Origin of the sequence: Paenibacillus paeoniae (assembly GCF_003388735.1) — a bacterium.
Taxonomy (GTDB): Bacteria; Bacillota; Bacilli; order Paenibacillales; family Paenibacillaceae; genus Pristimantibacillus; species Pristimantibacillus paeoniae.
Genome location: NZ_QUBQ01000004.1, coordinates 230686 through 346028, shown reverse-complemented (window position 1 = coordinate 346028; position 115343 = coordinate 230686). Strand labels below are relative to the sequence as shown.

The following is a 115343-nucleotide window of genomic DNA, read 5'->3' as shown; positions in this document are numbered from 1 at the left end:
GGCTGGATTGACGTATGACCCTGTCACGAAGAAGTTCGTTCCTGTTCCCATTAAGGCGGAATGGAAAGACGGAATTCTCCACGTCTCTTTGTTTAAAAAAGGGAACTCGGTTTATACGGTAGTGAGAACCGGAAAAACGTCATTTAAGGACGTTGCGGCGAATAGCATGTACAAGGAAAGCATCGAGGCTTTAACAAACCGCTTGGTTATGGAAGGGTTTGTTGATGGGACGTTCAAGCCAGAAAAGTCGATTACTCGCGCAGAATTTGCTGCCATACTTAACAGGTCGCTAGGTATTCTTCCTGGCAGCGATAAATCTGCAAGCCAATTTAAGGACGTTAAGAAGGGTGCTTGGTATGAGAAAGATGTCAATGCTTCCGTATCTGCGGGATTAATTACGGGATATTCGCCTACTATCTTTAAGCCCGACCAAACGATAACACATCAAGAGATGATTGTGATGCTAGTAAGGGCATATGAGTATGTGCGTACCGATTCTTTAAAAGCGGCAAGTATTGCAGCACCCGCAGCTTTAAAACTGCCTGAGTGGTTTATCCCGACCTATGAGAAAGCTGTTCAGGAAGGCATACTATTGGGTACAGATGCCTTTAAGTTTCAGCCAACCCAAATGGCTACCCGACAAGAAAGCGCGTATTTGATGCACCGACTGCTCAAGGTTTTAGAGTTCATCTAGGTGCTGAATCATCTAAGGGCCACTACTAAATGAGTGGCCCTTTCTAATTTCGCTACTTATGTAAACAGAGTCAGGGTTGTTTTCCCGTATATCGTTCGGCATATATCCATATAGGCTTCAACCAAGCATTCACGGTCCAGAAAGGACAGGGTCTGGTTTTTTGTATTAAGGTCAACTAAGTGAACTTGATGATTTTGTTGGACAGATCACAGAGAAGGACACAGGAGAAGTAGAAGCAGCTACAATCTCAAACGGAGCTCAGCTTGCATTAGACAGCTGAGCCCTATCTGAAATAGAACGCTTTTGGGTTATACCTTTATTTTGAAAGCTCAATTGAGCCGATCCGTTCTTTCAATTCGGACTGTAATTGCAGATGGAGTTTCTTTACGATTGAAAAATCCGTGGCCGCAACATAGTAGTTCTTAATTTGAGAATCGATGGCTTCAGCTTCTGCCAGATGGGAAGTGGCCTCTTTCATTTTTGCCGAATAGCGTGCTTTGATATCGGCTATTTCAGCAGCATGGGCTTCATCTGTTCCAGGAGCTATAGCCCGTGCATACATATCTAGGGTCTCATCCCCGTCCCGATCCGGAAAGTATTCATGCGGGGCGGTACTGTCGAAGATAGCTGTTCCAAGCTTCGGAAATATCAGCATATCAAGACTGTTGGGATCAAAGCCGCAATGAAACACTTGAACTTCGATTCCTTTTGTTTCGGCAGCGGAGGCAAGCTTTTTCAGCAGAGTCGATTTGCCAGATCCCGCCCTTCCTTTGATGAAAATCCGTCTTTCCAGCTGAGCGGTCAAGCTTTGAATAAAATCGAATGCCCCCCTCGGAGTCGCAGCCCCGAAAAACAAGTGACGCGAAGCGGTCGGCGTATCGCTTTCATGACCAGCGTATAATTCTTGAATCAAATCCAGTGCAATCTGATCGGCCTTCGAGAAATCCATGTTATCGATATAAAATTTTTCCCACTCGTCATGAATCCGCAATGCTGTTGCGAACGTTTCATACGCTTTTGAATAGGCTCTCTCAAGCGTACCCCTAAGATCTTCTATCGTTTTGATGTGTCCCGGTAAAATAATGCTGTCATTAAACGCTTCCTCGAAATGGATAAATACGGTTTCGCCAGCCCCGCTATCCGAAATCCCCTTACAGACTCGCCCGTCGACAATTCCAACCTTCAATTCTGTTAAAATGATGCCATTCAGTTCGTCGGGACGGAGAGGGGAGTGGAAGCATTGCACATGCAAGCCTTTATCCAGCAGGCTATCTGCTAAGCTTTGAATGACCGTCGATTTCCCCGTACCTTGGGGGCCTGTAAGAATGAATATTTTGTTCAGACCATCAAATGCGGATTTATACAGGAAATGAGCTCCGTGCGCAGTATTGCCTTGGGCAAAATAGTGAGATGATTTTACTGCCAACCTGAAACACTCCTTTGTGCCTATTCCGATACGCAAATTACAGAATAAGCATGATTGGGATAAGTGCCTATTCATTTGTATATTCCGCATTGTAAAAAGTGGTGTTCGTCCTTTCCCATGTTTTTTGCTATTTGTTGACGGAGCTACAGAAGGTCAAGTTTCATACGGCATAGAAACTACGGTTGTTTGTCTGGTATGCTCCTCGGTAGCATGGGGAGCTAGTCGATGAGGGAAAGAGCTTCGGGTGAGTTTCGGTTAAAGTATCCACAACAGCACCCCAATTTGCTTAAATTGTTGAGGTACCTGGTACAAAGTGAAAAGCCCGATTTCTCCATTTACTGCCGAGAAATCGGGCTCTTTTCGTTATCTCATAGTGTGGAAAGTGGTTTGCCATTTGCTTACTACGGTCTTGCTTATAATGACACCTTCAACAAATATTCAGCTAATTGATCGAAGGTGCCAGAGAATCCTTCTTTGACCATGTCTTTTGATTCACTAAAGGTTTTGTCCTCTTCCTCAGTCGGGGATACTGGCATCAAAACTACTGTTAGGTTCGTTTTTGCTTCGTCCTCAATGAACGTCATAGTAGTCAGGGTTCCCATAGGCCAATTTTCGTCAAATGGTGCACGTACGTTGTTACCTTCCTCATCAGAAAAGAAACTTGTGTAAACGATTTTCTCAGGTGATACGATTTCAGTGTATTCAAATTTAACCCACATTTTGTCGCCGTCATCAGGTTGCTGGCTATAATGAAAGACCCCACCCGGACGGAAATCTGATTTAGAAACCTCAAATGCCCAACCTTTTGGCCCCCACCAGTTCTGCAGGTGTTCTGATTTGGTGAATGCCTCAAAAACGAGTTCACGTGGAGCATTGAAAGTATGAGTAATTTTGACTTGAGTTGACATTGCAATCCCTCCAATTAACTTATTTTATCATTCTTTTCATGTTCTCTTTGCAGATCCTGCACAAGCAGTGGCTTTCCTATTGGTCATAATACAATTTGATTTTCATTATTTCCAAATTCACTGTCTTATAAAAAGCAGAGTTAAAAGAGAAGTCCACTAGCCATGCACTCTATTGCGCTCCATCCATGCCAGGGCCCAGTCGACCAACGGTCGTTGTTCCAAGAAGCGGACATCGGCATTTCCGACTTTATGAATTTTCACGTCTTTTTCGTTATCATATTCTTGTCCCAATGGAATAAAATCTTCGTCGTCCACGGCCTGAGTCCTGTAAGTAACCCATTCTCGCTTGCCATTAATCATCATGGCGCTGCTTTCCTCGGAGAACTTCTTGCCAGGGAAATTTGCCCTTGTTTCCGCCAAGTGCAGCGACGTGTTTTTGTCGTAGCCGACACCAACCAAAAGCACATGACCGTTTAACTGGTACAGCTTATCGAGCGGCGAGCCAGCACCAAAAATATTGCGTAGATCATGATTTTCCGTTAGGTATGACGCATGCTTGCCCACTGCCGCTATGGAACGAGCAGGGTGATCGGACCTTTTGGCCCCCGGCCACTTGCGAAACATCTCGGCTACCACACCCATACCGATTGCAGGGGTAACCTCTTTATCATAAGCGGGCCAGTGTTCTCTGATGGCAGGCCACCACTCTACGGGTTCCTCCCAGTGCACGCCTGCGGAAGGATCGAGATTCTTCCACGTTTGGGATGGCATGACCAGAGTTCCTGTTGCTCCGACGATTTCAAGAAGGGATCGAATGAACGTCTCGGCTCCGCCTACAACAAAACCAAGCTTGCTTAACGAAATATGCACCATGACGGTTTGTCCCTCCGTGAGTCCGCATTCTTTGAACTGGTCGATGAGGTCTTCTTGGGTGAGGATGGCTCTTGTTTCTTTCGTAATCATCATCGGAATCTCCACCTTGTCATTTTATTAAAAAACAAAAAAACAACCCTGCTACAAGTAGCGGGGTTGTCTCTAGCAAGGCTAGCGAAGCAGTGCCCTGAAATTTCATTACTCACTATATTATACCAACCCTTTTTCTGTGCGGCAATAGCTTTTACCTTGTTGTAGGAAGGCTGAGAGGTCTTGTTGCGGTGATATTCGGTATATGTTCAGATAACACTTAAGCAGCTACAAACATGTTTATTTAAGACACGATCAACGAATGTTCCTATCCTTGCCCTTACAGCAAAAGACACCCGGATAGTGCCTTATGGACAAAGCAATCATCAGGGAAAATTAAGAGATGATTAACACATATTTAATTTTTGTTCTCTAAAATGGTATCGTAAGTATCTATACGTATGTAAACTGTGCTCAAAGCAGCAACGGTTCAAAAATGAACGGGACGTACATCTGCAGATTTGCAGAAAAGAAAGGATGTAATTATGTATCAAGGAAAGTTGCGAAAAATCACCCTAATACTATTAGCATTATATACCGTTTTGACCTTATATTTTTTATATGTAGGTTTCGACAGAGCTTCATTTCTTCAAGATTCTAGCATGCGATATAGTCTAATCCCTGAAGGGATTCCTTTACACTTTCCAATGGGACGAAGCTTTCAAATTTGGTTTTTTGAGCTGGGCAACTTTGTAGCATTTATACCTTTTGGAATGGTCATCCCTCTTCTGTTTCGGTGTAATTTTATTCGATTTATCACTTTATTTATTCTGTTTATTACGATTGTTGAGATCTTACAAATGCTTTCTCGGTTAGGATCCTTTGATATTGACGATATCATCATTAATACATTAGGGGCGGCGGTTGGATATTGGGCACAGCGGCTAGTGCGCCGTGATCGAGATAACTTTAAAGGAATCAGTCGAATCATCTTAACAGCCATTGTACTTGCGATTGGAGTCATTGCTATTGTTGGCGGCATCAATCATTATTTACAAAAGGGAGGCGGCGAAGTCGTAGCCCTGAATGAGCTTACATTAAAAGAAGAGTCTGTACTGTGGGATGAAACCCTACTGAGTTTTACTTCTGTCGGAAAAAAGGTTGAGCCTCAGATCAATCTATACAGTAGAAAAAATACAAGAACTAACGAGTTTACGTATCTTTTAAATGGCAAATATACAAGGATGGCAGGCAATTTCGCAATACCGGATGATGTAATCAACGCTGCAAGCAATGGGAGAAGTGAAATCATTTTTATTGCAGATGGCACAGAAATTTATTCATTGGGTCTATTAGCTGAAATTGGGTTGAATCAGGATACCTTTCAAATCCCTTTAAACGGAGTAAATGAACTTACCATTCAATTAATGAATGATGACCCCAATCTGGCTACAAATGCCGTGATGTGGGACGTTACACTTACTGAGGTAAACACGGGACAAATGATGATAAATCGTATGAAAGAAAAATTAAGATCGTTATTCTAAGAGTAAAAAGGGACGAACTTCGCTTAGGATACCTCACGAAGGAAGGGTTTGTATTGAGCGGAGAAAAATACGAGCAACGCATCGGGCCCATACCGGCAACACCTTACAAGGAAGGCCTGACGAGACGCTGCGCCTTTTGATGTTAAGGGAATAGCTTCGAGTATCCGGCAAGATGAATTTGGCTTTTGGATATCTTGGCGGGCTTGAGGGTGAAGCCCAGCTTCACCCTCAAATGTTATAAATGATGACTCACTCGGATATGCTCATAGGCAAGCTTTTTTTCTTAAGAGAATCTACCATGTACACCCATCCGATCAGTCCACATAAAACAAAACCAAACGCATGGAGTGTTCCGTAAATCGGAATGAAGTCAAGTATGGTTAAGGAAAACATGTTTTTCAGTAACGGATAGAAAATGGAAAGGACGATAACCGAGTAAAAGGCTATGCAAGAAAGGACTAAAAAGAAGGTTGCCTTATGGTGAAAAGAGTTTCTCCTCAAGAAAGCAAGGAGGTAAGTGGTGTAAATGACAATATTACAGGCGAACAAAGTGACACCAATGTACTCAATCGGCTTGGAGAAAATCATACCGATAGCGATCAGAATGGGTCCGACGATATCGATGGCTACGACCCAGGGATACCAGCTTTTCTTCGTCATAATCCGCCCCAGTACACCAATGAAAATCGGAACGATAGCAGATGAAAAATGAAAGTGGACTGAACTTAGCGCATGCGTTGCGGGATTAGCTTGGAAGAGGTTAACTTGATACTGATATAAGGTGAACCAAATGCCTCCTATAAAAAAATAAACGAGCCCCGCGCCAATCGCTATTTCCGCTATTTTTCCCTTATGAATCACAATAGTGGTCAAGCCATAGATGCAAAGCAGCAATGTGAGCAGCAGCCACCCAAGGGAGAGCGTCCCTGGTATTGTCGTGCTTTCTAGCCCCCACCTCTTACTGCTCATTACGGAGGCTAAGGTAAGCAGCGCTGCGGGAAATTGAAGCAGCTTAATAGCAGCGTAGATATTCCTTTGATAGGTATTCTTTTCGTCATGACTCAAAAGTAAAATGACAAGAGGTACAATGACGAAAGCCGCAAACAGCAGAAATTTTTCAACTAGCTCGAATTGGAAGTAATCAAGATAAAATATAAGGATGGTTATGATACCACCGGGAATCGTCGGTCCGATCAATGATTTCATCATTTGCCTCAAGAAACTATTCATGGTGATTCCTTTCTAACTATGCTTGGCGTAATACCTGCCTGCATCCATTTGTGAAGCTCACTTATTGTAAATAGGTGATTCTCTTTTTAGTAGTTTAACACATTTTTTTGCCAAAAAACCCGTTACGGTGAACCATATCATAAGTGCGGCAAGTTTCTTCCCGTGCAAGAAACATGTAATAAAACATTCCTAATAAAAATACCTACATCTTCCGAAAAAGTAATTATTAAATGACAGCGGAGGATATGAATGGAACAGGATAGTTTGCAAGAACGAAGCATGATACGACTCTTAACAAGAAAGAATATTATTTTGCTAGCGGGTTGTTTGTTAGCGACTCTGATCTCTTTTTTATTTGCATTAAGGTATGGCGGCGCATTTACTATTTCTTTCTCCGATTTGTTCAATAACGAACTGTATCAACAAATCATTATGGAAGTACGTTTGCCACTAGTTCTTAATACGCTGCTATATGGCGCCTCTATGGGGGTGGCGGGTGTTTTGCTGCAGCGCGCGACTCGTTTTAAGGTAATATGTCCTTCTACAATAGGATTAGTACCTGCTGGAGTCCTGGCTGTTGCAATTGCTTTCTATCACATTGAATTGCAAAATGAATGGTTGTTCTCGTTAATTGGCGTGTTGGGGTCAGCATTTGGTCTGTTAATGGCGTATCTTTTTTCACTGGTAATTCCAATTCAAGTAACTGGAATGCGACGTTTGGTTGGAGGCTTGGTAGCTGCAGGCGTGATTGGCGTTGTTCTGTTCATTTTATTAAGGCTATGGGGGTATAACTTTATGCTCATGGGTTATTTGCCAACCGGTTTATTTGCCACGGGCTCAGTATTGATTCCAATTAGCCTGATCTGCTTTTTCATCTCATTTTTCTTATCCGGTCGCATGAACGGAAGTTCAAGTCATGACCCGACGTGGCTCATCGTCATCTGTATCGTGTTGGCAGTTGTTCTCACGGGAACGGCTATTACGACACTAGGGATCTGGGCCATGGTTGGATTAATCGCTTCGAGTGTTGCCCGGTGGCTTGCGAAAACGGAGGATTACCGCATAATACTGCCAGCAGTGGCCATGATTGGCGCCGTTATTGTGTCCGTATTAAATGCGGTTTCATATATTATTGATCCTCTCATGGGGATCCAACTTCACTTTGTTACAGGTTTAATTGGGTTGCCTGTGCTTGTTGTACTCATCTGGAAGGAAGCCGTTCGTTATACTAAAGAGTCACAAGCAGATGAATCCATTTCGCACTCCATTACGGAAACTACCACTCCATAAATGTTAGTTTAGTAGCTGCTAGGAGTCGGTTATCGTAACGAATTAGTCTTTGAAAGATTTATGGATCAATGGGCTGGAGCAAAAGAGTTAGGCATTCCAACTGAGCTATTTGTAAAATGGAGATTTTGATTAGGTCCAATGCAAAGAGAAGCAGATTATGCTGAAAAGAGACGATAAGAAACAATTGAAAAATATGAAAATGAACTTCAATCAATAGATACTAATCGAGACTTTACTTTCAGGGATGAGTACTCATTAAGGGGATTTCGAGAGGTAATTGAACGTATGTTGGAATTCAGTGTTTAAATGATTTTAAATACAAAAAGAACCTGATCGGCTCAGTCGCCAATCAGGTTCTTTTGTTTGCACTTATTTCACTTGGTCTTCAATCTTTCTTACAAACACTTCAACTGTCTTGCCGTCTACTTCTTTTCTGAACGATTCGTGGGATACGGATGCATCCTCGATTTGTCCGAATGCCCAATAAGAAGTTGGAACATCTGGCCATGTTTGGCCTGCGCCCGTTAACGGACCGCGATAGAGCATACGGTTAATCAGCGTTACGGCTTCGGAACGTACAATGCCGCTTTCAGGCTTGAACGAGCCGTTGGAGTAGCCGGTAATCATACCGTTGCGATATAGCGATTCGATCGCTGGAGCCGCCCAGTGTCCGGCCTTGACGTCCGAGAAGTGAAGCTCAATCGGCTTGCCTGTTTCGAGCTTCAGATAGCGGGTCATGACCGTTGCGAGCTCAGCTCGGCTAACGGGATCGTTCGGACGGAACTTACCATCCGCACTGCCCTCGAAAATCTTGTATTTCGTAACTGTGTTAATATAGCCTGCAGCCCAGAAGTTTGCAGGTACGTCGGTATACGACTTCGCTTCGCTGTCGTATTCGCCAATCATTCTCGCTATAATAGCTGCCAACTCTGCACGAAGCAGCAGCTTCTCGGACTTGAAGGTGCCGTCCGGATAGCCCAAAATGTAGCGTTCACGAACCAGGTTGCCTGCACGGTCGGAGTAGACGAGCAGCTTAATGGTGGAGGATAACTCCGTCCCACCCGTTACCGTTTCGTCACTGTTTACGAATTCGACTTTAAGGGTCACTTGGCGTTCCTGCTCTTGATCACCGAGCGTAGGCCATTGAAGCACGATTTGGAAGTTTCCGGATGTATCTGCTTTTACATCTTTCACATTCCATACAATTGCACCTGCAAGCACGGTGCCGCCATCAGCGCTGATGACCTTCACGCCTTCTGGCAGTGTTACCCGGATTTGCCCTTCTTTCAGGTCTGCACCGGACATGTTCTTATACAACACTGTAATCTTGCTCTCGGAGGACTCTTGATGAATAGATCGGTCCGTCTGCAAGTTGACGGTCAATTCACCGTTCCCGGATTCCGGTGTCTCTGGTTTCTCTGGTTTCTCCGGTATCTCAGGAGTGGAAGGTTCGACTCCAACACTGCCTGGTCTAGGCGTCATTACGAAATCGAATTGCACGATAGAGCGCTCAACTTTAATCGCCATCTTGCCATTCTCGATGTAAGTAGAGCTTTCCGGGTGCGGCGCTTTATCGTAACGGCTGTCATACGGATAGTAGCCGCTCGCTTCAGCCGTAATATAATAGTCGCTGTCTGCGTAGACCATCCACGCATAGAACCCTTCCGTCACGATCTGTATCGGGCTGGCATTATTTTGTGGCGGGAAGCCTGGCAATGCAGGCAGTGTTACCGGACCTGGCGTAATGCCGTTGGCAGCATTGCGTGCTGTATCGGCGAACCATAGCCTAACTGTGACGCTGCGGTCATCAATCAGTTTGCCGGTAGCCGAATTCGTAATGCTTCCAAAAGGATCAATCAGCTCTTCACTAATGTTCATTTCACCGGATGCCTGTACCTTGGCTGTAGGCAGTTCCCCGTTACTCTTGCTGTTGATAATCAAGTACGGTCGATTGATGACATTGCCCGAACCGTCCTTAACATCGTAGTAATAGCGAATTTCTAGCTGATACGTATCATTTTCTTGCGGTAGGCCATCTGCAATAAATAGCCCGTTCTCGTCAATCTGGAAGCCATCCGCTTCCGTTGGATTGGCCAGCAGCGCGCCTTTTGGATCGCTGGCGTTCACGTATTCGTTGTCTTTCTTCAGGTAGACGACAAATGTTGGCTGGCTCAGTCCATTGCCAATCGCTGCAAAGTCGATCAGATGCAGCGCACCTTCGGAATCTTTGCTGCCAATGACGCCTGCAACAGTTTTATTGGCTGTAACCTCGTCCGTTCCATCGCCTCTTAGCGGTTTGTCAATCAGGGCACGCTGCTTGTAAGTAATCTTTTTACCATCACTTACGGGTTTGCTGTACTCAATGGTATAGTCTTGTTTGCTCGGAATGAGGAATTCGTACTCCCCGTTCTCGTCCGTTTCAATCGTAGCCACAATGGAACCGTTCTGGCCCCTTACAATAATGGATTTGCCTGCAACGGGGTGTGTCACGCCTGAGTTGTCTGTCTCTGTAATTTTCCCCTTTAATTTAGGCGGATCAAATGTGATCTTGATCGTCGTCGTTCCGCTGACTTCGCGTGGAACGTCAAAGACGGAAGCTGTTACGACGATTTCCTGGTTTTCAGTCTTTCCGGTAAGGTCAGGGGACTCGTAATAAATAATGGCTTTGCCGTCCGGGCCGGTCGTAACCTCTGTAACCGGATTGCCGTCCTCGTCCACGAATCGGCCGCCCGCATTCGGCGTGCCTGAAGCATCGTCACGATCGAAGCTCACTTTGGCGCCTGGGACTGGATTGCCGTTATCGTCGGTTACGGTTACGGTCACTTTCGTAGGGGTCTCTCCATCGCCAACATTGCGGGTAGGACCGGCAACAATGCTGATGTTTCCGCCCATCGGAATGGAAGAGTCCATCGTAAATGAACTATTTGTCGTTGCACTTGTGTTCAGTTTGCCCTCAGCAGTTGCGGTTACGGTATATTCGCCGTTCGCGCTGATCGCTGTATCCGGCGTCCATACCCAGTTGCCGGAATCCGGATCGCTGACAACTGTACCGCTTAGTGGTACATTGTTAGGATCTTTTACTACAACAGTTAGGGTTGAGCCTGGCTCGCTCGTACCCGTTACTTCTGTTACGGGCTTGCTGCCTTCCCATTCGTTAAGCGGCGTTTCGATTGTGACAAAAACGTTGCTTAGAGGGAAGCCGCCCGATTCGCCTGTTTGTGAACCTAGAGGATTAAGTACGCGCAAAGGGTCCCCCGAATCCACAATATCACCGCCGCTTGGCTGGTACACCAGCTCTGCGGTTGCACCGCGCGGAATTTCTTTGTCGTCCGTCAGCTCCAGCGTTAACGTATCGGAACCTGAACCGGATACAACAACAGCTGGTATAACGGTGTCACCAATTAGGACGCCGAAGCCTGGCTGGCCGATGACATCTACGTTAGCAGGGAATTTGATAATAACCTGGTTAGGGTTGCTGCCAACTGCCGCTGCCGTTGGTTCGAATGTCATTTGGTTAGCAACCGGGAAGTCGACTAGATAACCCAGACTGCGGCCGTTTGGTCCAGACTCACGGACATCAATCAGCGCATCATCTTCATCTTCTTGTCCCGTTGCATAATGCAGGGTAATATTCGTCGGCGCGTTCTCGCTAGGCAGCGTTGGGATTCCATCCGTCGGAAGGCCCTCGCCGAGCGTGAATACAATCGTCTTGCCGCTGGAGTCCGTGCTGTCGAGAACAGAGCTCGTCGCTGTAACGGTTTCGAATTGACCGTCCACTTCCAGCGTGAAGGTAAATGCATTTACACTGTTTAAGACACTTGCTGCATCCAGTGGCTGAGCGAATACAACACGAACTTTATCCCGCGTTGTATCATTAATGACTACTGCCTGAATCGGCTTCATCTGGTTAGTGACCGGATCGTTGACGAATGATCCAAGCTCGTCGCTGGAGTCTTTGATGCGGTCAGCCTCATCTAATTTCTCTGCCTGGTAAGACAAGGAAATGACTGCGTTGAGTGGAATTTGGCCGTTCCAATTCGCAGGAAGCGTGCCGTCTGCAAGCACCAACTGAATTTTGTCAGCGGATTGTCCTGCCACAAGAGCGGCGTTGCTGCTGTTCAGATCAAGCTTTACAGGCGGATTAATGCCATCGTTGATCGTAAGTGCAAATGCTTCCAGAGCGTTGGCCGAAGCTGTAACATCAGACGGGAATTTCACTTCAACCGTATTGCGCTCTATGTTGTTCAGAACCTCAATGCTTTCAGGAGCAAAGCGGTTGTTTACCGGAATGTCAGGTGTTCCTGGAGCCGGGAAGCTGTCCAGCGGAGCGCCGCCTTCGCCTGCACCCTGTATGGAACCCTTGTCTTTGTCGTAGTAAAGCAATGGCGGTGTATTGGGCGGAATGACAAAGTCAGTTGGCAGATCCGGCGGATAGGCCGGACTATCTGGATCTATCTCCAGAACAAGGACGAATGGATCGTCAATGCCATATTTGTCTTTACCGTGGCCGATGACTTTCAGAGGGATATCCTTTTCACCTTGAGGTGTAGGAAGCTTGATCGAAAAACCGTCCCGGTCATCGTCGTTGAAATCGGTAGGGCTGTCCATGTTGACGATAACGGTGTGGCGGTCTGGACCAACCTCTGCCGTCTTAATCACTGGAGCGATTGGATTGGCGAATAAAACCGCAGCTGTGTCGGAATTGCCTCCGCCGTATCGCTTATCCTCATACTCCCCGCCAATACTCGCTTTTACGTTTGTAATATGCGGGTATTTGCCAAGGTTCCACAGATTGACTCTTGCAATGCCATTAGCATCCGTAAGTACGGTAATCTCGCGGAAAGTGACAGCTGTCCCATCACGGTCGAATGTGCGGGTTTTGACAGTTTCGCCTTCCGCAGTCAAATAGACATCTGCATCATCAACCTGCTTGGCCGCAACCTCCGTCCGTCCGCTGCCGATACCGACAGTGCTGTAGGAATCCACATAGTACATCGAGAAGGTAACGGGATAACCGGCAATTTTCTCTCCATCAGCCGTCTTTACTTCTGCTTGTACTTCTGTGTTGGCTTCAGTTGCAGCTAGCCCTGTAGCCGATGTAGGGCCTGTCACAGGAGTGTTGCCTTTTGGCCGATTGCCAAACGCTGCATCCTTTTGGAAATCATAGTTTTTACTGTCCACCACTAAAGGCGTTTTGCCTAAAATGGAGATGGTTGTCGGAGCCTGTTCAACCGATTGAGCACCCGTGCCAGGAACGATCAAGCCGCTGTAATTGTTGAAATACCAGGAATTGATGTCATGGAATTGGTTGGCTCCGCCGGTTGCGGCTGTAAAGCCGACAAAGACGTCATCCTGCAGCAGATTGCTGCCAAGATCCTTTTTATCCGCCATAATCGGCTTAATTTCGAACTCTGTTCCGTCGGATTGCAATGGCGCGACAAGTCTGCCTTGTGCGTTCAAGCTCGGAAATGCGCCAAGCTCCACTGTATCCACTTGGGCATTCAGATCGGTGCCGGTTGTTTGAATCGTTCCATCTGCATTGATGACTGGAGCGTAGAATGTACCAGAATTGTTTTCACGAATCAGATAGACTTCATACTTTTTGGTAACACCATTGTAATCGATCCAGGAGTGAAATTGCTTATAGGGATCGGCTTGCGCTTCAGTACCGGTTTGTGCCAGCGACATGCGCTTCAAATCCAAATTTGCGATGTCCTTGCCATGGTTATGCACCGTATGGCCAACATCGCCATTCAGGTCGAGTGCAACATGGGACGCCCGCGTGTTCGCGCTGGAGCCGATAGGCGTCGGATCGTTACGTACCGGGTTAACCGGGTCCAGGCCATCAGATCCGACATTGCGGTAGGTATCGTATTCAATGCCGATACTTTTTCCGACGCCGGAGTAGCCAAGGCCCCCGCCAATCGCACCAGCTTCGTTGGAAGCGGTCTGAATAACAAAAACAATGCCATCGGCCTGTGAGCCTCCATGCATCTTGAAGCTGAAATACGAGCTGAACGAGCGATTGTCCGTAAGCGTTATACGCTCTTTGTTGAACACGCTCCCGAAGGCATTACCTGACTGTATAGCCAGACGAACCTTATCTTGCTGAAATCCAAGCTCGTTTATTATTTGGTTATTGTTGTAAGAACTTCCTGCTGATTTTCCATAATTGTATTGCAGCCATGCTGTAGTCTGCCCGCCGAGCTGTCCCAGACTGCTTCCGGTCGGTGGGGATGAGCTAGTACGGGTTATGGTGTCTCCGATCATCGGATTGGACACGGTAAAGTCTGCATTTTTCATCGAGACATAAGTCTTGGATGAATCTGCAACAGGAGTTGGCGGGGCTGCGCTTGCCATAGGAGCCGCAGTCACCGTCAGACCGGACAACACGAGGGTGAGAGCTAACCCAAGATTGAATAGGCGCCTCCACCCCTTGTTACCAGGTGAGCCATGTTGTTTCAATTTTTTTCTCTCCTTTTTTGATAGATTTGTGCATTCAAAATTTGACACAAAACGCCATTTTTAATTATACAAACACGATATAGACAAAAACTAAACAAGAAGACGGATTGACGTCCAAAAACAGAGTAATGAGACCTAAAATACACTCTGCATAACTATTAAAATCTTTTTTAAAATTAAGCATTTAGTCTCATTACGGAACGTTGTGGAGTTGCAGGAGAACAATAAAACCATGAGGGGCCTATCTGGGAGTAGGTATTACGAGGGGGAAGTTGGTGAAAGCATCATGCTGATCCTCCGGAATAAATTCCAGAATAGCTGCTATTAATTAAAGCAACCCAAATGAAAAATTATTGATGTAAGGAAATGGAACTTTTTGCGCAAAAAAAGCGTCGATATAAAAGTAGGGGGGAGCTTATGAAAACAAAACATTTGATCGTCATAGTCATTTTCATAATTAGCATAGGATGTTCTTCTGGAGTTGGCGGAACACAAGAGAAGTTAAAACCTAAGAAAATAAAATCCTTTCAACCATTGGAGGAGCGTGTGGTGGATGGCTGGCGAGGCGCGCTGGACGGAGATCGGCTGGTGGCGAAGAGTGATGACAAACTCACGGTAATCGACCTGGCTACCAATAAGCAATTGGCATCGATCTCCGTGGAATACGAAGCGGGCTTTGACATTTCGGGCAACTATGTGGTTTGGTCGGACTTGCGGAATGAACAGACTTCGATTGGCGAACTTGGCAGTTACGATGAGGCGAATGCTGATATATTTCTCTATAATCTGTCCACGGGTGAAGAGCGGCAACTGACAACGGACTCATCGGCACAAATCCAACCGAGAATTTGGGAGAATTATATGGTTTGGATGGATAACTCTAGCGATACAGTCAAAGAGTATCCCACTCATTGGCAGATCGTTTTGTATAATATCGAGACAGGCGAGCAGAAGACTATTACATCGGGCGACGGCGGTCATACAGATCCAGACATCGATGCCGGCAACGTGGTTTGGGAGGACGGTCGTCATGTGACAAAACGGGGATTGCGAGGGGGCGGGAATTTGCCGGAGAATAATACGGACATTTATTTATACCGTATCGAAACCGGCGAGACGATTCCGATCGCAATCGAATCATACAAGGAAGGTCTTCCGCGAGTGTCGGGCAATCTCATAACGTGGGAGGCTTTTAACGGTTCGTACAAAGGCAATGCTTTTGTCTATGACACGGTGACAGAAAAGACTCTTCAAGTAACTAATTTGGCTGTGGATCAACGCACTCCTGTCATTCATGGTAAGTTTGTAGCCTGGATGGACGAGCGAAATGGCTCATCTACACATGATGTTGGACCTGGTCCTCATGACTCGGACATTTATTTAGCTGATTTGGAGAAGGGAACGGAGGTGCGGATATCAGGAGAGGGGCCTCAGATTCTTCCGCTTATTTCTGATCGCTGGATCGTCTATGGCAAGTCAACAGACGCAGGAGCAGTACTTACGGCTGTTCGGCATAGATGAAGAAATCCTGTAAGAGTTTATTTTGGTAAAGGATGAAGTGAATGTAATCTTTGGATGGGAAATTTGATGTAAAGGACATGTGCTTGTTTCACTCGAAATAATGGAAGGATAATACCCCCCTTCGGTGGAATGTATTTGGTGACAACTATTTAGTATGGGAGGAAGCAGTACATGTTGGAAGCCATAAAAGAAGATTCTATATTAGCAAACAAAAAAAGTTGGGATGCTGTAGCTCCGCGTTTTTTCGGAAGATCTTCACTTCCTATCTACGGACCATTTCTACCCACAGAAGACGAACTACACTTATTTGGCGATCTGTCAGGTAAAAAGGTTTTGGAAATTGGTTGCGGTAGTGGGCACTCTCTAAAATATATGTCCGAGAACGGAGCCTCCGAGCTATGGGGAATTGACTTGTCCGATACTCAAATCGAGACTGCGCGGGCTCTGCTTTCAGACAACCATACCAAAGTAAATCTTTTTCAAGAAGCTATGGAAAAGAACCCTGGTATCCCAACGAAAACAACATTATTTCCGAATGAAGAAGCGGGCTCCTTGTTTCCTCAAAAGCTGATACACGCATTTATTCGGGCGCAAGCTCTAATACTAACGCCAACGAGCAGTATGCTAATCAGGTCAAGCAGGACATCTTCCCTATAAGCAGTTATAATAAGAGGATATGCAAATGAGCATGGACAGTAAAAAGGGAGCGAATGCACATGATACAAATCACAATTCCAACGCCAGATGTCACTATACACAAGCAGAAAGAGCCCCAGTTAAGTCATATTTATGGATTTACAGATTTCCACCTGATTTCAAGAGAAACAGGGGGGATTTTCATGTTCTACAATGATCGAGATGAGCTCCTGTTCGTCGGTAAAGCACGAAAGCTAAGACCTCGAATCAAAAAACATTTTGAGGATTCGGTATCCATCATGAAAAACCACAGGGACGAAGTTACCAAAATCGAGGTTTGTATCGTTGAGGATCCCGTCCATAGAGAAATTTATGAAACCTATATTATTAACGAACGAAAAGCCAAATACAATATAGATAAGGTGTTATATAAGTAACGCAATATAAATTGAGCCTCCTAAGGGGCTCGATTTTTTTGTTTCGGGGCTATTTAATGTCGGATATGACCTTTTGGTATTTTTTACGGACGTTCGTTCTGAAAAGAAGGGGCTTTGCTATCCATTATAGTTGATCCCTCATATAGGAAAGCATTTTGCTTTTTACTATAATTGGAATTATGATTGGGTTTCCAGAATTGGAGGATGAACATGAAAACGAAAATGACAAGCAAGAAGATTCTTTTTATTAGCGCGATTGCACTGCCTGTCGTATTATTGTTTGCCTATTTAGGATCACATCTTTTTAGTAATTCTGCGAAAATGGAACGGCAAGCCCCATTAAGCATCTCATCTGAAGAGCCTGAATTGAAAGCTGGAGGAGGAAGCGAAGTGGAATCGGAAGCAGTAGATGTATTCATTGCTGGCTCAAGCCGCGTTCTTACTGATGCCGAGGTCACATCATTATGGGGCGGGATAGATTCGCAATTTTCACCTGACAACGCCGTTGCCGCCGTACAAGGTGCACTGTCACAAGAGGAATTTGAGCAGTTATTCCCTTACCGTATTGGCACGCCGGAATGGCATGGGTTTGCAGCTAATCATCCTAATTACAATGCAGATCAAACCGACTATTATTCCTATAATAACTTGATTGCTGCTGTTACGGATGTAGCTAATATCAAATATAAGGTCGAATACAGACAAGATGATACTAACAATAGTCGCGTATTCCGATTAGATAAAGCAACAAAGACAGAAACGCTCATCTACCAAAATGCCAGTTTTAACACCTCCTCAAATAAAACAGTTCCGATTCTATCGCAAACGGTCGATTTTGGTTCCTTTATTAAAGAAGGGTCCCACTTGAACCGAAAGCGTGAGCTGGCAGCTTTTCTTGCCAATATTTCGCATGAAACGGGCGGAGGTATGCCAACATCCCCTGGAGGTCCGCTTGCTTGGGGATTGTATTGGAATGAAGAAATATCCTATATTAACACCACTACTGTCAATTATGTTGAAGAAAATGACAACTTCCCGCCAGCTGAGGGCAAATCCTATCATGGACGTGGACCGATTCAACTGAGTTGGAACTACAATTACGGATTGATTAGCGGCATTATATACGGCACCAAGGATAAGCTTCTTCAGCAGCCTGAGCTTATTGTGAATGATGGCAAGTTGGGCTTTATGACGGCGATCCTGTTCTGGATGACACCACAGCCTCCAAAACCCTCCGCTCATGATGTGATGGTTGGCAACTGGACGCCTTCTGAATCTGATATTTCTAAAGGGTTAACCCAGGAGGGCTTTGGCATTACCATTATGATTATTAACGGTAATATGGAGGGCAATTTAGACGAAACCGACAGTCGTATCGGTCGTCGCGTTGGCTTTTATCGTAAAATTACAACTCAAATGGGAATTTCAATTGAAGGCGAGAAAGTGAATACTGCAGGCATGAGTCCATTTTAAAATTCCATAATAGTAGTGTTGTTATAATAAACCAATACGAAAAAGAGATTGTAATTGAGAAACGTTATCAGTAATATGAAGAGAGAAGCTAAAAAGTGCGGACAACAGGTGGTGACGGGATGAAGCTAAACGAACATGTGCTGCTTTGGACAACTGCTTCTGTTAAGCTGATGGATGTCAGACATATAGTAGTGGTCAGTGGTGATGCATTACCTGCTTATCGATTGCCTGCCAACGGATTTCTTTTTGCAATTCGCGGGTCAGCGCAAATTAAGCTTGATGATGTGGAGTATGCTGTGAACAGTATGTATGTCCTGCATGGCGGCAAAGGTATGTGCCTGGATATCCAGCTCAAGCAAGAGCGTTTCGAATATTATCTTATTTTGTATAAAGCGGTATTTTTGTTGCCGGAAAGCCCGGAAGTGCGCCGAATCATGACAGAGGGGAATCCAATGCAGATTCAGTACGGTTATGCTCCCTTGTATCCCTTGTCGTTGTACGAGAAACTGGAGTGTATTTCAAAAGAATGGCTAGAACAAGGCAATCTCGAACGACTGCATGCAAGGACATTGTTCTATCAATTTATATACCAGCTTATTCATCAACTTAACCAGCAGGATGTCCGAATCATTCGGGCAGATCCGGCTGAGCAAGCGCTACATTATTTGCATGAACATTATACAGAGCCTCTGACATTGGAGCTGCTGGCATCGTTGCTGGATTGCAGCATCAGTCATCTGTCGAGAGTATTCAAGCAGCGTACGTCCTGCAGTCCCATTGAATATATGATTCGTCTACGTATCAACAGAGCCAAAAGCCTGCTTGCCCACACGGAAGCATCCCTGCAGGAAATAGCCATAAGTATCGGCTATACAGATGTGTATTATTTTAGCCGCATTTTCAAAAAACAAACGGGGCAGTCCCCACTCCGCTACCGCGAAACCTGCTCTAATTCAGTGGTAAAGTCGAATAATCCATTCCTCATGCTGCGATCATCCATTGTTCCTCATAAGGTTAGACGCTATATTAATAAACGTAGTGATAATCATTATCAATATATGGATGAAGGGGCTTTTCATTTGATCAGACACAGAAAATATTCGACCGCGTTAACTCTGCTGTTAAGTCTAACATTGCTGCTTAGCGCTTGCTCAGGCACAACAAACAATAACAACTCAGCCGCCAATTCCGCGACAGCCTCCAACGGAGTCTCTAGTGGGAACAATAGTCAGGTAGTGACGAAACAGCCAACAGCAGCTATAGAAACGGTCAAGTACCAAGGAGCTGATGGAGAAGTTGAGATCCCGAGAAACCCACAAAGAATTGTTCTCTTGACCCACGCCTATGTTGGTTATTTCATTGCGCTCGGCATTGTTCCAGTCGGTGCACCATCTATGACGCTGGGCAATCCGTATTATAAAGGAAAGATGGATGGCTTGGAGGATATCGGAGCTCCTGGCGGATTTTCGAACGAAAAAATTCTTACCTTAAATCCGGATCTGATCATTGCTCTTAAAGGGACGGAAAATTTGGAAGCATTAAGTAAAATCGCACCCGTTGTAACGGTCAATTACGGAGAGAAAAACTATAAAGAGCAATTAATTGAATTTGGCAAACTAGTGAATCGTGCAGATAAAGCCCAACAATGGGTTGATAATTGGGAGAAACAGATTGCCGAATACAAACCACAGGTTCTGCAGGCAGTAGGTGATAAGACGGTATCTGTGCTGAGCCAGTATGATAAAAGTGTTTATCTTTTTGGTGAGGGTTATGGACGGGGAACAGAGATTATCTATGACGAATTTGGATTAAAAGCCCCTCCATCATTTGATATCGAACTGGGTTACGCGGATATCTCTCTGGAGAAGCTTCCTGAGTACGTTGGCGATTATATCTTTACAGCTCCAGATGCCTCAGTAGCAGAGGATACGAGTCCTATGTATAGGAGTGAAATGTGGAATACACTTCCCGCTGTCAAAAATAATCGGGTATTTTACCTCGATAAAAATTCTGCAGCTTTCAACGATCCCATCACATTGGAAGCCGTGCTGCCGATTATTGTGGATAGCCTGACTTCAGCTGAAGCCGGGAAGAAGTAAAGCGAGGCTATAATCAATGAACAGTGTCAGAGTTCCTTAATTTCCCGTTTGGCACAGGGAAGTTGGAGCGAAGACACTGTTTTTTTGTGTTTAATAGGAGATGGGATAACTGTTCTCAATTAACTGTGTAAGGGGATAATTATTTAGGCGGATTCAGAGTGAAACAAAGGATGCAGCTACCGATGGTAATCGTTGGTGTCGATTCTAACAAAATAATAAGTTTCTTCCGATATCAACATAAACAAACCAATTCTCACTTTAATTAGGAGGTGTTCCGATGACTTCTTTTTCTGCTGTGTCGAAAACGGATAGGGGAATAAATAAATTAACTCCAAACTCCACAAAGGATAAGGAAATGCAGGAGCTCTATAAACAGAGGACAAAATTACAGGATGAAATTAACAAAGTAAATAACAACCAAGAGATGGATTCCAAGTTGAAAATGGAACGCGTAAAGACTCTAACGAGCAGCATGCAGCAGATTGACTCTAGAATCTCTGAGATCAAGTTGGAGAATGTGAAAAAGATGTCTCCTGAAAAAGGCCCATTGAATTCAAATACTAATCAATCAAAACCTGGTCATGACCCTCAACTTGCTATTATTATTGAGAAGAGCGCTTCTTATTCCCAGTTGACTCAATCAGTTGGGCTACGAGCAAAAATGGATGGTGAAATTAAAACCTTAGAGGGTGCAGTTCGTTTTGACCGCACACTTTTGGAAGCTAGCCCATCAAATGATGCAGGAAAATCACTGATGCTCCAAAACGCTGAGGAAACGGTCTTTAAGATGAAGCGTGAAATGGTGCAAGATATACACGCCCAGCGTAATGTCGTAGATCAGAAAATTAAGGAACTTGTTTCAGAAATTAATGATATTGAGGAGAGCAGTAATACCCATACCTCTCCCGTAGGAGATCTTCCTGAAGACAAAGAAGACCGTAACACCCCTTCTGATACTAAGGAACGGCAAGCAAGTACAGCGGCCTCTTCTGATTCGTCACACTCGGCAGTTATTGATATTCGGGTATAGGAAGACTATGCTCTTTATCAGTACTGGCGCTCAGAGAGATCTCGGCGTATGATGTTATATGGTTTATCTTTGCATGAGACAGTCTGGCTCGCGAAAGCGGCCGGGCTGTTTTTTGCTTATCTATATAAAGTTCAATTTCAAGTGAGAGAATCGATACGGAGCAGGAGTCTTAGATATGAAATGAACAAGGTTAGATTGCCAGAGGAGGGGAAGGCGTGGACCAGATAGATGATGCATCTATTATAGAAGCCGTATTGAACGGCAATAAGCAGGCATTTGCGGATATCGTTCGTCGTTATCAAAATAAGCTTTATGGGTTGTTCCGCAAGATGGGATCTTCTGAGGCAGACGCTCAAGACTTAACCCAGGAGACGCTAATCAAAGCGTACCGCAAGCTGGCATCTCATAATCCAGCTAAGAGCTTTGCGGGGTGGATTTATACCATTGCAGTTAATTTGCAGAAGGATCGGGGAAGTCGAAAATTACGAGATCCGATACAGGAAGCTAGCTATGATAGCGAGACACCGGAATCGAAGCTGCTGCAAAAAGAATTACGCTTCGAACTGGATCATCTGCTAGAGGCTCTGCCCGAGCAATATCGGCTTGTCCTCATTTTACGTTATACCAATCAGCTCAATCATAATGAGATTGCCGACATTACGGGCATGTCGGTCCGTCAGGTGACGAACGCTGTCTTTCGTGCCAAAATCAGCCTGCGAAAAATCGTAGAAGCTAAGGAGGGGCAACGCTATGATATTTTGGGAGCGTACCGCAACAAAAAAAGCCAGTCGTAATGAGGACAGTCAACCAATGGAGAATAGAGGTTGGGAAAAGGCAATTTTTGCTCAAAAGCTGCCGGATGAATTCACCAACAAAGTGATGCTGGCATTAGAAGAAGTTGAGATTGAGCCGGCCCAAAGTATCTCTGCTCCATCCAAGTCGAGCGTAAGAATCGAAGCGAACGATACATCCATTGCCGCCCAGATCCAACGAAGCCGGATGGCCAAGCGTGCGTGGCGTCTAAAAGTTTTGGGGGCGTCGGCTGCGGCCATCTTGCTTGCAGGAAGTACGTTGCTATATACACAGCCCACTCTTGCCGAAATGGTGCGGTCGTTATTTGCAAAAGACGCTTATGTGGACCAGGGTATGCAACAGGCTCAGCAATCGGGCTTCGTACAGATTTCAGGCGCCAGCGCTGTTGACCAGGGTTATGTATTGAAAGTTAATGAGGTTATTGCCGACTCCACTCGGCTCATAATTGGAATTGATGTCTATGATGCAAAGGGAAATGTACAGAACGGGGAGATCGACCACGCGACTGCTGACTTTAATCTTTTCAGCATTGAGAAGGGGAATGTCAGAGATGTTTCCTATGAGAGGAGAACAGGTGGGAATCAAACGACGAATCGAATTGAATTCGATTTTATGCGTCCCGTCCTGTCCAACAAGTTGCAGCTCAATGTGCAGATTAAGAATTTAAGACTATATGGAGACAAGTTGAACGAGGATGCTTCTGCTATAACGATAAAAGGGGACTGGTCGCTGGTTGTTGGGGCAGATCTGGCGAAAGCCAAAGAACATACTTTGCTGACCCCAATCCATCAATTGTATGAAACGCCAAGCGGTATACAGATTCACATGCAGGGTGCATCCCGAACACCGAGCGGAGGTTCGCTCGAATTTACAACAAAGCTGACTTCGGAAGCGGCTGGGCGAGCGGTGGACGGTCAAAGCGGATTCCACAAGCTGAAATTTCATCTGGAGGATGAGCAGGGGAGTTGGCTAGGAGGCAACGATGAGTTTGAAATAGGCCGCCGGTCCGAGCTGGAACGTTGGAGCGGGGTGACCCAATGGTTTTATCACTTTAATCATTTTGCCTATGATAAGGAGAAGATCCGGTTCGTGCTGGACAGTTACGTCATTAGGGAGAGGAGCGAAGAGTCCGTTACGTTTGATCCTGCAGTGACATCGGCTGAACATCCTGCCATCTTCGAGGGCTCGGGTGATAAGCTTCTGCTTGAAGGACTTCGTATTGGGCCTGACCCTAATAACCCTAAGTCCGATCAAATACTTGCCCTCATTCCATTCGGAGGGACTATAACGAACAATATCGCTGAGGATACTTGGAAGGCAGTGGACGAAAACGGCAAGGAGTATTCGATTCATGTTGGCGGCGGCATAGCAACCGATCGATATGGCGCACACAGCTTAGGCGATGTTCGTTTTGTCGTGGATGGTCTGAAGCAAATGCCTAAGCAGCTGACGTTGAAACGTACCATCGTTAGTCGTCAATATATGGATGCCGACTGGTCTTTTGATATTCCGCAGACAGGGACAAAGGGAGTCATTCCGGAGTAATAACTTCCATAAGCCGCTGCAGCCTTTACTGCAGCGGCTTCAGAGTGTCGATAAAGTCATATGGACTTTTCGACACTTTATTTTTATGTAATAGGACTCCGCTGGCAAAGGGAATTTGATTTAAACCGCTCTGAGAATAAGCGCTGAGAATTAATCTTTAATAACGAATCGCTGATAACGAAACGTATAACAAACTTTTATTTCTCTCATTTGATAAAAAAATAGCTACTCACCAGACTTAAGGCGTTGAAACCGACTTAGAGTGTCCTCAGAGCGCGTATCAAGGAGATTAAGACGTTGAAACCGACTTAGAATGTCCTCAGAGAGCGCATCAAGCAAATTAAGACGTTGAAACCGACTTAAATTGTCCTCAGAGCGTGTATCAAGGTGATTAAGGCGTTGAAACCGACTTAGAGTGTCCTCAGAGAGCGAATCAAGGAGATTAAGACGTTGAAACCGACTTAGAGTGTCCTCAGAGAGCGCATCAAGGAGATTAAGACGTTGAAACCGACTTAGAGTGTCCAAAAGAGCGTATCAAGGAGATTAAGACGTCGAAACCGACTTAGAGTGTCCAAAAGAGCGCATCAAGGAGATTAAGACGTTGAAACCGACTTAGAGTGTCCAAAAGAGCGCATCAAGGAAATTAAGACGTTGAAACCGATTAAAAAAGATACAACCAACTTCATAAAGATAGCACCATCTCAATCGGTGCCAATAACAGTTGCCTTCGCCTAAATCCACCTCCAGGCTATGTCAGGCCACTGTAGGTATTCTCATGTTATTGAGTGTGGGGACTTTCTCCACAGGTTGAAGCCGCTGCAGCAAAGGCTGCAGCGGCTTTCTCATTCTTCCAGACGCTATATCATCTACTTATACAACCAAATTCCCGACACCGTCATAACCGCTGGCAGCGCGGCTTCATCAATTGCGACAGTGTCATACCAGCCGCCTACGGCCAGGTTGAGCACAAGATAGAAGGACTTGTCAAACGGCATGTCCGGCTCCATAGTGCGCTCTGCAAAGCAGTGGCCATCTACTAGCCAGCGGATGGAGCTCTCGTTCCACTCCAGCGTATAATCACGGAATTGGTCAATGGTACCGTCCTCAAGCTGGTACGAATACTCATCCAGCTTTTTGTGGTCCCAATCCTTCCCGTAGTGCAGCGTTCCGGATACTTGCCTAGGCAGACGGCCTCTAGCTTCCATAATGTCGATCTCGCCGGAAGCGGGCCATGGCCCGTAAGCCTGTTCCTGCGGAAGCAGCCAGATGGCAGGCCATAGCCCCTGTCCGACAGGCAGCTTGGCACGTATGACCAATTTGCCGTATTGATAGGAAAAGTGGTCCTTTGTATCCAGGCGCGCGGAGGTATAGACAAAGCTCCGTCCGTCATCGGTCTCAATAGGCTCGCGTCGAGCACATAAATTTAAGCCAGACTCATCGATATATAGGTTCTTCGCATCACCTCTATAATATTGCTGCTCGCCGTTCCCCCAGCCTGGGTGAATAGGCTTGCCGTCGTTATCCAGCAAGTCGTTGCCAAGGCGAATGTTCCATGCGCTCAAGTCGGTGCGGCTATCCGTAAAATCCTGCTGCCATATTAGCTTATTCATCCCTTGTACACTCCCCTCATCTAATCCCAGCATACTAATTTTTAAAGCCTGGTCAAACAAATCCAAAAAAATGGGATAGGGTCAAAAATCGTGGCCTTTTTTTCTGATGCCCGTTTTCATACGATAAGTAGGAAGGGGGCACAAACTATGTTCCAACACAGAGCAGGACTAAAGTCATTTTTTAGGCAGTGGCAATTGCAAAGCATGGTAATCCCCGGGATTATCTGGATGATTATCTTTTGTTACATCCCTATGCTTTGGCTCATTATTGGATTTATGGACTTTAGCATCGCCAAGCCTATGCTGCAATCACCCTTTGTCGGGCTGAAGCATTTCCAGGATTTCGCTTCGGATGAACGTTTCTGGCGCTCCATCCGCAATACGCTGGGGATGAGCACCATTAAGCTCGTGCTGGGTTTTCCAATTCCGATTTTTTTCGCCTTAATGCTCAATGAAATTCGGAGTATCCGCTTTAAGCGTACGGTACAAACCATTTCGTACCTGCCGCACTTTATTGCCTGGACCATCTTTGGCGGCATCATGCTCAACTGGCTGGGCGAGGGCGGCGTGATCAACCAACTGATGATGGCGGTGGGCTTCCAGGATCGTGAAATTTTGTTTAATAGCGACCCTAAGTACTTTTGGTGGATTACGTACTTCTCCGATATTCTCAAAGAAACCGGCTGGAGTGCCATTATCTACATCGCTGCTATAGCGGGTATTGATCCAGCGCTATATGAAGCGGCCGAGCTGGATGGGGCCAATCGCTGGCAGCGAATGTGGCATATTACCATTCAATGTATACGTCCAACCATCGCAATCTTGTTCATTCTGGCAGTTGCCGGTATGCTCGGCAGCAACTTCGAGCAGATCTTTATCCTTAAGAACAACATGAACATGAGGATGGCGGAAAGCCTAGATCTGTACATCTATAACATGGGTTTGGTATCGGGACGATACTCCTTCTCGACGGCCGTACTATTTGCACGTTCTATTGTCGCACTAGGGCTGCTGTTCCTGGCTAACTATGCATCCAAAAAACTAACTGGCGACAGCATTTTCTAGGGGAGGGCAGATACATGCTAAGACGCGGAAGATTTCGACGCATCGGATTGTTTGAGGTCTGCAATACCTTGCTGATGCTGGCAGTTTGTTTCCTTACGCTGTACCCGATGTGGTTTGTATTCATTAACTCGTTTAATCCGGCGGAAAAGGCCATACTCGGCACAGTCAACTGGTTTCCGGAATCGTTTTCATGGGCGAGCTACAGTGTTGTATTTCAAGATAAGGGTCTGATGAACGGTTTCTACATCACCACCTTGCGTACCTTGATCGGGACGACGGCGCATGTATTGTTTACTGCCATTGTGGCTTACGGCATAAGCAAGACCAACCTGATCGGACGCAAGCTGTATCTCAAGATTGCCTTGATCACCATGTTGTTTTCAGGGGGACTTATTCCTTCGTTTATTCTCATGACCAAGCTGGGACTGTACGATAATTTCCTGGTCTTTATCATTCCTGCGATGTACACGTTTTTCAACATGGTTATTTTCATGAGCTTCTATCGCACCATCCCTGACAGCCTGGAGGAATCTGCCAAGGTAGATGGAGCTTCGGATTATGGTGTCTTGTTCAGAATCGTATTGCCCAACAGCATGGCCGTTATTGCGACGATTTCGCTCTTCTCCGCCGTGTATCATTGGAATGATTATTATCAGGGTGTTATCTACATCCGCTCGCAGGACATTATTCCGCTGCAAACGATGCTCTTCAAGATTGTTGCAGAGAACTCCATGACTTTCATGCAACAGCAAGCCATGGCTCAGTTCGGCGCAAGGCTGCCAGGCAACTCCATCAAATTTGCATCGATGATGGTGGCTACGCTTCCAATTTTGTTGTTCTACCCCTTTATTCAGCGCTATCTGGTCAAAGGTGTTATGATTGGCGCAATTAAAGGGTAAGCGTCATACGCCGATCTAAGCGACAGTTTAGAGAGGCGTATGATACAAATAGATTAAAAAATAGGGGAAGAAAAGAAAGGATGATCATGTAATGAAGCGCAACCACATGAAGAAAAGCATCATTATGGCTCTGGCATTAATTATGATGCTCAGCTTGGCTGCTTGCACGGGGTCTAAGAACAATGATAACAAGCCGACCTCCACGCCTTCGGACAGCACGCCTGCACCGTCGGGTGAGACAGCGTTAAATCCCGAAATACCTGGATGGCAGCTGGATACCAGTCCAGTAGAGTTATCCTGGTTTGTAGGAGCCTCTTGGTATCCTCATGCCTGGGGAGAGACCCTTGCTTCTAAATATGTAACAGAAAAAACAGGCGTTAAAATTAAAATTGAAGTACCTTCTGGCGAGGCAAATGAGCAAATTACGCTCGCGATGACTTCCGGTAAACTGCCAGATCTTATTACAATGGGATCTTGGGAAAACGCTGTCAAAAAGCTGTGGGAAGGCGATTTTGTTTTTCCTTTGAATGAATTGGCTGATCAGTATGATCCGTACTTCTTCAAAGTCGCTGGGGATGGCACTCTGAAGTGGTATCGTCAAGATAATGGCAATACGTATGGCGTTCCGAATGACTCATTCAGTCCTAACCTGATGCATGAAACAGGCATGACGGCTGCGAACCAAACGTTCCTGGTACGAAAAGATTTGTATGAGGAAATGGGAAAACCGGATATGAGCACGCCGGAAGGTTTCTTGAACACGCTGCAGTTGCTGAAGGACCAGTATTCCCAATATAAAGGCCAGCCGATGAGCCCGTTCTTTGCTCAAGGCAATGTTCCTTACGGGATGACGGAGTACTTGCAAAACTTGCTGGCTGTTCCGCATGAGAAGGATGGCAATGTATATGACCGCATCACGGATCCCGATTATGTTGCTTGGCTGAAAACGTTCCGCACGGCTTACGAACGCGGACTGATTAATGTAGATTTCCTGGTGGATTCCGATACGCAAGTAGATGAAAAAACGAACAATGCTCGTTATTTCATGATGGTTCGCGAGTGGAACGGCATGGCGGCTGTTAATCCGTTGCTGGCTGCAAGCGCCAACCCGGATTCTTATTACATCGCAGTAGACGGACCGCAGAACAGCAAAGGCGAAAAAGCTAAGCTGTTCCCAGGCAACATGGATGGCTGGATGGTTACGATGATCAGCAAAACCACTAAAAATCCTGAACGTGCCATCCGCTTCTTGACTTATCTGGCTAGTGAAGAAGGACAAAGAGACTTGTTCCTGGGCAAGGAAGGCGAAACGTGGGATATGGCCGACGGCAAGCCGCAATTGAAGCCTGAGATGGTAGATCTGGTTTCCAATGATATTGAGAAGCTGGAGAAGGAATACGGTATCATGGATACGTACTGGATGGTCCGTAACCCAGTTATTATTAACCAATGGAGACCGGAGAAAACGCCTGTTCTTAAGCAGATGGAAGACTTCGCGAACGCTCAAGCTGATATCGACAGCGGCATCTACAAAGGACTTGATCCTCAGGGTGATTCCGATGCGGCAGTAGCCTGGGCACGTATCTCCCAAAACTGGGAGGAAGTAATGCCTGAGCTGATTACCGCTAAGGACGAGGCTGCTTTTGACAAAGTGTTCGAGGGCTTCCTTTCCCGTCGTGATAATTATGGCTTTGACAAGGTAATGGAATTCCGTCAGGCTGAGCTGAGCGCACGTAAAGCTAAAATGGCGGAGTAATCTAATCCGCTGATCATGAATGCCGGCCGCCGAATGGTGGCCGGTATTCCCTGCTTTGTAGAGTATGGCCTAATCTCGCCCTGTATCTTCCAGCCTTGCTGTAATATATGGTATATTACAGGGGTGGGGAGGGCACTTACATGAAGGATCTGCTGAAAAATATGAGAAAGATATACCGCAATTCCCGCATTTCGCAAAAATTGCTTCTGGCCTTCAGCCTGTTGATTGCTGTTCCTGCCATTGTGGTTTCCTTTTTATTTATCCGCACGCAGGAAAACCAGCTGTACAAGGACGCTATGGCTACTGGCAGCAGCCATGTATCGCGTCTGGACGAACAGTTGCGCAGTAGAATGAATATAATTGAAAACGCTTCCTCTACGGCGCTAAGGCAAAAGGCATTTGTAGATTTTATTCACTCCAATATGCGTGGAGACGGCTTGCGTCTGGTGAAATTCAGGCAAAACCAATTTGAGCAAATGCATAATATTATCCAAAGCCATGAGATGATCGACGAGCTTAGCTTTTATATCGATAACCCGAACCTGTTTGAAATCTGGCCTGAAATCTATCATTTTGACAAGTTCGAGCCTCAGGATTACTGGACGACACTTCGGGATGAGGGCGGGTCAGCTTACCGCTTATTTGCTTATAAGGATGGGGAGCACACGCTATCCTACTACCGGTTGGTACGCCTGCAGGATCAGCAGCACAAACGTCCCAGCATCATGGAAATTCGTGCTTCGCACAATGTGTTCTTTAACAATCTGCTTGAAGAGACCGGAGGAGACTTTTTCTCGGTTGTGATGGACGGTGCGAATTCCTCCCGATATGTATACAATCCTAATCATAGCTTTCCTCAATATGTGGAGGAGGAACTGGACGATATTCTGGGCACCATTCATGGGCAACTGGATGTACTGCAGCAGAATAATCCCATTAAGGTTCACGTAGGCGATCATACCTACTATGCGCTGTATCGCTACATTGCTCCTCTGGACGCCTATGTAGTGGATATTGCATCCCACCAGGCACTGATGAAGGGCCCGCGAAGCTGGTATGGATTTGTGGCAGCGATTACATTGTCAACACTCTTGATGCTGCTTCTGTTAGTCTCGCTTACGATAAGGCGCATGCTGCGCCGGCTGGACGGCGTATTGGCTTCCATGCGCAAGGTGCGGAAAGGCCAACTGGATGCCAAAATTAATACCGGCCTGAATGAGAATGAAACGGGCGATGAAATCGACGAGGTGGCTGTCAGCTACAATAAAATGCTGGATGAGATCAAACGCCTGATGACACAGGTGGTGGATAAGCAGCTGATTGCGAAGAATGCACAGCTGCACTCGCTGCATGCTCAGATTAATTCGCATTTCTTATATAACGCGCTGGAATCGATCCGGATGCAAGCCGAGATTCAGCGACAGCCTGCTATTGCGGATGCGCTGGTTTCCTTAGGCTCGCTGTTGCGCTATAGCATGAAGTGGCGCAGCGATACCGTTGCTCTCAGTGAGGAGCTTGCCAATATACAGAGTTATATTCAATTTATCAACTTCATGGAAGGCGGCAGCATCGTATTGACGGCGGATCTTCCTCAAGAGGTGCTTCGTTACGCCATTCCTAAAATGTGCATGCAGCCCATCGTGGAAAATGCCGTTCATCACGCGGCGCCTCCGGGTGGCAGTGTACATATCCAGATTAATGTATCCGTGGAGAATGACAGCTTGTTGCTCATCGACATTCGGGATGACGGCGCGGGTGTTGGGCCGGAGATGCTGGCTAGTTTGCAGGCTGTGCTGCGGGGAGACTCCGATACGCCGATCGTTAGCAGCAAGAACGGCTTGGGCTTGGAGAACGTGCATAAGCGCTTGCAGCTTCATTATGGCAAAGACTGCGGACTTTGGATTGACAGTGTACAGGGCGCGTATACCTGTGTAACGATACGCTTGCCTTGGGAAAATGTGAATCTTGGAGGTTGGTAAGCATGTTGAACATTCTAATTGTGGATGATCAAAAAAATATTCGCGATGGCCTGCAGGCCATGCTGAGTCAATTCCCTCTTGAGTTTGACAATATGTACTGCGCTGCCAATGGGGTTGAGGCATTGCAGCTATTGCGTCAGCACAGCATTCAACTGGTCATTACCGATATTATGATGCCGGATATGGATGGACTGGAGCTCATGGCTCAAACCAAAGAGGAGCGCATTAAAGTCAATTATCTTATTATTAGCGGCTACAGCGACTTTGCCTATGCTCAAAAAGCGATTGGGCTAGGCGCAAAGGGCTACCTGCTCAAGCCTGTGAAGCGGGAGGATCTGCAAACCTCGGTAGAGCATGTATGGCAGGAGATACAGGCGCGTCAGGCACTCTCACGCAATATGATGCATATTTCCCGCCGCGCCCGTGAGACGGACCGTAAGGAGCTAGGCATGTTTATGCAGGGCGCTGTCAATGATGAGGCGTGGGTTGATCAGACCCAGGGGCAAAATCCAGAGCTGTGGAGCCATTACCGCTTATGCCTGCTTCGAGAGGAGCTATGGATTAACCAACCGGGGGCCAATAGCAGCCATAGTATGGAATCGATTGCCTACCGCGTCTATGGCAGGCGGGGCTGTATAAGCTTGCAGCACGGACAGCATCTGATCCTCGCGGTTGATGCATCCGTCGATACGGGGGCTTTGCCTGCCGCACTTAAGGCAGGACAGATTAATGCTGTTATTGCCATGACCGGCCCACAGGAAGGATTAAAGGGGCTGTCGGAGAGCTATACCCAAGTGCTTGAGCTGTATCGTCACAGCTATCTATTTCCAGACAAGCGCTGCATCTTGCCTGCGCATATTGATCGGCTAATACAGCAGTGGGAGCTTCCGTATGAGGGGTTATATTCTCTGTTTCAATTAATCGGCACCAAGAACAGCGGCAAAATCGCCCAAGGCATCTCCATGATGTTCCACAAAGATGTGCTGCAACGTTATCATATCCGTTATACTCAGCAGCTTTGCCGCGCTGTGGTGAAAATGCTGGAGGAATATGAGCGTGTGATTCGTCCCTATATGGGGGATGAGGCGCTTGATATTGATTGCTTGCGCAATCTGTTCGATTATCCGGGCATTCGCGATTATATTCAGGCGCTGCAACAACAGCTGTTGCGATTGAATCAATACTATTATGAATATAAGTGCAGCTACCGTAATACGCATGACTTGAATGAGGCCATTCGTTTTATACATGAGAGCTACCACAAGCCGTTGGACCTTGCCATGGTGTCCAACCACGTGTCGCTTAATTATGCTTACTTTTCTAACTTATTTAAGAAGAATATTGGCAAAGGCTTTGCAGAATATCTTCGAGATGTACGTCTCGATAAAGCGCGGCGGCTGCTGGCCGAGACAGAGCATAAAATCGTCGAAGTCGCAGCTATGGTAGGGTATGAGAGTTATAAAAGCTTTACACGGGCATTCCGAGATGTGATGAACATGCAGCCTACAGAGTATCGTCAGTTGATGCGGCGGAAGCATGAAAGAGAAGAGAAATATCAAGACACAGCGCTATGAATCTGCCATAGCGCTGTTTTATTCACCCCGTTTATGAAAAGCCAAAAAATTGGGGCACAACAAAAATAATTGTACCTTTTCATCCCATTATGATTTTCGGTAGAATAAAGATGTTCCCTTATGTAAGCGGTTTCTTTCTATCCGGAAGTAAAGGAGCCGCAGGTCTGCAAAGCGAGTAACGATCACTACCTGAGCGTCTGAAGGTCTCTAAGTCTATGAATTTTACAGACGGTATTGCAGCTGCCAGACATGAGCTAGCCATGTATCTGGAGCAGGATGATGTGGCTGTGCAGCCACATCACGGGGTACGTCAAGCGAAGCACGGATAGGTCAACAAGTGAATTCCTTATGTTTTATATCCATGCATTTAAGGAGGCAATTATGAAACGATATCATACTACGGCGAATAGGTTAAAGCAACGGATATTGAGTTTAGTTTTGGCAATAGCCATGATAGCTAGCGTAGGTCTAATGCCCGCATCTCAGGTACAGGCTGCAGGAACTGCAGTTACCTCAATGACTTACTTCTCGACAGCGGACGGACCTGTTATTTTCAATTCAGGAGTAGGGCAAGCCAGTTACGGCTTTGTTATGCCCGTATTCAACGGAGGCTCAGCCACTTGGAATAATGTTTCCGATGATGTAGGCGTGAAAGTGAAAGTCAGCGGCAACTGGGTCGATATCGACAGTGTCAGCGGCTATGTTTATAACCAAAACTGGGGTCACTGGAGCGATGGAGGTCTGAATGGTTATTGGTTCATTCTCTCCGCTACGACAGAGATTCAGCTCTACTCCAAGGCTAATCCTGGGGTGACACTTGATTATACACTTGTTTTCCAGAACATTAATAAAGCCACGATTACTGCAATGACACCTACACAAGGCCCGCAAATTACAGCAAGCTTTACAGGCGGCGCTGGGTTTACTTACCCGACCTTCAACAACGATACGGCGGTTCCTTACGCAGCTGTCGCGGATGACTTGAAGGTGTTTGTGAAACCGATCAACAGCAGCACATGGATTGATCTTGAAAATAATGCAGCCAGCGGCTGGATCTATGATAACAACTTCGGCCAATTCACCGAAGGCGGAGGCGGATTCTGGTTTACGGTAACGGAGTCGATCAATGTCAAATTGGAGTCCAAAACGTCTTCGGCTAATGTCGTTTATACGATTACCTTTAATCAGCCAGTAAGGAGTTCGTATACGATTACGCCTTATGACGGCACAACCTTTACCGCCGATGTGAGCGGTGTTATCGGCATACCGCTCCCTAAGATTGACGGAGGAGCGGCAATAGGCACGGAGCTTGGAGGTTTCGTCTACCAAATCAATATCAACGGACAGTGGGTTGATTTGGCGAATTCCAGCCAGAGCGGATTCTCTTATTCTCCTAACGGCTATAATCGGATGTCTGACGCCAATCAGTGGGGTTATTGGGCTGATTACATCTATGGACTTTGGTTCCAGCCCATCCAAGAGGATATGCAGATTCGTATTGGTTATCCATTAAACGGGCAGCCAGGCGGAAGCATCGGAAACAATTTTGTTAACTATACGTTCATTGGCAATCCTAATGCGCCTCGTCCGGATGTATCCGATCATGATGATGTTGCCATCGGAACACCAACAAACCCGGCTATTGATGGGCAGACGCTTATTTGGCAGGATGAGTTTAACGGAACAACGCTTGATATGAGCAAATGGAACTATGAAACAGGCTATTATATCAGTGACGACCCTCATAGCTGGGGCTGGGGCAATGCGGAGCTGGCTCACTATACAGATAGTGACCAAAATATATTCGTAGCGGACGGAAAGTTGAATTTCAGAGCCCTGAACGAGCCGAAAAACTTCCCGCAAGATCCTACTCGCTATGCACAATATTCGTCGGGCAAGCTGAATACAAAGGATAAGCTCTCCTTCCAGTACGGTAGAGTGGATATCCGTGCAAAGCTGCCTACAGGCAATGGAGTATGGCCTGCGCTTTGGATGCTCCCTGAAGATTCCGTATACGGCGCGTGGGCCGCATCCGGCGAGATTGATATTATGGAAGCAAAGGGACGCTTGCCTGGCATGACCAGCGGAGCTCTGCACTTCGGCGGACAATGGCCGGTGAACCGCTATATTGCGGGTGACTATCACTTCCCTGAAGGTGAAACCTTCGAAAATGATTTCCATGTCTACACGATGGTATGGGAAGAGGATAATTTCAAATGGTATGTGGACGGCAAGTTTTTCTTCAAAGTAACAAATGATCAATGGTATTCCGTAGCTGCGCCGAACAATCCGAATGCACCGTTCGATCAGCCGTTCTACCTGATTATGAACTTGGCGATTGGCGGATATTTCGACGGTCTTCTGTCTCCGGACCCTGAAGATATCCCAGCAACGATGCAGGTCGATTATGTACGTGTGTACAAGGAGAACGGTGTAGAGAATCCTGGCAACGTATCTGTTGCCGGTGTCACGGTGAACCAGACTTCTGCACAGGTAGAGGTGGGCCAGGATGTACAGTTGAATGCTACAGTAACGCCGTCTAATGCGACTAATAAGCAAGTGACTTGGACGGTGTCCAATTCGAGCGTCGCTTCCGTGAATACGAGCGGCAAAGTGACGGGGGTTGCTCCGGGCACGTCGACGGTTACGGCGACAACCGTGGACGGCAATAAGACAGCTGTAAGCACCATTACCGTTGTGCCGCCGGCATCCACCGTTATTGTCATTGGTGACGGGGTACGCGGGCTGAAGAAAACCGGTAATAACCTACAGTTTTATGTGAATGGCGCAACCTTTGCGGATTTGCACTATAAGGTGAATAATGGAGGCCAGCAGAACGTAGCGATGTCGACTACAGGTAACGGCAACTACACCTACGCTGTCAACAACTTGCAGCAAGGGGATACTGTGGAGTATTTCTTCACCTATAATCCAGGTCAAGGCGCACTGGATACGCCATGGTTCACCTATGTTCACGGGGTAACGCAGGGCACGCCGGAATAAGTAATCATGTAAGCGTACCGACAGGTCTAGCTAATGAAATAATGATGTGAATAGGCGAGGGGGGGAACCTAGATTCCCCCTTCGTCTATTTTTTTGTTTCGCCTCTAGAATCTCTGGAAACAAGAGTACAGGCTAATGGAATTAGGGCTGCGGGACTTTCTTCCACGATTCCGGTAGTTCTATATGGCTAAACTTAGTCATTTGAGCAACTTATGGAGCGTTCCTTCCGTACTTAGAAGAAAACAACGAGCATCGGCTCGGATTAGCCTGAGCCAATTAAGCATATAGGGAAATGAAGAGAGCAAAGGGGGAGAATTATGTATTTGGTTTCGCAGCCGGAGCCGCTATCTCCGAAACAAATCCAAGCAATGCAGGAAGCAGCCGTTTCATTTCCACTAGGGTATCTTTCATTTATAGAGCGGTATGGCGCTGGGACGTATAGAGGGTGGATGAATGTTTACTCACCGGATACAGAAGTCCTACGGCCATTCCCGGAGTATGAAATATGGGAGCATGATGCGGACAGCCCGATTACGCAAGAGCAAATCGGCGAATGCATCTCAATAGGCACTACAGTGGATGGCGATTTTCTGGCGGTACATCCGCAGACAGGGCAGTTGCTTTGGCTGCCCCGCCATGCGGAACGTATTGTGATCATCTCCTTGCAGGTGCAGGAGCCAGCGGATGACGAGACGTACGCTACGGTGCTGGATGACATCTATCACCAGGTATACGGAAGCGGGCAGCAGGGGGCAGTCTATTATGAGCCATGGTCGGATACGCGTAGTCACCGCTTTTTGCGATTGCCGCCGGGAACGGATGGACTGACGCTGCCGGTTCTGTCGGGAATGTTTCGGGAGGTTTTTTCGCCTGATTTGGTCATTGAAAATGAATATACTTGTCTGCTGTTTTATCAAGAGTTAGGCGGTTATGTACGGTTTAATTATGCCTACGGGCAAGAAGTGGCGGTTATGTATGAACAGGATGCTGTGAACGTATTCGCGGATATGGAGCAATGGCTATTGTCACATGGGTGTAAAGGATAGCTTCATCGACGCTCCCGTTCGTTGCCGCTCGCTGAATTGGCGGAAGCTTGGACGTTTCCGTATCATATTGCCTTTATGTGGCGTGTAATTAGCAAAGGTGAGAAGCTGGATGCTGGATAATAATTGGCTGACATGGATAGGCAATGAACTGTAGATAGCCCAAAGGGGAGGGGAATATGTAATGAATGACGCACTCATGGAAAGGCTGACCGCATTTCTTTATCGAGAGAATAATCGAACTTTAGTAGGCACTCCAGCAAGCCAAGAGGAAGTAGCCGAGGCCGAGCAGAGACTCGGGATCAGCTTTCATAAGGATTACGTACAATTTATCCGAACCTTCGGCGGAGCGTATGCGGGCATTGCGGTGCATGCATTCTCTAACGGCTCCAGTATCGGAAGGGAGACGGTTACTGACTTGACGCTGGATTTTCGAGAACAATGCAAGGAGCTGCCATGCGGAGTATTTTTGAAAAGCAGCTATGTCATCTCGTTAGATGGCTCCGGCAATCCGATATTTTTAAATCCGGCAGGGGAAGTGCTGATCTACTATCATGATAACGGAGAAACGGAAGTTTTGGCGGGTTCATTCGAGGCATTCATTGAGGACAACTTTTTTGAGTGGTAACCAGTATTATATATTCTAGCCATTGGAGTCGCGCCAACGACATTTAGTTACTCGCCGTATAGTTTTTTGACCACGCACCATTATAGTTGGATATAAAACCTTACAGCCATCCCTAAGGGACGGCTGTAAGGTTTTATAGGGATCGCATCTCCAGCCGTTAGGTCCGGGTTGCTTCAAACACATACGTTTGATTCGCATTGGCGGGTGTTTTGCCGTATTCGAAATCAGCGGATATGACCACATTCGAGAATCCGATACTTTCCAAAACAAGCTTAAATTCCTCTACGCCATACCAACGAATGGCTAAGCGCTGCAATTCGGTTTGGATCAGAGAGCCATTGCGCCACTTCTCGTATCGGAGATAAGAAACTTTGTATTGATGAAGCAGGTTGGCCTCAACCAGCTTCTCTTCCATAGTAATGCTATCCCCATTGGGCAAGTGGAAGGTGGATGTTTTTCGAACGACACCAATCTCAAAGTTAGGATCAGGCAGAAATAAATCAAGAATAAGTCGTCCGCCTGGCTGAAGATGTTCATATAGACGCCTCAAAACCTTGATCGATTCCTCGCGTTGTTCAATGAGTAAGAAGGAGCCCGCTGGAATAATGATGGCTTCATATCGCTCAGGTAAGGACAGTTCTTGAAGATCTGCCTCGTAAAGATGGGTAGCCAGTCCGCGCTCTTCGCACCGCTGACGGCAAGACGACAGCATTTCGGGAGAATAGTCGACACCGTCGACTAATAGACCGGATTCTAGCAGAGGAATCAACACGCGCCCGGAACCGACCATCGCTTCCAGTATACGCCCCTTGCAAGGCTTTAATCTTTCACGATAATAGTCCAGCTCCTTGCCCAATGATTGACCCACCTTCTTAGTTAGGTCGTAAACCTCTGTGCAAAGCTCGCCATAGTAACTAAAAGACATATGCGTACCCCTCCATAATCGGAATGTATAATCGCTGGGGAGTTATTGGAACTCACTTCATATCAATTTAATTCCATTATAGGAAACCGAGCCAAGCATTTTAAAGCTATAAAATGATTTAAACCAAACTTGCCGTAAATGCTCCCTGTGTTCAAAACTTTACGATTCACGTCGGCATTTTCGATAAAATCATAGAAAGAGCAATATTTCTGTTTGTTTCTCTGAAATACCCAACTTCTGCTAAGTATGTATCGTATAATAAATAGATATCAGACTATTTGCACTTGAATGTCTTAGGAGAATAGGACTAGGAGAGAACATTTCTTGCTTACACATTTATCGAAAAACCCATTAAACAAAATAAAATGGATTGTATGGTTCTGCTTATTGATAGTAGTTGTCTCCGGCTTGCGGTTGGTATGGATGGAGTGGTTCCATCTTCAGAAGCAGGTATCTATTCAGAATGGGCAATTGGACTTGCGCGACTGGCACGCCGAGGATGGCGATGTTCTTTTGCTTGATGGGGAATGGGAGTTTTATCCCTCACAGTGGTTGATCACTGGAAATCGAGCGCAAGAAGCAGGAGAGCGTGAGTCTACGCTTATTCAGGTTCCGGGTGGATGGAATGAAGCGCTGAATGCTGAAGAACCGACCCCATACGGATTTGGTTCTTATCGTTTGATTCTTCATGTCGATCCGGCGGAGGAGCGTAACTACAGTCTCCGGGTACCTAGCGTACGCACCTCATCGGAACTATACGTCAATGGCCGGCTGCTCGCCGGGACAGGACGAGTGGCGGATACGGAACATGAATATATAGCGAAAAACCTTCCTTATTCCACTACCTTTACAGCGGATGAGAATGGTGTAATCGAGCTCGTCATACAGGGGGCGAATTACGTGGATAGCCGTAATAGCGGCATTGCACGGTCTATTAAATTCGGCTCAGAGCAAGCTATTGCGAAGGAAATGAGAATTTCCATGTCGATGCAGCTTCTGACGACCATTATTTTTCTGATGCACTCCGCTTATGCCTTTATTTTGTTTCTACTCGGAAATAAGGAAAAGAAGCTTCTCTATTTTTCATTGTTAATCCTGTGCATTACTTTAGCGAATATGCTAAGTGATTATGAAAAGCTGTTTCATCAATTATTTTACATCGGCAGCGACTGGGACTTCCGGCTAGCCAATTTTGCCTTAATGATCGGAGTCTACGCTCTGCTTCAGTGCACGAATCATCGTGAAATTCGCTATTGGCGCAGAGTTCATCCAGCCTATAAGATCGTAACTTTGGGAACGGCCTGCCTTACGTTGTTTTTGTCTCCCGATCAGATTATTTCGCTTTTCCCGTTCTATACTTTATTAGGTGCGATTGCTGTAGTGGTCACGATTATAGCTATTTTCAAATCGGTTATCAAAGATATTAGAAGCAATCTGCTCCTGCTGACTGCGTTCCTCGTGTTGCTTCATCATTATGTATGGTCGTTCTTCTGGCGGGAAAGCGGCTTAAGCTTGGTCTATTACCCATTTGATCAGATTATTGCAATGGGTTTTTTAGCAACGGTATGGTTTAAGCAATATTTCAATATGCACGCCAACACCAAAGAAATTGCGGCAACCTTGCAGCGAATGAATGATCATAAGGATCAATTCCTGGCCAATACCTCGCATGAATTTCGAAATCCGCTTCATAGCATGATGAACATGTCCCAATCTGTGTTAAAGAGAGAGCGGCATTTGTTGCAGGAGAGGAGTATCAAAGAGCTTGAAACGATGTCATCGGTAGGACGCCGGTTGTCCTTGATCTTAAACGATTTGATGGATGTGATGAGCTTACGGGATGGCAATCCGCGACTACAGAAGAAAGCCGTCTCCATTCAACCCATCGTTACGGGTGTGCTGGACATGCTTCAATATAACGCTGAAGTGAAATCGATTCACATTTCCAATCAAATTCCAGACGATTTCCCTCCCGTCTATGCGGATGAAAATCGGGTGATTCAGATTGTCTTCAACTTACTTCATAATGCTGTGAAATATACGAATGAAGGGAATATTGCCATACAGGCAGTTGCCAAGGACGGAAAGGCGCATATCAGAATTACGGATACAGGCATTGGAATGGATGAGGTCATGCTCAAGCGTCTATTCCGTCCATATGAGCAAGCAAGTACGAGCGAGACTATGATTGAAGGCGGCTTCGGATTAGGACTTAGCATCAGCAAGCAACTGGTTGAGCTTCATGGGGGGACGCTTGCGGTGTCTTCTGTACTGGGCGAAGGCTCGAGCTTTATATTTTCGTTAGAGCTGGCTGATCTCGGTGCTTTAGATGAGGTAGCTGCTGCGGGAGCATTCGAGCCCATCATTGTGCCGCCTATGCTGATAGAGGATGATGACTCTATCCCTACGGATAAGACGGCTATTCCTCCTTCTCTTCGTATATTAGAGGAAAATCACGGCCGTCCTTGCCTGCTGATTGTAGATGATGATCCTGTGAATCTTCAAGTCTTGGAAGCGATTCTCCCCCCGGATGAATACGACACAACGATGGTCACTAGCGGCAAGGAAGCATTGGCTGTACTGAATACGAAGGACTGGGATCTGGTCATCTCGGATATTATGATGCCGCAGATGTCCGGGTATGAGCTGGCACGCATCATTCGTGGACGGTTGTCGCTTACAGAGCTCCCTATTCTTCTGGTTACAGCAAGAAGCCAGCCAGAAGATATTCGCGGCGGTTTTATAGCGGGAGCAAATGATTATGTCACGAAGCCCGTGGAAGCAATTGAGCTAAAGTCGCGGATTGAAGCGTTAATCTCGATTAAGCGATTTGTTCGGGAGCAGCAGCGATTGGAGATGGCATGGCTTCATGCGCAAATCCAGCCACATTTTTTATTCAATGCGCTAAACGCTGTAACGGCTTTGAGCAACATTAACTTGGATAAGATGCGGACTTTGCTGGATGAGTTCAGCCACTATTTGAGGAGTAAATTTAGATTTCACAATAGAGATGGACTTGTTCTGATAGAAGAGGAGCTAAATCTGGTGAAATCCTATCTATTTATTGAACAGGTTCGATTTGATGAAAGGCTGCAAGTCATTTGGGAGATTGAGGATTGCAAGGAATTAAAGGTCCCGTTTCTTTCCATTCAACCCCTGGTGGAGAATGCGATTATGCATGGTGTCATGAAACGGGTTCGCGGGGGAACGATTTGTATACGGATTAGAACTTACGAGACGGGTGTAGAGATTTCTGTTGAAGATGACGGTGAAGGCATGGAAGAAGCTCGATTGCAACACGTATTAGAGAGAAAAACAGACGGCAAGTCAGGTGTAGGATTGATCAATACGGATCAGCGATTAAAGCGGCATTTTGGATCTGGACTGCATATCAGCAGTACGCTTGGGATCGGGACTAAGGTTACTTTTCGTATTCCCTATTAAGGGTAGTGAAAGAAATTCAAATAAGCAGCGCTTACTCTGAAGACAGGTTGGTGAGTGGAGATGAGACATATAGTGACCGTGTGGGGAGCCCATTTCTCCTCTGAGGACGAATTGGCTGCATTTGTTGAGACCTTGTACGACGAGGATGGAGATGCGCTTCTTTCGGATTTTGAGGATAGCATAGGCTCTGACGGGATCGACGAAGATTTTATGGAGATTCATCATTTGAACGATGAGGAAGAACAGCTCGCTTTTATCCAATACTTGAAGTCGGAGTATGTTCCTGATGATTCATTCGTTAATGGGCTGCCAGCCACGATCAATGAATCCATTAAGCCCTACAATTCCATTATTCTCGTATCAGGCAGCGATTCGCCTTATGGTTCGATTAACGAAGAATTATTCCAATTTGACAAGGCAGATGTAGAGTCTGATTCCCCGGTAGTTCTCCTTACAAGCGTGGAGTACGAAGGTCGATAGCAAAGTTGGAGCAACTGGGACGTGTATCACGGCGAATGGAGAGAAAGGAACTATACATCTATGAAGAGACAGCACACCTATAATCAAACCGTGACCTATTGGAAGCAATATCAAAAGTACTTTCCAGAAGAAATGAGGGTAACAGATAGTCAGTTGCCTAAAGAAGAATGGATGGTATGGAACGAAGTTCATATTCACTTGGACCGTATGCCCGTCCCCGATGCAAAATTAAAGGTTATTTGCATTCATGAGGCCGGGGGCAATGGCAGGCTGCTGGCTCCTTATGCGCGAAAACTGCAACAATCCGGTTATGAGGTCGTGTCGCCGGATATGCCACCTAATAGACCCTATGACACTGTATCGCTTCAGCCAACCATTCTATGATAATCTGGCATGCGCAAAGCAATATGTGGAGTTAGAGGGCGCAGGTCACTTCCCGATTGAACAGCCGGGGCTAGATCAGATGAATGCGGCGAGGTCAGTATAACGAATCGTATCTTCGCACTGTTTTTACCCTCACATAAATCGTTCCCTGTTGGAATGGTTCACTTCAATGCGTTATTTGACTGGAATACTCTGGGCAAACCGAAACACATTATGAGGATCATACTTCTGCTTCACCTGTTTTAATCGGGCAAAATTGACACCGTAATACGCTTTTGGCCAGTTCTTGATCTGCAGATCGGGGAAGTTTACATAGTCCCCCTTAACAAAAGGATGTAGAGCTCTTCGAAACCTTTTTACCCATCGAATATTTCGCAGCTGCTCGTCGTCGTTTCTCCATCTTGCCGACAGCTCGTAGATCGTCTCTGCCTTCCGATGCGGATAGGCCGTTGCGGTCGGAGATACCCGGCTCACCGCGCTTCCTGCTCCTCCTAAGCTTTGACACCACACGGATGAATGTCTGTTCGGTGCTTTGGATAGGAATTCTCGAATGATTTGTACACCTTCACGAGGCAAAGGCTGAAACCCATAAGCCCCTGTAATTTTAAATTTCGGTTCCAGATTGAGATCAGCTGCGGCGAAGAAGCGGGTAGCCTCAATAAAAGGCACGGTTCGCACCATAACCTTCACCGGCGTTCCACTTCGAAGCAAAGGCCGTATTAATCGCTGCAATTCGCTAGCGCTACCGAGCAGCTGCCCGGTAGACTCGATCGTTCCGACCTGTCGCGAAGCTACTTCAATGGTTGAAGTTAAGCGGTTCGTGACGGAAGGCGCCCAGCGCTGCCAAGCGGGAAATACCTTCTCCAGATCGCGCCATCTCCAGGTGATGCTGTAGATGGACACCGTCTTAATTGGCCGTATCCGGAACGTATAGGCTGTAGCCACCCCAAAATTTCCCCCACCGCCGCCTCGTGATGCCCAGAGCAAATCGGAATGTTTTTTCTTATTGGCCATAATCGTCTTTGCTCCAAATCGTCCTGATGCCACTACCATTTTCACTTGTTGCAGATTATCGCAGGTGAGGCCGTATTTCCGCGATAGAAGACCAATTCCGCCTCCCAGCGCCAGCCCGCCGACGCCTACGTCGGGTGCAGTTCCGGCTGGCAGCGCCACTCTCTTCTCCCACAGCTTTCTATACACGCGTGCGAGAGGGTTGCCTGTTTGCACATGGGCTATCATCCGCTTGCGATCCACCTTAACTTTGTTCATCTCGCTCACATCGATAATCATCCCGCCATTTACCGAAGAGAATCCCTCATAGCTATGCCTGCCGCTGCGTACTCGTAGTCGCACGCCCCGCTCGCGAGCCCATTTGACGGCATGAATAACATCTTCTGTTCGTCTACAGAAAACAATGACCCTCGGAAATTTGGAGAAGCGTCTGTTGAACTCCAACCTGGCTGTACGGTAAGACGGGTTTCCCGGTCGTACAATCCTTCCGGTTAAGCGTGTCCCCGCCTTTCTGCGGTTTTGTGCCAATATATCCACCATCCTCGTTTAGGGAATGAGCTGATATCAATGGTTTATTCCTATGTAGGGACATCTGACCTGGTAACGGCGTCTGTCTTGCAGGCGGTCTCTTACTTTAAGTTGTTACTATTCTTTGGCTCGGTTTAAATCCATTAAAAAAGCCCAATGATAAAAAAATATCGGCGCCGTGAAAAATATGGGCCTCCTCAGTTGTATTTAAAGTGAAAGGAGGTGCTGAGGTGTACAATTCATATGAGCTCAATGAATCTGTACGGCGGGCCTTGGATCTATATTCGCAAAGCATGATTAAGATTGCTTTTACGTATTTGAAAAATATCGCTGACGCAGAGGAAGTGGCGCAAGAAGTCTTCCTCGCCTATTTGCAGAAGCGTCCCGTATTTCAAAGCGGTGAACATGAAAAAGCATGGTTGATTCGAACAACCATTAATAAAAGCAAAAATATGCTGAAAACCGGATGGTTCAAAAGCAGGAATCCTGTTCCCGAAGACTTAAGCTACCTCCCTGAGGAAGAAAATGAAGTTTTGCATGCCGTGCTGGCTTTGGACAAGAAGTATCGAATTCCGATTCATCTGCACTACTACGAAGGATATTCTATCCAGGAAATTGCAGCTATCATGGGGTCCAAGTCGGCAACGGTTGGAACATGGCTTGCAAGAGGACGCCTTATCTTAAAAGAAAAGATTGGAGGCCTGGAGGATGAAGAAGTCTGTCTATAAGTCCGCGATGTCCCGTGTGAAAACAAGTGAGAATTTTAAAGAGGCAACGTACGAGAAGCTAAAGTCCGAAATAGACAAATCAACACAAACACATAGCAACCATACAAAGGAGCGGGTAAAAATGGAAAGAGCAAAGAAAAGAACAGTAACAGGTTGGACAATCGGGATTGCAGCATGTGCGGTATTATCCGTCAGTCTGATCGCAACAAACCAGAAGGCGCCTACTCTGCCAATTCAACCTCCTACGACCATTTCCCAACCTCCAACTACAGCTAAAGTAGCTGTTAACATTGAGGGTGTCATTTCAGAAGTTAGCGCAGACGGCAAAAGCTTCAAAATCGGCGACCTGTGGGTAGCGGTTACGGATCAAACAAAGCTAGGCAGCAGCGAGCCTACTGCAACAGCACCATCCGAAGAGCTGCTGCAGAAGGAATTTAAAGTGGGGAACATTGTGGCCGGCTACACTTCTCAAGATGTAAGCACTGGCAAAGTAACGGCAGACGTGATCTACAACAATATGCTCCCACAGAAGGAAGAGGCAGTCAGCCCTCCGACTACAGGCAAAGCAATGGTTAACATTGACGGCCAAATTACAGAAGTAAGCCCTGATGGCCAAAGCTTTAAAGTAGGCAATCTGTGGGTAACAGTAACGCCGGACACAATGCTTGGTATCCCGGGACCAACAGCGGCTGAGCCTTCCGACGATCTGCTGCAGAAAGAGTTCAAAGTGGGCAACTTCGTATCCGGCTATACAGCGGAGGATGTAGACACAGGCAAAGTAACGGCAACACGCATCTACAATAATATGGCTCCGCAACAATAAGAGAGATAGAAGGCAGCGCGTAAGCTATAGAAACACAGAAACTGCAAGATCGCATGACCACGCCGGTTGCGATCTTGCAGTTTTTTATTTTACAGCTCAGTATGCTCATTTGCACATAGAATGCCAAACCAATGTTAAAGCCCCAGCATATAGTGAGCTATAGGAAGCATTCTCCCCACTTAACAGCAACAGGGTTGCGACACTAAAATTTAACGGCTTTCAAATACCCTCTAACTATCATATAATAGGATATATATTAAATTCAGAATATGTACGTTATTCGGGTTATTCGTTCATTTAGAAAAGGTGCGTGACTGTGTCGCACCCTGCTTTGCTATGGACTTGAGCGGGGAGGACTTACATCTTTTCTTTAAATAATTGCGTGTAAGGGCGGTAAAAATGGGTGACAAACAAACCAAATCAGACGTTATCTTAATTGGTGCTGGAATCATGAGTGCGACTTTGGGGGCATTGCTCAAGGAATTGGTCCCCGGCTGGAAAATCACTGTGTTTGAGAAGCTCCCAAGCGCAGGCGAGGAAAGCTCGAACGAGTGGAATAATGCGGGAACTGGTCATGCGGCTCTGTGCGAGCTTAACTACACGTCCGAGAAGAAGGACGGTTCTGTAGATATTAGCAAAGCGATTCAGATTAATGAGCAATTCCAAGTTTCCATGCAGTTCTGGTCTTATCTTGTTCACAACAAGCTGTTGCGTAATCCCCAGGACTTTATTATGCCCTTGCCGCATATGAGCTTAGTCCAAGGAGAGAAAAATGTTTCATTCTTGAAGAAGCGTTATGAGGCGATGTCCGCTAATCCATTGTTCAAAGGAATGGAATATTCCGAGGATCCGAAAAAGCTGATGGAGTGGATTCCGCTCATTATGCAAAATCGCGATGCCAACGAAGCGGTCGCAGCTACCAAAATCGACTCGGGTACGGACGTTAACTTTGGCGCTTTAACGCGCATGATGTTTGACTATTTGAAGAGTAAAAACGTAGATATTAAATACAAGCATAGTGTAAACAATATGAAACGCACGAGCGATGGCGCTTGGGATTTGAAAGTACGCAATGAAGCCAGTGGTACGGTCGAGCATCATACCGCGAAGTTCGTATTCATCGGCGGCGGCGGCGGAAGCTTGCATCTGTTGCAAAAATCCGGCATTCCTGAAGGAAAGCAAATGGGCGGCTTCCCGGTAAGCGGCATCTTCATGGTTTGCAAAAATCCGGAGGTTGTTGCGCAGCACCATGCCAAAGTATACGGCAAAGCGAAGGTCGGCGCTCCTCCAATGTCCGTACCGCATCTGGACACTCGCTTTATCGATAATAAGAAATCCTTGCTCTTCGGTCCTTTTGCCGGCTTCTCGCCGAAGTTTTTGAAGACGGGTTCTATGTTCGATCTGATTACTTCTGTCAAACCGAACAATCTCTTCACCATGTTGGCAGCAGGCGCCAAAAATATGTCGCTGACCAAATATTTGATCGAGCAAGTTCTCTTGTCTAAGGAGAAGCGCATGGAAGAGCTGCGCGAGTTTATCCCTAACGCGAAGATCGAGGATTGGGATTTGGTCGTCGCAGGGCAACGCGTACAGGTTATCAAAGATACAGTAGCTGGCGGCAAAGGTACACTTCAATTCGGTACGGAAGTGGTAAGTGCTGCTGATGGCTCGATTGCTGCCTTGCTTGGAGCATCTCCAGGCGCATCGACTGCAGTATCCGTTATGCTTGAAGTATTGAACAAATGCTTCCCGCAGCATATCAAGGAGTGGGAGCCTAAGCTCAAAGGGATGATTCCTTCTTATGGCGAATCCTTGTTAGGTAACCCTGCGCTGCTTGAGGAAGTTCATGCTACATCAGCACAGACGCTTCGTTTAAACCGTGAACTGCAACCGGTCTAATTCACTTTTATGATTATGATGTCAAACAGCCTTTATCCTGTGAGTATTGGATAGTAAAAACCTTCAATTTCGCCAACTGGCGATTTTGAAGGTTTTTTTGTGTGAAGGGTTTGGTTCAGTTGAGCTTCGCTGAGTCTGGCAAACGCTGAATGATAGTCATCGATTCTGCTCGTGTAATAAGAGTGTCAGGAGGGATCGTCTACAATGAACTCCGCCAAGCTAATCTGACGCTTCTCATAATCGGCGCCGATTTCCTTCAGTTGAGTCTCTATCTTCTCGGCCCCCAGATCAATTCCCTTATAGACGAGTAACGGCAGTGACTCCATATACGCTCTTGCTTGCGCATAATCGCAGGCGAACTTCTTTTTGATGAACGCTAGCGTTTTTACTTTTTGGCTGCCCTCACCCGTAATGAATAGGTTGTAGTAGGTGTATGAAGTGGAATCGCTTGTATCCCACTCTAAATCGCTGCGAGAAGGCAGCAAGACACTGCGGAGAAACTCGGCAAGACTGTCGTACGCGACGTCAAAATCCCAAGTTCCGGTGCCATGCTCCGCCGAATAGATGACCATGTCTCCTCTGGACAGATCTATGCAGTAGGGGTCGCCTTCATCGCTGGCAATAACCAGATAGCTGCTTGGCCATTCGTCCAAAACTTCTTTCGTGTCAGGGTTCTGACTATATCCCCATTGCCCTTGCTCAAGGTCTTTAGCGCCGAAAATCTCCAAGTTCATATAGTCGCCGGTGCTCCAAGTCACAAATTCCGGCACATAATGATTTAGAAAATAGATATATTGGTCTGGCAGACGCCACTTGTCTGTAACGGCACGCAGGATCTCCTCCTCGGCATCACTTAGCAGGTTCGAGGGGTATGGGGTGTAATCGTCAGGGTCTTGCTTCCGCAGTTCCGCAAGCACGGCCCGCATCTCCTTTATAGCGATATCCACTTCTCCGAAGGTTTGTTTCAAAGTCAGGGTATCCTCTTGAACGAACCGCTCGCTCAGATCATACAGCACTGTCTCCAGAATGAGTCTTGTATCCTGATCAAGCTCGCCGTTCAAATGCTCCTGTATGCATGGCAGAGCTGCCACGCCGAGTTCAATCAACTGTTCATACGCCTCATAATCGGTTTTCCAAAAGCTGTACGGACTGCCCTCGCCGAATTCTCCCTTCTCGATCACCGTCACCCAATGTCGAACCTGCTCAGAGAGATGTTGCTGTTGCACAGTTTTTACGGCTTCCCGGAAAGCTCGATCCCTCTCTTCGACGTCTGGCATCACTTTGTATAGCTGCTCCTCGCTGACGCATCTCCGAACCAATTGACTGGTTGTCAGATAATCGCCGCCTACGCCGTCCGCGGCAGAGACATAGGCGATAAAATCATCAGTTCGATCCAACTGCTGGAAGTCAGCTTGCAAGCGATGAATGACTTGAATAGCAATCAGGAATAATTGAGAGTCGACGAGCTCTTTCTCCACTATATAGTTTTGCTCGATATCCAGATAATGATGGTCCTCCGAAGTGATGCAGGAGTATATGCTTAGCCACTTCTCCAAACGCTCCCCGGTATTATCATACATGAAGGGGTAATCACCTTCTCCGTATTTGAATTGCTCATAGAGCTCCTCGCGGGTTGTATGATGGCGTTTATTGCCGCTTTCCAGATCCTTCTGGCGATCGTGGGCGAAGGCTTCCTCCACACTATGGTTCAAGCTCTCCTGATTGTTGATATAGATAATATAGCTTCCGTGATAGGTATCCGTATAGATGGAGAAGGTGTACACCTCTTTGTTGTTTCCTTCTGCTATATACTCGTCTATAGCAGATAGGCAAAACTCATACAGAGCATCCTCCCAATCTTGGGCGCGCACCACGATACCTTCTACAGGTTGAACCGAATTTATCTCAACGATTGTCTTATCAGTGGTGCAGAGAAGATAACTACCGCTGCCCTCCAAGCTCCTTCTACCACTGATTAGCTTGCCGATATGTACATCATAAGCACTCATTTTTAGAACCTCTCCTCCCATTGTGAGATTATGTACGATTCAGGGGGTAAGCGAAGGAAGTTCATTTACCTGATACCATTATAAGGATAAAGAAACGGAAAAGTTAAGTCTTTTCACAGCTACATGAAACGCGGACCCACGTTGAACATGTTGAACGATCAAAAAGACGAAGCTAGGTTTCGCTCCGTCTCTTACAGATGGTGTATTCCGTTACTCCACTGTTTCTTCCACAAGTTCGTCCAGAAGCAGCAGCGCGTGAATATATACTTTTATAGCATCCCAAATATTTTGCAGCTTTACAGCCTCATCCGGCTGATGTGGCCCTCCTCTGCCAGGCGGAAAGGGCTTGCTTTGATCAGAGCGGCTAGGGCCAAACGCTACCGCACGAGGCAGCTTGCGTGCATGTGTAGCTCCTCCCATCACATAAGGTTTCTGGTCGGTTTGCAGCACGGCATTTGCTAATTCCGCCAACTGCTGCACAATAGGTTCATCCTCGGACACATAATAGGGTGGGTTGTCGTCTACATGTCCCAATACATATCCGTATGCTGCACCTTTGGCTCGCAATTTCTCTACGATTTCATCCGATTTCGCCGTAATTGCGTAGCGGATATTCGTATTCACGATCAGTCTTTCATTAGATAGTCTGACCATTCCAGTTGCATGCGTGGTCTTGCCCGACACCTTGTCCTCGTATGCAATAGACAGGCCCTGACCATAATAGTCGGCAAAGGCTGAGGCAATAAAGGCAACAGCGCGCGCGGCGCTTCCAGTGACCAGATCGTGACGGAGCAATGCCTCCGCCAGCTTCTGAATCGGATTTATCGTTCCTTCGGGGAATGCGGCATGTCCGCCCAAGCCGTCCGCTTCAATGACTACCCCTTGAGGATGAGAAGAAACTATGAATGACTCGTCCAGCACCGCTTGAACCTGCTCAGCTGTAAAGCCGCTTAAGGTCGCTCTGGCCGTACTGGGTATTACGTTGGACAATTCGCCGCCATAGAAGTCCAGCAAGTTGCTGCCTGTGATATCGGCAGTAAAGTCTGCTGTCAATATGCCCTTCTCCCCGTTGCCTACCGGAAAGTAGGCATCCGAAACAAGGGAGAAGGCGGGGGTTTCTTGCTGCAAGTAATAAGGGACATCCTGCATCCCGGCTTCCTCGTTGCAGCCTAGAAAAGCGGCGATTGTATGCTTGAGCGGGATTTGATGTTCTTTGAAAAATTGCAGTGTATAGATCACGCCAACGGCCGCAGCTTTGTTGTCTCTGGCTCCACGGCCGTACAGATAGCCATCCCGCTCGAACGGCTCATAGGGATCGAATGACCAGCCCTCTCCTTCTGGCACAACGTCCAGATGGGAGAAAAAGCTGATCTTCTGTTCGCTAGCGCCGGGATAAATAGCCGAAATACCATAGTAGTCATGATTGACCGCTTGCAGTCCAGCCCTAATGATAATGTCCTGAGCTTCATCTACGGCTTTTGCGCAGCCGCTGCCAAACGGATGCTCCGCTCCAGGATCGAAGCCTTCGTACACGCTGCGTACTCGCACCAGTTGCTTGATGGCTTCAATCATCTCTGGCTGCTTGGATGCAATCCATGCCTCTATCTTCTCATCAGAGACTTGAACGCTGCGTCCTGTCATGACTGGACAATCCTTTGCGCTCGAAGTCGATCTATCTCCGCTACAACATCCTGGGAGAGCTTCAGCTGTGCGCCATGAACATTTTCCTGGAGATGCTTCTCGGTGCGAATGCCGCAGATGACATTAATGTTCTCTCCCTTGGCTCGCAAGTAAGCGATGGCAAGAGCGGAACGGCTGCAGTTGTACGCCTGACATATGGATTGCAGACTCTCTACAAAATCCAATGCGGAATGGTAGAGCGGCGGTTCCCACCAAGGATCACCGTCTTTGGACTCTCCCTTTGGCACCTGATAATCGCGGCCAAACTTTCCTGTCAGGAGTCCATTGGCAAGGGGAGAATAGGCATGGAAGCTGATGCCGTTGTCCTGGCAAAGAGGCAGAATCTCATCCTCAACATCCTGAACCAGCATATTATAGCGCCGCTGTACAATGGATACCTCGCCAAGCTCCAGATAGCTTTTAATATGATGAGGATCGCAGTTGGAGGCCCCTATCGTTAAAATTTTGCCTTCCTTCTTCAAATCCATTAAGGTGCCAATCGTCTCCTCAATAGGCGTATTGAAAGGCGGCATAGCGGGATTATGCGTGTAGTAGATATCGATATAATCCGTATTGAGGCGTCGCAGGCTCTCTTCAACCTCGATTCTAATCGTTCGACTGCTAAGGTTTCTCTTCACCTTATGGCCATCCCAAGTGAAGCGATAGGTACCCTCTTCATCGCCCCACCATAGTCCGCATTTGGTTGATAGAACGACGCTGTCACGTCTGCCCTTCAAAGCCTGTCCGATTATTTCTTCGCTATGCCCGAAGCCGTACACGGGTGCGGTATCTATTATATTGATCCCTGCATCCAGCGCGGCATGAATGGTGCGAATAGATTCCTGATCATCTGTATCGGGATAGCGGAAGCCGCCTCCAATACCCATTGCTCCGAAGGTAATGACCGACGCTTGTATGCCGGAACGTCCGATTTCCATAAGCTCCATTTGAGAGAGCCTCCTTATGCTGCAATTGTTTGATGTCAACTCGTATACAGATTAGTGATCCAGTCTCAGGACGCCAGCTACGCCTACGTTTTCATCGGCATGCTCTTTTATAATGACAATGGTTTTAACACCGCCAGATGCTTGGAAGAATTGATCCGCCGTTGTCTGTATGTTTTTCACAAGATCACGTTTGGCATCTACAGGCTTGTTCGGAGCCGTATAGACGAAAAACGTAATTTCTTCCCCGCTTTTTTTCGTGCTGCTCTCTTTTGGAAGTTGGAATAGGGATACGCTTCTTAGTTCAGGCGGGAGTCTCAGCCCTGTTGTTACTGCGGTACCAATAAGATCAATGAAGCTTTCCAGCTGTTCGCCAGCTAATGTTGTATTTGAAATTCCGATTACGGTTGCCATATTCGTAATTCCTCCTCGAATTTTTATGAAAATAGTTCTGAAAGTTTACTCTGCCAACGGTTTTTTAACGCCGCTGTACGTTTTTAACAGCCATTCCGAATACTCGTTGGACGTCATAATTTCAATGGCTTTGTCGAGCCACTCCAGGTCTTTTTTGTCTTCATGGACGACAAACAATGTACCGCCATACGTTTTGTAAACCTCTGGTGTCTCCGCCAGCAGAGCCTTATCCACCGTTACTGCCGGATCTTTCATCTGATACACCGTAATAGACGGCGCAGTCATGGCATCCAGATCAGGGAAAATACCCACTCGATTGCGAGGATCTGTCTCCACGAAATCAAGCTGTTGAGGGTTTTCTGTGATATCCAGCAAGGTAGGAAGAGCTACTCCCTCCTTCAGCTTAATCACGCCGTTATCTGCCAACAGCTGCAGCTCTCTCGCACGGTTAGCCGAATCATTGGCAATGCCAACCTTGGCTCCCTTAGGCAGCTCTGCGACAGATCCGTACTTTTTCGAAACCAATAACACGGGTGTGGTGAAAATAGATGGACCATACGTAATTAGATGAGTATTTTTACTGCTATTAAAACTGTTTAAATAACGCTCATTCTGAAAGAAGTTGGCGTCGATGCTGCCATCCTCTGTTGCTGTATTGATAGCGATATTGTCGTTAAAGACGCGGGCTTCAATCTCGAAGCCCTCTGGCTTCAGCTTTTCCGCTACATATTCCAAATCAGGCTGCTCGCGGGCCAGTACCCCGACAACTATTTTTTTGCCTCCTTTGGCGGCAGGGTCTGACTTCTTGTCCGACGAGCAAGCAGCTAGTAATACGCTCATAAGTAATAGAGATACCAGTAACAGGGATGCTAGTTTTTTGTTCATGTGGTGTGGTCCTTTCTCTTCTGGTTATTTCAGTTTTCTGTAAAGGGAATTGCCGGACAGCTGAATGAGTTGAACAATGATAATAAGAATGAAGACGGTGCTGTACATGATCGTATCGTCAAAATTTTGATAGCCATAGGTCAAGGCTACGGCTCCGAGGCCGCCTGCTCCCACAGTTCCGGCTATGGCCGTGTAGCCCAGAAGCGACACAATCCCTAGTGTCATGCTCGATACAATGGACGGAATTGATTCATTCACGATGACATGCCACGTTATTTGCCAATCTGACGCTCCGAACGATTTGGCGGCTTCAATCAGACGAGCATCGATTTCCTTGAAGCAGCCCTCCAGTAATCTTGCAATTAGCGGAGAGCCCGCAACCGTAATGGAGAAAATAGCCGGCCCCACCCCGATGGAAGTACCGCATACCCAACGGGTGATCGGAATAATGACAATAATGACGATGATGAAAGGAACGGAGCGCAGTACATTAATGACGGCGCTGATCGTCTCGTAGACAACGCGATTGGGGCGAAGCCCCCTGGAATCGGTCGTAATCAAAATAATCGCCAATAGAAAGCCGCAGATCGAGCAGGTTAGAATCGAGCCGCCCAGCATGAGGAAAGAATCACGCAGACCGGGCAATATAATTTTGGACAGCATCGTCTCCAAATCGTATTGATACATGCTATACCTTCCTCCATTCCACACGATGCTGGTTCAGATAGGCCTCGACCAGGGCATACTCCTCATCGCGGACACGAATCATTAAAGCCCCGGCAATGGAATCGCTATACTTGTTCAATCCGCCCCATACCAGTTCGAATTGGACGCCTGTCTCAATGGCCAGCTTGGAGAGAATCTGATCGTTTTCGCCGCTGCGCAGAATAATTTCAAGCTTTGTTTTCTTCTGATCAGATTGACCGTCACGATAGTTCTCCTCCCCCATGAAATCATCCAATAGTTCAGGCGTATTCAGAAAAATGTCTTGGACAGGGCCGGCAGCCTTCAGCTTGCCTGAGCTTAGTACCCCCATTTTGTTGCAAATTTCCTTTACTACAGACATCTGATGCGTGACGACGACGATTGTAATGCCTAGCTCTCGATTGATCCGTTTTAACAGTTCCAGAATCGACTGCGTAATGTTGGGATCGAGGGCCGAGGTTGCTTCATCACATAATAAAATTTTGGGATTCATGATAAGCGCACGCGCAATAGCTACTCTCTGCTTCTGTCCGCCGCTCAGTTGCCTCGGCAGCATATGGATCTTATCTGTAAGCTCCACAAGCTCTAGCACTTCACGTATTTTCTGATCCACATTGTTCATTTTTGATTTAAAGCATTTGAGAGGGAACAAAATGTTCTCATAGACGGTTTTGCGCTCCAGCAAGCTAAACTGCTGAAAAATCATGCCAATGCCGCTTCGGAAGTAACGAAGCTCCTTATTGGTCAGGCGGTTCACATGCACGTTATCCACCATTAAGGTGCCGGAGTCGAAAAGCTCCAATCCGTTAATGCAGCGCAGAAGTGTGGATTTTCCTGCGCCACTGACGCCAACGAGGCCATAGATGTCGCCCTTTTCAATGACTAGATCGATTCCTTGAAGAACTTGCTTCTCATCAAATGTCTTATTAAGGTTTTTGATCTCGATCATATCGTTTACCTTACTTTCACTTATTTGTACTTCCCTTGAATCTCTTCAATAGCGTGCTTCGCCAGCTGACTAATCGCCAAATCCTCCATGGGAGGATTATGCAGCCCAAATCGTACATCACGATACATGCGCTGAAGAGGATGAGTCATCGCAAGGCTTTGCGCGCCTACAATTCGCATAGCTTTATCCACGACGGATAGGGCGGTCTGAATCGCATACACCTTCACCGCTATGAAATCCTCGTCGGTTGCCCCCTGCTGCTGATCATACTTTCCGGCAACGGAGTACATAAAATGTCTGGCGGACGACAGCTCAAGCTCGATTCTCCCGATGGATTGTTGAACATGGGGCAGTTGAGCAATCGGATGAGTCAGACTGTTCGGCTGATAGCTGTTGGCAAAACGTATCGCTTCCGTTCTTGCAGCAAGAGCAATTCCCAAATAGACAGCGGGAATACACAGATTATGCGGATTGCTCTGACTGGCTTTCGCCTGCGCCGGGCGGTTTCGTGCATGTACCTTGGCGGAAGCGGGAACATATGCATCTTGCAGAACCAAGTCGTGACTCCCCGTCCCCCTCATCCCGACCATATTCCAGGTGGGCTCAATCGATAATCCTTCTGTCTCGCGCGGAATCAAGAAATCCGAGATGCAATCCTCCTCTTGATCGAACACCGATACAATAAAGTAATCCAGGACGGGAGCTAAAGAAGTGAATGACTTTCTTCCTGTCACACGATAGCCATCCTCCGACTTTCTTGCTGTTGTCTGTGGCCTTCCGCCTCGTGAGGGGCTTCCGGTTGCGGCTTCTGAATCCGCCCGGTTTATCAGCGCGCTGCGTTCAAGGACGGGCTTGCACAAATCAGTAAAATCATCTTCCTTCCAATGACGTGTCTTGCTTAATTGCAGCACCGTATTCATATGCCAGCCAATCGCAAGCGCAACAGGCGCATCCGTCATGGCGATACGTTCCTGGTACAGCAGCAAATCCGTTAAGGAGAGACCTTCTCCCCCCAGATCATGCGGTACAGCTAATTGCGGATATCCAATCGCCTTCAAATCAGCTATGAGGCTGTAGTTAAAGCCATTTGTTTCATCTGCTTTTATGGTCTCGGCAGCATTTCGTTCCAAAGCCTCGTCCAATCGAGTCAGCCACTTATGCTGCGTAGTTACAAATTTGTTCTGTGCAGAAGGCATGTCGCACATTCCCACCTCTCTCCACAACATGTTAGTTTGTTGTTTTAAAAATATAGCAGTTCAAAATCATGAACTGAATGTCCAAACGTGATTTCTCGACTTATCCAATTATGACTATTCCAATCATTTTAGTTGTATTTAATTTTAAACATATTATAATACTCTCAAGCTTCACTACTCATCGATCACTTTGTTTCCATGTTAGGAGGGAGCGCTTTGTTGAAGGAGAATAGTTCAATAAACGTAGATCATTCAAGGAAATATTTGTTTGTTCCCACTGAATTTGAAAAGTCGAGTGCGGCTTGGCCGGTGCGAATCGGGGTTTATGAGACTACACGTCACTATCATACGGGTCCTCGTGTCTTACCTTATTACAACTTAATTTTTATTCTAAATGGAGAAGGCACATTTATCCAAAAAAGCAAAAAATACCATCTGCATCGAAACGATATTTTCTGCTGCTTCCCACAGGTGTCTCATGAATATTTCAGCAGCGACACTCAGCCTATGCACTATTTAAGTCTTGCGTTTGAAGGACCGCATTCCGGTTTGTTGCTTGAGCGTATTGGCATCAAGCATTGCACGCCCTACCATTTCAACGCTGCCAACCAGAATGCACTAAGCTTTCTTCATACATTGATGGTTTTGGCTGAGAATGAATGCGAACGGGACCAGGATCTGACTCGCCTCATTGCATTTCATGAGGTATTCAAAGCGATTTCTGCAAAAACATCAGATAAGGATCGTGAAGAGGTCTGCTCGGATGAATGGCTTGAGCGTGCCAAGGAGCATATGGAGCTGCACTACTCGGAGGATATCAATATTGAGACCGTTGCCCATTATGTAGGTATTGAGCGCTCCTACTTCTCAAGAAAATTCAAGCAGTCTTACCATGTTACACCGCTAAAGTATTTGCAAGAAATTCGAATATCGGCGGCCAAAAGATTGCTGAAGACGACAGAGCTCAACCTTTCTGCCATCGCTCATTCAATCGGTTATGTCGATATGTTTTCTTTCTCCAAGGCATTCAAAAAAGGCGCAGGCGTATCGCCTAATGAATATCGCAGCTCTGTTAAGCAAGCCTTCTGAGAGCGCAAAGTATAACGGCATACTACATGAACATGTGGAGCATTCGTTCTGCGTCTGCCTTCCTCTCCAATAGGAAAAGCCCCTTCCGCGTAGCAGAAGGGGCTTAATTCTACAATGGAGTATCTTCTTCCATATATGTTCTTGCTTGAGCATAGTCGCAGGAAAATTTCTTTTGGAGAGTTGCAGTTTTAAGGAAGGATTCAACACTTCGTAATACTTCCACCCTGTTCGGAGCGTCCCTGTTATGTGAAGATGGAGACATCAAGGCGAGCAGCTCCGTCTGCCGGCTTTGACCTTTAGGCTATTGCGGATCCTTCCTTCTATTATTCAATTAAAGGTGAACTAGGGGCGCAGCTTTCCTGAAGAAGTTCTTATGAGAGGAGGCATCCAGGCTATTATATTCCTTCCTTCTAAACCAACTTCCAACGATTAGGGGTATAGCTTTCCTGGTAGTCCTTATGAACATCCATACCATTTATTTGCGAAGAGCAAACAAGTTGATTGTGAATCGGGGGGATTATCCCCGTGACCTGCTGCCCCATACCTACTTGGCGACAGCGCTGAAAAATATTGAAAAACTGGGCTATACGTTCTCGTCTTCATTGATGCAGGCTGTATGCACCTTGTCCGTCAAGCAGTTCGAGGAGCTTTATGTCCGGTTGGTGGCTGATCTGAAAGTGTTGACAGGCGCCCATGTAACGTATAAACCGATGTATCCTGACTTTCCGAATCAAGTCATGCAGGGACATGATGCAGAGTTGTATTTGAATGCGATCTATCACTATTACACACTAAACGTTCCCAAATCCAAGACGTCCAAAAGACCGCTTTTGTCAGATAACGCTAAGCTGAACGTGATTGACTTGGGGAGCGAAGCAGAATTCTATGTCCTGATATCTAGATTGATTCAGGCGAATACATCCATCTCCGAGACGGACAAAGCAGATATGGAAGCGGTAATCGAATCCGCGGATAGTCATAAGCTATGTGAAATTTTACCTGAGAAAATCCCGTTTAAGGAGAATGTGGGATTTGTCGCTGGTGCATTGCTAAAGCATGGCAAAGCCGACATGGAGTTAATTGGACGCTATGTAAAAAATGCAACAGATGTCCTTCGTCTGGCTGTCGCTTGGTCGGAAGGTGATACCAGTCTTGAGAAACCTGTACGCTTTCGCAAATTCAAGCGCTCCGAGAGACGGCTGCTGCTTCAGCTGTTGGAGCAATGTTATCCCATAACGGAGGATATGCTGAGATACAAGCAGCGATGGATTCGTCTCGGCGAAATTTTGCATCCTTCCGAATATAAGAACCGCTATGTGCGCTGCCAGGAAGCCTTTGATATTCTGCGCAATAATAAACCCTTTACGACTTTCCGCGGAAGCGTCGAGCTGGCTCTGCAATATCGGGATGTATGGACATCGATCGATCTCTTGATGCAGCGTCCCGGCGAGTTCGCGAGAAGGTTGGACCATTTGCTGAGAATTGGCGATGGCGATCGGGAACTTGTTGTGGCGGCTTTTAACGAGATTGCGAATCAAATAGCTACGCCTGTCCTGCTGCAGGTAAAGACGCATTTTACTCATCGTCATGAGCGTATTGAGCTGCGAACCTTTTTTCCTAAAGGGAATGTTGCCAAGGCGGTTGCGATTCCTCATCAGCTTCCAGGGTTGGATCATGCGTTGTGCGAGGGAATTGTGCAAATCTGTAACCAGGCGCTTGTTGAGCGCTTCTCGTCTCTTCAGCCGCTTGGAAAAACGTATATTGATCGTCGGTTGGCCAATTGTCTGGTTCCATTCTCTCAGCGGTCGGCAAGCAAGGCACTGCGCACGATCGTTCGGGGAAGCCGTCTGGCAATACCGGAGGGAGATACAATTCGTTTCTTTAGCTGGTGGAAAGAAGGTGATGTGAATGGTAAGCCTACAGGTCGTGTCGATATCGATTTGTCCGCCGTGGTGTACGATAAGCATTGGGGATATATGGAGCATATCTCGTATACGAATCTGAGATCCGCAAGCATGCGCGTTGTGCATAGCGGTGATATTGTATCGGCGCCGCACGGCGCATGTGAGTTCATCGATCTTCATATTCCTTCGATCGTTGAACAGGGTGGCCGTTATGTTATCGCCACGCTTCAGTCTTTTACCGATCAGCCGTATTACGACTTGCCGGAATGCTTCGTGGGCTGGATGATGCGCAAGAAGCCTGATTCGGGTGAAATATTCGAGCCTTCGACGGTAGAAGACAAGATTGATGTGACCGCAGCTACGAAGATTGCGATTCCCGTCATTCTGGATCTCTTGTCGCGTACGGTTGTATGGGCGGATTTGTCTCTGTCCAGACACCCGAACTACTACAACAATGTAGAGGGGAATCAGCGGGGGATTGTGGCTATGGGGAAAGCGATGTGTTCGCTGCGGAGGCCTAATCTGCACGACTTGTTTATGCTCCATGCGATAGCAAGAGGAGAACTTGTCGGGTCTGCAAACGAGGCAGATGCGGTATTTTCGATGGATCAAGGTGTTACGCCGTTCGCTGTTGAGGAGATTATGGCGGAATACCTTGCCTAATAATAGATAGCCCCTGCTGCCAGAGTGGACAGAAGGGGCTTCGTTCCATAAGGAGAGCTCCGGGCAGAGGCATGTCTTACTCTGCGCCGGGAAGCCAATACTTATTGGTCGCTATGACTTTGCCTTTCTTATCAAGCGCCGCCACCTTATAATCCTCCAGATTGGCGGTTGCGGGCATGATTGCAAACCAGTATTTATCGGTCACGTCGCTTTGAATAATCATTTCCGCATCCCAATGGTTGCCGGAATCATCAAGGAGACGAATGCCTTCCATATCGTATGATACTTTTCCAGTAAACAAGTACATATTGCCGATTGTTGTTATAGGTCCCATATATACGTCATTCATAATCGCTATATCTGTACGCAGATCGTCCACGCTGAACAGATGCGACCAGCCGTCGAGACCTGTCCCTACCGCCTTGCTCCCGCCATAGTCCTTCCATTGCAATATATCGATGTAGACGTTGCCCTTGAGGCCTGATTCCTTGGGCATGACCGAGTAGATGATAACCTGGTTGTCAGGAAGCGGCTTCTCGAGTAAAATTTGCTTCTTCCAGCCGGTCTTGCTTCGGAAGTTAATGAGCAAATCACGAATTTCCCAGTCGAGCCCATAGCTTACTATTCCGGCATGGGAAGTCAGGTCCGCTGGGAGTTCCTTCTCCGGCATATTCGTGAAGAAGACGATGAAGCAGAGTGCCGCGACCATCATAACCGCTCCAAGTATTCGCCGCCTTGACCAAGATAAAGCTTGCTTTGTCGACTTGCCAAGGGCCCGACTATGTACATCTGCAGCCATCTTATCTGTGAATGTGCGGGATCGGAGCGGCTGATCCGATTTTAAGTCATCATACCAATTGTTCATGCGCGTCATCCTCCTTCAGCAGTTTGGATAGTTTCTGGCGAGCCATATACACTCTTGACTTCACGGTTCCCTCCGGAATGTCGAGCAGCGAGGCGATCTCGCTCAACGGTAATTGATGTCTCGCGTGAAGCAGCAGCACCTCACGATGCTTTGCGGGCAGGCTGAATACTTGGCGCCATACTGCGACTGCGACAGATGAGGAAGGCATAGTTCCATACCTCTTGCCCGTAGTCTTGCATGAGAGATTCCAGCGTTTGGGCATCCATATCAATAACGTATTTCAAATGTTGGTAGTCCAACATCGCTCACCTCCTACAGAATAGACAAGATAGGGGGACCCGTGGTTCATTGATATCCAACGTTCGCTCAGATAAATTTGCTTGAATTTATCGAATGATAAGAATCTGAACGTCCAAGTTAATGTACAGTATTTGAAAGCACGATTTGCTTTGACATTCTTCAAAAAAGCTAAGATCAAGGCGAGCTTCAATACGATAGCTATGTATCTACAGGGATGATTAATCGGTATTTGTCTATAAAATACGGATAGGCGAACTACAAATGCACTTTCAAGGAAAGGGCATTTGTAGTTCGCCTATTTGATTATGCTATGCTAAACGGCTAATTGTTAACAAAAGCAGCCCTCGGGGGTTGTACACATGCTTTCGTCTTGTGCACAAATTAAGTACTGAATTTTTTTCCATTCGTACATACTTGAGAAGAACAGCTAGAGAACTCACTAATGCAGTTGGAGCATGTCTTTTCGATTCACCTCCTTCATTTCAAAAATATATTTATTACAGATGCGAGGGATTCCTTGAATAAATATTGTATGCTGTGGGTAAAATGAGAATTTTATTTAATAGAGAGGAAATGATCATCTATTTTACAATTATTAATTATTAATTTAATTAAAAGTGTGTAAATAGAATAGTTTATAAATTTATCCGTTTTAAGTATATTCATAATGAGGTAGTCGTAATAGATACGAGTCATGAGATTTCAGGTCTGCGTGTATAAGCATAGGAGGAGGAAGTGGTTTACGGTATGTATAGTGCTGATATGCGGGCTAGAGTATGCGTTTTCAAAGATGGGGCATAAGCAGCCCGCATACTTAAGAACATGAGGTTAAGAGACTAGGAGATTAACAAATGCAGCCTTCAGGGGTTACACAAGTGCTGCCACTTTGCGCGCATACCAAGTACTGAAGTCTTTTTCCATTTGTACATTCTTGAGCGGTACAGGAAGAGAACTCTCTAATACAGCCAGTGCATGCCATTTCGATTCACCTCCTTTACCCAGGAAATTCACTTGTAAGAGAAGTGAAGAAGCGTTTCGAACAAGTATTGTATATTATGGTTACAATGTAAATTTTATTAAATGAAGATGAAATTGTCAACTATTTTACAATAAATAGGGTTTAAAATTGCTTCGAGAGGCTAATTTAATGTTTATCGGAATAATGGGGATATAAATGAGGGTGTGAGTCGATCCATTCTTTCATTTCGATAATCATTTGTTCGTAGCTTGGTACTTGGAACGAAAAATCATCACGGTTATTTCGTAATGTTTTATCCAGATTCACAGCGTCCGAAGGTAAAATGTTTAAATCATTCGACTTAAAATGCTGATTGAAAAGATGCAATAAATCCAGCTTACAGATACTCGCATTGTTTACTAGATTATAGATTCCTGTTATAGGTTCTGTCGCTGCGCGTTCCATAGCTTTAGCCAAAGTTAATGTAGTAACCCCTGTCCAGATAGCACGGGTGTACCCGTGTATAGTCCCGGATTGCTTCATGAACCAATTGAACAAACCAATCCCGTCCCTTTTCATGTCTGGACCTATAATTGAATTTCGAAAGGTTAAATGAAGATGGTTATCTATTTCTCCTAAAGCCTTTGTTCGATCATAAAAAGTTTCACCATCACGTAAGCTTTGTTCACTATAGGGTGCCGCTTTACCCGAAAAAACGCAATCCGTACTCATATGAAAAAGTCTGGTTTGTCTATTTTTCAGCAAATCAACAATTAAATGAGGCAAATAAGTATTGAGATAGACGGCCCGTAATGGATCACGATCGCATGCGTCGTTTAAGACACCGATACAATTAATAATGACATCATAGTGTTCAGACAGTATAGATTTCAGCACGGATGGATCGGAGAGGTCGCCATTTTGATTATAGCCATAGGGGAATGTCGTTCTGGAGTGGGTAGTAACTTCATGTCCTCTCTCATGCAAATATAAGGAGATGGTGTGACCTGCCATGCCCGTTGCGCCAAGAACCAAAAATTTCATCTTGTTCAACCCTTCCATGCGCGAAGCTCTTCTTGAACGAACGCCAGTTGTAACAGCTTTTCTTTGATTTCAGGGACAGAAAGAATCTTGGTGTTATTCGAGTTGTATTCATCGGTTAACATAATTTTATGTGACCCGTCTTCAAGATATTTCCCATAGTTCAAATCACGATTGTCTGAAGGGACCCGGTAGAAATGATCCAGCTCAACCGCTTTCGCCGCCTCTTCTTTGGTTAGCAGCACCTCGTAAACTTTCTCGCCGTGACGTGTTCCAATTACTTCGATATTATTATTCGCGCCAAATAATTCTTTCAATGCTTGCGCTAAATCACCAATATAAGAAGACGGAGATTTCTGAACCATGATGTCCCCGTTCGATGCATGATGGAAGGCATATAACACCAGTTCAACGGCTTCTTCAAGACTCATAATAAATCGCGTCATTTTGGGATCCGTTATCGTAATTGGTTTTCCGGCTTTAATCTGTTCGATGAATAAGGGGATGACAGAGCCGCGAGAGGCCATGACGTTCCCGTATCTCGTACCGCAGATTAAGGTTTTGTCTGGAGAGACCATTCTGGATTTGGCAATGAATGTTTTCTCCATCATCGCTTTTGAAATGCCCATTGCATTTACGGGATAAGCGGCTTTGTCGGTAGACAGACAGATGACTTTTTTCACACCTGCTTGTATCGCTGCAGTCAGTACATTGTCTGTTCCCAGCACATTGGTTTTGACCGCTTCCAGCGGGAAAAATTCACAGGATGGAACTTGCTTAAGGGCAGCAGCGTGAAACACATAATCCACATCGAACATGGCCGTATTTACACTGCTAATATCCCGTACATCCCCAATGAAAAACTTGATTTTATTGTTTTTATACAACGTACGCATGTCATCTTGCTTCTTTTCATCTCGGGAGAATATCCGGATTTCCTTAATATCCGTATTTAAAAACCGTTCCAATACCACATTGCCAAATGAACCCGTACCGCCTGTGATGAGCAACGTTTTATCTGTAAACATGATAGCCCGGCACCTTCCCTTGAAGAGACTTATTTCAATCCTCGTTGATATAAATCGTATTCAGAATTTGTCCGCGGGTAATTGTACCAATAAGCGAAAATGCCCGTGTAATTGCGGCTTGGGTTTCGATTAAGCAAGGCTCTATTAAAATCGCAATCCCCCGCCATATCGCTTCTAACGGTAAATCTGGCATCGCCAATAAAGCTTCTGCGAATGATTTTGAACTGCCCACACCAGCCATATCGATTATCCTCGGTTATCACAAAAGGAAGGCCCAATTTGGTGAGCATGTTGTAGTAATAAAAGTCATATTGACCATCTACTTGTGCCAGCACATCCCGAATTGTAGGCAAATACATATCATCGCTATCAATGATTCCAACGTAGTCGCCGGTTGCGGCCTCTATACAGCGGTTATAAGAATAACTGGCGCCCATATTTTTTTCGTTAAGTAATATATTTAACTGAGGACAACCTTTTTGATATTCTTGCAGAATGGCTAGGGTTCCATCGCTGGAGCCGTCATCACATACGATAATTTCATCAGCATATTCTTTGGGAATGCTATCTAACATGGTTCTAATCCATTGTTCACTGTTGTAAACCGGGCTTATAAAACTGAATTTCATAGAGACCCTCATTTCTTCACAAATTACATGTACTCCGCCACTATATGCATGACGTAATTCAAAGGTTCCGCGATCCCTTTTGCAATGGTAAATAAGCAGCTTTGCAGGAGCTGACATCAACAGTCGACTCCAGCTCAAGCGATCGTTGGACATGTCAAATAGTCATAGCGGATTAACAGCCCATAAGGGCGTTAGCGCTATGACCATGGGTTGGACCACGATAGGGCAGGTGGGCAGCAAACCTTTCAAGCCGCTCGGAATAATACGATCAAGCAAAGCAGCAGCGTTCGTCGGATGAAGACCATGGGGGTGCAGTTCTATTGATTCAGCCTGCAAGGCTGGAAGTGTATCGGGAGCTGCCGACGATGTTTTCTAGCTGGAGCTGTCCTTGATCATTTGTTGTATTTGTCGTGTCACCCGTTCTCCCAGCTCAGGCGACGCTTGGGACAGATAGTTCAGCACGATGCTGCGAGTCTCATGGGAGATGCCGGCAAGGTCAGCGGCCAGATTATCGACCAGATGCTCTTGCTGTACAGGAGAAAGGGCAAGATAATATTGTCCGGCTTGCGTGAAGTCGTCGGGCTTCGGAATCTCAGAGCGCTGGAGGCGGCCTTCTACATGGCGTCCATCGCCGCTGGTTATGATATTAGCGGGCGTCCAATTCTCCTGATGATTGACAGGGATTTTGCGAAAGTCGGGTCCGAGCCGCCGGCGCTGCGAATCCCAATAAATATTGGCACGCCCCTGAAGCATCTTGTCATCCGACAACTCAGCGCCTTCGAGCAGATTAGTAGGTGAGAAGGCGAGTTTCTCCACCTGCTCCATATAGTTATCCGGATTGCGGTTCAGCACCAGCCGGCCTGCCGGTCTCATCGGGTAAAGGCGTTCGTCCCATACCTTCGTATCATCCAACGGGTCGAAAGGCAGTATGGACTCATCTTGCGGGTTCATTAGCTGAACATATAGTTCGTATTCTACGGTTTTTCCTGATGCCAAGGCATCGTAGAGATCCTTGCCGGCGTAATCCGGATTTTCCGAGCTTAATCGGGCCGCTTCTTGGCGGTCTATGTATTGCACGCCAGCCGCGGGCATCCAGTGATACTTCACATAGGTGCGGGCGCCTTGCGCATCCCTCCATACATACGTGTTGACACTATGTCCGGTGATATGGCGGAGACTTTTGACCGTGCCTGCATCGGAGTAGAGATAGACCAGGAAATGGATCGACTCCGGTGCCCTGGCGATGAAGCTCCAGAATCGTTCGGGATCAATCAGGTTATTTTCGGGCGAGGGGAGGAACGCCTTAATAGACTCCGGGAAGCGGATGGCATCCCGTACGGAGAAGACGGGGATGTTGTTGCAGATGAGATCGAACACCCCTTTGTCGGTATAGAACTTGGTGGCGAAGCCGCGCACATTGCGGGATGTATCTGGGGTGCCCCGGTTGCTTACCGCCAGTGAGAATCTTACGGCGACAGGAATCTGCTGGCCGGGGGTTTGCAGAAAGGAAAGCTGGGTATACGGCGTCATGGAGTGTACAGTCTCGAAGTAGCCAAAGGCGCCATAGCCCTTCACATGCACCGGCCTTTCGATGATTTTCTCATGTACAAAAGTCTCCAGCGTCTCATGCAGCACGCTGTCTTGCTCCAATACGGGCCCGCGTTCTCCTACTGTCTGCGAATGCAACGCGGCTGGCTGGTCACCCGCCCAATGCGCAGAGGCGAGGTTCTGGCGCTGTCCATCTTTTGCCTCATGCTGCGATGTCTGAACGGATGGCCTTCGAGGAAATCTGTTTTGATCAACCATGTTTCTACCTCCTATTTCTATAAGATTGTCTCCCTATTACCTTATGGTTCAGGCTTGGCATCCATGCTATTATCCATTGTATAAAGGAGTGAATGGAGTATGGCCACCATCTTAATTGCAGAAGACGATGCGCATATTCGCGAGCTGATTAGCGAGCATATGCAGAGTGCCGGGTTTATAACAGTGGAGGCTGGCGACGGCGTCGAGGCACTGGATATTGTGCAGAACAGTGAAATTGATCTTATCATTCTCGATATTATGATGCCGCAGATGGACGGCTGGGAGTTATGCAAGGAAATCCGCAGCAGGGGACGGGATATGCCAATTCTTATGCTCACGGCGAAAGGCGAGACGGGGCAGAAGGTGAAGGGGTTCCAGCTGGGAACAGACGATTATTTGACCAAACCCTTTGATCCGGCAGAGCTGGTATTGCGAGTAAAAGCTTTGCTTAAGCGGTACCGGATTGCTTTCTCGCAGCTTGTTCAGTTGGGCGGAATTGTGTTGAATCGTTTGACTTATAAGGTGATGCGTGGAGAGGAGGAGCTTACTTTGCCGCTCAAGGAATTTGAGCTTCTGTTCAAGCTGGCCTGTCATCCCGGCCAAATCTTTACGCGAGAACAGCTTATCGTGCATATATGGGGGATGGCGTATGAGGGCGACGACCGAACCGTCGATGTGCATATCAAAAGACTTCGGGAGCGATTCGCGGACGAGTCCAACGGATTCCGCATAGAGACAGCTCGCGGTCTCGGCTACCGGGTTGTGAGCCAGCCATGATTAGGACGCTTTATGTCCGTGTCGTCCTGACCTTTCTGGCGATTATACTCATGGCGATTGTTGGGGCTGCTCTGATCGGGTTCGTTCTGTTCCAAAGGGATCTGAATGATCTACAGCAGGAAGAGATGCGGACTGCGGGCGAGCATATCATTAGCCTGTACGAACAAACGAATGTACAGGACCTGGAACGGTTCATCGTCGATATCTCCTCGCTCACCTCGTATCCCGTTCGAATACTGGATCGTTCCAGCGATGGAACAGACTATCGAGACATTAATGAGTCTTACGATGTTCATCTCTCACGGGAAATCGTGCAGAGAGTGCTGGACGGAGAGACGTATCAAGCGGTGATCAAGAAAGAGGGGGCATTCATCGGTCTTCCTATTTCCTATAAACAAGAGTCGTATGCGTTGGTGCTGCTTTCCTCCTCCAGGAATGAAGTTCTCATTATCCGGTTATTTCTGTTCATTCTTGGCCTGGTGTTATTCATTGGAAGCTTGCTCATACTCTTTGCTGCAGGATACCTGGTGAAGCCTCTTAAAGGATTGACAACGGCCGCAAGGCGTCTGGCTAAAGGCGACTTCGATGTAGCACTGCGGATGAAGCGAGGGGATGAGATTGGGACGCTGGCGCAAAGCTTTAATGAGATGGCGGTGGAGCTTAAGGAGTTGGAGACGATGAGGCAGGATTTTGTCTCTAACGTATCGCATGAGATTCAGACTCCCTTGACCTCCATTTCCGGATTCGCAAAAACGCTTAGGTATAATAAACAGATGACTGCCGACAAGCGAGATCGTTATCTCGATATTATTGTGGCGGAGAGTGAGAGGCTGTCCAGACTTGGCGATAATCTGCTGAAGCTGGCTTCACTTGATTCCAATCACCATCCGTTCGAGGCTCGGGCATACCATCTCGATGAACAGATTAGACGAGTCGTTGTCGCATGCGAGCCGCAATGGTCAGCCAAAGGGCTTCAGGTGGAAGTAGATTTGCCCGTGGCAGCCCGTATTATTGCGGATGAGGATCAATTGAGCCAAGTGTGGCTCAATGTGCTGGGCAACAGCATCAAATTTACGCCTGAAGGCGGCCGTATTCATATTGCGCTCACTTCTACGCCCACTACTCATACGATCACCTTGAGTGATACGGGGCGAGGCATGTCTCCTGAGGAGCTTGGCCGTGTATTCGAGCGGTTCTATAAAGCTGATCGTTCACGTAGTGGTGGCGGCAACGGTCTTGGACTAGCCATTGTCCATAAAATCATCGCTCATCATCATGGGGATATCGAACTGCGGAGCGAAGCGGGACTAGGGACGGAAGTAATCGTCAGGCTCCCCTTGTCGCCCCCGGTTTCCCATGATTAAGACGTGTTCCATTTGCCTCAGCTACATATCCCGCTTGTATGGTGGACACCTTCCGGTGGCAATTTATAGGTAGACAGCTACCCTGGTCTATATTCCGATGCATCTTGGTTGAAGGCAGTTCATGCTCCGTTCATATTGCTCTCCTATGCTCATGATGCACAGCTGCACAATAGCGAATGGAGGAAGAATGATAATGATGGATTCATTAAAATGGCTGACGGTGTATGAGATGATACTAGGCGTGATTCATTTGTTTCTATTGGTATGGTATGCGATACCTGTAACTCGGAGGAGCGCTCGCTGGATTGATTTTGTGCCGAGCGCAGGCGTAATTATCATGCTTGCGAGCTTATGGTCAGGGGATACGTCTCTGCTGGCTCTGGTTTTCTATTTCTTGACGATCATCTTATTTCTGAGCACCGTGAAGAGGGTCTTCAAAGTCAATCCGCTGATCGCGGCGCCGAAGCGAATAGGATTCAAGGCTGTCAAAGTCGTACTAAGCCTATTCGGCGTACTCGTTCTAGCCTTTGCGGTTCAATACGGGGGTGAGATGCGATATAACCCTAGTAGCGACTTCAGCGGTCTTGGCTACTCCGATGCGTTTGTCCAATTAAATGAGCGTTTATCAGTCGAATACCCTTTTGGCGATTGGAAGAAAATCGATTGGGATCGGCTGAAGGATCAATATGAGCCGATTTTTGCGGAAGCAGAGAAGACCCGGGATAAAGATTTGTACAACAAAACGCTGAGAGATTATTTGGCGACGATGCGGGACGGCCATATTCGAATTGTGAATGATAAGGTGTACGATAGCCCCGTGTATAAGAAAGAGGGGGGAGGCGGCTTTGGCATTAGCACGATCCGGTTGGATAACGGGCGGGTGCTCGTTACTCTTGTGCTGAAGGACAGCCCCGCCGACAAGGTAGGAATAAAGGTAGGCACGGAAATTATAAGTTGGGACGGCGTAGATGCGGGGATGGCTTACCGATTGACCCGTTGGAGCGACAGCCCAAATACGAATCAGAACGAAAATGTGAACCAAGGAAGATTTATGGTTAGGGCGTCAATCGGGCAGGAAGTGACGGTTGTGTATAAGCATGAAGCTGACGGAGAGGTAATGACCGCTCGGTTGAAGGCATACGACGATCAGTATGAGACGCTTAGAAGAACAAAACCGCAGCTAACAAGGGAAACGCCTCTAATTGAGGGCAGCATACTAGACAATGGATACGGTTATATCAAGATAACAAGCTTTTTGCCTGACAAGGCGGCTTCTGATCCTTCCGGTATTCTCAAGCATTTGCTGAATGATATGATAGCGAAACAAGTGAAGGGGCTTATTATCGATCTGCGGGATAACCCGGGCGGCGAGGATGCGTTGGTTGTTAAGATGGCGGGGCATTTTGTGAGCCAGGCTACACGATATTCATATGTAAGCTACTACAACCGGCATACCGGGAAGTTTGAAATCAATAAAGGCGAGGACTATAAGGCTATTCCCTCTAAGCCGCAATATCATGGAAAGATTGCCATACTGGTAAATGGGCGGACGGCGAGCTCAGGAGAAGGGCTTCCGCTCCTATTAAAGGGCCAGCCGAATGTGACAATCGTTGGCTTTACGGGCACGAATGGCTCCTTCGGTGTAGCCTCAAGTCCGATAATGGTCAAAATGCCGGAGGGTTATATGGTGGAATCGGCGGATGGCCGTGCCTTGGATGTGGACGGAGTTATTCAAGGAGATGGGGATGATACGGGGGCAGGCGGTGCAATACCGGATATTCGTATTCCATTAGATGAAGAAACATTTGCTAAGAAGTATGTAGAGGGATCGGATGTCGAGATCTTGTATGCTATCGAAGCTATGGAACCGTAAGGTCTTAATCAAACATTAGTTACGAGTGATATGGTAAAGTGAAAGAAGCAAGGAGAGCAGAGAGGAGGTCAACTATGCTAGCAGTCTTAAGGCAAGCTCAAGGGAAGTATATAGCGCGCTTCGAGCGCCAGTTGAAGCATGCAGTGGAGAAAGCTTGGGCGACGCTTACGGATAACGATCAGCTTAAGGAGTGGTTTCCCGAGTTGCATGTTGATGATCTGCGAGAAGGCGGGGTCATCAAGTTCGATATGGGGGACGACACGTTCGAGGAGATGGCGATCCTGGAGTTAAAGGAGCAATCTGTACTTGAGTATACGTGGGGCGAGGATCAGGTTCGATTCGAGCTGTACCCGGAATCGGCAGGCTGCCGGTTGGTCTTCATTGAAACGATTAACCAATTAACCGACCATACTCCGAAGGATTTGGCAGGCTGGCATATATGTCTGGATGTGATCGAAGCTCTGCTGGCGGGCAAGACGATTGAATCACGCGAGGGCTTGTGGGAGATTCGATATAAGGAATATGCACAGCTTATTGATCTTCTTCAAAAAAGCTGACGATAAGGATCCGACCCGCCATCATCTGGCGGGTCGGTCTAGTTATAGGCTTGCTTAAACTGGAATATACCGCTTGACCGTCTGGATAATGAGCGGAGTACCGATCAGGGTAGGGATGAACCAAAGCAAGAGCGTTGGAATTCCTGCAAGTCGGGTGATAGATTCACCGTTGGTCACAAGAATGGCCGTTATCACCCCGATATACGATCCAAGCATACCGACTATATGTTTACGCAGCCAGTTATCCCGCTTCCGTTTGCGTGCGAGATACCCATAGAGCGCTTGCCCGTAGGAGAATAGGGCGATGAAAAAAAGATAATACAGCTCCGACCATTTCATGATCGCCATTGCAATAGAGGTTACAAACACGATCAAGTAGAAGGCATGGTAGGTTTCTCCGACAAGTGTGTGGACGCCCTTCCGCTTGCGGGCTCCCATGGCAATTGCCCCCGCCAGCAAGCATATCGTCCCCGCAATAATATGAACAAAAAGAATGCTGGTATAAAGTGAAGTCATAGCCTTGCTCCTCTCTGATTGCCTTTAAATGAACAGTGTTCAGTTGATGGCTTGAAAAAAGGCCTACGCATGCAAGGCCTTATAAATCATAGTTTTCGCTTGTGTCACCAGCTTCATCGTACGTTTCTCATCGAACATCGGCATTTGAATCGCTAAGGATACGATTCCATGCAGCATGGCCCATAGGACATCGCTATAGGACGCGGCATCATCCTGCGTTAATTCCTTCTGATCCATGGCATCTTGCACGGAGTCGAGCAGAACCTGAAAGGCTTGCACGCGAGGGCCATCTTCTCCTACACGCGACTCAATCAGATAGTCGGTCCTCCACATGAACATCAACCGATAAGAGGCGGGATTGCTCAGTCCGAATCGGACATAGGCTTCGCCTAGATGGCTTAGCCGCTCCCAGGCATCCGTGCTTTTGTCAGCAGCTTCGGCCAGTTGATTTCGGAAGAGAGTGAAAGCATCATCGACAACAGTGAACAACAAGTCATCCTTATCACGAAAGTACAAGTACAAGGTAGCGACTGAATAGCCGATTCGCGCAGCCAGCTTTCGCATGGAGAATTCATGGTAGCCCAGCTCAAAAAACATTTCGCTTGCGGTTTGCAGAATGAGCCGCCGAAGCTGCTCCTTTTGCTCGCCGCGCCGTCGCCGGACAACAGGGCGGGGATTGCTTGGTTTATCGTCAAACGTGTTAGGCATAACCACCATCCTATTTAATTAACAGTGTTCATTTATTGTAACCTGCTTTTACAACCATTGGCAATACTTTCTTTGATGCTCTTAATAAAAAGGAACGGCTTTGCTCCTGTTGAGAAGAAGCAAAGCTATTCCTTGGTTTGTCCTATGCACATCAGGTCTCTTTTGATATATATAGTGGATATTCCGCAATTACGTTTTGCTCAGCATCACGAAGAATGAAGGGATAGATGCCGGGCTGTGTGACTACGGCTCGAATTTCACGCTGCATATCCATGCCAGGCGGCATACCGGGAGGCCGGACGCTCACGATCTGGTCAATTCGGTTGTGAATGAGCATCGTGCCGCTTGGATTATACATGGATAGAGTGACCGATTGGCGCTGATCGTTCTTCAACCATAGTTTTATCCATACTTGTATAATGGCGACGGCCGGATAAGTGCGAACGGCAACGCGATTTTTAATATGAATGATGGAATGATTCTTTAGGGTTGAATCAAACTCTATTTTGTCTGCAACGACCAATTGTCCTGCTAGTGCGGCTGTCATGATTAGATTACCTCCTGATCGGTTTGTGGGGAATGGGGCGTAATGTGGTTCAAATAGAGCTGTTGATCGGTAAAGCGGCGCATGCGGCTATGGCTCCACTCCGCGACGGTATAGCCGGGCTGAATAAGTGCACTCCAGGCCGGATGGCTTTGCGGCGCATGAAGAACGGTTGCATGGTTTCCCCAGCTTTTGCGCTTGATGCCGCACAGCCATTCGGGTGCATCCAGTAAGATGATAAGTGTTCCACTGGCGGGAGAAGCATGAGTTGACAGCCATTCGTCAATCGATTTGAAAGCAGCATGAGAATAGTCAATGCGTATGACGGTTACACGTGCATGCACCGGAATATCGTGTAACGCCAGCAATCGGTGCAGCAGGGACTGCTCGGAAGCTCTTAACCGCTTCTTGTAATGCCACAAAAGCACGGCTACTACGGCCATTATGATGCATAATAGAATCGCTGCATATCGTATCATAGGTCTATTGATATCTCCTTGCTCCGCTTCAGGCTCGAATACAGCTCCAGCAGCATCGTTCCGCTGACAATGACCGTAATGCCTGCCAACGCGAGCATAGCGGAATCCATGTCCTGCGGGGCCCGTTCGGGCAATGCCATCCGGCCGCCGGCCAGCAGCATAAGAATCACGTTACGTATGACAGGGTACTTATTCAGCGCTTCTATTTGTCCGAAGCAAGAACAACTGGTATCCTCGTTCTCCTGAATACGTCTTTTTCGAAGCAGCATTATGGTGAATCCGGCAAAGAGCAGCACGGCGAGACTATCCTTCCAGACGAACCACAATCCAGAGCCGTATAGCAAAAATAAAGCAAGCTCCATAAATAATACACTGCCAGCGGCAAAGGTCAGGAGCTGCTTGGGCAGCACGCGATAGGAAGCAATGGACAGGCGGAAATCGGCAAACGATGAGCCCAGCTTGGAGAATGCAGCAAGGAAAAACATCGCGGCCAGCAGCGTATCGATCAGAAAAGCCATTATATTCATAGCATCACCTATGCTTCATTTTTCTCGACCCGACCGATGAGTTCGTTAAGCTCTCCCGTGCTATCCACTACGGCCGTATTGATAATGTAGCCATCCTCTAAGAAATAGGCATACGGAGTCGTGCTGGAAGCGTATTTCTGCAGGCGCTCCTCCTTCGACATCGTTAGAACAGGGAAGGAGAATTGAAAGTGCTGAATCAGATCGTTGTTCTCTTCCTCTGTGCCGCTGCTTACCAGGATGAAGGTGCCCTCGTAGCTATCAGCGAATGTATTCAGCTCAGGCAACAGATCGATGCAGCTAGCGCAGCTAAGCGATACGAAGCATACAATGGCGGAATCAAGTGATTCCACATCGATCGGAAGCGGCTCTCTCAGAAACAGGTCGCCCCTTATAGCTGGCTGCGAACTCCCCTTCTCCTCTGCCTCTTTCTGCAGCAGCTCTGCGTCAAACAAGTCCCGAAACGTAACTTTGCTCATGAACACGCTCTCCCTCGTATTGATGTCTTTTATTCCACATTTCGAAGTACATCCCTTTCCCAAGCAACAGCTCCTGATGGCTTCCTTTCTCTATAATGCGACCTTCATGCATGACAATAATTTGTTTGGCCATGGAAGCGACCGAGAGGTTATGCGTGACAAGCACCGTCGTCTTCCCTGCACGATCCGTTATAATGCGATTGACCAAATCCAGCTCTGTGATGGGATCAAGCTCAGAGGTCGCCTCGTCCAGCAGCAAGTAAGGAGAGTCCTTATAGAGCGCTCTAGCAATGGCAATTCGTTGCCACTGGCCGCCGGATAGTTGGCGTCCGCCCTGCAGGCTGTTTCCAAGTACTGTGTCGAGCTCGTCATGAAGCTCCGCAGGAACAAGCATCGGATAGGCTTGGATAAGTCCTCTGACTTTATGTTGAACCTCTTCATTGGGATGATGGAGTGCAATATTCTCATAGACAGAGAAGGAATACTTCATATAATCCTGATTGACCACCGACACTTGCTTGAACCAGGACTGGCGTTCGATATCGTTGATGTCATGGTTATGAATATACAACATGTCCGGTTCGACCTCATGGAGACCGAGCACTACTTTGGCCAGCGTGGATTTCCCTGATCCGTTCTCGCCGACAATGGCGACGACATCCTGATCGTTCAAGTCCAGACTAATGTCCGACAAGGCAGACGCGGCTGCATTCGGATAGGCAAAGGTTAGGCGGTTCAGCCTTATATGCTGTACGGAAGCGGGCTGAGCCGCATACGACTGCTCGGGAGATTGAATATATTTCGCTAAAAATGTCTTAAAGTTTCGAGTCGCAATCGGAATTTGGTTGAAAATCCGGGAGTTGCCGGCGATTTGCGTCATACTGGAGAAGACGGTCAAAGCGGCCGCTGACAATGCGGCATAATCGCCCAACGTAATCGTATTGCCGACCAGCTTGTTGAAGAAGATTAACTGGGCTAGCAAGAAGCCTATTGGCTGAAAGATAATGGCAACGCTGCGCAGATTGAATTCTCCCAGCTTCAAGGTGAACGTCTTGCGAATGACCGCTTCGGCTGCTTCCGACCATCGCTGAAGCAGGTAGCGCTGACTGCCGAAGATCATGGTTTCCTTAAGTGCTTGCGGCTTCAGAATGAGATCGGATGCCAGCATGGATTCAATTTGTTGCTGAGCGACTTTGTGGAAGTACTTCTCCAGCCGGAGGGCGCTAAGCAGCTCCACCCAAAAGAGCGGCAAGGAGAACAACAACAGAATAAGCGCCGTAAGCCAGCTATAGGTGAAAATAATGTAACCATAGACGCCAAGTATCAGTACCTGTTGGACTAATCCGATGATAGATGATATGGACTGTTCAATCTGATTCAGGCTGTTCTTAAGGGTAGTCATGTCATGATTGAATGCAGGAGTCTCAAGCTGTGTAATCGATGACGGCTGGATGGAGCTGTACAGATGATGCTCTAGCCGATTATGGATGCGAAGGGATAATTGCGCCTGCACCAGCCGAGAGCCTTCGGTCAATATAAGCTCCAGAAGCTTCAATCCGGCCAGCAACGCCGCAATGATGGCAAGCTCCTTCCAGATGGCATGGCCCGCCATTTGATCGAATAGCTGTTTGTTCAAATGAAAGGTCAGCCAGCCTACGCCCGGTTGAATCGCTAGCAGCAGAATAACAACACTAATGCTTACAAGCGAGCCTTGCATCATGATTCGGAACCAACGAAGAGAAGTCGTCATCCGGCAACAGGATGAAACAATTGGAAGGGTGCGGCAATAATGTCCAAATGACCAGGCTCGCTGCAACTATAGTGCGTAATCAGTTGTCCCTCCGAATTGATGCCATATGCCCACGGAAAGCCGTAGCCTTGAAATTCCATATCCAGACGGGCTTCAATGCGATAGCTTTGGATATGGGAGGAGAAGGCTTGTTTCGCCAGCGCGAATTTATCTTCGGAAGTATCTATTAGGACGATTAACCGGTAGTGAGGATTCTCTACGGCAAATCGTTCGATTTCGTCAAAAGCGGGTAGACATAAGGCGCAATCGGTACTTACCATCACCATGAGCAAGTAGTCTTGAATGAGGCTAAATAAGTTGATTTCGGGGGATATATGTACATCGGGAAAGTAATCTCCGATCTGAATGTGCTGTCGCATGATAATGGCTCCTTTATGGCATGTTCTCTATGAGATAGGTGGATACTAGCTTATGAATGCTGATATGCGGATTACCGAATACGCTTTCATAAAAGAGAGCATCGGTAATCCGCATATGTAATCATGCTATGCTAAAACGCCTAGATGTTAACAAAGGCAGCCCTCGGGGGTTGTGCAAGTGCTTCCACTTTGTGCGCAAACCAAGTATTTCATTTTCTTGCCATTTGTACATTCAATAGAAGAGCAGGAAGAGAATTCGCGAATGCAATCGGAACAAGCCATTTCGTTTCACCTCCTTTGGATACATCTACTTGTTGCGAAGCAAGGGAATGTTCGAGCAAGTATTGTATATTCTGGTTACGATGTAAATTTTATTGAATAAAGAGTAATATGTCAACTATTTTACATTTAATAGGTTTTTGGTATACTTGAGGTGTATGTTCATATTTTGTCTGATTTTAGGATATTTTTTTGATGGGGGAGAGGATAGACCATTGAATAAAAATAAAAGTGGAGATCGAGTAGAAAAGGAGATAAAAATATACGGGCTGCTGTATGCGCTTTCAAAGATGAGGCGACAGCAGCCTATATATTTGATTAATTAGATTGGAATACTAGTAAAATTAGCAGATGCAGCCTTCAGGAGTTGTGCAAGTGCTGCCACTTTGTGCGCAAACTCTGTATTGAAGTCTTTTGCCGTTAGTACATTCTTGAGCGGAACAGGAAGAGAACTCTCTAATGCAATCGGAACAAGCCATGTCGATTCACCTCCTTTATGTCGACATTACCAGTTGTGGAAGTCTTAAAAAGACCGCCATCAACATTTGTAATATTTGTAACAATATTGATATTATTAAATAAAATAAAATCTGTCAACTATAAAAAATAATAGGTGCTTTAATAGCTGTTACCGATATCTCAAGCTTATGATCTTTTCATTTGGGCAGAATAGCATTAGTGATTATATGCAAAAAAGGGTATGATTGCAGATAGGAAGTGTAGATGAAAATTAATTATGAGCAGAGAGTGAGCAAAATCGAATGACAGAGTATAGACAACAGCGTTACCGCTACAGTGAAGCGCCTATATGGCAGTTGCAACGGGAGTATTACGAAGAACTTGGACTGGATGCCTGGAAGAATGATCAGGTGCCTCAATATATTACGAGCAATCCGATGATCGCTTCCGCTTATGCAGAGATGATATTCGGATTTCTGCAGGACCGCGCCAGCAAAGGGCATGGGTCAGAGCTTGTGTACATTGTCGAGCTGGGTGCTGGAGCAGGCCGTTTTGCTTTCCATGTGCTGCAAGAGCTGTGTCGGATTAGAGATTATGCGGGACTTGATTTGCCGCCGTTCCGTTACGTTATGACCGATCTGGCTATGAGCAATGTGCTGGCTTGGAGAGATCATCCGGCTCTGCAGTCCTTTATTGAAGAGGGGCTAGTTGACTTTGCGCGATTCGATGCGGTGCATGACACAGAGGTTGAGCTGGTCGTAGCTGGTACGACGATCCGTGAGGGCGACTTGCAGCAGCCATTGATCCTCGTTGCGAATTACTTTTTTGACGGCATCACACAAGAGCTGCTCTATGTGGGCGACGGGCATATTTACGAAGCGGATGTCATCATTGATTATCCGGTGCAGACGGATGGATTGACTCCATCCGCTATTCTTAACCAATTATCCCTGCAATATGAGCATCGGCGGGCGCCGGAGTACGAGCAGGACGACTATCCTTACCGGGATATCATTGCAGTCTATCAAGAGCAATTGGAAGATTCGCATATTTTATTCCCGGTTGCGGGTTTGGTCTGCCTGGAACGATTGAATAAGCTGTCACAGAGGGGATTCCTCCTTATCACCGCGGACAAAGGAGACCATCTGCTCGATAACTGGAAGTTCTCGGAGCCGCCGGAATTGGTTCTTCACGGATGCTTTTCACTAACAGCGAACTTCCATGCGTTTCAGCATTTTTACGAAGAGCAGGGAGCCGAGGCGTTGTTCCCGCCGCATCACTATAAGAATATTAACGTTGGTTGTCTGCTTCATCTAGATACACCGAAGAGCTATGCCAACACGAGATTGGCGTACAGACAGTTTGTAGAGCGATTTGGTCCGGACGATTTCTTCAGCTTAAAGGAATGGGTAGATCGCCATATCGACAGCATGGGGCTTCAGCAAATATTAGGATTTTGGCGCCTGGGCGGGTACGATGCAGAGTTTTTCATCCAGAGTGCCAAGCAGATATCCAGCTTGCTGCCGGAAGCTAATGATGAAGAGAAGCAGGATATCTGGAGAGGCATCCAGTTGATGTGGTCGTCGTACTACGTTATGGCTCAGCGCTACGATCTGGCGCTTGATGCGGGCCTTATTCTGTTCGAGATGGATATGTACGAGGAGGCGAGGCGTTTCTTGGAGATATCCGTACAGGCAGACACCGATACCATTGTGCCTACCGTCTATTATTGTCTTGCTATATGCTGCTTCGAGATGGAGCTGGACGAAGAAGGCTTGTCCTACACACGCAAGCTGCTGGAGGTAGAGCCTGATAACGAAGAGGCGCTGGCGCTGTTAAGCCACTTCTGACGTTAGAAATTTCTTCGCATAGGAAATCTCCAAAAAGCTGTATCCGTTTATAAGCGGATACAGCTTTTTTCGGCTTCCACGTCGTTCATGCTGCTGGCATTATTTCCTTACAACACAATCTCCCTGCCGCTTTCTGCTGATTCATAGATTGCGCTTAGAATCTTGATCATATCTACACCATGCTCCGGCGTAATAATCGGCTTCTCACGGCCCAGCACGCATTCGATGAAGTGGTGAATGTTCGCGGTATGCTGCGGAACTTCATCTGCTTTGAAATGAGGCTGTTGATTGATCAGCGTACCCTCGTTCTCCGTGAAGAGACTCAGCTTGTCGTTAATGAGACTGAAGCCGCCTTCCGTGCCGCGCCATTCGAGGAATTTTTTCTCCTCTTCAACATTGGAGGCCCAGCTGAATTCGATTTGCAGCGAAGCGCCGTTGTCGAACCGGATAAAGCCGGCTGCCAAGTCCTCCACGTCGAAGGTGCCTTCCGGAATTTTGCCGGAGGCGTCTGGACGATCTGCGAACTTGCGGTAGGTGGAGCCCGATACTGTGACTGGCTTCGGATTGCCGCTCAGCCACATCGCCATGTCGATCATATGCACGCCGAGATCGATCAGCGGGCCGCCTCCCGACAGCTCCTTCGTCGTGAACCAGCCGCCGCGTCCCGGAATGCCACGGCGACGAATCCAGCCGCAGCGGCCCATGTACAGCTCGCCCATCTGGCCTTGCTCGATGATGCGCTTGGCGAATTTCGCCGACTCTGTGAAGCGATTGTTGCGCATGACCATCAACAGCTTGCCAGAGGCGCGAGCGGCGTCAGCCATCTTCTGCGCTTCGATGGGATTAATCGCATCAGGCTTCTCGCAGAAGACATGTTTGCCTTGCTGCAAAGCCGCAATTGCGATCTCTGAATGAAGCAGATTCGGTGTGCTGATATCTACAATATCGATGGAAGGGTCTGCGAGCAGCTCCTTGTAATCCTCATAGACCTTCGTACCTGGATATTCAAGGGCCAACGCTTCCGCGGAAGCGCGGAATGGGTCGCAGAACGCCACGATCTCTGCTTCTTTATGAGTAAGCCAGCCTGGCAAATGTACAGCTTTGAATATGCCGCCTGTTCCAATAGCGCCAACTTTCAATGTCATGATGATCTCTCCTTAAGTGGATGGTAACCCATGTTATTATGTGCAAAAAGATAAGGATTTGACATGCATCCCTATCGTATCACGAATACCCCCGGATATGCGCCATCCACTCGTTATGCATCTTGTCCTTTTCTTATTCATTTTTGCTTTATTCACCCTTATGCGGGCATAGACGTTGTATTCTTAGCGGTTCGTTCCGTTCTCCACAATAATCGCTGCGTAAGGAGACCGATTAAGCCAACTCCCCCGACTGCCAAGCCTACATACAGGAATGTGGAGGACGCGCCCCATAGTCCAATCAGAACTCCGCCGGAGAGCGGGGCGATGACGAAGATCACACTGCTCAACGAATCGAAGATGCCGCTGACTCTGCCGATGGCATCAGGCGGCGTCTCCTTCTGCAAGATATAGTTCATGCCAGTAGATGTGAACCCCGTTCCAATCCCGCCGAAGAAGGAGGAGCATAGCAGGAGCCATATTGGGGAGTCCGGCCGGAACAGCCCGGCGGCTGCAAACATGATGCCGATCAGCATTACCCCTCCGCCAAGCAGCCAGCCATAGGCGGAGAGCTGCTTGAATCGACGCAGCCAGGCGACGCTGGCTAGACCGCCGAGACCGATCGCGGTCACTAGCCAGCCGATCAGTTGAGGCCGATCAGGAGCCACGTCCCGCAGCAAGACGGCAATTTGCGCATCAATCATCCCAATGCCCGCCAGTCCAATAAGGCAGAAGAAAAGACTGACCTGCAGGGCCCGGCTGCTCAGCAGGATATGCCAGCCATCCCGCCAAGCGGCACGTAGCGATCTTGGAGCTTGAGAGGCGGATGCAGCGGCCGTGGTGCGTCCTTCTCTCACCGGGATGCGCAGAAGCAGCAGCGCGGACAGGATGTAGCAGACGGCATTGACGGCCATACAAGCCGAAGGGGATAGGGTCGTGGCGACGGATGCGCCAAGCAGCGGGCCAAGCACCTTCGATAGCTGGAACACTGCGCCATTCAAGGAGGTTGCTTGCAACAGCTCATCGGCCGCCACCACATTCCGGGTCATCGCTTGCTGAGCGGGGTAATGAAAGACACGAGCAGTGGAACGCACCGTGATGAGCGCTAGCAGCACCCAGGCATTCGGTGCGAAGATAAGCAGAATCGTAATTATAGCGCGAATCAAGTCGGTAGCGATCATGAGATTCCGCTTGTTCCATCGGTCCGCCATTATGCCGGCCAATTGGCTGAACAGGATGCCGGGTACGGCGAAGGAGAGCGGAACGAGCGCAATCATCATGGCATCGACCTTCCAGATGAAGCCGAGCAGAATGGCCACCGCCATAAAGTCGAAGTAGTCCCCGAATGCTGCGAGACCGTATGCGGTGAACATTTTGGCGAATGAACGATTTCTTTTTAACATAACAAAAACCCCCTGTTGCAATCATCATGGTGATGATCGTAACAGGGGAATGTCAGAGAATGATCAGAGGCAATACCGCAGCAAGCGCTCCGTCTTGACTAGCAGTTCGTGGAACCGGTATTGCTCGTCCAGCTGATTCCATTGCCGCTGATAGTTCTGACGAGAGGTTTCATCGCATGTGTACTTGTCGAGGTAGGATAGCGCCACTCTCAGGTTGGCGAGCAAATGCGGGATAAACTGCGTACGTCTCGTTGTGTCGATGCCGTCATCTAGTGCTTCTCTTGCCGCGCGGATCTCGCCGCGCCGATAATGAAGCATCGCCTTGGCGACGAGACAAGCTCCCCGTTCCCGCTGAATCGGATGGAGGGCAAGCAGCTCCTCGCAAGCCTGCAGCTTGGCGGCTGCTTCTTGAATCTGGTCCTCTTGGAGATGCAGGAGCATCTCCTTTAATAGATAGCCGGCCGTGAAGCTCGGGGAGTGGAGTTCAGCGATGTCATCCCGAATCGCATCCAGCTCTTCACGCGCCTTGCTTAGCATCCCGGCTTCAAGATATAGAATAACAGCGTTTAATCGCAAGTCGTTCCGCCATGCGATGGACAGCCCATGCTCTTTCGCAATCAATCCCTCAAAGTACGGAATCGAGATTGCAGGCTCCGGTTGGAGGATCGCATAAATAAAGACCGCGTAGGCCGCCTTTTGCCAGCTATTAATGCTCTCTGTCGCCAGCAGCGATGTGAAGTCTCCGCGAACAAACTGGATGTAGCTGTCGTAGTACGGATCGCCGGGCAAGCCCAGCACCTCGCGATTCGCTGACAGCAATTGCATGGCAGCTCCCATGCCCAGGCTATGATATTTCGCGAACATGCGGTTCACGTCAGCCGCGAATTGATCGTCTTGCAGAAGCGGGCTGCTTTGCCCGGTAGAGGCATGGCGTACGAGCTTGTAGCCTTGACCGCGAATTGTCTCAATCTGGAGCAGATGCGACCACGCCGCTATCTTCTTGCGAACCCGGTAGATATGATCGTCCACAGTCCGATCACTCGGTTCTTCTAGCGGCCAGACTGCTTCGAGCAAGGCATCCCTTGAAAAGGAACGGTCCGCATGCTCATAGAGATAACGCAGCAGGGCGAATTCCTTGGGCAGGAGCTGGATATGCTCTCCTGCATAGACGGCCTCATAGCGATCCGGGTCAAAATGAATCATCGTTATCCTCCTTGCCTTTCTCTGCACACTGGCTCTTTTGATTGGGATGAAGGCATACGTGGGGATAAGGCAAGCAGTCCACACTAGGGCGTGACTGAAAACCCGTTCAGTGGCACCTTTCACCGCCTTTCCGCCCCCTGCTTCGTTCCGTTTGCTTGACGTACCCCCGGTACGCCTTCACAAACGCGCCTTGCATGGAACGAAAATTCGGCAAAATATGCTGCCTTCAGAGTTCTCAGACACACCCTAGTTAAACTGAACAAGAAACTTCGTCATCCAGGCAATATAATGCGCCCCTGGAATAAAGAGCAGCTGGGCAAGCAGCGTTCCAAGCAGGCGGGAGGCAATCATAAGGACGGATATGCCCTTCAGGTTCAAGTAGCTGCCCCTGCCATTCACGACATCATCGGCGAGCACCGATATTTTGGGATCGATAAAGAGGGCAAGCAAAATGGTCGCTACTCCGTTGATAAGGCCGGAAGCCATAATGGTGGCGCCATACCGGTCCGGGGCCAATAGGGACGCATATAACGCTGACAGCACCCCAATCGTGTACACGGCCGTCACGATCATGTTGAAGAAAAACAGCCGAAGCGGGATATCCTTCAGCTTAATATCTTTTAGATAGGACAGTCTTGGTCTATGGATGTGCTTGATTCCTCGTTGGATATATGCCAAGGTGAAGCCTTTCTTGACTAATGAGGGGATGGAGCCGCGTTCTTGCGACAGATGGATAATCGCTCTGGAGAAGAGCGCGGTGAACGTAGGCAGCAAGATAATGCCGACGATCGTGCCGAGGGTTGAAGCTCCGATCAATATGCGATATTGCTGTTCTACGAAAGCGAATGTCTGCTCCTTGGGCGCAGTATCGATCAAGCTGCCTGTGAAAGGCTGCTGCATCATATTGGCCATCCGGGAGACAACGACCATCATATTGAAAAGTGAAAGCGCGGAAGCAATCAGCTTGACCCTTGCTCCCGATAGACGTACAGCGTAAGCAAGCGTCTCAATGCTATGGATAATGAGAATAAATAACGCGATAAAAAGAACCTTGCCTGTTATAACATCCAATGCGAATCCTTCTCTCTTGTCTTCGTTTTATCGTTGTCATTATACCACATGCTACCTGTTCTTCCGATAAGCCCCTGGCGCTATGCCGTAGCGTTCCCGGAACAGTCTGTGGAAGTAGGCATAGCTGCCGAGGCCAGTTTCCGCCGCAATTTGCTCCAGTGACATAGGACTGTGATCGAGCAGCTTGATCGCGTGGCTGAGCCGCAGCTGCTGCGCATAGCCGATAATGGAGACGCCAAAGTGCGCCTTGAACAGATGCACGGCTCTCGATACACTGAGACCGGTATGCTGGGCAACTTGATCCAGCGTTAAGGGCTCGGCAGCATGCTCCTCAATATATTGCCGCATACGCAGCGCGTGATAGGCAAGCGGGGAGTGGTTCTCCGGCGACTCTTCAATAGCGCGGTCGATCAGCATCAGCAGTGACCAGACCAGCGAGGACGCAATCGCGGGATTGCCTCCGTCGAGTCGGCGCTTCTCCAGTATAATTTGATACCAGACCGACTTCAGCCGATTGTCCTCGGCAATCTTGGTCAGGGTCGGCCGCGGCTTCTGATTCCACCATTCCTGCATGCCCGCCCCCGTGCTCATGACGTAGTAATCGCCAGATAGCATCGGGGCTCCTTCTATATATCCAATGCGCAGATCGTAGATATCACCTGGTTGGAATAAGAGCAAGTCCCCCGGACGGATTTCTCGTATCTCGCCCTGAACGAGCGCCTGACAGATGCCCTCTGCTTGAAGCCTTATTATATAAGTATCTAAACCGCTACCATAAATTTGACGGAACGGCTCTTCATGCTTGGAAAACTCGCTTAACTGGACGTTAATGGGCTTCATGATGATTCTCGCCCCCCTCTGCTCTTATTATAACATTCAATCAGATTGTTGATGTATTCGATTATATTGTTTCTACAAAGGGGAACAGGCTCCCCTTATAATGAAAGCATTACGGATCCAGGAAGGGAGCATACATTCATTATGACTACTCGTACAGTAAAAACGATTCAAACATCGCAAGGTACAGGGGACCGGTTGACGGAGGTTGCATCGTTGACGCTGCGACCGGATGAGGCTGGCGTAGAGAACCAAGTGATTAACGTATATGAAGACGTCGAATACCAATCCATTATTGGCTTCGGCGGTGCCATTACCGAGGCTTCCGCTGTGACGGCCGCGAAGCTGAGCGAAGAGAACAGCAATCGTATCCTGAATGCTTATTATGATGCGGAAGAAGGCATCGGCTACACCATATGCCGTACACATATCAATAGCTGTGACTTTGCTCTGGGCAACTATTCCTACGTGGAAGACAACGATGTTGAGCTGAGCACCTTCGACATCAGCCATGATCGCGAGGTTATCATTCCGTATATTCAGAAGGCCAAGCAGCTTGCTGGAGAGGACTTTACCTTCTACGCTTCCCCTTGGAGCCCTCCAGCGTGGATGAAGACGAATGGCGAGATGAACCATGGCGGCAAGCTGAAGCCGGAGTATTGGGCTGTGTGGGCGCGTTACTACGTGAAATTCATTGAGGCCTATGAAGCTGAAGGGTTGCCGTTATGGGGACTGACGGTACAGAACGAGGCGAAGGCGGTACAGATTTGGGATTCCTGTATTTATACCGCTGAGGAAGAGCGCGACTTTGTGCGCGACCATCTGGGACCCGAGCTGCACAAGTCCGGCCGCCAAGATGTGAAGGTGATGATCTGGGATCATAACAAGGAACGCGTATACGATCGCGCGAAGACGGCTTTCGAAGATGCAGAAGCGTCCAAGTACATCTGGGGTCTAGGCTTCCACTGGTATTCTGGCGATCACTTCGATGCCTTGTCTGCTGTGAAGCATCGCTTCCCGGACAAAGGGCTGATGTTCACTGAGGGCTGTCATGAAGGCGGCGTACAGATCGGCTCGTGGAAGAGCGGCGAGCGTTATGCGCATGACATTATCGGCAATTTGAACAACGGCATGGCTGGATGGACTGACTGGAATATTGTATTGGACGAGCAAGGCGGTCCGAACCATGTTGGCAACTATTGCGACGCGCCAATCATTGCCGACACGAAGTCCGATTCCCTGACGTTCCAATCGTCGTACTACTACATCGGGCATTTCAGCAAATATATTCGTCCGGGCGCTGTTCGCGTAGCCAGCTCGAAGTATACGGAAGCTCTGCAAACGACGGCGTTCAAAAATCCAAATGGCGAGCTGGTAGTGGTCATTCTAAACCGCTCCGATGCTCAGCATCCATACGTGCTTCGCAATAACGAGCAAATCGCAGAGGGCAACATCCCTGCGCACTCTATCCAAACGCTGATTTTCCAGAGCGTGTAGAGGAGGCATGACGATGACGACATCTTCACCGCGTACATGGATCACCACGGATATTCTCGATCAAGCGAGGGGAATTCTCTCCGGCATGTCTCTTGAGGAGAAGGTTGGACAGATGACCCAATATGATTGGGGCTACAATCCGATCAATCCGGAGACAGGCGTATCTCAGCGGGATCTGCTCGTTGAAGAAATTCGCCAAGGCCGTGTCGGCTCCATCTTTAACTTGTCTGGCGCCGAGGAAGCGAACGAGCTGCAGAAGCTCATTCAAGAAAATACGAAGCATCGCATTCCGCTCTTAATTGGGCGCGATGTTATTCACGGTTATAAGACGGTTTTCCCGATTCCGCTGGCGCAAGCGTCAGCGTGGAATCCGGACCTGGCGAGAAGAACGGCAGAGGCGGCTTCCCGCGAATCGATGGCTGACGGCGTAGCCTGGGTATTTGCGCCGATGATCGATATAAGCCGCGATCCGAGATGGGGCCGCATCGCCGAGAGCATTGGCGAAGATCCGCTTCTCACGAGCGAGTATGCCAAGGCTTGGGTAGAGGGCTCGCAAGTGGATGACGGTGCAGGCCAAGCGACGGCCAGCTGTCCGAAGCACTTTGCGGCATACGGTCTTGCGGAAGCGGGACGGGATTACAATACGGTCGATCTGTCGGACCGTGTTCTTCGCGAAGTGATCTTGCCGCCATTCCGCGAGGCTATTGATGCGGGAGCGCTCAGCATTATGGCTTCCTTCAACGAAGTGAACGGCATTCCGGCTTGTGCCAATGACTATTTGCTGAAGACGATATTGCGCGATGAATGGGGCTTCGAAGGGGTTGTGGCGAGTGACTACAATGCTCTCCAGGAACTAATCACGCACGGTGTTGCCGGAAGTGAAGAAGAAGCGTGCGAGCGCAGCATTATGGCCGGCTGCGATATGGATATGCATTCCGGTTTTTATATGCGTCATTTGCCGAAGCTGGTTCGTGAAGGCCGTGTGCCGGAGAGTGTCGTAGACGAGTCGGTGTTGCGTATTCTCGCTGTCAAGATCAAGCTGGGCTTGTTCGAGCAGCCATATGTGATCGTTCCGTCGGAAGATGTGGCTGCATCAGCACGCGCGTCCTTCACAGAGTTGGCACGCGAGTCGGCGAGAGAATCCATCGTGTTACTGCGCAATGAAGGACAGACGCTGCCGCTGAAGAAGCAAGATGCTTCGATCGCCGTTATCGGACCGCTCGCGGACAATAGCAAGGACCCGCTCGGCTGCTGGGCATTCGACGGTAATCCGGAGGATGTTGTCAGCTTACTGGAGGGCATCCGTCAAGCGGCTGGAGGGGGCGCAGCGGTCCATTATGCGGTAGGCTGCTCGATGGAGTCGGATAGCGAAGAGGGCTTCGAGGCTGCGCTTGAGGCGGCTCGCCAAGCCGATGTAATCGTGCTGGCGCTAGGCGAAGCATTGGAGATGAGCGGCGAGTCCCGATCCCGGACTTCGCTTGATCTGCCGGGCGCGCAGCGCAAGCTGGTTGAGGCTGTAGCCGCTCTAGGCAAGCCTGTAGTGGCGGTACTGCTAAGCGGCAGGCCGCTGGCGTTGCCTTGGCTGCAGGAGCAAGCATCCAGCATTGTGCAAGCTTGGCATCTTGGCGTGCAGAGCGGCCATGCGATTGCCGATGTGCTGTTCGGCGACTACAATCCGGGCGGTCGTCTGCCGGTTACGTTCCCGCATAATGTGGGTCAAGTTCCGATCTACTATTATCGCAAGAAGACGGGCCGTCCGCCGGGCGGCGTCTATTCATCCTATTATATTGATTCGACGACTGAACCGCTCTACCCATTTGGCTATGGCCTAAGCTATACAGAATTTAAGTATAGCGAGGTGACGGCTGACCGTACCACAATCGATGGGGATGGAGAATTGACGCTTTCGGTGACGGTATCGAACGTAGGCGAACGCAGGGGTGAGGAAGTTGTCCAGGTATATCTCCGTGACGAGGTAGCAAGCGTCACGCAGCCGCTGAAGAAATTGATCGGCTTCAGCAAGGTGAGCATCGGACCGAACGAATCCGCTACTCTAACATTCAAGGTGGGCAAAGATCAATTGGCCATTATAGATCAGCATATGAACTTGACTGTGGAGCCGGGCGACTTCACCGTCTGGGTCGGGCCACATTCCAGTGCCGGGCAATCGATAACGATTAAAGTTCAATCCTAAGTGATGAAGAAAGAATAAGCGTATAGCGAAGTTCTATGCAAATAGAGAAAAGCAAAGAAGCTAGAGGGCATGTTCTGCACGCATCGCTAGCTTCTTTGCTCATTTCATTTCCGTAATCGTGCGGGCTAATGTACCCTTCTATTCGGAATGACAAAGGATACAGTCGTTCCTTCATCAGGTTTGCTATGAATAGACAAGCCCTGTCCGTACAGCTTAATGAGTCTTCGATTGGTATTGGGCAAGCCGATACCGCCCCTTTCTTGTTGGATCGGGTTTAATAGCCGCTCCGCTAGTTCAGGGTTCATGCCTTTGCCATCGTCAATGACTTCTATTTGGGTCGTTGTCTCCTGCGCGGTTATCCGGATTCGGACCGTACCGCCCTTCGACCTGCTGAGCAATCCATGTCTGACCGCGTTCTCGACCAACGGCTGAATCGTCAGCGGAGGAAGTCTCAATGAAGCCTCAGTCTCATCCTCCCACACGATGGACAATCGTTCCCCGAATCGTTCTTTTTCGACAAAGAGGTAAGCTCTTACCAAATCCAACTCATGCGACAACTCGACCAATTCCTCTGTATTCAGGAAATCAAAGCTAATTCGCAAATAAGCGGAGAAGGCTTCGACCAAGTCGCGCATCTTATCCCCGTCGATCTGGCTTAATGCCATAATCGAATTCAGCGTGTTGAATAGAAAGTGAGGTTGAATCTGTGCTTGCAGATAGGCAGCTTCCATACGCAATCGTTCATTCATCGATTTTTTCAGTCCGGTTAAGGCGCGAATACGATATTTCAGCTCAAGAGCATCTACCGGCTTCGTGACATAATCGTTGGCCCCCGACAGGAAGCCGGTGTAGATATCGGCGGGCTGACTTCTCGCAGTGAGCAGCAGAATGGGCAGCTCAGACAAGGAATAATGCTCTCTTACCTTCTGCGTGAATTCGTAGCCCGACATTTGCGGCATCATCACGTCTGCGATGAGCAGATCCCATGGTTCGTTCCCGAGCAGGGACAATGCATCATGGGCAGAAGTAGCCGTTGTAATCGCATAGGGCTCGGAAGCTAACATGCCGATCAGCACATTCAGATTGATAGGATCGTCATCAACGACCAGAATATGGACCTTGCCGTCGTTCAAGAAGGGCATGCTCGGCTCTGCAGCAGGGATAAGGTCTCTTGGTTGCTCCAAGGCAAGGAAGCTTGCCGCAATCTCGTTGATGGCTTCGGCTCTGACATGTAGTCGATCTTCTGATGATTGCTGTGAATCTGGCAAGTGGGATGAATCGGCCAGCGGGAGCTGGAATTGGAACACGGAGCCTTTGCCCGGCTCTGACTGGACCGTAATCACGCCGCCATGCAGCTCGACTAATTGCTGACATATGCTTAATCCAAGTCCAATGCCTCTTCCATCATTTAAGCCGTATTCGCCTTGTTCATAAGGGAGGAAGACCTTGTCCCGGGTTTCTTTATCCATGCCAATGCCCGTATCGGATACCAGAATAGTAGCATAGTTGTCCCGATATTCAGCAGAGACAGTGATCTGTCCCTTCTCTGTGTATTTGAGCGCATTATGCAACAGGTTATACAGAATTTGAACCAGTCTCTTCTCATCAGCCAGCACTGGGGGCATGGAATCCCTAATCTTCATTTGCAATTGAATCGGCTTGCCTTCTGTCATGTACGCCAGCATGCTGATGATGCCGGGAACGACGGATTGAATATGAAGAGGCTCCTTATGGAGGACAATACGATGCTCCTGAAGCCGGGCGACGTCGAGAAGATCGCCGAGCATATGGGACATCCGGCGACTAACGGTAATGAGCAGCTTCATATCCTTGAGGCTTTTCTCATTCAGTTTATCCTTTTCGTTGTTGACGACGGTTGCGGCAATATTCATAATGCCATGCAGCGGCGTCCTTAACTCATGAGAGGTGTTAGCCAGAAATTGATCCTTCAGCTTGTCCGCCTTTTTTAACTGAATGTTAAGAACGGCGTTCTCTTGGGCATTGCGAATATATTTTTTGAACCAGAATGCAGAGAATCCGATAATGGCCGCCATAATATCGAAAGGATAATAGACGGTCGTAACGACTTGGGAGGAGTCTATGATGCTCCATATCAGGTTAGATATAGAACCCGCTGCCGTAAGCAGCACAAAGACGACATCCCTGTCCGAATCTTTTTTGAAAATCATCGAGACTGCGGTATAAATAAACCAAATGAAGGGGATGAGATACAAGGATAGGAAAATCCTTAGATCGAGAAACCCGTTCACGTAGGACGCCGGCGCAGCCGCCAGGAAGATCGAGACCAGCACAAGCGTTGCACCATATACGCGCACCCAGACATTTCCTGTTGGGGCAGCGGCGAACTTTCTGAACAGCATGAGGAGCAGGAGATTTTGCCATAACAGGCAAATCAGCCGAATCTTCATTGCCCATGCGTAATCGAGCGGAAACCATAGCAAGAGTACATTATCATGGCCTATTGTGATGGCAATGCCTATAGACAGCGTTAATAACGTGACAATGAGCAATCCCCGTTCTATGGGATTGAATAGATAGAGTATGAAGGCATATAAGCCGTGCAGCAGCAACATGATAAAGGTGACGAGTTGGAATCCAATCGAATACCAGCGAACGTAGTCAATGGCATCCTGCGAGCCGAAGCGGAGAGGGCGTGTAATGCCTCCATAAAAGGGCTCGTCGAAATTGGCGACGCGAATAAGCAGATCAATCTCGGTCGTCCCTCCAACCGAATAAGAGGCCGTGTAAGAGATGTTTTTGGGTGAGTAATCCGCTTTGTTGGTGGCAAGCGTCCCCATACTTGGCTCGGCAATGCCGTTGATCTCCACTTGTGATGATGCCTGAATGCCATTAAACCAGAAGGCGACAGGCTTTGTCAGAGGATCGACCAGAATGCGCAGCCGGTACGTCCCGTAGCCATACGAGAAGCCGGAATCACGCTCTAAGGCGTCGCTCCAGTCTCCAGGGACTTGAACCGTATTATAATGGGCGTTTTTCTTCGATAAGAGGTCCTGATGCGACAGGAACTGATTGGGGTAGACATGCCACTCTCCATCTAGGTAGACAGATGGAGAGGCATTCAAGTCTACTCCGCGCATATCCAGCACGCCATCAACGGAGCGCGAGAACTCTGCGGTAGGGAAGAGCTCCGACCACGCCCATCGCAGCGCAAACAAGGCGGACAGGAACAGCAGTACAATACATATATATTTGAAAGTGGTCGTATTCATTTTTCGTATCATACCAAGAAAGTTCGACATAAAGGGCCATTCTCCTTTGGAGTAGCGCACACCTTTTTTCATCGTATTATTCCGTCTCAAGAACGGTTGGCTGCTTGGTTCTATGCGGAATGACAAAGGACACGGTAGTTCCTTCATGAGGCTTGCTGTGAATGGTTAGGCCTTGTCCATACCATCGGAAAAGCCGCCGGTTCGTATTGGCGACGCCGATTCCGCTTCTGCCTTTTATGGAGAAGCTTAATAATTGCCTGATCTTCTCCTGGCTCATTCCTTTGCCGTCATCCCGGACTTCAATGCGTATGCCGTCTTCTTGCCGTGCGACTCCAATATATACGGTGCCGCCCTTCGACTGACTAAGCAGGCCATGCTTCACGGCATTCTCGATAAGTGGTTGTATGGTCAGCGGCGGCAGAAGCGGGTTAATGCCAGACTCGACCTCCCATACAACAGACAGCCGCTCCCCGAACCGCTCGGACTCTACATAGAGATAAGCTCTCGCAAGCTCAAGCTCATGTGACAGCACGACCAGCTCCTCTGTATTCATAAAGTCAAAGCTGATTCGCAAGTAGGATGAGAAGGCTTCGACTAGGCTGCGCATCTTGTCCGCGTCAATCATGCTTAACGCCATAATGGAATTGAGCGTGTTGAACAGAAAGTGCGGATGAATCTGCGCCTGCAAATAGGCGGCTTCCATACGCAGCCGTTCATGGATGGATTGTTTCAGCGTTATCAGCGCCCGGATCCGATATTTCAGCTCCAGTGCATCGACTGGCTTGGTGACATAATCATTCGCTCCCGCTGCGAAACCGGTGTAGATATCAGCAGTTTGGCTGCGGGCGGTCAGCAGCAATACAGGAAGCTCAGACAGCGAATATTGCTCCCTAACCTTCTTGGTCAGTTCATAGCCGGACATCTGCGGCATCATGACATCGGCAATGAGCAGATCCCAACTTTGCTTCTCCAGCCGCTCTAGCGCTTCTCGGGCAGAATGAGCTACTGTAAGCTGATAAGGTTCAGCAGATAAAATACCTGCAAGCACACTTAGATTGACAGGATCGTCATCGACAGCCAATATATGCACCTTCCCGCCGCCAAGCAGCGGCGGCAGGGACTCCGTTGATGCGGGTACGGAATCATTCGAGGAGCTTCGTGCAGCTGCTGCATAAGCGGCTCCAGCATCTATCGCACCGGAATACGGATGATCGATATCCTGGGCGTTGGCAGCAGCAGATTCCTTGGCCAGCGGGAGATAGAAGCTGAACACCGATCCCTTGCCTATCTCGGAGCGGACCGTTAATGTGCCGCCATGCAGCTCTACCAATTGCTTGCTTATGCTAAGGCCAAGCCCTATTCCTCTTCCGTCGCTCATCCCGTAAGCGCCCTGTTCATAGGGGAGAAAGATACGTGCTTGAGTTTCCTCGTCCATGCCGACACCAGTATCGGAGATATGAATCATCAGAAGCTCATCCCTTGTTTCGGCGGAGATTGTGATGCTGCCTTCCTCCGTGTACTTAAGAGCGTTATGCAGCAGATTATAGAGTACTTGCACGAGTCTCTTCTCGTCGGCTATGACGATTGGGGTCGACGATGGGATATGGTTGTGAAGCTTAATCGGCTTGCCCTCCATCATAAAGGAAAGCATAGCGATGACGCCTGGGACGACCGACTGCACGCGGAGCGGCTCAAGCTCCAACTGGATACGATGTTCCTTGAGGCGGGCGACATCGAGAAGATCGCCCAGCATATGGGACATGCGGCGGCTAATTTGAATAAGCAGCTCCATCTCTTTCATACTGTTCATATTTCCGATTTCTTTTTCTTTGGTAACAATCGTTTCTGCTATATTCATGATGCCATGCAGAGGTGTTCGCAGCTCATGCGATGTATTGGCCAGAAATTGGTCCTTCAGCTTGTCTTCCCTCTTCAACTGCTCGTAGAGCTGAACGTTTTCTCTGGATGTATAGAAATATTTTTTGAACCAATACGTAGCAAAGCCAATAATCGATGCGATAATATCGAACGGATAATAGACGGTCGTGACGTCTTTGGCACCTCCGGCAAGGCTCCACAGCAAGTTGGATACGATGCTGGCTGCTGATAGCAGCAGGAAGATGACATCGGAGTCGTTCGATTTCCTAAAGATCATGGTCCCAAGGACGAATAGAAACCATGCAAAAGGAACGAGCATAAAGAAATGTAACAGCTGATAATCGATAGCTCTGTCAATCAAGGAAACCGGCGAAGCAATTAGGAATATAGTAAAGGCAAGCAATGCGGCAGTATACATACGCAGCCACGGATTATGCGGAGCTGCGGAAGAAAACCATCTAAATAGTAGAAGAATGAAGAAGGTTTGCCACACAACAGAAATCAGCCTGATTTTGAACGCCCATGTATAATTGATTGGCAGCCACAGCATGAGAACATGATCATAACTGCTAACGATAATTAAGCCTACAGCCAACAATAACAGACTGGTCAGCAGCAGTGTCTTCTCTTGTCGATTAAAGAAATAAAGGATAATTGCATATATGCCGTGCAGCATCAATAGGATAAACGTTACTAATTGAAAACCGATTGAATACCAGCGTACATGATCAATCGCCGCCACAGAGCCGAACCGGGGAGAACGCAAAATTCCGCCGCTGTTAGACTTATCATAATTGGCTACCTGTATGAGTATATCAAGCTCAGTTGTTTCTTCTACGGAATAGGTAACGGTGTAAGACATATTTTTGGGTGTATAAGCTTCTGCGTTTTCGGCAGGTTTGCCGCTGCCGCCCGAATGCCTGCCGTTTATTTCAACCTTTGATGAGGCTTGAATGTCTTTTATCCAAATGGAGACCGGCTGCTCCAATGGATCGATCAGAATGCGCAGCCGATACGTGCCGTAGCCGTACGCATGTTCCAGTGGCGGCTCCAAGTGCTCCTGCCAATTTCCAGGCACTTGAATGCTTTGTTGTTGATAGCTTCCTGATTGGAGGTCTTGATGCGACAGCAATTGTCTCGGATAGAAGTCCCATTCCCCTTCCAGATAGAAAGAGTTGGATGATTCCAGCTCCACTCCGCGCATGTCCAGCACGCCATCCACAATACGGGGAGACTCCGAGGTAGGGAACAGTGCAGACCATGCAAAACGCAAGCCGGTCAGGATGCCAAGGAACAGCAGTGTGATCAGAAAAAGATTCAGTTTATTTGGAATAGGGTATCGTTTTATCATTCCATTAAAGTTCGACATATTCAGCATCTTTTCCTTTGCTTTGCGTCTGTTTGGATAGGAGGAGAAATACAAACAAACAGCACATGGAATGTGCTGTTTGCCCAAGGATACTGCATTAAACCCTATTAAATCATAGAGTATGATTGGATAGTAGTGCGGTATTAAACTACGCCTTGCTCGATCATCGCATCCGCTACGCGTACGAAGCCTGCAATGTTGGCGCCAACTACGAGGTTGCCCGGGTAGCCGTATTTCTCAGCTGCAGCTACACTGTTGTTGTAGATTAAGCGCATGATGTCATGCAGCTTTGTATCTACTTCCTCGAACGACCATGACAGACGCATGCTGTTCTGGGACATCTCCAGCGAGGAGACAGCTACGCCGCCTGCATTCGCGGCTTTCGCCGGTCCGAACAGGACGCCGTTGTTCAGGAATATGTCGATCGCGTCGAGCGTCGATGGCATATTCGCGCCTTCGCCGATAGCGATTACACCGTTCTTCACAAGCAGCTCCGCCGATTTCTCGTCGATTTCGTTTTGCGTTGCGCAAGGCAGCGCAATCTCGCAAGGGATGGACCAGATATTCTCGCAGCCTGGCGTGTAGACAGCATCCGGATGCGATAGGACGTAATCGCTAATCCGCTTGCGCTCTACTTCTTTCAGCTGCTTCACAAGAGCCAGATCAATTCCCTTCGGATCGTAGATATAGCCGTTGGAGTCGCTGCACGCCACTACGTGCGCGCCCAATTGTTGTGCTTTCTCTATCGCATAGATGGATACGTTGCCGGAGCCGGAGACGACCACTGTACGATCCTGGAAGCTCAACTCTTTGGATTGCAGCATTTCGTTGACGAAGTAGACACAGCCGTAGCCTGTTGCTTCCTTACGCGCAAGGCTTCCGCCGTAGAGCAGACCTTTACCCGTTAGGACGCCAGCTTCGTTACCGCTTTTGATCCGTTTGTATTGACCGAACATGTAGCCGATCTCGCGAGCGCCCACACCAATGTCGCCAGCCGGTACGTCCATGTAAGGACCGATGTAACGGTACAATTCTGTCATGAAGCTTTGCGTGAAACGCATCACTTCGCCTTCCGATTTGCCCTTCGGATCGAAGTCGGAGCCGCCTTTGCCGCCGCCGATGGGTTGGCCGGTCAAGGAGTTTTTGAAAATTTGCTCGAACCCGAGGAACTTGATAATGCTAGCGTTCACGGAAGGATGGAAGCGAAGGCCGCCTTTGTAAGGGCCTAATGCGCTGTTGAATTGAACCCGGAATCCGCGGTTTACTTGCGGCTTGCCATTGTCGTCAGTCCACGGTACGCGGAAGTAGACGACGCGCTCAGGTTCAGTAATTCTCTCCAGGATGCTGTGCTGCATGTAATGCGGATTAGCCTCGATGACAGGGATCAGGGAGTCAAGAATTTCTTTTACCGATTGGAAGAATTCCCGCTCCCCTTGATTGCGGTTGAGAATCGTTTCGTAGACCGATTGGACATATTCCTTAGCGGTCTGCTCCTTTACCAAGACATTGTTCACGTGAGTGGACGCTCCTTCTATATGAAAAATGACAAGCCTATGTTGGGTTATCTATTCGACACCGAGGATTACAGCAGATCGCGACGAAGCTCTTCGCCGGATTTAGGCGACAAATAAGCGAACGGAATATCGAATACCGTCTTCGCCCCGCTTTGGCCTTCTTTGCTGTATCGGTTAGCTGCTCTTGCATAAGCAACGAGTACACTTGCCGTGAACTCGGGGTTGCTTTCCAGCTTCAAGCCGAATTCGATAATTTGCTTCGTGCCTTCGCCAGTGATACCGCTGCGAATAACAAATCCGCCATGCGGCATTCCTTGATGCTCAGCTTTCAGTTGTTCTTCGGTAATGAATGTTACAGTCGTGTCGTAGTCCGAGAAGTAGTTCGGCATGGAGACGATCGTCTCGCGAATGACTTCTTGATCTGCATTCTCATCAGCAACAACGAAGCATTGACGAAGATGTTTCTCGCGTGTCTCAAGCTCAGGCGTCTCGCCATTGCGAATGCGCTCGATCACGGATTGGACAGGAACGGTATATTGCACACCGGCTTTAACGCCCGGTACGCGACGAATAGCATCGGAGTGGCCTTGGCTTACGCCTTTGCCCCAGAATGTGAAATCCGTGCCTTCAGGAAGAATGGATTGGCCTAGCAGACGGTTAAGAGAGAACAAGCCCGGGTCCCAGCCTGTAGAGATAACGCTCAGGTTGCCGCCTTGCGTTGCTGCGGCGTTGACTGCGTCGAAGAATTCGGGGATTTTCGCGTGTGTATCGAAGCTGTCTACCGTATTGAACATGCTGGCGAAGACAGGAGTCTGCTCTGGCAGGTCCGTTGCCGATCCGCCGCATAGAATCATAACGTCGATTTTGCCCTTGTATTGCTCAGCAGCCGATACGTGCTCGAAAGTCACGCCGTTCGATGACAATTGTTCCGGTTGCCGGCGCGTGAATACTGCGACTAGCTCCATGTCCGGATTTTGCGAGATGGCCTTTTCGACCCCTTTGCCCAGGTTGCCGTAGCCTACGATACCGATCTTGATTCTACCCATAATAATCCTCCTAAAAATATGCCAGATTCACCCTAATGCCTGTTGCTGTCTAAGAGCGCGATTTCGTATTATTTTAAGTTTTTTAGCGCAATAATGCAAATAAATAATAACATAGTACAAACCAATTTGGGAGGAATTAGAAAGATATGGTGTTTTTTCGACTCAAATCCGAACGATTTAAAAGACGGGAAAGCCGCATAAAATAAGGCTTTATTGCTGTGATAGAGTAGTGAATTAACTCGGTTAAGCGGGGCGAAAATTTTTTTTGAATAAGTAGATTTAGAGAGCTTGCAAGCGGTCTTCGGGGGTATAATAAAGGGAAGGCAAATCTATACATTCCGAAGAGACAAGTGTCCCTCAAAGGAGATATTATGACCGATCAAAACACGAACATAGACGCTGGATGGAAGTTTGACCATAGTTACGCAAGCTTGCCGGAATTGTTCTACAGCAAGATAAACCCGAATCCAGTCCCTGCACCTGATTTGGTGATTCTGAACACGTCGCTTGCCGCGTCGCTCGGACTGAAGACAGAGGCGCTGAAAAGCGAAAGAGGCGTCGCCGTATTCGCCGGCAATGAAATGCCGGCTGGCGCTCTGCCGCTGGCCCAAGCCTATGCTGGACATCAATTCGCCTATTTCACTATGTTGGGTGATGGACGGGCCTTGCTTATTGGCGAGCATTTGACGCCAGCAGGCGAGCGGGTAGATATCCAGCTGAAAGGCTCTGGACGCACACCTTACTCCCGTGGTGGAGACGGGAAGGCGTCGCTCGGGCCGATGCTGCGCGAATACATGATCAGCGAAGCGATGCACGGGCTCGGCATTCCGACCACCCGCAGTCTGGCGGTCGTGACGACAGGCCAATCGATCTATCGCGAGATGGAGCTGCCAGGCGCCATTCTGACCCGTGTGGCGGCTAGCCATATTCGCGTCGGCACTTTCCAATACGCGGCGCAGCAAGGCTCTGTCGAGGATCTGCGGGCATTGGCCGATTATACGTGGAATCGGCATTATGCCGAGGCTGATCCCGGGGACAACCGCTATCTGGCGTTGCTGAAGGAAGTCATTAAGCGCCAAGGAGAGCTGATTGCAAAGTGGCAGCTTGCTGGTTTTATCCACGGCGTCATGAACACCGACAACATGACGCTAAGCGGAGAGACGATCGATTACGGTCCTTGCGCATTTATGGACGCTTATAATCCGGCGACAGTATTCAGCTCTATCGATAGGGAAGGTCGGTATGCGTATGGGAATCAGCCCAATATCGCGGCATGGAATCTGGCGAGACTCGCAGAAGCGTTGCTGCCGCTCCTTCACGAGGAGGAAGAGAAGGCCGTTGAATTGGCGGAGGATGCCATCCAAGGGTTCATCGACGTATTCTATAGTCACTGGCTGAATGGCATGAGAGCTAAGCTCGGACTGTTCCATCCGGAGCCGGAGGATGAAGGTTTGATCAAGACGCTTCTGGATCTGATGACAGAGCATCATGCAGACTATACCAACACATTCAAGGCTCTAACGTTCGGCAAGCTTGAGGATGTGGCGATGTCCGGGAGAGACGACTTCCGTCAATGGCATGGTCATTGGCAGGAGAGGCTGGGTCGACAGACAAAATCGGCTGAGGATGCCCACCAGCTTATGAGAGCCAGCAATCCCGCCGTCATTCCTCGTAATCACCGGGTAGAGGCGGCGCTGGAAGCAGCTGTGGAACGGGGGGATCTCAGCGTGCTGGAGAAGCTGTTGACGGTCCTGCGCAACCCATACGCCCATACGGTGGAGCAGGATGAATATGCTGCGCCGGCTGAACCAACGACTTATCCGTATCGTACTTTTTGCGGGACCTGATTTATAGGCAATAGGAGCTTCCCAACCGGCTTTTGAAGCGGGTTGGGAAGCTTTTTTTCGCGGGAATGGATTGGAGAATGCCATTAGGCAATCATTCAGCTATCGAAAAGCTATTAAAGAGTAGAAACTAATAGAATATATTATTTTGACATAAATACTAATAATTGCTATATTATAAATGGACGTCCAATCTAAAGGTTATAATAGGAGTGCTCCTAAGTCGATCACAATTACACTATATAGGAGAGAAAATGATGAACATTCGAAAGAACCTAGTGGCGTTAAGCTTAGCTCTTATTATGTCCTTATCTCTATTCGGGGCTGCCAGCGCAGAACCGGCAGTTGTATGTGAGAAGCCGGGCGATTTCACATTGACAGCAACACCGGGCAATCGCTCCATGGCGTTGTCGTGGACGCCGTCCGCAGGCGTGGATACTTACGATGTCTATTATTCACCTAGAGCGCCGTACGCCGCTCAAAATATTGTAGATACAAGCTTTACAGTAACCGAGCTGCGCAATGGCTATATCGGGTATTCCTTCGGTATTATTGCGAAGAATGAATGCGGATCTACATGGTCCAACTCCATTCATCAAGTGGCAACCTCAGCTACAGGAGCACCTGCTAAACCTAGTATAGAACTAAATGACAATAAATTACACACCACAGGAGATTTTGTTATTAAATGGACAATTTGGAATGGGAATAAAGCGACGTCCGGCCGTCTCCTAGAGAATGGTCAGGAGATATCTCATCACTACTATGAAGAGTTCGGCAACTCAAGCGAGCAATCGACGGGTTGGAACTTTAGGCGACCGCCGGGTACGTATACGTATCAAGTGGAGCTTACGAATCCGTTCGGCTCCGTGTTAAGCGATCCTATTACGGTTATCGTGCCTTAACTCATCGGAAAGCCGTTTCATGTGAAAACCTCCGCATGCCGTCAACGGTGCGGAGGTTTTTTCTCGTATGAGGAGAGATGGTTCAATTAGTATTATTATAATTAAAAGGGTTTTATTAGATCGAAAAATCAGGGTAACGAGCAAGAGCTGCAATTAACAGCCCCTTGTCATTTTAGGCGCTATAAGACATCCTTGGCTTGCCGGAAAGCTTCGTCCACAATCAAATAAGCAAGATTGTGATCTTCCATCACTTGAGAAGCAAGTTCCGGCTCAACCCAAATTCTAGCTGTACATTCATTCTCTTGCCGATAGGGCAGGCATTCTATAATGGTGGTTCGATAGAACAGCTGATAGCCGATCAACGGATATTTGCCATTAGGATCAAATAACGGATTTTCCTCATGACTTACTTCAATGGCGCCAATATAGCGGGAATCCCCGCACTTGACGTAACCTTCTTCCATACACTCTCTGAGCAAGGTGTCTACCGGCGTCTCTCCAATCTCTACATGTCCGCCTGGCAAGTTGAAGCCGCGGCCTTGTACATGTACGAGCATCATCTTTCCTTGATCCATGCATACGCCATGGACGCTTGTTACAAATGCGGGATCAGGCAGTTCAACGCCAGGCAGCCAGGTTAGTTTGACGTAATGCCCGCCCCAATTGGCGTAGGCTGTGTGTTCCATTCCGTAAATCCTCCAACTCATTGAGATAGGCGTTTTTATAACGATGGCAAGGTATAGCTGCATAACAAGTTGCTTTATCTTTTGACGTATATAGCATAACCAATTGCCCCATGCAATGAAATAGGAGCTGACAAGCATTTCTGAATACGGTAGTCCGATGTCAGGAAACGCCAATGGAATTATGACATGTACAATGCAAGTATGATAAATTAGGTAATAATTCAACCAATCAAAGTAGATTACAACGTCCTATAGGTTTAGCGGTCACGGTCTCAGTTAATGGGCAGAGCTAGTGCATACGGCCCGATTTGTGAATCAAGGGAAATCGTGTCTGTGAACATTAAATCGAAGGGAATAAGGAGATTTATGCAGCCATTTACGAAACGAGTCATTGAGATTATACAAAGGATACCGGAGGGCTATGTTATGACTTACGGCCAAATCGCCGAAGTCGCGGGGAGTCCGAGAGGGGCCAGACAAGTCGTTCGCATTCTCCATTCGATGAGCGCTGCGCACAAGCTGCCTTGGCATAGGGTTGTGAACGCGAAAGGGATAATTGCCTTGATGGACGAGGAGTCCCGGTTCAAGCAAATTTTATATTTGAGCAGTGAGGGCGTGCTGGCTGATGAGGCGGGTCGTGTTGATTTGGAGAAGCACCGCTATTGGCCTGAGGAGACTGATAACTTTGCACCTCCCGATGAAGCGGAATGAGCAGCTGCAATCATGGAGCTGAAGAAGGTCTGATTGTATTGCCTTTTTTTGTTACCCGATATAGAATTAGGAGATTTGAAATGGGATATGGGGTGAAGATATGATGCGGAAGACTAATGGGCTTGCTCAGATACGTCCTCCCTTTCCTATTTTCATTTTACGGAAGCACTAAAGCCTTTATGGTTTTAGTGCTTTTTTATTTTGATGGAGGTGCTCTGGATGATCAGGTACAGGAGGGTATTGATCAAATTAAGCGGCGGTGCAGTGGCGGGTGACACAGCGTTTGGTTTTGATCCTGGAAGACTGGAGCATATAGCCAACGAAATCATGTCGGTTGTTAGCGCAGGGGTAGAGGTGTCCCTGATGATAGGCGGGGGCAACATATTCCGCGGCAGTATGGCGGAGGAATGGGGAATAGAGCGGGCAGAGGCTGACAATATCGGTACGATGGCAACCGTTATCAACAGTCTGATGTTGCGGGGTGTGCTGAAAGCCAAGCTGGAACGAGAGGTCCGTGTCATGACCTCGCTTCCGATTACGTCTGTAGCTGAGCCTTATATCCGGTTAAAAGCTGCTCATCATTTGGATAAAGGGTACATCGTTATTTTTGCGGGAGGGAACGGGCAGCCTTATGTCACTACCGATTATCCATCCGTTCAGCGGGCAATTGAAGTCCAGTGTGATGCATTACTGGTCGCGAAGCAGGGTGTGGACGGTGTTCTGAATGCAGACCCCAAGTATAATCAGCAGGCCAAAAAATTTAAGTCCTTGCATTATAACGATGTCTTGCAGCAAGACTTGAAGGTTATGGATCAATCCGCATTTATACTGGCAAGAGAGTACAATCTGCCCATGCATGTATTCAACTTCGATCAGTCAGGCACTATGAGAGGCATCTGTGAGGGCAAGGATTACGGTACGATCATTAGCGGGGAATCGGTAATGGAGCTGGGATGAACCGAGGTCTGCTTGCCGTGAACTTCTTGTCGAAACCTCTTAAAGAAAGAGCGCCCTCTTTCGGCGCTCTTCTTCTTTGATCTTATATTCAATTTTAAACCTAGCATGCTCCACATGACGTTTCCAATGCTGGCTTATGTCGATAATAGCAATCAGGACTATTTTAATATAAACGTTCCTGTCACCGGGTTATGATCGCTGTGCTCGAAGTTCAGAGATGTTCCTGAAACTTGCACAATCTCTACGTTAGGCGAGACGAAGAAACCGTCGATGACCGCCAGGAAGTTTACACCTTCCTCATAGGCAGTATCGAGTGTGCGAACGGTAGGCACTGCCGCATCGACCGCCCACTGGAATCCACCAGGGCCGAATGTCTCGGGGAATGGCTGGAGCCACTCTGGCCACTCTTGCTGCGCAGGAAAGGCGCCAGGATCGGTAGACGGCAAGGAGTGATTCCAATCACCGCCAACAATAATGTAATGCCCCTTATCTGCCTCTTGCTTCAGATAATCTCCAAGGAAGTCGAGCTGCTGCTTGCGGATTTGGCCCCCTTTATCGAAGGCTGACAAATGCAGGTTCACGAGTATAAGTTCTTTGCCGTTATCAACTGGCAGCCTGCTCTCGATAAAGGCGCGATCCAGCTCGAACAGCTGTACCGGCCAGCTCTCCTTGCCCGGGAGATCGAAGCGGGTATGAGTGGTGCTGGCGAAAGAGGACAATGTCAATAATCCGCTTTGCACAGACCCCATAGGCTTCGTCAGAGGTACGGGAACCCAAGGGACTTTGTAATTATAGGCAAAGGTCTGATCATATCCTGACAAGCTGTCGCTGATGAGCTGCGTTTCATCTAGTTTATAGCTTCGCGAGGACTTCCGGTCGACCTCTTGCAAAAGGATAAGATGAGATTCGGAATCGCTCAGAAAGTCGATAACGGATTGAATATTGTCTTTCGTCTTGTCCTTGCTGCTGGATCTGGACATCGTTCCTCCATCCATGAAGAAGTCCTGATTACGATCCAGGCCTGCATAACCGATGTTGAAAGTCGTAATAGAGAATGGTACTCCTTGCCCAATCATGTCGGTTTGTCGGCTAGTGTTGTCCAGCTCGACTTGAGCAGGCGGCTTGTAGTCAGCCAAGGAAATATAGATGAGAAATATGGCGAGCAGCGCAAGGGGAATAAGAAGAATCCAGAGCAGGCGCTTTAACACTTTTTTGAACATAGCTTCATAGCCTCCTAGTTGGTGTGCATGACGAGTAGATAGACCTCAGGCATGCAGGTAAATAAAATGTACTATATTTCCAACTATTCTAGAAGGGTTATTGCTGCTTTGGTGAAATTGATTACTTTGTGCAAACGTTATCATTTAGCTGTAATTGCTATTTTTTTGACTGCTTAACCATCGAATTGACGATAAAGGGATTGACAGCGCTTTAATTCAGCGCTTAAAATGACAATAAGCAAACGCTTTCAAGTTGATTTTTGCCATTTTGGGCAGACCGGATGTTAAGACTTGGGTTCGTTTGTTTTTATTTTGTGCAAAATGCAAACGTTTGCACAATGAAAGGGGACTAATTCATGGCTATGATCAACAAGTTCAGAAAGCTTATCGCGATTGTTTTGATCGCTGCGCTGACCTGGACAACAATGGGCATTCTGCCCGCACAGGCAAGCGGTGAGCTGCCCGGCAAGGTGACATTGGTGGGAACGCTGCAGACAGCGCTTGGCGCTGCTGGAGACTGGGATCCATCATCGGATGATACGGCAATGACCTATGCGGGAGGAGGAGAATATCGGCTTACCGGTACGCTGCCCGCAGGGGACTATTCGTACAAGGTAGCATTGAACGGTACATGGAACGAAAGTCATGGCTTTGGCAGCTATACGAATCCGGCTGGAGTAGAGGACAACGGCAACATTGTCCTTAAGCTCGATGAAGAGACGGAAATCACGTTCTACTACAACCATACGAGCCGGAAAATTGCAGACTCTACCTATTACGCGCCGCTGCCGCAAGCGCAGACGCCGAGAGTGGTGGGCGACCTGCAGACGGCGCTCGGCGATGTGGGCAATTGGAGCCCGGCTGATGCTGCATTCATGCTGAAGGATGACGATTACAACGGCATATATGAAGCGGTTGCGATATTGCCTGGAGGCACTTACGAGTACAAGATCATTCTCGGCAACAGCTGGGATACAGCAGCCGCTTATCCTGGTTCGAATGCTGTGCTGGCGCTGCCGGAGGAGCTGGAGGTTACGTTCACCTATGATGCGGCGACGCATGAAGTGGATGCTCTTTATAACGCTCCAGTCGATCCTGAGGCAGACCCGATACCAGATGGGCATCTGCGAATTCACTATCAGCGTGCGGACCAAAGCTATGATGGCTTCGGCTTATGGCTATGGGATCATGTAGCGTCGCCATCGGCGAATTGGCCAGCTGGCGCGACAGCTTTTCCTTCTGACAAGCGGGACAGCTATGGTGCATATGTTGATGTGCGGCTTGCTGACGATGCGTCTAAGGTAGGTTTTCTTATCGTGCATCGCACAACAGGCGAGAAGGATGGCGGTGACAAGTCGGTAGTGCTGTCGTCGGTTTCCAGCAGCCAGATTTGGATCAAGCAAGGCGACGATCGGGTCTATTCCTCGCCGACTGGCGAAGTGGCCAAGGCTATCGTATCGGCTGAAATTATATCGGATAATGAATTGCTGTTAGGTTTTACGACGACAGAAGGCATGCAAGCAGAGGGCTTGCTCCAGTCTGTCACCATAGAAGACAAGAATGGAGATCCGCTTGCAGCATCAGCGGCGACGGTAACGAGTAAGACGACTGTACAGCTCACGCTGTCCGGCCAAGTCGATTTGGAGCTGGCCCCATTGTCTGTCACGTATGAAGGCAGAACCGTTGCAGCGAACGTGGGCTGGAGATTAATCGACCATAAGTATGCCTACAATGGCAACGATCTTGGCGCAACCTACGATAAAGGCAGCGTGACGCTAAAGCTGTGGGCGCCCAAGGCAAGCAAAGTAACTGTGAATGTCTATGACAAGAACGATGCAACAAAGCTAGTAGGCACGGCTGATCTGACACTAGGCGATTATGGCGTATGGTCTGCGACTGTGGCGCCAAGCGACTTGTCCAGTGCCTCTGTCACCGACCTTCGCGGCTATTACTATCAATACGAAGTGACAAATGACGGCGTAACGAAGAAGGTGCTTGATCCGTACGCCAAATCCATGGCCGAATTCCGCGTCAATACGAAAGGCGAGGCAGGTCCTGATGGCGATATCGTAGGCAAAGCGGCGATTATTGATTTAAGCAGAACGAATCCGTCTGGCTTTGACTATGCGTCTATTGACGGCTACGGACAACGCGAGGATGCGATTATATGGGAAGCACATATTCGTGACTTCACTTCCGACCCATCCATCGAAGGCGATCTGGGATCGCGCTGGGGCTCGTACAAGGCGTTTATCGACAAGCTTCCGTATATCCAGTCGCTCGGCGTGACGCATGTTCAACTGCTGCCGGTTATGGCTTGGTACTACGGCGATGAAGCGGCGATGGATGTGCGTGAGCTGGAGTACTCCGCGAGGGACAATGAATACAACTGGGGTTACGATCCGCATAGCTATTTCTCGCCGGACGGCGCGTATTCCGAGAATGCGAAGGACCCTGAGCTTCGTATCAAGGAACTGAAAGAGTTGATTCATGCGATTCACGAAGCGGGAATGGGCGTTGTGCTCGATGTGGTCTACACGCATATGGCGAAGTCTGATTTCCTGAATGACATCGTGCCGAACTATTATGCTTTCCAGCGTCCTGACGGCTCGTTCATCGGGGGCTTCGGCAACAATCTGGCGACTAACCACGCCATGGCTGAGAAGCTGATGGTCGATTCCGTAAAATATTGGTTCGATGAATACAAAATCGACGGCATGCGCTGGGACATGATGGGCGATGCGACGTATCCTTCTGTACAGAAATCATATGATGCGGCCGCTGAGCTGAATCCGAACGCCCTCTTCATCGGCGAGGGCTGGCGTACATTCGCCGGACAAGAGGCTGATCCATCGCTCGCAGGCATGGGCGCCGACCAGGATTGGATGGATAAGACGGATGATGTCGGTGTATTCTCCGACGAGATCCGCAACGAACTGAAGTCCGGCTTTGGCTCCGAGGGTGAACCGCGGTTCATTACAGGCGGGGCTAGAAGCATCCAGACGATCCTGAACAATATTAAAGGCCAGCCGAGCAACACAGCTTTCGACGATCCGGGCGACATGGTGCCGTACATTGAGGCGCATGACAATTTGCCGCTATACGACGTGATTGCACAATCGATCAAGAAAGACCCTGCTATTGCAGAGAATGATCGGGAAATTCACGAGCGCATTCGTCTGGGCAACTTGCTTGTACTGACGTCGCAAGGTACGGCTTTTCTTCATGCCGGCCAGGAATATGGCCGTACGAAGCAGTGGCTGGCACCGGGAACACCGGAGCATAAGTATCACGCTTTAGAGGATCAGCATGGTCAAGTATTCGGTTATTTTGTCCATGATTCCTACGATTCGTCGGATGCGATCAATATGTTCGACTGGACGAAGGCAACAGATGAGACGGCTTATCCGGTCAACCATGTGACCAGCGAATATACAAAAGGGCTGATCGAGCTTCGAAGACATACCGATGCATTCCGACTGGGCGATCAGGACTTGGTGAACTCCAACGTCACGCTGATCGATGCACCGGAGATCGGAGACACGGATCTTCTGATCGGCTACAAAAATATCGCCATGGATGGAACAGGTCATTACTATGTCTTCGTCAATGCGGATGACGAGAGCAGAACGCTGACGCTTCCGGTTGACTTGACGAGCGGCACGGTCATCGTTGATAACGATGAGGCGGGAACAACCGCCGTATCCGATCCGTCGGGCTTCACACTCACGAAGCAGTCGCTTACGATCGATCCGCTTAGCGCAGTCGTTATTCGCATGGATGCAGCGGCACAAGCGCTGGTATCGATTCAACTGGACAGTAATAAGCAGTCGCTTAAGGTTGATGGCAGCCATACGATCTCGGTGTACGCTCAATACGAGGGCGGAAGCCGGGAGAAAGTGAAGAGCGGAGCAAGCTTCGTCTCCGACAAACCATCCGTAGCGACCGTATCTGCGGCAGGCGTCATTAAGGCAGTCAGCCCGGGTCGTGCAACTATTACAGTCGAATACAAGGGCTTCCAGGCGACCGTGCAGATTGAAGTTGTCGAGCCGGATACCGCTCGCACGCTTCAATTCAACTACATTCGTCCTGATGGAGACTATAAGGACTGGAACATTTGGGTGTGGAACACCGGAGCGCAAGATGGCGAGGTGTTGTTCGATAAGGTAGAGAACGGCATTGCCACTGCAACCATTGAAGTGCATGAAGATGCTATTGGCGTCGGCTTTGTCCTTCGCAAGGGCAACGACTGGAATACGGCGAAGCAAGACATTCCGTATGACCGCGTTATCCCGCTGACAGAAGGCGACCGTTATATGAAAGTGAATGTACACAGCATGGTCGGCGAGCTGGACGTATTCCCGTCCATCTACGGCCCTTACCTTCATGACGGGAACATTACCTTCCGCTATCGCGACGCTGGCTTGTTCAGCAAAGGGCTGATGAATACCATTAAAGGCGTTCAAGTGAAAATCGGCGGGAAGACATACGATATGACTTACGACGAATCCAAGGAATGGTTCACTTATACGCTTCACAGCGTATCTCCGGGTAGTTATGTATACAGCTATCTGGTGACAAAAGACGGCGTTACTGAGGAAGTGAACGATCCTTCGAACATGCAGGACGGCAAATCGGAAGTGGTCTATAAGAAGCCGGCTGTTACGCTTTCGGGCAGCATCAAGCCGGGCTCTATTCACTATGATGAGAATGCCTTATTGCGGATAAGCTCATCCAGCGCGGAGCCGCTGGCATTCCGCGAGGGCTATATGGATCTGACCGCACTGGGCGGCGCAGCCAAGGCACCATTCAACGTGGAGCTGATGGCTCATAGCATCGCCGTCAAACAAACCATAACCGCAGGCTTGAAGACGATTCCTGTTACGCTGGTAGATCAATACGGCAATGCGCATACACAGCGCATACAGGTAACCGTCAAGTCGAGAACGTTCGCAGATGATCTGGATTTCGACTGGGATGAGTCGCGTATCTACTTCCTGCTGACGGACCGGTTCCATGACGGAGACGAGACGAATAACGTCAACGTAGACAAGTCGCATCTGGAAGCTTACCATGGCGGCGACTTCAGAGGTTTGATCGATAAGCTCGATTATTTGGATGAGCTGGGGATCAATACGCTTTGGATTACGCCGATTGTGGACAATATCGATTTCAACCAGGGCGCCAGCTTCGGCGGCAAGCAATACGGCTATCACGGCTATTGGGCGAAGGACTTCACGAAGCTCGACGAGCATTTGGGCGATATCGAGACCTTCAAGGAACTGATTGAGAAGGCGCATGACCGCGGGATGAAAATTATGGTCGACGTCGTTCTGAACCATACAGGCTACGGTCTGAAGCCTGGAGATAATCAAACAGGCGTGACGGAGGAGGACAAGGCGCGCTTTAAGGATATGCTGCGGACGAACGGCTTGTCGGCGGGCATTAACCCGATCAAAGGCGAGCTCGACGGCCTACCGGACTTTATGACGGAGCATGCTGAAGTACGCGATCAGATTATTGAATGGCAGACGGACTGGCTGGAGAGAGCCAGAACGGATCGCGGAGACACCATCGATTACTTCCGTGTTGATACGGTGAAGCATGTGGAGACGGCGACTTGGGTCGCATTCAAAAACGCGCTGACTGCCATCGATCCAAGCTTTAAGCTGCTGGGCGAATATTTTGGCGGTACGGTGGAAGGCGACGGAGGCATGCTGGCAAGCGGTCAGATGGATGCGCTGCTCGACTTCGGCTTCAAAGCGCAAGCGAAAAATTTTGCGAATGGCAGCATCGACGCGGTGGACGCATATTTGCAAGACCGGGAATCGAAGCTGTCGAATACGAAAATGATGGCGCAATTCCTAAGCAGCCACGACGAAGACGGCTTCTTGTCTCATTACGTGGATGGTGACAAGAGCAAGCTGATGATTGCAGCCGCGCTGCAAATCACAGCGAAAGGCATGCCTGTTATCTACTACGGCGAGGAGCTGGGTCGTTCCGGCGCAAATGCGCGGGATATGAGCCAAGGCCAGCTCAGCGAGAATCGGGGCGACATGCCATGGGACCGCTTGGACGAAGAACAGAAGCTGCATGAGCATTATTCAAAGCTGCTCAACATTCGGGCGAAGTACTCCAAGCTCTTTGCGAAGGGCGATCGCACGAAGCTGGCAGGCTCGGATGAGCTAGGCTATCTGGCATTCAACAAGAAATACGGCAACGACAATATTGTAACGGCTATTAATACGGCTGAAGAAGCGGTAGCCGTGACGCTGACTGTTCCATTCGTGTCGGGTACGACAGTAGTGGATGAATACAGTGGCAAGACCTATACCGTCTCGGCAACTCGTACGATCGCCATAGAGCTTCCAGGTCGGGCGGATGGCGGTACAGCCATTCTAAGCGGCGTGTCTCCGAAGCCTCCGCAGCAAGGCGGTGGTGATCCGGTTATGGAGACCCCGCAATGGCCGGGAGCGGATGTAATCCCGGACAACGTGCTAACGACTGGAACAGAGGGCAAAACAACGATCAAACTATCAAACGGCCATACCTCCGCTATTCTTCCCTTGCAGGCTTCCAAGCTGCTGGGAGATCGCGATCTGGAGCTGGCAGCAGATGGACTGACTATCCTTCTGCCGAATGAAGTGTTGGCTGCCGCAGCAGCGCTGCTGCCTGCAGATGCATCTGCTGAAAATGCGGTCATCCGCTTCCAGGCGAAGCCGCTGACAAGTGGGGAGCTTGAAGCGCTGCTGAGCAGGCAGAATCTTGAAGGCTGGTCGTTCAAGCAAGGCTCGACCGCCTATGCTTTCCGCATCTCTATCCTGCAAGGCAATAGCGAAGTCGGCGTTCTGACGCAGTTCGAGCAGCCTGTTACGGTTAGCTTTGCGGTAGAAGCAGGCATTAATGGAGCGCTAAGCGGTGTCTATTACATCGGCGAGGACGGTAAGGCGGCCTATGCCGGCGGCATCTTGCAAGACGGCATTATGACGGCGAAGCTGAATCACTTCAGCGTGTACGGCGTGTTGGAAGCCGACCGCAGTTTCACCGATGTGCCAAGCAGCCACTGGGCGGCGCAAGCGATTAAGTCTCTAGCTGTAAAGGGTATTATCGAAGGCATGAACAGCAAGCAGTTCGCGCCTGAAGCCCAAGTGACGCGCGCCCAATTTGCGACGATGCTCGTGCGGGCGCTGGACTCGGAAGCGGGCAAGAAGCCTGCGACCGGTATCTTCGCCGACGTGCCTCGCGATGCCTGGTACGCGCCATATGCGGAAGCTGCTTTCCGTCTTGGCATCGTAACGGGCCGTGACGCGAAGCGGTTTGCGCCGAATGAAGCGATTACTCGCGAAGAAATGGCAATAATGCTGCTTCGCGCTTATCGCGCGGGAAGAACAGCAGACGCTGCGGAGTATGCAAGTGCACCATCCTTCGCCGATCAGAGCGATATTAGCGACTGGGCGTTGCAGGACGTAACCTCAGCCGCTGAGCTCGGTCTGGTGCAAGGACGCACAGGCGGACGCTTTGCTCCTCAAGAGAAACTGACGCGCGCAGAGAGCGCGCAAGCGATTTACAACGTACTGAACATCCGCGATTAAGCGGATGGCCAAGTGGCGCGGCACGATGTTTCGCGCTTTTAAAGGGAGTAGGGGCTGTCCGAAAAGTCATTTTATGATTTTTTAGCCCCCACTGTAGACAGAATTTTAAGTAATAAAGGAGCCTTTAAACCCACCTTAGCGGTGGTTTTAAAGGCTTTTTCGTTCAATGCTTGGGACAGGCTTATTCGTTGTTCCATTTTTGGGACGTCCCCAGCTTGTTGAGAAAGTCTCAACAGGCTGAGAATACCTATAAGTAACCCCTCTAAGAGTTGAAAGCTGTCTGGCAGCTACACATTGTCACTGCTGCCCATAGAAGGTGGGCGCTGATGCTGATCATGGATGTTTTAGTCGGCTAATGTCCACGAAGGTCGCTTCGAGTCCGCTTTAAGTCGGTTTCACCGCCCTAATGTCCATGAAGGCCGCTCCGAGTCCGCTTTAAGTTGGTTTCACCGCCCTAATGTCCATGAAGGCCGCTCCGAGTCCGCTTTAAGTTGGTTTCACCGCCCTAATGTCCATGAAGACCGCTCCGAGTCTGCTTTAAGTCGGTTTCACCGCCCTAATGTCCATGAAGGCCGCTTCGAGTCCGCTTTAAGTCGGTTTCACCGCTCTAATGTCCATGAAGGCCGTTCCGAGTCCGCTTTAAGTCGGTTTCACCGCCCTAATGTCCATGAAGGCCGCTCCGAGTCCGCTTTAAGTCGGTTTCACCGCCCTAATGTCCATGAAGGCCGTTCCGAGTCCGCTTTAAGTTGGTTTCACCGCCCTAATGTCCATGAAGGCCGCTTCGAGTCCGCTTTAAGTCGGTTTCACCGCCCTAATGACCACGAAGACCGCTCCGAGTCTGCTTTAAGTCGGTTTCACCGCCCTAATGTCCACGAAGGCCGCATCGAGTCCGCTTTAAGTCGGTTTCACCGCCCTAATGTTCATGAAGGCCACTCTGAGTCAGCCCTAAGTCGGTCTCAACGCCTTCAGTCAGATGAGATATTCGTTGCTTCTAAAACAAATGACAGAAAAACAAAATTAGTAATAATCTTAGTTCTTGGAGCGATTCGAATCACTTTTTCTCCTATGAGCCGAGCCACCGCATAAAAATAGCCGAAAAGTCCAAAGGACTTTATCGACACTCTGACCCCAACCATTGGTCGGGGTTCTTTTTCGTATGCGAGGCCTCAAATGTTTTAAGCCATTTTAGGAGCATTGCATCAATTGCTTATAAGATAGTATTGGATTTAAAGGGGGAGCGGTCCTATGATAAAACAAATGAAGCCCAAACTTATTATGCTGCAAGGTCTTCCTTCTACGGGGAAATCAACCCATTCGGGGCTGATCGTCTCCCGGCTTGAGGAGAGCGTGAACCAGATCAGATGGATCCATGAGATGGCAAGTCCCCCCCATCTGGTGTTGTTCTTTTATGAAGCCCAGTTGACCCTTGAGGAATACGCTTGTTTTGTGAGCCAATACCTTCATGTCAAAGGGATTATGGAATCATTAAAGGTAACAAGAGGGAATGCCGTTGGAATTGATCTTCTGGAAATTAATGGAATTACAGCCGTGAATTCGGACAAGAAGCGTATGCGCAGCTGAAAGAATACGATGTATGGAACTTTTCGCTTGCGCGGTATGAGGAAGCGGCGCTGGCCAAGTGGAAGAGCTTCGCAGAGAAGCAACTGCAGATGCCGGAAGAGATCATTGTGTTGGACAGCATCATCTTTCAATTTCAGATATATATCTTTCTCCTGGCCTGGGCATCGTACCGGCAGCTTCGGCAGTTTATTGGCCGAATATACACTATGATCGAAGGCTTGAGTCCAGCGCTTGTCTATTATTATCGGGAACAGGTTGAGGACACTGTTCAATACATGGAGAAGCATCGAGGCATCGCTTTTATGGAAGGAATATGGTCTAGAGACCGTTACAATCCTGATTATGAGGACAAACATGCGGGTGCAGAGGGATACAAGGCTTTTCTAAGAGAACATGATCAATGGGCTGGCAGACTCTATGAGAGCTTCCCCTATAGGAAGCTGGGAGTGGACATTACCGAAGGCGCATGGGACCGATATCCCGGGGCGTTAAGTACCTTTTTGATTTTGGAGGAGAATCCTCATCTTCACTCTTTCGGGTTCAATGCCGATGGGTGTTATGTAAGCGCTAACTTAAAGCGAGAAATCATCATTGAAGGCGACAAAGCTCATTACGTCAAACGGACGCCATAACCATAGCTATGGCCATGGCCTCACATCGGGGGGAAAGCAGATTATGAAATGGGCGCACAGGCTGTCGAACAAGTCAATTCGCTTCAAGCTGCTGGTCGGGTTTCTTTTATTCGTCATTCCGCTCCAACTGCTGCTTATCTTCGATAACTACTATGCGATGACGGTTGTACGCGAGCAAGTGGCGAATTCTAACCGCAATCTGGCAGCCCTTTATATGGACCAGATCGATCGGAGTCTGGAGGAAGTAGATAAATATTTGCGAACGACGGTCGCTTTTGAAAGCGATTTAATTATGCTCGACTTACCGAAGGGGATCAACAGCGACAACTATTATTTGGCCAAAATCAACCTGTTCAACAAGCTGGAACGGGATATCAATACGTACAAGGAAATGGACTATCTGTTTGTCTATTCCTCTGTCAACAGGGAGCTGATCACGAATCATCCGCCAGGAGACACAATGGATCAGCTTAAAGAAATTCGCGAAGGCATGGCTGCGATGCTGCGGGAACGGGAGTCGTGGCCCAAGGGGGCGTTCGAGCTATGGTTTCCATACCAGCTTGGCGACGACTATTACATTAGCAAAATCCAGAAAATCGGCAACGTCTATATCGGAGCATGGGCGAAGGCCTCGAAGCTGATGAGTCCGCTTGGCCTGCTCGATATGGGGCCGGAAGGGAAATCATTGCTCGTAACGGACAACATGGAGCCGATGAATGGCGTCATGCCCCTGGATAACAGGGATGATTATCTGCAAGTCAGCACTCAGTCGGAGCAAGGACAATTTGCTCTGCTTATCCTCATTCCGTACAGCGTCATTCTGGAGCATCTGCCGTTTCTTCAGCGGATCTGGTATGTGGTCATCCTGGGTGCGCTCATTATTTTGCCGATCTTCTATATGTTCCTGCGGCAAAACATTCTCAATCCTATTAACCGGATCGTCACGGTCATGCGCAGGGTGCGCGACGGCAATCTAGATCAACGGGTCGAGCCTTATCCTGTTTCATCGGAATTTGAACTGATGAATGATGTGTTCAATAGCATGGTAGCACAGATCAAGGCGCTGAAGATCGATGTCTATGAAGAGAAGCTGCTCAGCCAGCAGGCGGAGCTGAAGCATCTCCAACTGCAGATTAATCCGCATTTTTTCCTGAATGCGCTGAATACGATTTATAATCTGGCTCAATTCCGCAATTATCAATTGATCCAGGATATGTCCGATTATTTAATCCAGTATATGAGATTTATGTTTCAGAACAACTTGAAGCTGGTGACGGTGGAGGACGAAATTGCTCACACCCGCAATTACTTGAACATTCAGGCCATGCGGTTCCAGGACGGCTTTACGTATGAGATACGAAGTGACGATGC

General features: G+C 48.1%; 83 protein-coding genes (2 of these 83 only partly in view). 42 read left to right on the top strand and 41 right to left on the bottom strand.

Annotation, left to right across the window (positions count from 1 at the left end; all coding sequences use genetic code 11):
* Positions 1–694 carry the 3' end of an S-layer homology domain-containing protein gene (locus DX130_RS26240; protein WP_133297955.1) on the top strand. 3365 nt of this gene lie to the left of the window's left edge, so the window shows 694 of its 4059 coding nt (coding positions 3366–4059); its start codon lies off the left edge, out of view; its stop codon occupies positions 692–694.
* A 316-nt stretch (positions 695–1010) separates the two neighbouring features.
* On the opposite strand, the gene DX130_RS19855 is transcribed toward DX130_RS26240, so the two are convergent.
* The 3 genes from DX130_RS19855 to DX130_RS19845 all read right to left on the bottom strand — a co-directional run bounded on the left by DX130_RS19855 (position 1011) and on the right by DX130_RS19845 (position 3994).
* Complete coding sequence (locus tag DX130_RS19855) at positions 1011–2120, bottom strand: PRK06851 family protein (protein ID WP_116048319.1); 1110 nt, start codon at positions 2118–2120, stop codon at positions 1011–1013.
* A 413-nt stretch (positions 2121–2533) separates the two neighbouring features.
* On the bottom strand, positions 2534–3028 hold the full coding sequence (locus tag DX130_RS19850) for an SRPBCC family protein (protein ID WP_116048317.1): 495 nt from the start codon (positions 3026–3028) through the stop codon (positions 2534–2536).
* A 156-nt stretch (positions 3029–3184) separates the two neighbouring features.
* The gene (locus DX130_RS19845; RefSeq protein WP_116048315.1) at positions 3185–3994 is read right to left on the bottom strand and encodes an AAC(3) family N-acetyltransferase; all 810 of its coding nucleotides are present in this window, start codon (positions 3992–3994) and stop codon (positions 3185–3187) included.
* A gap of 482 nt (positions 3995–4476) precedes the next feature.
* Here DX130_RS19845 and DX130_RS19840 point away from each other — a divergent pair, with 482 nt between their 5' ends.
* Entirely contained in the window at positions 4477–5478 is a 1002-nt protein-coding gene (locus DX130_RS19840; RefSeq protein WP_116048314.1) for a VanZ family protein, read from the top strand.
* A 249-nt stretch (positions 5479–5727) separates the two neighbouring features.
* Here DX130_RS19840 and DX130_RS19830 read toward each other — a convergent pair whose 3' ends face one another.
* The gene (locus DX130_RS19830) at positions 5728–6708 is read right to left on the bottom strand and encodes a YndJ family transporter (protein WP_116048312.1); all 981 of its coding nucleotides are present in this window, start codon (positions 6706–6708) and stop codon (positions 5728–5730) included.
* 249 nt (positions 6709–6957) lie between these two features.
* On the opposite strand from DX130_RS19830, the gene DX130_RS19825 reads away from it, so the two are divergent.
* A complete protein-coding gene (locus tag DX130_RS19825; RefSeq protein ID WP_116048311.1) occupies positions 6958–7998 on the top strand; it encodes an iron chelate uptake ABC transporter family permease subunit in 1041 nt (346 codons plus the stop codon).
* 369 nt (positions 7999–8367) lie between these two features.
* Here DX130_RS19825 and DX130_RS19820 read toward each other — a convergent pair whose 3' ends face one another.
* Positions 8368–14463 (bottom strand): S-layer homology domain-containing protein, encoded by a 6096-nt coding sequence (locus tag DX130_RS19820; protein ID WP_133297954.1) that lies wholly within the window; start codon positions 14461–14463, stop codon positions 8368–8370.
* A gap of 549 nt (positions 14464–15012) precedes the next feature.
* Here DX130_RS19820 and DX130_RS19815 point away from each other — a divergent pair.
* From DX130_RS19815 to DX130_RS19780, 8 genes are all read left to right on the top strand, one after another.
* Positions 15013–15984, top strand: a complete 972-nt coding sequence (locus DX130_RS19815; protein WP_165861375.1) for a hypothetical protein — start codon at positions 15013–15015, stop codon at positions 15982–15984.
* Positions 15985–16155: 171 nt separating this feature from the next.
* Positions 16156–16641 (top strand): class I SAM-dependent methyltransferase, encoded by a 486-nt coding sequence (locus DX130_RS19810; protein WP_116048305.1) that lies wholly within the window; start codon positions 16156–16158, stop codon positions 16639–16641.
* A 59-nt stretch (positions 16642–16700) separates the two neighbouring features.
* The gene (locus DX130_RS19805) at positions 16701–17057 is read left to right on the top strand and encodes a nucleotide excision repair endonuclease (protein WP_116048304.1); all 357 of its coding nucleotides are present in this window, start codon (positions 16701–16703) and stop codon (positions 17055–17057) included.
* 210 nt (positions 17058–17267) lie between these two features.
* Entirely contained in the window at positions 17268–18530 is a 1263-nt protein-coding gene (locus DX130_RS19800; RefSeq protein ID WP_240644604.1) for a chitinase, read from the top strand.
* A gap of 119 nt (positions 18531–18649) precedes the next feature.
* The gene (locus DX130_RS19795) at positions 18650–20629 is read left to right on the top strand and encodes an AraC family transcriptional regulator (RefSeq protein ID WP_116048300.1); all 1980 of its coding nucleotides are present in this window, start codon (positions 18650–18652) and stop codon (positions 20627–20629) included.
* A 277-nt stretch (positions 20630–20906) separates the two neighbouring features.
* Positions 20907–21659 carry a hypothetical protein gene (locus tag DX130_RS19790; RefSeq protein ID WP_116048298.1) on the top strand — a complete coding sequence of 251 codons (753 nt, stop codon included), beginning with the start codon at positions 20907–20909 and terminating at the stop codon, positions 21657–21659.
* A gap of 215 nt (positions 21660–21874) precedes the next feature.
* Positions 21875–22453 carry an RNA polymerase sigma factor gene (locus tag DX130_RS19785; protein ID WP_240644603.1) on the top strand — a complete coding sequence of 193 codons (579 nt, stop codon included), beginning with the start codon at positions 21875–21877 and terminating at the stop codon, positions 22451–22453.
* On the top strand, positions 22410–24017 hold the full coding sequence (locus tag DX130_RS19780; RefSeq protein ID WP_116048297.1) for a DUF4179 domain-containing protein: 1608 nt from the start codon (positions 22410–22412) through the stop codon (positions 24015–24017). Before DX130_RS19785 ends, DX130_RS19780 begins: the two co-directional genes overlap by 44 nt.
* Positions 24018–24883: 866 nt before the next feature.
* Here the strand turns inward: DX130_RS19780 and DX130_RS19775 are convergent.
* Complete coding sequence (locus DX130_RS19775; protein WP_165861374.1) at positions 24884–25627, bottom strand: glycoside hydrolase family 16 protein; 744 nt, start codon at positions 25625–25627, stop codon at positions 24884–24886.
* A gap of 147 nt (positions 25628–25774) precedes the next feature.
* On the opposite strand from DX130_RS19775, the gene DX130_RS19770 reads away from it, so the two are divergent.
* From DX130_RS19770 to DX130_RS19735, 8 genes are all read left to right on the top strand, one after another.
* Positions 25775–26692, top strand: a complete 918-nt coding sequence (locus DX130_RS19770; protein ID WP_116048294.1) for an ABC transporter permease — start codon at positions 25775–25777, stop codon at positions 26690–26692.
* A gap of 14 nt (positions 26693–26706) precedes the next feature.
* The gene (locus tag DX130_RS19765) at positions 26707–27591 is read left to right on the top strand and encodes a carbohydrate ABC transporter permease (RefSeq protein WP_116048292.1); all 885 of its coding nucleotides are present in this window, start codon (positions 26707–26709) and stop codon (positions 27589–27591) included.
* Positions 27592–27682: 91 nt separating this feature from the next.
* A complete protein-coding gene (locus DX130_RS19760; protein ID WP_116048290.1) occupies positions 27683–29347 on the top strand; it encodes an extracellular solute-binding protein in 1665 nt (554 codons plus the stop codon).
* 140 nt (positions 29348–29487) lie between these two features.
* The gene (locus DX130_RS19755) at positions 29488–31326 is read left to right on the top strand and encodes a sensor histidine kinase (protein ID WP_165861373.1); all 1839 of its coding nucleotides are present in this window, start codon (positions 29488–29490) and stop codon (positions 31324–31326) included.
* Positions 31327–31328: 2 nt separating this feature from the next.
* Complete coding sequence (locus DX130_RS19750) at positions 31329–32900, top strand: response regulator transcription factor (RefSeq protein WP_116048287.1); 1572 nt, start codon at positions 31329–31331, stop codon at positions 32898–32900.
* Between the two features lie 381 nt (positions 32901–33281).
* Positions 33282–35903, top strand: coding sequence for a family 16 glycosylhydrolase (locus DX130_RS19745; protein WP_116048285.1), 2622 nt, complete (start codon positions 33282–33284; stop codon positions 35901–35903).
* Between the two features lie 317 nt (positions 35904–36220).
* Entirely contained in the window at positions 36221–36949 is a 729-nt protein-coding gene (locus DX130_RS19740) for a hypothetical protein (RefSeq protein ID WP_116048284.1), read from the top strand.
* Between the two features lie 181 nt (positions 36950–37130).
* Positions 37131–37574, top strand: coding sequence for an SMI1/KNR4 family protein (locus DX130_RS19735; RefSeq protein WP_116048282.1), 444 nt, complete (start codon positions 37131–37133; stop codon positions 37572–37574).
* A 157-nt stretch (positions 37575–37731) separates the two neighbouring features.
* Here the strand turns inward: DX130_RS19735 and DX130_RS19730 are convergent, their stop codons facing one another.
* Positions 37732–38499 (bottom strand): class I SAM-dependent methyltransferase, encoded by a 768-nt coding sequence (locus DX130_RS19730; protein WP_116048280.1) that lies wholly within the window; start codon positions 38497–38499, stop codon positions 37732–37734.
* 423 nt (positions 38500–38922) lie between these two features.
* On the opposite strand from DX130_RS19730, the gene DX130_RS19725 reads away from it, so the two are divergent.
* The 3 genes from DX130_RS19725 to DX130_RS19715 are packed head-to-tail and all read left to right on the top strand — an operon-like array spanning position 38923 to position 42807.
* Positions 38923–41943, top strand: coding sequence for a hybrid sensor histidine kinase/response regulator (locus tag DX130_RS19725; RefSeq protein WP_116048523.1), 3021 nt, complete (start codon positions 38923–38925; stop codon positions 41941–41943).
* A 60-nt stretch (positions 41944–42003) separates the two neighbouring features.
* Entirely contained in the window at positions 42004–42423 is a 420-nt protein-coding gene (locus tag DX130_RS19720) for an immunity 22 family protein (protein ID WP_116048279.1), read from the top strand.
* Between the two features lie 60 nt (positions 42424–42483).
* Entirely contained in the window at positions 42484–42807 is a 324-nt protein-coding gene (locus DX130_RS19715) for a hypothetical protein (protein ID WP_116048277.1), read from the top strand.
* Between the two features lie 174 nt (positions 42808–42981).
* On the opposite strand, the gene DX130_RS19710 is transcribed toward DX130_RS19715, so the two are convergent.
* Positions 42982–44346, bottom strand: a complete 1365-nt coding sequence (locus DX130_RS19710; RefSeq protein ID WP_240644602.1) for an FAD-binding oxidoreductase — start codon at positions 44344–44346, stop codon at positions 42982–42984.
* A gap of 230 nt (positions 44347–44576) precedes the next feature.
* Between DX130_RS19710 and DX130_RS19705 the strand changes: the two genes are divergently transcribed.
* The 3 genes from DX130_RS19705 to DX130_RS19695 all read left to right on the top strand — a co-directional run bounded on the left by DX130_RS19705 (position 44577) and on the right by DX130_RS19695 (position 47796).
* On the top strand, positions 44577–45074 hold the full coding sequence (locus DX130_RS19705) for an RNA polymerase sigma factor (protein WP_116048274.1): 498 nt from the start codon (positions 44577–44579) through the stop codon (positions 45072–45074).
* 121 nt (positions 45075–45195) lie between these two features.
* Positions 45196–45897 carry a DUF5666 domain-containing protein gene (locus DX130_RS19700; protein ID WP_133297952.1) on the top strand — a complete coding sequence of 234 codons (702 nt, stop codon included), beginning with the start codon at positions 45196–45198 and terminating at the stop codon, positions 45895–45897.
* 399 nt (positions 45898–46296) lie between these two features.
* The gene (locus tag DX130_RS19695; protein ID WP_116048271.1) at positions 46297–47796 is read left to right on the top strand and encodes a malate:quinone oxidoreductase; all 1500 of its coding nucleotides are present in this window, start codon (positions 46297–46299) and stop codon (positions 47794–47796) included.
* A 185-nt stretch (positions 47797–47981) separates the two neighbouring features.
* Here DX130_RS19695 and DX130_RS19690 read toward each other — a convergent pair whose 3' ends face one another.
* The 8 genes from DX130_RS19690 to DX130_RS19655 all read right to left on the bottom strand — a co-directional run bounded on the left by DX130_RS19690 (position 47982) and on the right by DX130_RS19655 (position 56587).
* On the bottom strand, positions 47982–49805 hold the full coding sequence (locus DX130_RS19690) for an SMI1/KNR4 family protein (protein ID WP_165861372.1): 1824 nt from the start codon (positions 49803–49805) through the stop codon (positions 47982–47984).
* Positions 49806–50015: 210 nt separating this feature from the next.
* On the bottom strand, positions 50016–51446 hold the full coding sequence (locus tag DX130_RS19685) for a Sapep family Mn(2+)-dependent dipeptidase (RefSeq protein WP_116048269.1): 1431 nt from the start codon (positions 51444–51446) through the stop codon (positions 50016–50018).
* Positions 51443–52432, bottom strand: coding sequence for an aldo/keto reductase (locus DX130_RS19680; RefSeq protein WP_116048268.1), 990 nt, complete (start codon positions 52430–52432; stop codon positions 51443–51445). Before DX130_RS19680 ends, DX130_RS19685 begins: the two co-directional genes overlap by 4 nt.
* A 51-nt stretch (positions 52433–52483) precedes the next feature.
* Positions 52484–52843, bottom strand: coding sequence for a hypothetical protein (locus DX130_RS19675; protein WP_116048266.1), 360 nt, complete (start codon positions 52841–52843; stop codon positions 52484–52486).
* Between the two features lie 45 nt (positions 52844–52888).
* The gene (locus tag DX130_RS19670; RefSeq protein WP_116048265.1) at positions 52889–53728 is read right to left on the bottom strand and encodes a MetQ/NlpA family ABC transporter substrate-binding protein; all 840 of its coding nucleotides are present in this window, start codon (positions 53726–53728) and stop codon (positions 52889–52891) included.
* Between the two features lie 24 nt (positions 53729–53752).
* On the bottom strand, positions 53753–54415 hold the full coding sequence (locus DX130_RS19665; protein ID WP_206098864.1) for a methionine ABC transporter permease: 663 nt from the start codon (positions 54413–54415) through the stop codon (positions 53753–53755).
* A 1-nt stretch (position 54416) separates the two neighbouring features.
* Positions 54417–55382 (bottom strand): methionine ABC transporter ATP-binding protein, encoded by a 966-nt coding sequence (locus DX130_RS19660; protein ID WP_116048263.1) that lies wholly within the window; start codon positions 55380–55382, stop codon positions 54417–54419.
* A 20-nt stretch (positions 55383–55402) separates the two neighbouring features.
* The gene (locus DX130_RS19655) at positions 55403–56587 is read right to left on the bottom strand and encodes an acyl-CoA dehydrogenase family protein (protein ID WP_240644601.1); all 1185 of its coding nucleotides are present in this window, start codon (positions 56585–56587) and stop codon (positions 55403–55405) included.
* 210 nt (positions 56588–56797) lie between these two features.
* Between DX130_RS19655 and DX130_RS19650 the strand changes: the two genes are divergently transcribed.
* Entirely contained in the window at positions 56798–57667 is an 870-nt protein-coding gene (locus DX130_RS19650) for an AraC family transcriptional regulator (protein ID WP_165861371.1), read from the top strand.
* 458 nt (positions 57668–58125) lie between these two features.
* Complete coding sequence (locus DX130_RS19645) at positions 58126–60234, top strand: TerD family protein (protein WP_116048260.1); 2109 nt, start codon at positions 58126–58128, stop codon at positions 60232–60234.
* A gap of 76 nt (positions 60235–60310) precedes the next feature.
* Here the strand turns inward: DX130_RS19645 and DX130_RS19640 are convergent, their stop codons facing one another.
* From DX130_RS19640 to DX130_RS19615, 6 genes are all read right to left on the bottom strand, one after another.
* Complete coding sequence (locus DX130_RS19640) at positions 60311–61099, bottom strand: hypothetical protein (RefSeq protein WP_116048258.1); 789 nt, start codon at positions 61097–61099, stop codon at positions 60311–60313.
* Positions 61083–61307: an RNA polymerase sigma factor gene (locus DX130_RS19635; RefSeq protein WP_240644600.1), complete on the bottom strand. Its 225-nt coding sequence runs from the start codon at positions 61305–61307 to the stop codon at positions 61083–61085. The genes DX130_RS19640 and DX130_RS19635 overlap by 17 nt, the downstream gene beginning before the upstream one ends.
* 1236 nt (positions 61308–62543) lie before the next feature.
* A complete protein-coding gene (locus DX130_RS19630) occupies positions 62544–63419 on the bottom strand; it encodes an SDR family oxidoreductase (protein WP_240644599.1) in 876 nt (291 codons plus the stop codon).
* Positions 63407–64426, bottom strand: coding sequence for a polysaccharide biosynthesis protein (locus DX130_RS19625; RefSeq protein ID WP_116048256.1), 1020 nt, complete (start codon positions 64424–64426; stop codon positions 63407–63409). Before DX130_RS19625 ends, DX130_RS19630 begins: the two co-directional genes overlap by 13 nt.
* A gap of 29 nt (positions 64427–64455) precedes the next feature.
* Entirely contained in the window at positions 64456–65172 is a 717-nt protein-coding gene (locus DX130_RS19620; RefSeq protein ID WP_240644598.1) for a glycosyltransferase family 2 protein, read from the bottom strand.
* A gap of 255 nt (positions 65173–65427) precedes the next feature.
* Complete coding sequence (locus DX130_RS19615; protein WP_116048255.1) at positions 65428–66861, bottom strand: catalase; 1434 nt, start codon at positions 66859–66861, stop codon at positions 65428–65430.
* 99 nt (positions 66862–66960) lie between these two features.
* On the opposite strand from DX130_RS19615, the gene DX130_RS19610 reads away from it, so the two are divergent.
* From DX130_RS19610 to DX130_RS19595, 4 genes are all read left to right on the top strand, one after another.
* Positions 66961–67638, top strand: a complete 678-nt coding sequence (locus tag DX130_RS19610) for a response regulator transcription factor (RefSeq protein ID WP_116048253.1) — start codon at positions 66961–66963, stop codon at positions 67636–67638.
* Positions 67635–69002 (top strand): sensor histidine kinase, encoded by a 1368-nt coding sequence (locus tag DX130_RS19605; RefSeq protein ID WP_116048251.1) that lies wholly within the window; start codon positions 67635–67637, stop codon positions 69000–69002. Before DX130_RS19610 ends, DX130_RS19605 begins: the two co-directional genes overlap by 4 nt.
* 193 nt (positions 69003–69195) lie before the next feature.
* Positions 69196–70875, top strand: coding sequence for a S41 family peptidase (locus tag DX130_RS19600; protein ID WP_165861370.1), 1680 nt, complete (start codon positions 69196–69198; stop codon positions 70873–70875).
* A gap of 74 nt (positions 70876–70949) precedes the next feature.
* Entirely contained in the window at positions 70950–71432 is a 483-nt protein-coding gene (locus tag DX130_RS19595; RefSeq protein WP_116048248.1) for an SRPBCC family protein, read from the top strand.
* Between the two features lie 54 nt (positions 71433–71486).
* Here DX130_RS19595 and DX130_RS19590 read toward each other — a convergent pair whose 3' ends face one another.
* From DX130_RS19590 to DX130_RS19555, 8 genes are all read right to left on the bottom strand, one after another.
* Entirely contained in the window at positions 71487–71948 is a 462-nt protein-coding gene (locus DX130_RS19590; RefSeq protein WP_116048246.1) for a DUF2306 domain-containing protein, read from the bottom strand.
* Positions 71949–72011: 63 nt separating this feature from the next.
* On the bottom strand, positions 72012–72656 hold the full coding sequence (locus tag DX130_RS19585; protein WP_165861369.1) for a TetR/AcrR family transcriptional regulator: 645 nt from the start codon (positions 72654–72656) through the stop codon (positions 72012–72014).
* 151 nt (positions 72657–72807) lie between these two features.
* The gene (locus DX130_RS19580; protein WP_116048243.1) at positions 72808–73203 is read right to left on the bottom strand and encodes a hypothetical protein; all 396 of its coding nucleotides are present in this window, start codon (positions 73201–73203) and stop codon (positions 72808–72810) included.
* A 2-nt stretch (positions 73204–73205) separates the two neighbouring features.
* Complete coding sequence (locus DX130_RS19575; RefSeq protein ID WP_116048241.1) at positions 73206–73679, bottom strand: hypothetical protein; 474 nt, start codon at positions 73677–73679, stop codon at positions 73206–73208.
* A complete protein-coding gene (locus DX130_RS19570; RefSeq protein ID WP_133297951.1) occupies positions 73676–74206 on the bottom strand; it encodes a MauE/DoxX family redox-associated membrane protein in 531 nt (176 codons plus the stop codon). Before DX130_RS19570 ends, DX130_RS19575 begins: the two co-directional genes overlap by 4 nt.
* 8 nt (positions 74207–74214) lie before the next feature.
* Positions 74215–74682 carry a TlpA family protein disulfide reductase gene (locus DX130_RS19565; RefSeq protein WP_116048237.1) on the bottom strand — a complete coding sequence of 156 codons (468 nt, stop codon included), beginning with the start codon at positions 74680–74682 and terminating at the stop codon, positions 74215–74217.
* A complete protein-coding gene (locus tag DX130_RS19560) occupies positions 74651–76402 on the bottom strand; it encodes an ABC transporter ATP-binding protein (protein WP_165861368.1) in 1752 nt (583 codons plus the stop codon). The genes DX130_RS19565 and DX130_RS19560 overlap by 32 nt, the downstream gene beginning before the upstream one ends.
* A 26-nt stretch (positions 76403–76428) precedes the next feature.
* Positions 76429–76851 carry a hypothetical protein gene (locus tag DX130_RS19555; protein ID WP_116048234.1) on the bottom strand — a complete coding sequence of 141 codons (423 nt, stop codon included), beginning with the start codon at positions 76849–76851 and terminating at the stop codon, positions 76429–76431.
* A gap of 1040 nt (positions 76852–77891) precedes the next feature.
* Here DX130_RS19555 and DX130_RS19550 point away from each other — a divergent pair.
* Positions 77892–79439: a tetratricopeptide repeat protein gene (locus DX130_RS19550; protein ID WP_116048232.1), complete on the top strand. Its 1548-nt coding sequence runs from the start codon at positions 77892–77894 to the stop codon at positions 79437–79439.
* A gap of 107 nt (positions 79440–79546) precedes the next feature.
* Here the strand turns inward: DX130_RS19550 and DX130_RS19545 are convergent, their stop codons facing one another.
* The 5 genes from DX130_RS19545 to DX130_RS19525 all read right to left on the bottom strand — a co-directional run bounded on the left by DX130_RS19545 (position 79547) and on the right by DX130_RS19525 (position 85098).
* Complete coding sequence (locus tag DX130_RS19545) at positions 79547–80584, bottom strand: Gfo/Idh/MocA family protein (RefSeq protein ID WP_240644597.1); 1038 nt, start codon at positions 80582–80584, stop codon at positions 79547–79549.
* A 158-nt stretch (positions 80585–80742) separates the two neighbouring features.
* Positions 80743–81984 (bottom strand): MFS transporter, encoded by a 1242-nt coding sequence (locus DX130_RS19540; protein ID WP_116048229.1) that lies wholly within the window; start codon positions 81982–81984, stop codon positions 80743–80745.
* Positions 81985–82047: 63 nt separating this feature from the next.
* Positions 82048–83187: a winged helix-turn-helix domain-containing protein gene (locus DX130_RS19535; RefSeq protein WP_116048228.1), complete on the bottom strand. Its 1140-nt coding sequence runs from the start codon at positions 83185–83187 to the stop codon at positions 82048–82050.
* 246 nt (positions 83188–83433) lie between these two features.
* Positions 83434–84258, bottom strand: a complete 825-nt coding sequence (locus DX130_RS19530; protein ID WP_116048226.1) for a lipid II flippase Amj family protein — start codon at positions 84256–84258, stop codon at positions 83434–83436.
* A gap of 51 nt (positions 84259–84309) precedes the next feature.
* A complete protein-coding gene (locus DX130_RS19525; RefSeq protein WP_116048224.1) occupies positions 84310–85098 on the bottom strand; it encodes an AraC family transcriptional regulator in 789 nt (262 codons plus the stop codon).
* Positions 85099–85239: 141 nt separating this feature from the next.
* Here DX130_RS19525 and DX130_RS19520 point away from each other — a divergent pair, with 141 nt between their 5' ends.
* Both DX130_RS19520 and bglX read left to right on the top strand, forming a co-directional pair.
* Positions 85240–86592: a glycoside hydrolase family 30 protein gene (locus DX130_RS19520; RefSeq protein WP_116048223.1), complete on the top strand. Its 1353-nt coding sequence runs from the start codon at positions 85240–85242 to the stop codon at positions 86590–86592.
* A gap of 13 nt (positions 86593–86605) precedes the next feature.
* Positions 86606–88786: a beta-glucosidase BglX gene (gene bglX, locus DX130_RS19515; RefSeq protein WP_116048222.1), complete on the top strand. Its 2181-nt coding sequence runs from the start codon at positions 86606–86608 to the stop codon at positions 88784–88786.
* Positions 88787–88911: 125 nt separating this feature from the next.
* On the opposite strand, the gene DX130_RS19510 is transcribed toward bglX, so the two are convergent.
* The 4 genes from DX130_RS19510 to DX130_RS19495 all read right to left on the bottom strand — a co-directional run bounded on the left by DX130_RS19510 (position 88912) and on the right by DX130_RS19495 (position 97844).
* Complete coding sequence (locus tag DX130_RS19510; RefSeq protein ID WP_116048221.1) at positions 88912–92067, bottom strand: hybrid sensor histidine kinase/response regulator; 3156 nt, start codon at positions 92065–92067, stop codon at positions 88912–88914.
* Between the two features lie 46 nt (positions 92068–92113).
* On the bottom strand, positions 92114–95284 hold the full coding sequence (locus DX130_RS19505; protein WP_116048219.1) for a hybrid sensor histidine kinase/response regulator: 3171 nt from the start codon (positions 95282–95284) through the stop codon (positions 92114–92116).
* A 143-nt stretch (positions 95285–95427) separates the two neighbouring features.
* Positions 95428–96798 (bottom strand): NADP-specific glutamate dehydrogenase, encoded by a 1371-nt coding sequence (gdhA, locus tag DX130_RS19500; RefSeq protein WP_116048218.1) that lies wholly within the window; start codon positions 96796–96798, stop codon positions 95428–95430.
* A gap of 68 nt (positions 96799–96866) precedes the next feature.
* On the bottom strand, positions 96867–97844 hold the full coding sequence (locus DX130_RS19495; RefSeq protein WP_206098863.1) for a diaminopimelate dehydrogenase: 978 nt from the start codon (positions 97842–97844) through the stop codon (positions 96867–96869).
* A gap of 371 nt (positions 97845–98215) precedes the next feature.
* Between DX130_RS19495 and DX130_RS19490 the strand changes: the two genes are divergently transcribed.
* On the top strand, positions 98216–99691 hold the full coding sequence (locus DX130_RS19490; protein ID WP_116048214.1) for a protein adenylyltransferase SelO: 1476 nt from the start codon (positions 98216–98218) through the stop codon (positions 99689–99691).
* 251 nt (positions 99692–99942) lie between these two features.
* A complete protein-coding gene (locus DX130_RS19485) occupies positions 99943–100593 on the top strand; it encodes a fibronectin type III domain-containing protein (protein WP_116048212.1) in 651 nt (216 codons plus the stop codon).
* Between the two features lie 179 nt (positions 100594–100772).
* On the opposite strand, the gene DX130_RS19480 is transcribed toward DX130_RS19485, so the two are convergent.
* The gene (locus tag DX130_RS19480; protein ID WP_116048211.1) at positions 100773–101279 is read right to left on the bottom strand and encodes an NUDIX domain-containing protein; all 507 of its coding nucleotides are present in this window, start codon (positions 101277–101279) and stop codon (positions 100773–100775) included.
* Positions 101280–101645: 366 nt separating this feature from the next.
* On the opposite strand from DX130_RS19480, the gene DX130_RS19475 reads away from it, so the two are divergent.
* Together DX130_RS19475 and pyrH are read left to right on the top strand one after the other, a co-directional pair.
* Positions 101646–101990 carry an MGMT family protein gene (locus DX130_RS19475; RefSeq protein WP_116048209.1) on the top strand — a complete coding sequence of 115 codons (345 nt, stop codon included), beginning with the start codon at positions 101646–101648 and terminating at the stop codon, positions 101988–101990.
* 219 nt (positions 101991–102209) lie between these two features.
* Positions 102210–102947 (top strand): UMP kinase, encoded by a 738-nt coding sequence (gene pyrH, locus DX130_RS19470; RefSeq protein WP_206098862.1) that lies wholly within the window; start codon positions 102210–102212, stop codon positions 102945–102947.
* 158 nt (positions 102948–103105) lie between these two features.
* On the opposite strand, the gene DX130_RS19465 is transcribed toward pyrH, so the two are convergent.
* Positions 103106–104167, bottom strand: a complete 1062-nt coding sequence (locus DX130_RS19465) for an endonuclease/exonuclease/phosphatase family protein (protein ID WP_116048207.1) — start codon at positions 104165–104167, stop codon at positions 103106–103108.
* Between the two features lie 356 nt (positions 104168–104523).
* On the opposite strand from DX130_RS19465, the gene DX130_RS19460 reads away from it, so the two are divergent.
* The 4 genes from DX130_RS19460 to DX130_RS19445 all read left to right on the top strand — a co-directional run.
* A complete protein-coding gene (locus DX130_RS19460; RefSeq protein ID WP_116048206.1) occupies positions 104524–111759 on the top strand; it encodes a pullulanase in 7236 nt (2411 codons plus the stop codon).
* Positions 111760–113004: 1245 nt separating this feature from the next.
* The gene (locus tag DX130_RS19455) at positions 113005–113340 is read left to right on the top strand and encodes a P-loop NTPase family protein (protein WP_116048204.1); all 336 of its coding nucleotides are present in this window, start codon (positions 113005–113007) and stop codon (positions 113338–113340) included.
* Between the two features lie 89 nt (positions 113341–113429).
* Positions 113430–113972 carry a hypothetical protein gene (locus tag DX130_RS19450; RefSeq protein ID WP_116048202.1) on the top strand — a complete coding sequence of 181 codons (543 nt, stop codon included), beginning with the start codon at positions 113430–113432 and terminating at the stop codon, positions 113970–113972.
* 43 nt (positions 113973–114015) lie between these two features.
* Positions 114016–115343, top strand: the 5' portion of a protein-coding gene (locus DX130_RS19445) for a sensor histidine kinase (protein ID WP_116048201.1). Its footprint extends 403 nt past the window's final position; 1328 of the gene's 1731 nt are visible here — the first part of the coding sequence; the start codon lies at positions 114016–114018; its stop codon lies off the right edge, out of view.

Coding starts and splice junctions, on each gene's coding strand:
- DX130_RS19640 (WP_116048258.1), bottom strand. CDS start 61,099: ATGAACAATTGGTATGATGACTTAAAATCGGATCAGCCGCTCCGATCC.
- DX130_RS19830 (WP_116048312.1), bottom strand. CDS start 6,708: ATGAATAGTTTCTTGAGGCAAATGATGAAATCATTGATCGGACCGACG.
- DX130_RS19475 (WP_116048209.1), top strand. CDS start 101,646: ATGCAGCCATTTACGAAACGAGTCATTGAGATTATACAAAGGATACCG.
- DX130_RS19790 (WP_116048298.1), top strand. CDS start 20,907: ATGACTTCTTTTTCTGCTGTGTCGAAAACGGATAGGGGAATAAATAAA.
- DX130_RS19610 (WP_116048253.1), top strand. CDS start 66,961: ATGGCCACCATCTTAATTGCAGAAGACGATGCGCATATTCGCGAGCTG.
- DX130_RS19525 (WP_116048224.1), bottom strand. CDS start 85,098: ATGAAGCCCATTAACGTCCAGTTAAGCGAGTTTTCCAAGCATGAAGAG.
- DX130_RS19715 (WP_116048277.1), top strand. CDS start 42,484: ATGAAGAGACAGCACACCTATAATCAAACCGTGACCTATTGGAAGCAA.
- DX130_RS19810 (WP_116048305.1), top strand. CDS start 16,156: ATGTTGGAAGCCATAAAAGAAGATTCTATATTAGCAAACAAAAAAAGT.
- DX130_RS19825 (WP_116048311.1), top strand. CDS start 6,958: ATGGAACAGGATAGTTTGCAAGAACGAAGCATGATACGACTCTTAACA.
- DX130_RS19630 (WP_240644599.1), bottom strand. CDS start 63,419: ATGGAAGGGTTGAACAAGATGAAATTTTTGGTTCTTGGCGCAACGGGC.
- DX130_RS19625 (WP_116048256.1), bottom strand. CDS start 64,426: ATGTTTACAGATAAAACGTTGCTCATCACAGGCGGTACGGGTTCATTT.
- DX130_RS19655 (WP_240644601.1), bottom strand. CDS start 56,587: ATGTGCGACATGCCTTCTGCACAGAACAAATTTGTAACTACGCAGCAT.
- DX130_RS19755 (WP_165861373.1), top strand. CDS start 29,488: ATGAAGGATCTGCTGAAAAATATGAGAAAGATATACCGCAATTCCCGC.
- DX130_RS19845 (WP_116048315.1), bottom strand. CDS start 3,994: ATGATGATTACGAAAGAAACAAGAGCCATCCTCACCCAAGAAGACCTC.
- DX130_RS19765 (WP_116048292.1), top strand. CDS start 26,707: ATGCTAAGACGCGGAAGATTTCGACGCATCGGATTGTTTGAGGTCTGC.
- DX130_RS19675 (WP_116048266.1), bottom strand. CDS start 52,843: ATGGCAACCGTAATCGGAATTTCAAATACAACATTAGCTGGCGAACAG.
- DX130_RS19565 (WP_116048237.1), bottom strand. CDS start 74,682: ATGAGCAAAGTTACGTTTCGGGACTTGTTTGACGCAGAGCTGCTGCAG.
- DX130_RS19480 (WP_116048211.1), bottom strand. CDS start 101,279: ATGGAACACACAGCCTACGCCAATTGGGGCGGGCATTACGTCAAACTA.
- DX130_RS19770 (WP_116048294.1), top strand. CDS start 25,775: ATGTTCCAACACAGAGCAGGACTAAAGTCATTTTTTAGGCAGTGGCAA.
- DX130_RS19485 (WP_116048212.1), top strand. CDS start 99,943: ATGATGAACATTCGAAAGAACCTAGTGGCGTTAAGCTTAGCTCTTATT.
- DX130_RS19745 (WP_116048285.1), top strand. CDS start 33,282: ATGAAACGATATCATACTACGGCGAATAGGTTAAAGCAACGGATATTG.
- DX130_RS19760 (WP_116048290.1), top strand. CDS start 27,683: ATGAAGCGCAACCACATGAAGAAAAGCATCATTATGGCTCTGGCATTA.
- DX130_RS19780 (WP_116048297.1), top strand. CDS start 22,410: ATGATATTTTGGGAGCGTACCGCAACAAAAAAAGCCAGTCGTAATGAG.
- DX130_RS19635 (WP_240644600.1), bottom strand. CDS start 61,307: ATGCCTTCCTCATCTGTCGCAGTCGCAGTATGGCGCCAAGTATTCAGC.
- bglX (WP_116048222.1), top strand. CDS start 86,606: ATGACGACATCTTCACCGCGTACATGGATCACCACGGATATTCTCGAT.
- DX130_RS19560 (WP_165861368.1), bottom strand. CDS start 76,402: ATGATGCAAGGCTCGCTTGTAAGCATTAGTGTTGTTATTCTGCTGCTA.
- DX130_RS19700 (WP_133297952.1), top strand. CDS start 45,196: ATGGAAAGAGCAAAGAAAAGAACAGTAACAGGTTGGACAATCGGGATT.
- DX130_RS19465 (WP_116048207.1), bottom strand. CDS start 104,167: ATGTTCAAAAAAGTGTTAAAGCGCCTGCTCTGGATTCTTCTTATTCCC.
- DX130_RS19670 (WP_116048265.1), bottom strand. CDS start 53,728: ATGAACAAAAAACTAGCATCCCTGTTACTGGTATCTCTATTACTTATG.
- DX130_RS19570 (WP_133297951.1), bottom strand. CDS start 74,206: ATGAATATAATGGCTTTTCTGATCGATACGCTGCTGGCCGCGATGTTT.
- DX130_RS19495 (WP_206098863.1), bottom strand. CDS start 97,844: ATGGGTAGAATCAAGATCGGTATCGTAGGCTACGGCAACCTGGGCAAA.
- DX130_RS19505 (WP_116048219.1), bottom strand. CDS start 95,284: ATGTCGAACTTTAATGGAATGATAAAACGATACCCTATTCCAAATAAA.
- DX130_RS19555 (WP_116048234.1), bottom strand. CDS start 76,851: ATGCGACAGCACATTCAGATCGGAGATTACTTTCCCGATGTACATATA.
- pyrH (WP_206098862.1), top strand. CDS start 102,210: ATGATCAGGTACAGGAGGGTATTGATCAAATTAAGCGGCGGTGCAGTG.
- DX130_RS19605 (WP_116048251.1), top strand. CDS start 67,635: ATGATTAGGACGCTTTATGTCCGTGTCGTCCTGACCTTTCTGGCGATT.
- DX130_RS19750 (WP_116048287.1), top strand. CDS start 31,329: ATGTTGAACATTCTAATTGTGGATGATCAAAAAAATATTCGCGATGGC.
- DX130_RS19665 (WP_206098864.1), bottom strand. CDS start 54,415: ATGTATCAATACGATTTGGAGACGATGCTGTCCAAAATTATATTGCCC.
- DX130_RS19535 (WP_116048228.1), bottom strand. CDS start 83,187: ATGATTCATTTTGACCCGGATCGCTATGAGGCCGTCTATGCAGGAGAG.
- DX130_RS19455 (WP_116048204.1), top strand. CDS start 113,005: ATGATAAAACAAATGAAGCCCAAACTTATTATGCTGCAAGGTCTTCCT.
- DX130_RS19690 (WP_165861372.1), bottom strand. CDS start 49,805: ATGAGTGCTTATGATGTACATATCGGCAAGCTAATCAGTGGTAGAAGG.
- DX130_RS19450 (WP_116048202.1), top strand. CDS start 113,430: ATGCCGGAAGAGATCATTGTGTTGGACAGCATCATCTTTCAATTTCAG.
- DX130_RS19725 (WP_116048523.1), top strand. CDS start 38,923: ATGGAGTGGTTCCATCTTCAGAAGCAGGTATCTATTCAGAATGGGCAA.
- DX130_RS19595 (WP_116048248.1), top strand. CDS start 70,950: ATGCTAGCAGTCTTAAGGCAAGCTCAAGGGAAGTATATAGCGCGCTTC.
- DX130_RS19520 (WP_116048223.1), top strand. CDS start 85,240: ATGACTACTCGTACAGTAAAAACGATTCAAACATCGCAAGGTACAGGG.
- DX130_RS19795 (WP_116048300.1), top strand. CDS start 18,650: ATGAAGCTAAACGAACATGTGCTGCTTTGGACAACTGCTTCTGTTAAG.
- DX130_RS19550 (WP_116048232.1), top strand. CDS start 77,892: ATGACAGAGTATAGACAACAGCGTTACCGCTACAGTGAAGCGCCTATA.
- DX130_RS19800 (WP_240644604.1), top strand. CDS start 17,268: ATGAAAACGAAAATGACAAGCAAGAAGATTCTTTTTATTAGCGCGATT.
- DX130_RS19645 (WP_116048260.1), top strand. CDS start 58,126: ATGAACATCCATACCATTTATTTGCGAAGAGCAAACAAGTTGATTGTG.
- DX130_RS19590 (WP_116048246.1), bottom strand. CDS start 71,948: ATGACTTCACTTTATACCAGCATTCTTTTTGTTCATATTATTGCGGGG.
- DX130_RS19680 (WP_116048268.1), bottom strand. CDS start 52,432: ATGGAGCTTATGGAAATCGGACGTTCCGGCATACAAGCGTCGGTCATT.
- DX130_RS19735 (WP_116048282.1), top strand. CDS start 37,131: ATGAATGACGCACTCATGGAAAGGCTGACCGCATTTCTTTATCGAGAG.
- DX130_RS19775 (WP_165861374.1), bottom strand. CDS start 25,627: ATGAATAAGCTAATATGGCAGCAGGATTTTACGGATAGCCGCACCGAC.
- DX130_RS19600 (WP_165861370.1), top strand. CDS start 69,196: ATGATGGATTCATTAAAATGGCTGACGGTGTATGAGATGATACTAGGC.
- DX130_RS19850 (WP_116048317.1), bottom strand. CDS start 3,028: ATGTCAACTCAAGTCAAAATTACTCATACTTTCAATGCTCCACGTGAA.
- DX130_RS19805 (WP_116048304.1), top strand. CDS start 16,701: ATGATACAAATCACAATTCCAACGCCAGATGTCACTATACACAAGCAG.
- DX130_RS19490 (WP_116048214.1), top strand. CDS start 98,216: ATGACCGATCAAAACACGAACATAGACGCTGGATGGAAGTTTGACCAT.
- DX130_RS19615 (WP_116048255.1), bottom strand. CDS start 66,861: ATGGTTGATCAAAACAGATTTCCTCGAAGGCCATCCGTTCAGACATCG.
- DX130_RS19540 (WP_116048229.1), bottom strand. CDS start 81,984: ATGTTAAAAAGAAATCGTTCATTCGCCAAAATGTTCACCGCATACGGT.
- DX130_RS19585 (WP_165861369.1), bottom strand. CDS start 72,656: ATGCCTAACACGTTTGACGATAAACCAAGCAATCCCCGCCCTGTTGTC.
- DX130_RS19545 (WP_240644597.1), bottom strand. CDS start 80,584: ATGACATTGAAAGTTGGCGCTATTGGAACAGGCGGCATATTCAAAGCT.
- DX130_RS19660 (WP_116048263.1), bottom strand. CDS start 55,382: ATGATCGAGATCAAAAACCTTAATAAGACATTTGATGAGAAGCAAGTT.
- DX130_RS19720 (WP_116048279.1), top strand. CDS start 42,004: ATGAGACATATAGTGACCGTGTGGGGAGCCCATTTCTCCTCTGAGGAC.
- DX130_RS19575 (WP_116048241.1), bottom strand. CDS start 73,679: ATGATACGATATGCAGCGATTCTATTATGCATCATAATGGCCGTAGTA.
- DX130_RS19840 (WP_116048314.1), top strand. CDS start 4,477: ATGTATCAAGGAAAGTTGCGAAAAATCACCCTAATACTATTAGCATTA.
- DX130_RS19460 (WP_116048206.1), top strand. CDS start 104,524: ATGGCTATGATCAACAAGTTCAGAAAGCTTATCGCGATTGTTTTGATC.
- DX130_RS19685 (WP_116048269.1), bottom strand. CDS start 51,446: ATGACAGGACGCAGCGTTCAAGTCTCTGATGAGAAGATAGAGGCATGG.
- DX130_RS19740 (WP_116048284.1), top strand. CDS start 36,221: ATGTATTTGGTTTCGCAGCCGGAGCCGCTATCTCCGAAACAAATCCAA.
- DX130_RS19730 (WP_116048280.1), bottom strand. CDS start 38,499: ATGTCTTTTAGTTACTATGGCGAGCTTTGCACAGAGGTTTACGACCTA.
- DX130_RS19510 (WP_116048221.1), bottom strand. CDS start 92,067: ATGTCGAACTTTCTTGGTATGATACGAAAAATGAATACGACCACTTTC.
- DX130_RS19695 (WP_116048271.1), top strand. CDS start 46,297: ATGGGTGACAAACAAACCAAATCAGACGTTATCTTAATTGGTGCTGGA.
- DX130_RS19620 (WP_240644598.1), bottom strand. CDS start 65,172: ATGTCAGCTCCTGCAAAGCTGCTTATTTACCATTGCAAAAGGGATCGC.
- DX130_RS19580 (WP_116048243.1), bottom strand. CDS start 73,203: ATGACAGCCGCACTAGCAGGACAATTGGTCGTTGCAGACAAAATAGAG.